Genomic DNA, 101,256 nt, shown 5'->3' on the forward strand with positions numbered 1-101,256 from the left:
TCGTCAGTATGACATCATGCAGCAAATCATTGAAATTGAAAATCGGATCAACTTTCTTACTGGTCGTTTTCCTCACCCGATACAGCGAAGCTCGCAGACATTCAATGATCTTGTACCGGATACGGTATACGCAGGCATCCCGTCTCAATTGTTGTACAACCGTCCCGACATCAGACAGTCGGAGCTTGAACTCGAAGCAGCGAAAGTGGACGTAAAGGTTGCAAAGGCAAACTTCTATCCTTCCATTCGTCTAACCGCCGGTGTAGGATTTCAGGCATTCAATCCCTCGTACCTGTTTACGACACCGCAGTCGCTGATCTACTCACTTGGAGGAGAATTGATCGCTCCATTGGTAAACCGGAATGCGATCAAGGCGAATTACTATTCGGCCAACTCCCGGCAGATACAGGCAGTTTATGATTATCAACAAACCATACTCACCGCCTACATCGAAGTCGTGAATCAGCTTTCCAACATCGCCAATCTGCGGAGAAGTTTCGATTTGAAAACCAAGCAAGTGGCAGCCTTAACTGAATCCATTAACATCTCAACCTATTTATTTAAATCGGCGAGAGCAGACTACATGGAAGTGCTGATGACACAGCGCGACGCACTTGAGTCAAAATTCGAATTAATCGATACCAAGAAGCAGCAGATGAATGCGATGGTCAATTTCTATCGGGCCCTGGGTGGTGGCTGGAGATAGTAACCGATCTACATGAGCTTCACGAACAAGCCGGGCGACGACAGCTCCGGAACAAGTCATTCGTGCCATGATGAATAGCGAATTCTATCGGAAGTACCGGGTGAAGTATCCGTCAAAGCTTACGGGCATTGAATGGTGGCAGGTTATTCTGGTCATCGTTGCAGCCGTGCTGATCGAGCCTATCGTAGTGTACAACAAACTACGTCACACGCCTTTTACCCAAGGCTATTACATCGGTCAGGCCAAATACTTTTTGCTGCTAAGTTTACCCGTGCTCGGTTTCTTTGTGTGGATCCGATGGAGAGAATCACTGAAGCGCAGTCGCGGCTATTGCTGGGTTGGCAGGTTCGAGGTTCAAAAGAAACACGCGTCTTTCCTATCGTGTCATCTTATGCTTTCTCCCGGACGAAGGAACAGGGTTAAAGTAAATCGAACTTTTTTCAATAAGGTGAACGAAGGTGATACGGTTATCGTGAGGCGAAATTCGCTTGGCGAAATTGAACGCATGATTCGGATTACTAACCTGGCTGCGAGGCTAAGAAACCTCCGAAGTGGTTCAGGCGTTCGCTAACGTGGTGAGTACACGCCTTCCGAAACCACCCTTCACGATTGACAGTTAACAAGTCGGAACAGGGAAATCTGCATAGACAAAGATGACTATTCCCTGGTACGCGAACGCTGACTTAAGACGGGCGAAAACACGCGTTGAACAAAGGCAAGATCCGCTTTGTGTGCATCGACGGCCGTCATTGTGTTGGACGATTTACTTTCAAGGCATTGTTCGATGACCAGGTGAGGGTAAATTTTTCGTCTGGCAAGTTCCGCAGCGAAGGCATCATAATCAATATCGCCTTTATCAAGCTTCTCAGTCCAGATACCATTCACCGATTGACGAATGTGCAGCTCGATAGTTCTGTCGCCGTACATTTTCACAACATCGAACACCGCTATCTGTGAATTCTTCGATCCACGAAATACCCAGTGGACATCAAAACAGAAATTGACATTCTCCCTCGACGTGTTCTGCAGCACATGATGAAACTCACGGGCTCCAGCCATCAACTCCGTATCGTGAGTATGATATGCAAGTTTAAGGCCGAGGGAACGAAGTGATTTTCCCAACAACTCCATGTTCTTCGCCTCCTCATTCAATTCTTCATCCGACTTCAATGAAGTTCCACTCCAATCAATGGGGCTTGGATTCGTTACGATGATTCGAGTATTATACTTCTCTACTTCCTTAGCAATAGCCAGAATCGTGTCGATGGAATTCTTCGCCTCTTCTTTCTTATGCAAAACACTGTTGACGTAAACAGACGGCATCTTTATACCATGCTCTTTCAGTACTTCAATGGTTGATGACGCTTCAGCTACGGATGACAGACTTGGTTCTAAGGCCGGGATACCCGACTTGACAAACTCTGCGGCACAGGCCCTGGGGTCCTTCCACCACTCTTTTCCCTCCCGCTGATAGAAAGTCAGCCAGGTATAAGCGTTGCAGGAGATCGGCAAAACGCTTGCGGATGACTCTTTAACAGCGCACATGAGAAGCGGCGACGCGGAAAGGGCAGCAATATTTCTAAAGAATGTCCGTCGGGTATGCATAGAAAACGTAAACATTTCACATATCAATCGACAACTACTTTATAAACTCATCCACGTTTTCCCTGGTTATCTTTAGCAAGCCAGTGTTGATCGTTGAGGGAACATTAGTGATTCCCGCCGCGGCATCGCTGTGCGAAAGTCTGTTCGTTTGGTGAACCATGTCGAAAAGAAACTGCGCGCCATACCAGGTAAACAACTCGCGTTTCTGCCCCGCCAGCATGCTGATGGTTCCATCCTTTACGAGGGCAAGATGTTCCGGCTCCCAATCTACGGTTGTTATCTTTACCTTGCCAGCTTTGCCTGCCTCTTTCACTGCAAGCGCAATGCCTGGGCCTGAATTCGAGTCAAAGCCACAAAATCCGGCTATGTCAGGATGAGCCGATAATACGTCTGATGTAATGCGTGCTGCCGTTTCGACATTAGCTTTGTCGTCGTATTTGCCAACGACCTCAATGCCCGGATAGTTTTTAAACACATCGAGCATACCAAGAAATCCCTGCTCCATATTTGTCAGCCCCAGTATCCCCATGTAGGCAACCTTGCCTTTGCTTCCAATCAGCTTGACCATTTCTTCTCCCTGCATTCTTCCGATTTCGTACCAGTCTGTTCCAAGAAAAGCGTGGCGATCAGAGTTGGGAATGTCGGAATCATAAACAACGGTAGGGATACCAGCAGCTACAGCCTTATTGATTGCCTGCGCGATGGCAGGATCTGTTCCATTGATCAGCAAACCCGTTGGACGTGTGCCTATTACTTCTTCGATGGTGTTAATCTGAGCCGGCACATCCCATTCCGCGGGTCCAAGAATAGAAACCTTTACTCCCCGCGCTTTACCCCACTTAATGAATGCCGCCTGATCATGATGAACGTACATCGGCATGGTCACCGCAGTAGTGATCATCACGTATTCTTCGTTCCCGACTCTCACGCTATCGCCCACACTGACTGCGCGTGTTATTGTTGCTGAATTCCTGGGAGGAAGCTCACAGCCGATAACAATACCAGCGATGAGGAAACATATCAGCCGATACCTGACGAGCGATCTAATAAACATATCACGGCCATTCATCATCATCTACAAGTTAAGCTTATATCTCCTCTGAACAAGATTGTCGGCCCACAAGGTCAGGATCAATATGATACCGAGAATGATCTCCTGCCAATAACCGGATACTCTGGCGATGACCATGATGTTAGCGACAACTCCCATGAACAATGCACCCATTAAAGCACCAGTAATTTTCCCGGAACCACCGCTGAGACTTGCGCCTCCGAGGATCACCGCTGTAATCACTCGCAGCTCGAGTCCCCTTCCCATGGTTGGAAGAGCCGTACCCAATCGCGACGACAGAAGAATACCTGCTACACCAGCCAGTGCTGCCGAAAGCATGAAAGCAAACAGTTTCATTCGTTTCACTCTTATACCCGAAAGATCGGCCGCCTTCTCATTGCTGCCGATGAAATAATAGCGTCGGAAGAAGATCGTTTTGTTCGTAAGGAATGCAAACAAAAAAACAACCAGCAGCATATACCAAACCGGCATCTGAATTCCCAACAATCGCGACTGGCCGATGGCATTAAACCAATAGGGAAGATTTTGTATTCCCGATCCACTCACGAGAAGCGCCCCGCCTCTCACAATTCCCATCATGGCAAGGGTCTGGATCATAGGATTGATCCCCTGGTAAGCGATGAGATATCCATTCAGCCAACCGATCATCAGTGCGCTACACAGTCCAAGTACTAACGCAATGGGTACTGGCAGACTGTAAAATTCCATCAGGTATGCCGTTAAGCAGCCAGTGAACGCAACGATGGAACCGACTGAAAGATCAAAGACACCTGAGATCAACAAGATCATCATACCTACGGCTACGATCGTATCAATCGATAAATTCAGAAGAAGCTGACTTACGTTGCCGAAGGTGGGAAACGTCGCAGGGAAAATTATGGCAGCGACAATGCTGACAATTATCAGCAACACAAGCAATGAATAGACCCGATCCCTGATGAGCGTTTTCAGAAACATATCGTCACATAGCTAAAGACAAAATCATTTCTTCCGTCGCCTCTCCCGCCGAAAGCACACCGGATATTTCACCGCGCCGCACAACGAGGATACGATCGCATAAACTGAGCAATTCGGGAAGCTCACTGGATATTACAATCAATGCAAGTCCATTCCTGGCAAGGTCTGTTAAAATATTGTAGATCTCCTGTTTCGCTCCAACGTCTACACCGTGTGTTGGCTCATCGATGATCAGCACCTCCGGGCTTGTTGCGAGCCACTTTGCAAGCAACACTTTTTGCTGGTTGCCACCACTGAGGCTAACGGTCAATTGATCAAGTGAACTCGTCGCTATACTTAAGCGGGTCCTGTAGTCGCTTGCCAGTCTGAGCGCCGCATACTTGTCGACGAAGTTACTTTCAGTCGTGCTTTCCGCCTTCGATACAGCAATGTTATCCGTGACAGTCATTTCCTGGAACAAGCCAAGTTTCTTACGGTCTTCCGTCACATAGCCGATTCCATGCCGGATGGCATCTATCGGGTGAGAAAGCTTAATGGCTTTACCCCTCAGACGCACCTCGCCTTCATTATAATTGTCAATTCCGAATATTGCTCTTGCTATTTCCGTACGCCCGGCACCAATCAGCCCTGCCATGCCAACGATCTCGCCACTCCGAAGAGAGAATGAGATATTGCTGAACTTATGGGAAGAAAGACCAGCAACGTCAAGAATAACTTCACCACTTTCGTCCCTTGTGCGCGGCACTGTTTTAATCTCGCGGCCCACCATGCGCTGAATCAATTCCTCCCGCGACAGGCCTTTTCTTGGAAATGTTCCTTTGAATTCACCGTCCTTCAAAACCGACACGCGGTCAGCGATTTCAAAAATCTCGGCCAGCCGATGTGAAATGTAAATGACAGACGTTCCCCTCTTTTTTAATCTGACGATGATCTCAAACAAAACGCGGATTGACTCATCGGTTAGCGAGGCCGTAGGTTCGTCGAGGATCAGTACCTGTGGATCCTTTGCCAATGCCTTTGCAATCTCTACCATCTGCCGCTGTGCGGGCGACAAACTTCCCACAATTGAAGAAGGATCCAGTTCAATATTCAACTCTTCAAGAAGTATCCTTGAATTTTTATTCAGCAATGCATGATCGATCAATCCAAAGCGATTAACCGGCTGTTGATTTACAAAGATGTTCTCGGCCACACTCACCTCCTCTGCAAGACTGAGATGCTGGAAGACGACGGCAATACCGGCACGAAGTGCATCGCGCGGTCCATTGGAAACAAAGGCATTTCCATTCAAAAATATTTGTCCCTCGTCGGGTTGAAGATTCCCACTGAGAATATTCATCAGCGTACTCTTCCCCGCGCCATTCTCGCCACACAATGCATGCACCTCACCGGCCGCAACGGAGAGGCTGACATGCTTCAGGGCCTTCACTCCCGGAAAGGACTTGCTAATGTCTGCAATATCAATCCGCGGAATTATCATTTGAAGGATGAGAGACGAATCATAGAATTACTTCGCGCCGACGCATAGGCAGCATGTACGAGACGCACTGTTTCAAGATTGTCGGTGCCAATCGTTTCGGCGTTATGTGAGCCTTTGCCCTGTGAGGACTGAAGGCTTTGAAGTATATCGCGATTGCACTCCACTATGCTCGCGTGAACCAACGCATATTTTGGATCAGCCCATGCATATTGAGGTGGCCTGGCAATTAAAGTTTCGGTTCCATCTCGAGTCGTAACCTTGATAACATAATCATGCTGCAACCGAATTGATCCCCCTGATCCCTCAATGAGCACGTATGTTTGTGGAAATGATTCCCGCTCCATGATCGAAGCGTACGACATCTCCGCATAGCAAGTCGAGCCGTCCTTCATCCTCATCATCACATTGGCAACATCTTCACCTTTTATCTTTGAATTGACAGTAGCCACGTTGCAATACAAAGTCTCAGCATCACCAAACAGGAAGCGACACGCATCAAGGATGTGTGAACCGATATCGGTAAGAATGAACTCGTCGAGTTCGGCAAGAAATGGCTGATTATCAAAGACCGGAAACGCGGAGCAAAATGTCACACGACTCTTAAACACCTCACCTATGCGCTTCTCATTTAACAACGTTTTCAACTTACGCATAGGGGCCTGCCAGCGCCAGTTCTCATGAACAAAGAATGGGACATTGTGCTCGCGGCATACATCAACCATCCTTTGCGCCAACGGCAGCTTAGGCGCCATGGGCTTCTGACAAATCACCGGTATACCCCGCTTTGCAACCGCTTCCGTTATTGCGGCATGAGAATCTACATCCGTGATGATATCGGCGAAATCCAATTGCTCCTTATCGAGCAGGCGTTCATAGTCATCATAGACAGCGGATACATTGAATTTTTCTGCCATGGCCGTCGCCTTTGCTTTCGTTCTGTTATATAACGCAACCAGTTCGACGCCACCCACTTCGTTCCACGCCGCGATCTGATAATTGGCCCAAAAGCCCGTCCCGAAAACTGCGAAACGAAGTTTCTTCATGCTCATTCAACTAGTTCCCGTTGATGGTTGTTCTGCTCAATAACAAGCAGTTCTTATGACTTATTATCATTCAATTGTTCCTGGTCGTTTGAAATTCTTTGAGGCATCGTCAATTACGAGCACCCAGTCCTGTCCCGCCTTAGGAGGTGTAAAACTTTTCGTTCCGCTCCCGCTGACACTTTTCCCTTCCGTTGCCTCACCAGAGCGCGGATCGAACCACCAAACATTCTTCTTACTACCCGACACCTTGCTAAGATCAACGCTTACCGATTTGTTTTGAGGAAGGTAAATCATTGCATACGACTTTTCCGAATCACGCGTCGCTGCGACATACTCCAGATAGTTGTCTGCTATTTTCGACTTCACGATGGTTTGATCGCCGATCCGGGTAACATAAGGGCGCGATAACATCAGCTTCTTCAGGTAATGCATTTGTCCCGCAGCTTCAGCCTTTGCCGCTTTCTTCCAACCAATGATCGTATCGCCAATGTTGATCGGCGGATACAAATCCTTATTCAGGAACTGCCATATCTGGTGATGTCCGTACGTAACGCCGCAGCTACCCGCAAATACACCGCGATAGATCCGGGCCCGCACATCATAAGCATGAAAGTATCCACGCGCACGCGTCCACTTATTGTCCCAGGGATTGACAGGATGATCCTCGTAGCATGGCTCCATATCCAGCGTAGGCTTCTGCGGCTTCATCGTCAGGTCTTTTTCCACCCACTTCCACGGATTGGTTTCCCGGGCGCCATGACCGGACTGAAACGCGTTCATGTCCAGCCAGGGCTCCTCGTGAATATAATCTGTGGTTCTGTAGCTGCCACCTGCGGGGTGATAAGTTATAAATGCTTCCTTTCCCAACACGCCTTCAATTCCTTTCGCCATTGCACGCCAGATAGGCCGGTCGTCGTATTGAACTTCTGTTCCGGACCTGTTCGACTTGTAATAGGCGGGACGATCACCGCCAAGCACCCATATGATATTCCATTGCTTCGCATAGCGTGTCGCCAATATTCGTCCATAGGCTTCCGCATTTTGCTCATTGAATATTATGGGACCATCGCCCCATAAATGGGCAACCTTATCACCCCAGGTGGGCAGCAAACCAATGTACATCTTCTTTTCTGCTGCTTTCTGAATAGCGAAGTCAACATGGTCCCAATAGTCGTATTCATAGGGATTATCGGGACTGTTACCCGGAGTGATGAGAAGTTGTGTAGGGTCCTCGTTGTTCAGCGGCCAGTCGCCATAGCGATTAGGTTCGCGCACGCCATTAAACTCAGCCAGAGCCACTCCTTGAAGCACAGTAAATCCCTGTTCGCTCCTTGTGTTCACGAGGTATTCGATCTCCTCACGCGTGAGCCGATGAAACATCTCCCAGTCGGTATCGCCCAACCAGAAGAAAGGCTTTCCGTTTTCCGTGAGGAACCGACCGTTGTCACTCACCTTGATTTGTGAGTGCCCGATGAGACACGACGAGAGGAATACAAGAGTAAACAGTATTCTATGCATGATAGTGATCTTTATGCGATTTGGTCAGTGTGTAATTGCGATGCTTTCTTTTATGCCTTTGTCATTATTTCCACCTGATACTTGACATGTTCAGGGTCCAGCACTTTCTTCCAGTCGTCTCTGAAGATGAGTGGCTTACCGATGGCGATTGCCTTGTAGCACGCATCAGAGAATACACCGCCCGGAATCTGGTCGAAGCAAAGTGCCAGGTCGATGTTAATGTGACCCATAAAGAAATCGAATGCCGCTTCCCTGGGAACCCCCTTGGCAATGATGTCATCAAGTGCCTCGCGCATCGTGAACATCACTGCCCCGAGGAATGTTTCTGCGAGACCAGGTTCGAGCAGGGCCATCTGTTCAACGGTGATCCTATGCGCCCGTGACACAGGTGCATAAAAAATCTTCGCCAATGCCTCTCCTTCAGCATAATGTTCTTCCGGACCTTGTGCCAGGGCACATACAATTGATTGTGTCGCGCTGATGCCACCGAAGTAGTCAAAGTGTTTCTTGCGGTCTGCTTCCCAATTAAATACCGAAGGATGCGTGGGATGCGTGACAAAGTAGGTGATGTCATCGCGTTTTGGAAGATGACCTCCCATCGCTGCAGCGGGATCCAGGGTGATTACGATGCAACCAGGTCTGAACTTCTGCAACAGCGAAGAAGCAACCTTTCCAATATGAATGTCGGGCACGGCCAGTATTACAGCATCGGCTCCACCAATCACTTCTTCTGAAGACACAGCGACACCTCTTTGCATTAGTCGCGATTTTCCCTCGGCACTTACTTCCAGGTATGACACATCATAGTCACGGTTATCTCTCAGATTGTCGGTGATACGGCATCCCATTTTGCCACCAGCACCGACGAGTGCAATCTTGCGTATCATTTATTTATGTGATTTGTCCGTTGAAATTCAAACAGGCTGATCGTCTTCAAATGATTTAGACTCTCTTCCGCCCAACTTTGTTCAAGAGCGATTGTTGTATCGAGGTCGTTCTGAAACGGTACCCATTGTTCCAGCACAGCGCTCGGGCAGCGATGAAATCCCTGAAGTTTTTCCACCAGGGCGAACGTATTTAGAAATCCAAGTCCGGCTGGAACTCCGGTCACGTTGAGGCCCATGGAATGCTTCACTCGCTGTACGGTGAAATCCTTGATATGGAGATTAACTGTATAGGGCGATAGCAACTCTGCCACGTGATCAAGTCCTTCGCCCGCCCCGAGCGAGTTCACTGTGTCCAGGCAGATGCCAACGTGACGGCTACCCAACGACTCCATCAGAAAGACGAGCTCCGTTGCTTTGAAGCGATCATGATTTTCGATGCCAAGCACGATGGATTCCTTTTCCAGCATCGGAATGAAGTCTTCGATGATGTCGGCAACGCTTGAGATAGACGGCTCGTATGGCCCTTCATCGATGACGAAGCGGACCAACGGGGCATTGAAGAACTTTGCGAGTTCTATATAAGTGTGAAGGTGATCTGCTGTCAGTCCGCGGGCACCCAACTCAATGCGGATACCTCCATCGATGATGTTCCGTTTCAAAGTCTCACGGCGGTCAATGTCAAACTGATGCACTGGAAGGTTATCTCCAAACTGTATACAATGAAGTCCATGCTTCCGGGCAATCAGCAACAGGTCATTCTCGGAAAGCGGGTTTACCGACCTGGCATTTTTCACGCCGGCCCACCACCCGTATGCAAAGCTGCTTATTCCCAGAATCATGGTCTTCCTTAATCCTCCTCAAGAATAGTTGCAATTGCAAACCTTTGCATCTGCTATTTTGATTGATATTGATGCTTTTTTTGCACATTTTAGCCTTCCATTCTTTCAGACTGCAGTAATTGTACACAACCCAATGAATCGACTCCCGCAGCGACCTCACTTACTGAAGATTACGCCACCCTTACTGAAGTCGATCGTGGTGAAGGGAGACGAAATCCCTTATAATAATCCCTGGCACTATCATCCTGAAATTGAGCTGTTACACTGCGTCAAAGGAAAAGGAACGAACTTCATTGGCAATAGCATACACCGCATGGAAGAAGGTGAAGTGTTGCTAATCGGAAAGAACGTTCCCCATACCCGTCAACGCGATCGCGCCTATTACAACGACCATCCGCATGAACTGCCCTCCAGCGTTGTTATTCAGTTCAGAGAAGATTTTCTTGGCAGCGGATTCTTTGTTGTTGAAGAATTCAAACCGATCGCCGATTTGCTGACCCGCGCACTAAGGGGATTGAAGTTCACCGGGGCAACCAGCGCGGTTGCTGCGGAAAGACTTGCAGTGCTCGGTAAGAAGAGTTCAACGGAGGCGATACTGGAAACGTTGTCTTTACTTAATTATCTCGCACGCTCTGAGGAATTCGAATATCTGAACGCCGTGAACTACGTGAGCACGGTGCATGAGAAGTCGTCACAACGGATCAATAAAGTATATCATTATACGGTTGAACACTTTCGCAATGATATCACACTTGAAGAGGTGGCAGCACTTACCAATCATTCGCCTGCTGCCTTCTGCCGATACTTCAAAACAAGAACGCGCAAGACCTACGTCCAATATCTTACCGAGTTAAGGATCGCTTATGCGTGTGAGTTGCTTATGCAAGGCAACCTGGACATAGGTCAGGTCTGCTTCGAAAGCGGCTTCAATAACCTTTCTCACTTCCATAAGCAGTTCAAGCGGCACATGCAGACCACACCCAGCGATTATCAAAAACAATCACAGCAGAAGGTGCCTAAGGCCAGATGAATTTGAAGGCACAAGTTCCATAAGACACACCGACACACACCAGGCAGAAGCAACTTAAGATCTCAATTGTAGCATTTATATTGTCATTGAATGCTATTTTCGATTCGCTTATTTGCAAGCTTATCTACGCACTCATGTCCGTCAGACTTCTGTTCATCTCTTTGAAACAAACATTCTTTCTCAGACAAGTATTCAACACTCTCAGGGTGGTATTCCTTTCACTCGCGCATTTACTGTTAGCAGCGCCATCCCTCCTCGCGCAGCAGGATGTTGTCCCGGCGCTGCAGGAATGGACGAGCAAAAAGGGAAAGTTTAGCATCACAGAAAAATCATCAATTGTCGTCGATCCTGCTGTTTTCGATATCATAAAAGAGGATCTGGATATATTCAGCGAAGATCTATTCACCATTACCAAAATGCGCCTGCCTATCAGGCAGGAAGCAATCGCCAGACACGATGGCGACATCAAATTCATTCAATCCCCGGACGCTTCCAATCAACCGGAGGCCTACCGGCTGATAATCGATGGCCAGTTGACTGTCACAGCATCTACATCAAATGGCTTTTTCTACGCGATGCAAACCATCCTTCAAAGTCTTGTTCAAAGTAAAGACAAGCTCAGCCTGACAAGGGGCACAGCTTATGACTTTCCTGCTTATAAAGAGCGCGGTGTGATGCTTGACATTGGACGCAAGTTCTTCGAGGTGGACTATATCAAGAAGACTATTCGCGATCTCTCCTGGTACAAGATGAACTTACTTCACCTTCATTTTACAGAATGGCATTCATTCAGACTGCAGAGCACATTGTATCCGGGGCTCGCAGCTAAAGAATCTTACTCTAAAAAGGACATCGCCGAGATAGAATCCTACGCTAAGAAATATCACGTGATAATTGTACCGGAGATCGATCTGCCCGGTCATGCAACGGCCATCACAAACTACAACCCTAACCTTGGGTTTAGTTGTGCGTCCATGCGTGAGGCCCGATGGCAGGGAGATTCTACCAATGCAAAGGGTCAGGCGTGGATACTCGATGTGACCAAACCTGAAACGAAGATTTGGGTGAAGGCGCTGCTCGATGAATTCATCCCTCTGTTCAATGGACCCTATTTTCATATCGGCGGCGATGAATGGCAGTATGATGATCAGAAGGAAGCCTGTCCGGAACTTATGGAGGCTACACGCAAGCTCGGTTTTAAATATCCAGGCGATGTGATCGTGAACTTCATGAATGAAATGAACGCCCACGTGAAGAGTCGTGGCAAACGCTCGCAAATGTGGACATGGTGGAATTATTCACCCAATGAAAAGCAGCAAAACAAATACAGCGTCATCCCTGATAAAGATGTTGTCATTAACATCTGGAATGCTGAAAGCATGGAGGCCACGCTTAAGGACGGATACAAGTCGGTAGTTACAATAGAATCTGGTGAAGGAGCGCTTTACATAACCCCCGGCTATGGAAAGAAGTTGGGCGACTATGCCTATTTTGATTCGAAAGCCAACTACGAGAAGTGGCAGCCATCACGTCATGAGAATGTATTGGGATTCAAGATTTGTATCTGGGCAGATCAGGCGGAACGCATGCCGTCGGAATGGTTCGATGGCTATGCTGATTTTCCGAAAGCCATCTTAGCGGAACGCATATGGTCAAGGGCTGCGTCGCCGACTGTCGATCAATTTAAACTGAGGGTGGATAAGGCGAAGAAGGCATCGGAGTTGTTCAAAACTAGTCGTTAACTTTGCAACGTGGCAAACGTATTGATCATCGACGATGAAGAGAACCTGCGCAAACTGCTTGCCCGGGTGATCGAACTTGAAGGCTACGCGGTGCTGCAGGCAGCAACAGCTAAGGATGGATTGAAGATCCTTCACAGAGAAAGCATTCACGTGGTGATCTCCGATGTAAAGCTGCCCGATGGAAATGGAGTTGATTTAACTACGACGATCAAGAAAGATTATCCCGCAGTAGAGGTGATTGTTTTAACAGCGTATGGCACGATCCAGGATGGTGTACAGGCGATCAAGAACGGGGCATTTGATTATCTCACAAAAGGCGAGCATCAGGAGAAGATCATTCCATTACTGAGCAAAGCGTCGGAAAAAGCAATTCTTCAACAGCGACTGGTGAGTTTAGAAACGCAACTTCAGTCAAAGTTTGGATTCACGAACATATTGGGAGAAGACAAGTCATTGAAAGCCTGCGTTGAACTGGCTAGAAAAGTATCGGCGACAGACACAACGGTGTTACTACTCGGCGAAACCGGAACAGGCAAAGAAGTATTTGCACAGGCCATTCACTACGAAAGCGCACGCAAGACGAAACCGTTTGTAGCACTCAACTGCAGCGCGTTTCCCAGGGACCTTCTTGAGAGTGAACTTTTCGGTCACGCTGAAGGAGCGTTTACAGGCGCGACGAAATCAAAGAAAGGGTATGTAGAGGAAGCTCACGAAGGAACTTTGTTTCTGGATGAGATCGGTGAAATGAATATCGATCTTCAGGCCAAGTTACTTCGCGTATTGGAAACCGGTGAGTTCTATCGTGTGGGAGAAAGCAAAGTAAGGAAGATCAATGTACGCTTTATAGCCGCCACCAATCGCAATCTTGAAGAGGAATCGGAGAACGGCACGTTCCGGAAGGATCTGTTCTATCGCTTATCAGTCTTTACTATTGCATTGCCGTCTTTGAGAGACAGGCGCGACGATATCCCTGCGCTTGCAAAATATTTCATAAGGCAGTTTTCTCTCAAGACAAATAAACCAGATCCCAAACCGTCGGCAGCATTTCTCAAAGCACTGCAGCAGCATCCGTGGAAGGGAAACATCCGCGAATTGAAAAACGTAATTGAACGAAGCGTGATACTGGCCGATGGAGAACTTGAAGCATCACTGCTTCCTGCGGATTTCAACATCGAGACAGACAACAACTCGCTTGAGCTTGCATCAGTTGAAAAGAGGCACATCATCAGAGTACTTCAGCACACTCACGGCAACAAAACTCAAACGGCAAAACTATTGGGTATAGGGCTTACTACATTGTATCAGAAAATAAAGGACTACGCCCTCGAGACGTTATCGAAATAGCGAAATACGCGCCTACGCACTGCCTCCAACCTTCACTTTGTACATCTGACCATCCGGCCCGGTAATAGCATTAGGGCGGACTTTCTTCTGCGCCAACAAATCGAATAACAGCTATACCGTTTCCGAAATTGACCCTTCGGATTCCGAAGGGTTTCCCTTAGGCACATTCTACAACTCTCTGACTTCCAGGCACCCCTGATTTCCGCACGGCGTTTGGCATCAGGGGGTCATGAATAAAATTGCAATAACCTATGATGACTCTGATGATGCTACTGCTCGGCCTGTTTGGCTTCTGGCTCTTGTTCAAACTCGTTGATGCCTTCGAAAATATTTAAAGATCTGATATGATCACGCTGAAACACTTAAACGCTGAGGTGCTTGCCAGAAACGCTTATAGCTGTGATGATCATACAAAAACAATTAACACTATGATGACCATTCTATTAATCATCGGCGCCCTGGTATTCACTTACCTGGTTTATGCACTGATCAAACCCGAACGATTTTGATCTAACTGTAACTATCATGAACTCTGAAATATTAGGCATAACAATACTCTTTGCTGTAACAGTACTTCTCGCCATTCCACTCGGTAAATATTGCGTGAAGGTATTTCGCAATGAAAGAACGTGGCTCGACTTTATGTCACCTCTGGAGAAGGGGATCTTCAAGCTGTGCGGCATCGATGCAACGAGGCCCATGGACTGGAAGGAAAATCTGAAAGCCACATTAGTGCTCAACCTTATTTTCTTTTTGTGGGCGCTGGCCATTCTGCTGACTCAATCGTGGCATCCCTTCTGGAACCCGGATGGCATTTCGAACATGGAACCGACAACGGCCTTCAATACCGCAATCAGTTTCATGACAAACACAAACCTTCAACATTATAGCGGAGAAACTGGAGCAAGCTACCTCACGCAGCTGATGGTATTTTGTTTCCTGCAGTTTGTGAGTGCGGGTACCGGTATTGCAGCGATGGCATCGCTCTTTAAGGGCATTGTTCAGCGACAGGCAAGCGATCTCGGCAACTTCTACAATCTGTTCCTGAGAAGCTGTACGCGCATACTCCTTCCGTTGTCGATCGCCGTTGCTGCATTCCTCGCGGTGCGAGGTACGCCTTCTACCTTTCAGGGCGCCGCCCAGGTGATCACAATTCAGGGCGACACCGTACAGGTTGCGCGCGGTCCGGTGGCAGCGATGGTGGCCATAAAACAACTCGGCACAAATGGCGGCGGATACTTCGGACCGAACTCAACGCATCCATTCGAAAATCCTGACTACCTCACAAACTTCGTCGAAAACTTCTCCATACTCATCATACCGATCGCGCTGGTGTTTGCCTTCGGATTTTACATCGGAAAACCACGGGTTGCCTATGCGTTCTTCGCGGCAATGACAGTTGTCTTCGTCGCATTTGTTGTCGTAGCTGTCCATTTCGAGTCGAAGGGCAATCCATTGATCACGGCCATGGGTATTGACAATTCTTCGGGAAGCATGGAAGGTAAGGAAGTGCGATTCGGAGCAGCTGCAAGTGCCATGTGGGGAGTATCCACTACTTCAACTTCGAACGGGTCCGTGAACTCCATGCACGACAGTCAGACACCGATCTCCGGAGGTGTCTATATTCTCGACATGATGATCAATGCGATCTATGGTGGAGCCGGTGTTGGCTTTATCAACTTCTTCGTGTTTGTCGTCATTGCCGTATTTATCGCCGGACTCATGGTCGGCCGGACGCCGGAGCTCTTTGGCAAAAAGATAGAGGCACGGGAGGTGAAGATTGCGGCACTTGTGGCCATCCTTCATCCGTTGCTGATTCTCGTTGGCACTGCCATCGCATCACATGTGCATGCACGCGATCCTGAGATCGGATGGATTGCCAATCCCTCCTACCACGGCTTCAGCGAGATGCTGTATGAGTTTACCTCATCCGCCGCTAACAATGGATCCGGTTTCGAAGGACTTGGTGATGCAACACCGTTTTGGAATGTCCTCTGCGGACTCGCCATGCTGTTCGGAAGATTTATACCTATCATCGGTCCATTGGCAATTGCCGGTTCGCTTGCTTCAAAGAAATATACGCCTGAGAGTTCCGGTACACTGAAGGTTGAAAGTCCTGCCTTTGTTGCCGTGCTCTTATCGGTGATCATCATTGTTGCCGCATTATCATTCTTTCCGGCGCTGGCACTGGGTCCTATCGCCGAATACCTATCCATGTGATAAAAATACTAGTACCATGACGAAGAGAATTAAAAAAGATATCAGGCTGTTTGAGCCGGACCTTGTGAAGGCTTCAATCAGCGCATCATTCATCAAACTCAACCCGATGGTGATGATGAAGAATCCGGTTATGTTCTGTGTTGAGATCGGAACGGCCATCATGTTGTTCGTTTCCATCTATTCATTCAGCTACAGCGATCAGGGATCTCCCCTGTACAATGTCATCATCTTCAGTGTACTGCTAATAACTTTACTGTTCGCCAATTTTGCAGAAGCGATTGCCGAAGCGCGCGGGAAAGCGCAGGCAGATTCCCTGCGAAAGACACGGGAGGATACGCCGGCAAAGCTGATCTCGGGGAACAGCATTAAGACGATAGCTTCCAATGACCTTAAGAAAGGCAACGTCTTTCTCTGCGAAGCTGGGGATATTATTCCTTCTGATGGTGAGATCATAGAAGGCATTGCAACTGTGGATGAAAGCGCCATCACCGGAGAATCTGCACCAGTAATCAGAGAAGCCGGCGGCGATAAGAGTTCAGTTACCGGTGGAACGAAAGTTCTTTCCGACAGGATCAAGGTACTCGTCACGACCGAGCCAGGCGAAAGCTTCCTGGACAAGATGATAGCACTCGTGGAGGGTGCCAGTCGCCAGAAGACTCCGAACGAAATTGCACTGACCTTGTTGCTTTCCGGATTCACCATTGTGTTTCTGCTGGTAACCGTTACGTTGAAGCCATTCGGAGATTATGCACATACACCTATTTCGATTGGCGCGCTCATAGCGTTGTTTGTTTGTCTGATCCCAACAACTATTGGCGGATTGCTCTCAGCAATAGGCATTGCGGGCATGGACAGGGCGCTACAGGCAAATGTGATCTCCAAATCAGGGAAAGCTGTTGAAACCGCGGGAGACCTTGACACCATATTACTTGACAAGACTGGAACGATCACCATTGGCAACCGGAAGGCTACGCGCTTCTACGCCGCGAATGGCGTCGCCGAAGACGACCTTATTGAGTCTGCCACCATAGCTTCTCTTGCAGATGATACCCCGGAAGGAAAATCAATTATCGAGCTTGCCGCATCGAAAGGTTTCAGACACCCGGCTGAGATGGGAAGCAACGCCGATCTCACCTACGGGCTGCCTCAGGCAAGAATAATTAAGTTCTCTGCGGAAACGAGAACGTCGGGCATCGACCTCGATGGACGAAGCATCCGGAAAGGAGCCTACGATGCCATCCGAAAACTGATTGAATCCAAAGGACACAAAATTCCCGACGAAGTCAGAAGTGCAGTTGATAGTATCTCTTCGAATGGAGGTACACCACTGGTTGTATCGCACAACGGCTCGGTTATGGGTACCATTGAGCTGCAGGACATTGTGAAGCCCGGCATCACCGAACGCTTCGAGCGACTGAGGAAGATGGGTGTCAAAACCGTAATGGTTACCGGTGACAATCCGCTTACTGCAAAGTTCATTGCTCAAAAGGCAGGAGTTGATGACTTCATTGCTGAAGCGAAACCTGAGGACAAATTAGAATACATACGCAAGGAACAGGCTCAGGGGAAGCTCGTTGCCATGATGGGAGACGGAACAAACGATGCTCCGGCACTCGCCCAAGCTGACGTTGGCGTTGCCATGAACAGTGGAACCCAGGCAGCGAAGGAAGCAGGTAACATGGTGGACCTGGACAACGATCCTACCAAACTGATTGAAGTGGTTGAGATAGGCAAACAATTGCTCATCACGCGTGGCACACTCACTACCTTCTCGATCGCCAACGATGTAGCAAAGTACTTCGCTATTGTTCCTGCTCTGTTCATGGCTTCAATCCCCGCCTTGCAATCATTGAACATCATGAATCTTGCGAGTCCCGAAAGTGCCATACTCTCGGCAGTCATCTTTAACGCCATTATAATCCCGATACTAATACCACTTGCCCTTCGTGGTGTTGCCTACAAGCCTATTGGAGCGGGCGCATTGCTCGCACGAAATCTCTTTATCTATGGACTCGGCGGAATTATCGTTCCGTTCATTGGCATTAAACTGATCGATCTGCTCATTGCCTCAATCATTTAAAGAAGTTAATAAATCCCTGCATCATGAAAACGCATTTGCTTCCAGCCATTAAGATCACCCTGATCACTATGGTGTTATTTGGCGTTGTCTATCCGTTCGTTATTAATGGCATCGCCATAGTCGTTGCTCCAAATGGAGGAAACGGTGAAGAAGTGATAGTCGATGGACGCGTCGTCGGCTTTGAGCTGATCGGTCAAAAGTTTGATCAGGACCGATACTTTAACGGCAGACCCTCCGCCGTCGATTACAACGCCGCATCAACAGGAGGGTCCAATAAGGGACCTTCGAATCCTGAATATCTCGAAACTGTGAAAGCGCGAATAGATACCTTCCTATTGCATAACCCTACCACTGCAAAAAGGGAAATACCCGTTGATCTCGTCACGGCATCCGGAGGCGGACTTGATCCGCATATATCTCCTCAAGCAGCCTTGATACAGGTTGAGCGTATCGCAAAAGTCAGGCACATGGATAAAGATCTCGTGAGCAAGCTCGTTGCTGAACATATTGAGCAGCCTATCCTTGGACTGGGCACTGCACGCGTTCATGTACTTCGATTAAACATTGCGCTCGATCAACTTCAATCCTCAAAATGACATGAGAAATCGATATAGTGCCCGATCAACTCAATTCCGAAAACCGATTATTAAGGATCGATATCTGTTCCTCCTCGCATTTATCGTATCACATGCTGTCTATTCGCAGGACTCGACCAAAACACTTACGTGGAGCGGCTATGTCGAAGCGTACTACAGCTATGACTTCAATCGACCCGCCGATGGAAACAAGGCGCCTTTTATCTATTCGTTCAACCGGCACAACGAGGTGAACGTAAACCTTGGCTTCCTGAAGGCTGCGTATCAGTCGCAAACGCTAAGGGCCAATCTGGCTCTCATGACCGGTACATACGCTAACACAAACCTGTCTAATGAGCCCGGAGTGCTGAAGAATATCCTCGAGGGGAATGCCGGAGTAAGACTGTCGCAAAAGGCAGAACTATGGATCGACGCCGGTATCTTCACATCACATATTGGATTTGAAAGTGCAATCGGTAAAGATTCGTGGAACCTAACCAGAAGTCTTGTCGCCGACAACACGCCTTACTATGAATCAGGTGTTAAAATCTCCTATACAACATCTAACGGTCAATGGTTTGTATCGGGAATGATTTTGAATGGATGGCAACGGATGCAACGACTCGAAGGAAATTCACTTCCCTCCTTCGGAACACAGCTGACCTTCAGGCCAGCGGACGGATTGCTATTTAACTCGAGCACGTTTATCGGAACCGATTCTCCCGACAGTGCAAGACTCATGCGATACTTTCACAATTCCTATGCGATCGTTCAGTTCAACCGACGACTAGGCCTCACGTTAGGCTTCGACTACGGCATCCAGCAAAGTGCACCTCACTCCGAGGGCTACGATGACTGGTGGGCGCCGATCGCCATTGCCCGTCTTACCATAACAGACAGGCTTTCCATGGATGTCCGCGCCGAATACTACGCGGATGAAACCGGCATCATCATAGCGACGGGGACACCCAATGGATTCAAAACCACCGGTCTATCTGCTAATCTCGACTATAAAATTACGGACAACGCGCTATGGCGACTCGAGTTTCGTAACTTCAATAGCAAGGATGCCATTTTCACCAGGGAATCAGAGGCCGTAAAAAGTAATTCATTCATCACTACTTCCCTGGCCATCGGTTTTTAGCTCATGGAACAAAAGGAAAAATCGGTAGAGCATTTTCTAAACCTCATTCGAAAGTCGAAGCGCGGGAAGTTCAAGATATACATTGGCATGAGTGCGGGGGTTGGAAAGACCTATCGCATGTTGCTGGAAGCTCACAGCCTGCTGAAGAATGGCGTTGATGTTCAAATCGGCTACATTGAAACGCACAATCGTAAAGAGACGCACGATCTTATCGACGGCCTGCCGGTCATTCCAAGGCGTAAGGCATTTTATCGGGGAAAGGAGCTTGAAGAAATGGACCTTCAGTCTATTCTCAACGCACATCCGGAAGTTGTCATTGTTGATGAGCTTGCACACACCAACATAGAAGGAAGCAAGAATGAAAAGCGCTGGCAGGATGTGCTGACGATCCTCGACGCAGGTATTAGTGTGATCAGCGCCATGAACATTCAGCATATTGAAAGTCTGAATGAAGATGTTCAAAGGATCACCGGAATCGAAGTCCGCGAACGGGTGCCGGACCGTGTTCTTCAGCTGGCGGACGAAACCGTGAACATTGACCTAACTGCAGACGAGCTGATCACGCGGTTGAGGGAAGGGAAAATATACCACGCGTCAAAGATTGAAACTGCGCTACGAAACTTCTTTCAGGCGGAGAAGATCCTTCAGCTCAGGGAACTTGCATTAAAGGAAGTTGCCGCTCAGGTTGAACGCAAAGTCGACAACGAAATTTCTGTCAATAGTAAACTCCGTCACGAAAGGTTACTCGCCTGTATCAGCAGCAATCACGAAATTGCAAAGATGATCATCCGGAAGACAGCGCGACTCGCAGGCTATTATAATTCCAAATGGTACGTGCTGTATGTGGAGACCAGGCGCGAGGATCCTAACCGAATTAAGCTTTCAGTCCAGCGTCATCTTATCAACAACTTCAAAATGGCGACTGAGCTGGGTGCCGAGGTGATCCGCATAAAAGACAACAACATCCCAAGTGTGATCGCACGGGTAGCGCTTGAAAAACAGATCACAACGGTTTGCATAGGCAAACCACACCTGAGATTGTGGCGCGTAATTCTAAATACCAATGTTTTCAATCAGCTCCTGAACAAACTTTCCAATTCAGATATCGATATTGTTATACTATCATGACAATCAAGACAAAAGTCAGGCTTGGAGTAATTTTTCTCTTCGCCGTAATACTCGGCATCGGCGGCGTTGGACTGTTCTATTTGAACCGGCTCTCCAACGAATCGCAGAACATTCTGGCTGACAATTACGAGAGCCTGCAGTATACGAAGAGCATCATGGACAGATGCGACAGCGCTAACCTGACGTCGGAGAAGAACCTATTGGCAATGGACAGCGTAATGCGCTTTCAGGAGGCGAACATAACCGAGTCAGGGGAAAGGAAATTCACCAGTGAGCTCCGTGTAGTGTTTGAGCGGATGAGGAATGCAGGGGTCAATTCAAAAGATATTAATGAGATGCGCCGGCTCTCATTGGATATTCAGGAGCTGAACATGCAGGCAATCAAGAAAAAGAACGAAACGACCCAGCGTACTGCCAGCAATGCGTCCACCTATCTGATTGTTATTGCTACCATCTGCACACTTACGGCATTCACCTTCATTATCAACTTTCCAGGTTATGTTGCTAATCCCATATCGCAGCTGACCAGGAGTATCAAGTCCATAGCGGGAAAGAACTATGAAGAGCGGCTGCACTTCGACAGGAAAGATGAATTTGAAGAGCTCGCGGAGGCCTTTAACCGAATGGCCGAAAAGCTGGATGAATATGAGCACAGCAACCTGGCTAAGGTGATCTTCGAAAAAAAGCGTATTGAGACGATCATCAATCGCATGAGCGACCCGGTTATCGGTCTCGACCAAACGAACAAGATCATATTTGCCAACGATGAGGCTACGGAAATTCTCAACCTTGAAAGAAGCCGCATTATTGACCATTATGCTCCCGACGTCGCGTTGGAGAACGACCTGCTCCGGAACCTGATCAAAACTGATCATAGCTCTGAGCAAAGCGCACTCATCAAAGCAGTTGTAAAAGGAAAAGAGAATTACTATTCCCGAGAAGCGATCGCCGTGAACTACACCCCTACCGGCGAAAAAGACAAAGTGAACATTGGTACCGTTATTCTGCTGAAGAATGTCACCTCTTATAAGGAGCTGGACCTTGCAAAGACAAACTTTATTGCCACTATTTCGCATGAGCTTAAAACTCCGATAGCGTCTCTTCAGATGTGCGTGAAGCTGTTGCAGGACACACGGGTAGGTGAACTCAATGGTGAGCAAAAGAACATCACCCAAACTTTGAGTGATGAAGTGTCACGGCTTTCGAAGATCACGAACGAGCTGCTTGATCTTAGCCAGGTAGAAACGGGAAACATTAAGCTTTCCATCCGCCCCTCTGATCCCAACGATCTCGTTATGCGTGCTCTGGAGGCTGTAAAGTTCCAGTCGGAGAGAAAGCACATCAGCATTGATTATCCCACCTCCTCCGAAATGCCCCGAATTCAGGCAGATGCCGACAAGACAACGTGGGTGCTGGTGAACCTGCTTACCAACGCGATCCGCCACAGTCATGAAAATGGAGTGGTTAAAGTTATGTGCCAGCAGTCAGATGGGTCTGTACAATTTATAGTTACCGACTATGGCGATGGCATTGAACAAAAGCACCTTGGCCGGATATTCGAGAAGTTCTTTCAGGTTCCCGGCACTCCGAATGGAACGGGACTGGGACTGGCAATCTCAAAGGAATTTATCGAGGCACAAGGCGGTAAGATCCATGTCTCCAGCGAGGTGGGAAAAGGGAGTACGTTCTCGTTTGAATTACTGAAAGCAAACTGATGATGCCTCAGGATTAGCCGGCACTTCCTGTTATTACTCTGTTAAGCTTGCTGTCCCATTCGAAGGCTTAGCAGTGACAATGGGAAACTCCAGCGTAAACACCGTTTGTTGATAGGGAACCGACTTCACACTAATTGACCCACCATGCATGTGCACAATCCTCTTCACCAACGAGAGTCCTATACCCGAACCTTTAATGGTTTTGGTTGCATGTGCCCTGAAGAACGGGTCGAAGATCTTATCCACCATATCGTCAGCAATACCCGGTCCGTTGTTAACGATGTCAAGCACGATGCGTGTTGGCTGATTTGCTCTTACCTTCACCTCCACGCGGTTGTCGTCGGAATATTTACATCCGTTGTCAATTAGATTCACGAGGGCTATCCTCAACAATTGCTCGTCAGCCTGCAACGACAGCGAATCATCGCCGATGCTCATCGGAAGCTGGATCTCAACCATATATTCCGGATGAACTTTCGCCAACTCGTCCTTTGCTTCCCAGAGTATATCATCTATTCTGATAACACCCACATTGCGCATGGGTTTGTCGGAGTCCGTTTGAGCGAGTACCAGCAATTGCGTCGATAAACTGTTCAAGGATTTCAAGCCTCTTAAAACTGAATGCAGTGTATTTACATAATAATCTTTGTCCCTGTCCTGGAGCAGCGCCACTTCGATCTCTCCAGACATCACCGTAATCGGCGTCTTGATCTCGTGTGAAGCGTTGGCAATGAAAGTTTTCTGAGAGGAGAATGCGCTTTGAATACGATGCAACATCCTGTTAAATGTCGCTGCGAGCTTACCTAGCTCATCACTGCTGTTTCCCTGGTTTACACGTCGGCTGAGATTCATCTCTGTAATATTGTCGACATCACTGACGATCCTTGAAATAGGGCGCAGCACACGGCCGGCAAATACCCATCCCATCAAAGAGACAAATACAGCGGATATCAGAAAGACGATTATTAATGTGTTTCTGAGATAATGGAGCGCATCTCCTCCATACACATCGCTTGCTGCTGCAACAATCGCGTAACGTTCGTCCTTGCTTTGAAACAAAAATCCAATCACGTCAAGTTCTTCATATTTGAATTCGACGTTCTCTTTGGCCCGTATCCTTGACAACAGGCGGTCGTCAATGGGAAAACGCTCTGTGTTTTCGGAACGGTATAGTTCCGTTCCGTCATGATCATAAATTACGATGTATTGATTGGGCAAACTGGCCGGATTGTTTTGCTCTATTCGTCTGAGCAGATCCGGGTTAACTTCTTCCACTTCGACCAGTAGCTTGGCCGTGTTGACTGCCCTGTTCCGCAGTCTCCTGAAGAAATCCTCCTTCCTGAAATTTGACGACACGACATAGATAGATGCCGATATCGCCGTCAGCACGATGATCACTATGCTGAAAAATATCAGGGTAAGGCGGGTCCGAATGTTCATTAGTCCTTACTTAAGACGTATCCCAGGCCAATGCGTGTCTGCAGCAATTTGGGTTCGAAGTCTCTGTCGATCTTGTTTCGAAGCATGTTCATATACACCTCGACCACGTTGGTGTTTGTTTCGAATTTCACTTTCCAGATCTTCTCTGCAAGCTCCTGTCGCGGTATAACTCTTCCGGGATTTTCCATGAAGTATCTGAGCAGAGCGAACTCCTTTGCTGATAGTTTGATCACCGCATCGTGACGACGTGCCGTCTTTTTATCGATATCGAGTCTGAGATCTTCGAATCTGAAAACATTGTTAACAGGTGTTCCGGGTGCAGATGGCCGACGGGCGAGTGCTTTGATGCGTGCAACGAGCTCTGCGAATTCAAAAGGCTTAAGCAGATAATCATCCGCGCCCGCATCAAAGCCGGAAACCTTGTCCGCAGTTGTCCCCAGTGTAGTAAGCATGAGGACCGGCATTGAGGGTTTCTCCTTCTTGAATATGGCGCAAAGTTCGAGCCCGTTCTTTCCGGGAAGCACTAGATCAAGGACGACGACGTCGTAGTCGCGACTCAAAGCAAGCCTCTCTGCCATGGCGCCATCGTAAGCGACATCCACGTCGAATGATTGCTCCTCAAGTCCCTGCTTGATGAATGAAGACACCTGCACCTCATCCTCGACCACCAGAATTCTCATTGCAGTCCTTTTTCGGACAATTTCAGCAATAATAGTCGCGGTTCCAAAGGCGTTACTTTCAACGGCAGCGCTACTTGATCTGCATGTTCATCAGGTCGATCATCAGATTGAAGGCATCGAGTGAAGGCGGGCTTTCAAGCTTCAACGGCTTTGTGATGAAACCAGATATGCCAAATTTTGCAGCCGCCATCTTATCCTCCTTGTCATCCGACGTTGACAGTACGAACAGCTTGATATCTTTGTATTCATCCACGCTACGGACTTTCTCCAGAAATTCAAAGCCATTCATCTTGGGCATGTTCAAATCAACCAGTATCAGGTCTGGCCGGTTATGATTGCCGCGGGACTCGTCCAGTATAGCTAAAGCTTCTTCGCCGTTTAATGCAATCTTTAAACGATGCACTATCCCCTTCTTCTCCAGTGTGCGTTGCACTTCCATTTGATCGAGACGATCATCTTCAACCAAAAGAATGTTAATCACTCTCTGCATCTTGGTACTTTTTTGGCCAGGCAAAGGAAAACACTGAACCTTCACCAGGGGCCGATTGAACTTTTATTAAAAGGTTTCGGTCGTCGAGTATCTTTTTGACAATCGCCAAACCAACACCGGTGCTTTCAAAACTATCGCGGGCTTCCAGTGTCTGGAAGATCATAAAGATCTTCTCATGATAGATCTTGTCTATACCCGGACCGTTGTCTTCAACGAAGAACTCATAGTGACTTCCGTTGGACTGATAATAGATCTTCACAAATCCATCAACCTTGTCGTGGTACTTGACAGCATTCGAGATCAAATTCGCGAAGATTTGAAGCAGCGGAACACGCTCCGTCGCGATGATGGGCATGTTCTGCTGAACGCGAAAGTTGATCCCTGCTCTTTTTGGAATGTCTTCAGTTATCTCGGTCACCAGTTCAGTGATATCGACGAGCTCTGTATCACGCACTTCTCTTCCAATGCGAGCGTAGTCAAGAATACCCTTTAACAGATTCTCTGCTCTCACCACTCGTCCTTTAATCAGGTCAAGGTACTCCTTTACTTTTGCAGGAAGATCGAAACTGTGATCCTCCTCAATCCAGGTCACAACATTATCGATGCCCCGAAGTGGTGCCTTGATATCGTGCGAAACAATGTGAGCAAACTGGTCAAGTTCATCGCGTTGCCTCTTTAGCAATGTAAAGTTTGTGTGAAGCAAGTCGGCCATGTGATTGAGAGCCCGCGCAAGCTGACTCATTTCACTCTTCCCGCGATCCGGAAGGTGTACGTTGTAATTTCCCTCAGCTATTGCATTGGCCATCGTCACCATTTTCACAATCCGTCCAGAGATATAGTTGGCGATAAACAACGCGATCATGATACCCGCTATGATCGAGATCAAGGTGAGGGAAAATGAAATGCTTCTCGTATTGCTTACACTTGCTGCCAGCTCTTCCTTTCGTGAGTCGCGAAGACCATATTCATAATTGCTGAAGTCGGAAAATTTCTGCTGCAAGCTACGCTGCACATCCTTTTCCAGGCCTTCAACTATTTTTTCTTTGTAAAGCTTATTGAAGGCTACTTTACTGCTGTCGGATTCACCGCTGTTCTTCTTTGCATCCAGCAGGGGCATCGCCAAATCGGTGACCCAATATTTCTGGAGCTCGCGAATGTCATCGAGTAGTATTCGCTGGTCTGATTTATCCGGCACGAGGTCAGCCATCTCATCGAGGATCGACTCATTCTCAATTATTGCAGAATCATAAGTTTGGATGAAGAATGTTTCATTTGTCAGAATATAGCCCCGCAGGCCACTCACCATGTTCAAAAAGTTTCTCTGAAAGCGATTGCCGCTTCGAAGAACCGTAGAGGAACGAGAGAACTCTTCAGCATTCGAATTGATTAGCTCCGATTGCCTGTAATTAATGAATGTTGTTATTGAGAATAACAGCAGGATGACGAAAAAGCTAAGGAAAATAATGTGTGAGATTTTCATTAAGCCTGAGGTTGGCGTTGAGCTACACGATCAAGCAAAATTAGACCCAGCAGGCGGTGACCGGTCGACCTCGGGTCAATTTTAATGTCGATTTAATTCCGGTTTAATTTGAAATAAGTTAATGAGACCAGCTATCTCCCGAAGGCAATGTTTGATGTACATTCCGGTGACCTTTGATCACGCAATGCTTATCGTTGGCGGAATTAGCGGAACGTCACAATTACTAGAACTGAAAGGCAAAGTAGGTTGAAGGACTCCCGCCATCATTCCGTATAGCATGTGGAACATTTGAACCAAGAAAATATACCACACCTGGCCCGCCTTTGTAGAACTTGTCACCAATCTGCATTTCAGTATCGCCGGAAATAACGAGCACGATCTCCTCTGCAACGTGTGTATGCGGATCGTGACTCTTGAATCCTTTGTTCAAAGTGGTGACATGCATTTCAAGGCGCTTGCACATAGCCGTCGGACGATCAAAGTACCTGCGAATACCTCCTTTGTCATGCGGATGAAAGACGATTTTGTTCCAGTCTTTTACGGTCGATCCACCAGCCGAAGTTCCTCTGGAACGATCGACCAATTTCGCATGATAGCTTAAAAGGTAGAAGGAACAGGTGTCGCTCATTGCATTTCCCAGTTCATATCGTTGGTCGGGCATAAGTAATGCAACGCTTCCTCCTTCGATTAGCCAGGTGGAATCATTCATTGATATCTTCAATGTTCCGTCCTTAACGAGTAGGATGCGCTCTTCGTCGTGAGGCACCCGAAAGGCACGAGTGTCCACTGATAGAAGGGTATTGTAGGTCATCTGCATCATCTCCATGTTGTAGACGGAACCCTTGAAGAGGGTTGCCGACCGGAGATTCTTGTCAGTCTTGTAGTCCAAGGTCTTTAGATCATACATACGCGAGGCTACAGGCTGGGCCTGTATGGCTGACCAGGAAAGGACAAATCCCGACAACAGGATTAACAAAACACGGACACAACTGAAGTTCGAAACGATCTTCATAAGGCGGATTTGGAATTGGGCCAGTGAAGTTAATACGTTATGACGTCTTAATGACAGCAACCGCTGCCCTGTTTGAAACTTAATTGGAGACGCCCCTCAGGCAACAGAGCAATTCAATCGCAGGTTGCGCTTCGACAAAAAATTGGTAGCTTTCTGCGATTTTGAAAAAGGTAGTCTGCATACTGCTCGTCGCTCTGCACCTTATCAACCTGGTAGGCGGATATTGGATTTTCTACGCCTTACAGCAACAAACCCGGGCAACACTGGCCGGCGAACTCGATCTCGACATGTATGCGGGTAGCCAGGCGATCCTCATTAAACTACCCCTGGTCGACCCGGTTTCAGATAAAGAAAACTACGAGCGTGTAGACGGTGAGTTCGAATACAACGGCACCGTTTACCGCATGGTAAAACAAAAGTTCTATAAGGACACCGTTTACATTGTCTGCTACAAAGACGATACCTCTATAGCCCTGAAGGACGCGCTGCAGGATTATGTAAAGACCTTCACCGATACTCCGTCGGGGAACAAGCAGGAAAGTAAGTTTGACTCATTGTTTATCAAGGACTATTTACATCAGGGCAAAGTAAAGTTGACTGTGCATTTCATAGCAATCAACATTGTTAATCATACTGTATACCTCAACGGTTATACGCATCAGTATGATTTTGCCATTGATCATCCTCCCCAACTGATCTCCTGATCATCACTCCATTTTTATTTACCAGTTATCGTTCGCATTGATGCGAAACGATGACCATTCATTCATTTTCATTTTCCACCAACCAATGAACCGATATTTACTATTATCATTTATATTCTATTTGTACGCATTTACTGTCAACGGTCAGGCTGCAGATTCGATAGAGACCAAACGACTTGCCGAAGTGCTGGTTACCGGTCAGCGCGAAATCAACACCGTTCTCCGGCTGCCTGAAATAAAAAACACTTTCATCTACTCCGGTAAGAAGTCTGAGGTGATCAACGTACAGAATCTGGACGCAAATATTACGGAGAAAACGCCACGACAGATATTTGCCAAAGTTCCTGGCATCTTTGTTTACGACATGGACGGCACGGGAAATCAAATGAACATCTCGGCGCGAGGACTCGATCCGCATCGCGGATGGGAATTCAATATCCGGCGGAACGGTGCGATCACCAACTCTGACATGTACGCCTATCCCGCGAGTCACTACAGTATTCCCATGGAGGCCGTTGAAAGGATTGAGCTCGTTCGGGGCACAGGGTCACTGCAATACGGAGCACAGTTTGGCGGTATGCTCAATTATGTAACGAAACAACCTGATTCAACGAAGGCAATCAGTTTCGAAAGCATCAATGCTGCAGGGTCGTTTGGATTGCTGAGTACCTATAATGCGATCAGCGGTACCGTTGGCAAGTTCCAGTATTATGTGTATGCTACGTTCCGTAAATCTGACGGATACCGCGATAACAGCCGAACAGATTACGATGCGCAGTCGGTGATGCTCGTGTATAATGCTTCAAAGAATCTGAAGATCACAGGTGAGGTATCACGATCGAACTATGTATACCAGATTCCAGGGCCACTGACCGATAGCATGTTTCATGCCGATCCACGCATGTCGACGCGGGCGAGAAACTATTTCAATCCGGAGATCTATGTGCCGTCGCTGAAAGCGGAATGGCAAATTGGTAAAGACACGAAAGTACAATGGTTAACGTCGGCGGTGCTTGGCGATCGGAACAGTGTTCAATTTGACCGCACTGCTAACATTCCCGACGCCATCATTCCGGCAACTGACGAGTACGCTGCCCGCCAGGTCGATATTGATCATTTTAATAGCTATACATCAGAACTTCGTCTATCTCACAGCTACGGCTTCCTGAATCATATCAGTACCCTTGCAGGTGGCATACAGTACATGCACAACAACCTGAATCGCCAGCAGCAGGGTAAAGGGACGACGGGAACCGATTTTGATCTGACGCTAACGGATCCGCTATGGGGACGCGATATGCACCTGAAGACTGAGAACATAGCGTTTTTCGTTGAGAACAATTTCAAGATAACCGAGAAGCTATCCATTAATCCCGGCCTTCGTGTTGAAGTCGGAAAGTCGGACTTCTATGGAAGCATCTCTTACTATCCGGCTGATGACATTCCCAACACTATTGAGCATAAGTTTCCTTTGTTTGGTATCAGTGCACAGTACAACTTGAAGACTATGACATTATACGGTGGTTGGTCTCAATCATACAGGCCGGTGCTGTTTAAGGACATCATACCGGCGAATGTATATGAGGAAGTCGACAAAAACCTGAAGGACGCGTATGGATATAACCTCGAACTTGGTGTACGTGGGTCGGTTTACAGCGGAACCAACGCCTTTCGCTGGGATGTGAGCTTGTTTGACCTGCAATATAACAACCGGATGGGAAGCCAGGCCACATACGATGAAACGAATACTTTCATCCTGTACAGGACGAACATAGGAGATTCGAGGACGATGGGTGCCGAGATCTTTGCAGAGTATAGCCATCAGCTGGGGAGAAGGTCCAGCCTGTCAATATTCACGTCTACCTCATTTATGAGCAGCGAATATCAATCTGCAAGTATTAGATCCGGTGCGCAGAATGTTGGTATCAGTGGGAATGAGGTAGAGTCCGTACCTCATGTGATTACCCGCAACGGCGTGACCGTACGCGCGGGGTTGGCCAGCCTGTCATTGTTGTACAGCTTCACCGGCGAATCATATGCTGATCCTTTGAATACGGTTACTCCGAGTGCCACCGGTGCGGTGGGACTTGTGCCATCTTATGGATTGCTGGACGTCAACACTTCGTTCAGGATTTCGGAGGCTATCAAGATTCGTTTCAACATCAACAACGTTACGAACGAGCAGTATTTCACGAAGCGGCCAACAATGTATCCCGGAGCGGGGGTTTGGCCGTCGGATGGGAGAAGCTTTTCGGCGTCGATAGGGTTCAAAATCTAAATAAGGGCTATTGAAGACTGCCACCCGGATTAGCGTTTAATTTTCAATCTGTGCGTGGTTTGCAGGCAACATTCCTTAATTTTTCGATCCTGATGCGAATGGTAAAGACGTTGGTTTTTCTTGTGGGTGCTGCAATGCTGGTGTCGTGCAGTGATCTGGACAATGATCGTGTAGAGGAATTGTTAACTGCTGAATCGGTTTATCCGAGGACAGTTGATATCCGGGTCTATTGCAACGACCAGACTACGGCAAGAGAAGTAGTAGACAATAACCTATCACGTCATGGTTATGTGACGGCGCAGTTCGTGCATACCCCCGAAGATATCGGCAAACCACTGATCACGTTCACAGAGCAGGCAAAACCTTTTCTCCTTGAAACAAACGACACACTGAGGGCGATCGATGTCCAGCGCGTAAAAGTTGCAGACGAGACATTCCGTCACGTGAGAAACATCGAAATCAATCCGAAGGGCGACAAGGCTGTTGTTGACTATACAACGGAACTTGTCAACCGAACTCCGTTCATCGTACTGTACCGGCAGAACGTTGCAGGCGACCAGTTAAGAAGAACGTTCTTTACAAAGAAGAATGACCGATGGACGTGGGACGGGAAGATCGTGAAAATGCAGAAGCCGGAGATGTAGCTCCCTTGTAGTCCGTTATGGTAATCCATGCAACACGGGGTTAGGCGAGATTGAAATGCGGAGGAGGAAGCAGGGGACGCATTCTCCACTGCAGAGACGCAAAGGCGCGAAGTACCGCGGAGATTGTCTTTAGCAGTGCCAGTAGTACCGCTTATTGCCGGGTTTTGATAGTAAAGAGATAATGCCTCACTGTAACAATCAGGCTGGTAAAACGTCTACCGGGAGACAGCAACTACCATGATTAAAAAGATTGGGGAATCATTCATTCTGGCATTCCAGAACATCCGTGCAAGGTTTTTTCACACACTACTTTCGGTGCTCGGCATCGTAATCGGAGTCGCAGCACTCGTGGCCATTCTATCGTTAATCGACGGCATGGAGCAGTTTGCCAAAGAACAGATTTCGACGACCACGTCGTTAAATGGTGTGGTGATTCATTCACGTCCTTCAACGATGGTAAACGATGTAAGCGTACCGAAAGACACTTTCTCGATCATTCACTACAATGCATTCCTGGAAGCACAGCAATCCATAACAAAGCCATCCACCTTTTACCTGCTCCAGCATTCAACCAGCCAGGTGAAATTCGGAGATCACGAAAAAACTATTGGAGTAAAAGTTACTGCTACTGGCGTAGGCATTGCCCCGCAGGTAAAGGATGCAGTGACGGGACGGCTGTTTATTGAAATCGATCTCAATCGGGCAGACTCCGTTGTGCTGGTCAACAGATCATTCATCAAAGCCATTGGACTTGACTCGGTGTCCATTCTTAATCAGGCGATCACCTGGGAAGGGAAGCGGCTAGAGGTTATTGGTGTTTACAAAGGTGTAGATGAAAAGACGCCGCACCTTGTAGTACCCATCACATTGCGATCTCATCAACAGTTGTACGAAAACCCGCCGGAGATGGTGATCGATGTTGCGTCAACGCTTGATGTACACGCGGCAAAGGGAGAAATTGAGGCCTGGTTGGGAAAGCGTTTTCCGAAGGATGAGTTTAGCGTGTTTACCAACGACCTACGGTTGAAACAGGCAGAGCAGGGATTTCTGCTATTCAGAGTGATCATGGGCATGATCGTTGGTATATCTGTGTTAGTCGGTGGCATCGGGGTAATGAATGTTCTGCTTATATCGGTCACTCAACGCACTACGGAGATTGGTGTGCGCAAGGCTGTCGGCGCGAACAGGAAAGACATCGTATTCCTGTTCCTTGCTGAATCAATCACCGTATCAGCCTTTGGGAGCTTATTGGGATTGATCTTTGGAATTGCAGGGACGATGGTGGCCATACCCATTATCAGGACGATAACCAAAGTTCCGTTTCAGGCTATTTATACGCTTAATACATTGCTGATCATATCTGTCATTGCATTGGTTATCGGTATAGTGTTTGGTACCTATCCCGCCTTGCGGGCGTCGAGGCTGGATCCGGTCGAAGCGATAAGAAGGGAATAGGGTTTGGTGTTTGATCGGTAATCGTTGTTCTCAGATGAGTTTAACCGAAAAATGTAAAACTCTGAATGTAAAATGTAAAAGTTGGTTAGTAGTTTAATTAACTGCTAAGCGATATCTTTGAGCAACGTTCTTTGTATTCCTCGTCAAACAGGTGTCTGGTGCTTCCGGGAGGTCCGGAAGACTAAAAAGGAATCGTGTGAGAATCACGAGCAGACGTGCTACTGTAAATGACTTCTGCATAAAGCAGGAACAAGGGTTTGCCCTCAATGTCCATTGTGGCGCGCATCGCGCCATGAGAAGGACCGGCAGATACCGTCATAAGCCAGGAGACTTGCCTTCACCTTAATGACTATGCTTACACGCTGATGAGCATGTCAGGTCTGATTACTTCATTTACCTCCCTATTCAAGGGAAGAGGTCAATCATGTCTTTCTGTTATTGGTGTGCTGCATTCATGGACTTAACAAAGGGCCAGGTTTAATCACTCACTAAAACAAAAAAACAATGGTTGCACACAACCTGGGCTATCCACGAATCGGTAGCCAACGCGAACTCAAGAAAGCCTGCGAACTTTACTGGTCAGGCAAGACAACGTACAAGAACCTGCTTCAGGCAGGCAGGAACATCCGGCAAGAGAGCTGGACATTGCAAAAGCAAGCAGGAATCGACCTGATTCCTTCCAATGACTTTTCATTCTACGATCAGGTGCTCGACATGTCGCTGATGGTCGGCGCTGTACCCGAGCGTTATCACGAAGTAATCATCAGCAAGAACAATTCGGAGCTTGATCTCTACTTTGCCATGGCGCGCGGATACCAAAAAGATGGCCTCGACATCACGGCCATGGAGATGACGAAATGGTTTGATACGAACTATCACTACATCGTTCCGGAGTTCCATAAGGATCAACCTTTCAGACTTTTCGCTACAAAAGTCATCGATGAATATTATGAGGCATTGCAGCTCGGCATTAAAACAAAGCCCGTATTGATCGGACCTGTTTCCTACCTGTTGCTTGGAAAGGAAAAGGAGTCGGGATTCGAGGGCATTGACCTGATCAAGAATCTTGTCCCGGTGTATTTAGAAATACTGAAAAAACTCGACAGGCTGAACGTAGAGTGGATACAATTCGATGAGCCATTTCTCGCCCTGGATTTAACGGAGAAACAGAAACGGGGTTTTACATATGCTTACAGCGAGATTCGAAGGGAGTTTCCCCACCTCAAGACAATTGTTGCAAGCTACTTTGAAGGTCTGAGGGACAATATTAAACTTGCCACCACGCTGCCGGTATGCGCTCTTCACCTGGACCTCGTTCGTGCGCCAGAGCAGCTCGACGAAGTTCTCGCCTATGTTCCTGATAAAATGACGCTGTCCCTTGGCGTTGTGGATGGCCGGAACATATGGAAGAATGATTTCAGCAAGTCATTAGCACACATTGAAAAGGCATTGTCGAAGTTGGGAACGGACAGGATTATGATTGCTCCCTCCTGTTCGCTCATTCACACTCCGTGTGATCTTGATCTCGAAAAGAACGAAAGTCAGCTTTCAAGGGAGATGAAGACCTGGATGGCGTTCGCGAAGCAAAAGCTTACGGAGGTGTCCACGATTAAGGGACTAGCTGTTCCTGCAACGCGCCCTGAGTTCAGCACCAGGCTTGCCGAAAACCTATGGGCAATCGAGAGCCGCAGGACGTCATCATTGATTCACAATCCCACTGTAAAAGAGCGCGTGAGCCGGATCACCGACGCTGATGCAAGCCGGACCAACCCTTTCGCTAAGCGCAAGGCAAAGCAAAAGAGTGAACTTAAACTTCCGCTCTTTCCAACTACGACAATTGGTTCATTCCCTCAAACCACCGAAGTAAGAAGCTGGAGAGCGAAGTGGAAGAAGCACGAGCTCACTGACAGCGATTATGACAGGCTATTGAAAGAAGAAACAGAGAAAGCAATTCGCTGGCAGGAAGAGATTGGCATCGACGTGCTGGTACACGGGGAGTTTGAACGGAACGACATGGTTGAATATTTCGGTGAGCAACTGTCGGGCTACACATTTTCATCCAACGGTTGGGTACAAAGCTATGGGTCGCGTTGTGTAAAGCCTCCTATCATCTTCGGCGATGTATCGAGGCCAAACCCGATGACGGTATCGTGGTCATCCTATGCGCAGTCGCTCACAGACAGATATGTTAAGGGGATGTTAACAGGGCCAGTTACGATACTGCAATGGTCGTTCGTACGTGATGATCAGCCTCGTTCTGTAACGACGAATCAGATCGCGCTGGCTATTCGCGACGAAGTAAGTGATCTCGAAAAGGCGGGAATTAAGATTATCCAGATCGACGAGCCTGCAATTCGCGAAGGGTTGCCGTTGAGGAAATCCGACTGGAAGACATATCTCGACTGGGCTGTGAAAGCTTTCCGTATCTCAGCAAGCGGAGTAAAAGATGAAACACAGATCCACACGCACATGTGCTATTCGGAATTCAACGATATCATCGACAGCATCGGCGCCATGGATGCCGACGTGATCACCATTGAATGTTCGCGATCACAAATGGAATTGCTCGACGCCTTTGCAGAGTTTAAATATCCGAACGACATCGGGCCGGGCGTCTATGATATACACTCACCGCGCGTGCCTTCGAAGGACGAGATGGTGTATCTGATCAACAAGGCAAGATCTGTGGTGCCTGCCGATCAACTATGGATCAATCCCGACTGCGGATTAAAGACCCGTCATTGGGACGAGACCAGAAAGGCACTGATCGAAATGGTGAAAGCAGCTCATGAGCTTCGCTCTCCTGTTGAAGAGAATGCCGTTTAAAAATATAATGGCCGGGCTCATTCTTACCCGGCCATTATAACATTCACGGCTCACCTAACACAATTAACCTATCTCTATACTCTATGAAATTTTAATCTGATCGTGTGCACTATTCGCCCTTCAACGAGTCCACTGGATTAGCATGTGCCACTTTCAGCGTTTGATACGAAACGGTGATCAAGGCGACCAGCAGTAATATTCCCAATGGAAGGATCATAAGGTCAATAGACAGATCGATGCGGTAGGGAAATGTCTCCAGCCAGTTGCGTCCCAGCAGCCAGGCCAAGGGAAGAACAGCGGCACCTGCAATGGCGAGTGGTTTGAGGAATTGTCGGACGAGCAACACAACAATGGAATATGCCGTTGCTCCTAATGTTTTGCGGATACTGATCTCCTTACGCCTGCGCAGTGTAGCAAATGTTGCAAGTCCCCAGAGGCCAAGGCATCCTATGACCACCGCGAGTATTGAAAATACGGTGAACAGCTTTCCGAATATCTCCTCTTCATGATACTGTTCACGATAGAAATCATCAAGAAAGTAATAGCTGAAATCATTATCCGGAAAGTCGGCCTTATACTTTTGTTCTATCTGAGCAATCGCCTGATGCACACTTCCGTTGAGCTGAAGGGAGACGTTGGCACCGGAGATTTGCTCGCACCTGAAGATCATTGGTGTGTAAGGTTTCTTCATGGAGTTCCAGTGGTGGTTCTTCACAACGCCAGCGATACGCGCCGTATCAAAGGGAAGGATCAGTTTCTCCCGAAGTGCAGACTCGCTGTCTCCCAGTTGAAACACGTTCACTGCCTCCTCGTTAATGATCACCGATTCAGGGTCCATTTTCGCCTGAGGATCCCAGCTCTCACCGCTCAGGAGCTCAATGCCATAAAGGTCCATGAAGTTGGGATCGATCCAGTAAAGATCACCTACGCGGTTATCGCTTTCGGGAGCGCCGAGCTTTCGCATACCTGTACTGATTGAAGGATTCTCGCCCGGAACGGAAAACGAAGTGGCTACCTTGTTGACAAAAGGATACTGCAGCAGTTCATTTCTGAATGAGGACATCCTCTCCCGACTATCTTTTGCCTCACCGAGTTCCGGTCCTTTTAAGATGATCGTCTGCTTCGTATTAAATTCCTTATCCTGATCTTTCATGAAGTTCACCTGACGAAAGATTACTGATGTAGCCACCAGCAATAACAACGAGCAGGCAAACTGAAAACCGACCATACCGTTCCGCAGTGACCAGCGGTTGCTTTCCTCCCGTATTTTGCCCTTGATTACTTCTGTTGTTTTGAATGATGATAATACAACGGCCGGATACACGCCGGATACAACTGTGCCCAGGGTAAACAGAATGCCAAGAGTAACGAGCCAGCCAGGTTCACCGAGATCAAGCTGGAAAGACCTTCCTGTAATACTGTTGAGTACAGGCAACAACAGGAGAGCAATTCCGGCAGCGAGCAGCACGCTTACAAAATTGATTAGTCCCGCCTCAACCAGGAATTGAATGACGAGTTGCCTTCTTGACGCTCCGATCGCCTTCTTCACGCCGACTTCACGCGCGCGTTCGATGGCCCTTGCAGTGGCCAGGTTAACATAGTTGATCCACGCAATCGACAGTACAAAAAGAGCAATAGTGGCGAAGAGATAAATCGTCGCAAGATGAGTGTCCGGCTTGTTGAGATCGGGAGAATAGTGAATGTAGGACAAGGGTTGAAACTGCAATGAGGTGTTCGCCCCGATGCCTTTGTCGCTGCCGCGATACGTTTGAATAAATCGTGGGGTGCTGGCAGTAAGCTTATCAATCGCGGCATCGTCCTTTAATTGAACGTAGGTGTGGAAGTTGTCCCATCGTTCATGCTGTCCGCGATAGAACTCCGTTTGCAGAAGCGTGTGCATGGGAAGGAGGAAATCATAGATAAAATGGGTGTTTTCCGGCGGATCCTGGATCACCGCCATAACAATATATGGACCAGGTGCCCAGCCGTCGTGAAGTTGAATGATCTTACCAATCGGATCGTTATCGCCGAAATACTTTGCTGCTATTGATTCAGTAAGGATGATGGAGTTCGCACCTCTTAGCGCGGATGACTGATCACCGCGCGCTATTTTAAATGAAAACATCTTCAGGAAGGCGCTGTCGACAAATAGCATCCGAGGTTCGCGATATCTGAATTCCTTTCCCTGGTCAGTAAAAGACACCATACTGCCATTGCCGTGAATGCGGGTGAACGCTTCAATATCCGGAAACGTCGCGGCCAGTGCAGGACCGAGATCATAGCCATCATATTCATCCTTAACGCTGCCGGTATAAAATGAATCTATAACCCGATAGATGCTTTCGCCCTTCGCATGGAACTTATCGTAGCTGGTTTCAAAGGAGATGTACTTACCGATCAGCAGGCAAACTGCAACGCCGATAGCAAGACCGAAAATGTTGATTAACGTGAACGCCTTGCGCTTTAACACATTTCGCAGGGCAACTTTTAAATAGCTTAAGATCATCGGGTCGAGGGTTAGTTAATGGGTAACGTGTCAGCGTGCTGAAAATTACCCAAGGCGAAAGGACTATAATATGGCGAAAAAAATCAGATGGCCGACCATCAGAAGTCAATCGATTACCGGATACGGCCAAGGGCGCTACAAATTTATTCATCTCATCCCCAAACTATTTACGATCCTGCTGCATCATAGGTCGGAGGGTCAATTATCAGGATGATCCACCGTTAACGGACAGAAAATTTTCACGTTGTCATTGTACATCAACAGATAAAATCACAAAACGGAACAGAGTTTCAGAATTTCTGAGATTTCAAATACTAAACGTCAACAACTATGGGAACGACATTTTCAATATGCCTCGCGGCGGCGTTGGCATTATCAGTAACTGTGTGTGCGCAAGACAGTCTCAGGTCTTCAACCTTGTCGTTCTCGGGTGGCCTGGACGCCACTTTAAGAAAGGATCAGTTAAAACTCCCCTACGAGTATTCCGGAACAAATCTCGCTTTCAACTCTACCTATACACGCTTTCAGCAAAAGGGGCAGCATGTTATTGACTTCACCTATTCCAGTGGTAAAATACACGCCCCCGCTTATCCGGACGGGAACAACAAGAATATCTTCATCAACTACGACTACCTGTTTAATCTCAAAACAAAAAGCAAGAAGTTCAAGCCTTCGTTGGGTATGGGTCTGCATACCATAGTGACGAATGTTGATTATTATCCGGGCATTCCATCCAATCAGAGAAAATATTCATCAACTGGATCCTATTTGACGCTGACTGGAAACCTCGCTTATCAACTTGGCAAACGAAGTACGCTCAGTCTGCAAGTATCACTACCGGTGGTTGGAGTGATTACCCGTAAGCATGATGAAATCTCCGGAGGCAATTTCACAAGCTTTACTTTCGCAGGACAAAGTGTGCTGATGTCGGCCAAGCTGGAGTATTGCTATCAGCTAACAAAGAAATTAGGCCTGATTGCTTCTTACCGGTACAGCTACTTTAAGTATACCGATCCATGGATGCTCAACGTTAATAATAATGGCTTGTTCTTCGGGCTGCGTATTGCGCTTTAGGCATTGGTTCAACCAATATCTAACGCAATGCTATCTCAATAACAATACTTAGAAAGCAATTGCTTCTCAACTCCATTTGCCGAGGCGCGGGCGGCCAGCCACTTCAACACCGGAGACAAAAGTGTAAGCAGTCCTGGAACGCTCATGTCGCTCATTGTTACGATCACCGCCGTATGTGTAAGACTTTTCGGAATAGACTTCTCATTTGTCAAACCATCTTCGGCTAATCCGTAAAGAATACGCAGGGTATTTTCGAAACCTTCATGACCCGGTTGGATCTTCACATTAAAACGTATCGTGGTTTTGCCAGGATTAAAGAATGCGTGAACCTGCATCGGCTTCACCGTATAGCTTTCGCCCGGTTTAAGAAGGCGTCTTTCATTCTTGCCGATTCGAACGCCCAGTTCGCCATCAACAGCAGTGAAGGTTTCCGAATAGGTCTTGTGATAGTGCAATGTATTTCCTCCACCGGGCAGCAAGGTGATCTCGATCTCTGTTAGTCTTTTAGCGGATTCGCGGGCGGTGTTGAGGAAGGTGACGGTGTCTTTGATGACGGGGTTTACGATGGTGCGTTTCATGTTATGGAGGTTGAATAATTTAGTTAAATATTTTCTACAATGACATTTTACGGAGGAGCGTGGAAAGGGACGTACGTTAAATGGAGGATGTAGTACGCGGAATCAATTTTGGAGAGTGGCATTAGTCCTCTGGGATCGGAGTACAAAACCTGCAGGGTCGGATTGCTACACATCCCAGATGCAACTTTAGTGGCGCTTTGCCGTTTGACCTCCCATCTCCCCTCTTTATGAAGCCGCAGTCCAATCACGCTACTTATGATCTGCCGACTATTTCCGTCCTTGACCCAAAGGTTGCGCCGGTGCCTATGGGCAGTTTGAATGTTGTGTACCAGTCAGACGACATGGCAAATCCAATGATGGTGCGTGACATGTACCTGCCACACTATTCAATGCGTATTTACGAAGGGCAATTCAGCCAGGACGTCGTGTTCGAAAATCAGACCGGGCAGGGACTGGATACCGTTGGAGTATGTCTTATGCAGAAGGGAACCGTTGAAACTTCGGCGACCAGGTCGGGGCATCGGATCAAGTCGTTTACCGGCTCGCAGAATTTCAAATACGATCCTGACAACATCTTTATCCACAAGGCGCTCGCCCACGAATACGTAAGAGTTACACATCTTTCTGTCCTTCCTCATCAACTCTTTCCCATGTTGCCTGACAACGAGACGTGGTCGGACAATCTGCGCATGCAAATAGAGAGTGGTCAAAGCATGCTGGGCGATAAGTTCACGCCGATTACCCTGATGCAAGACCAGGCGCTGCACAACATTTTCAATTGTCCCTTCGATGGACAATTAGGGCAAATGATGATCGAAACATCCATCACGCAGATCATGCTGATACAACTGCATACGCTCTTTAAGGGGAATGATCGCGCTGACACGACTCCAAATAAGAAGGGTACTGATCTTGCACATGCGGTGAAGTCTTACCTGATGTCATCGTTCCTGGAAGACCATACGCTTAACTCGATCACGAAGCGATTTGGAACCAATACCAACAAGCTGATGATGACCTTCAGGCGAACTTTCGGCAAAAGCGTTTTTGAATATATCAGTGAGTTGAGAATGGACCACGCGAGGCAGTTGCTTGAAAGCAGGGAACATCGCGTTACCGATGTATCGCGGATCGTTGGCTTTAAGAATCCCAATCACTTCTCTGCCGCATTTAAGAAAAGATTCTCCATCAATCCTTCGGAACTAATGAACTGATATTATGTTAGTCACTTGACATCAGGAATCACTTCGACGAGGATCCTATCTCCTGCCTTGTTAAAATACGTGCAGGTCATCTCTTCAACAGATACTATCCACTTTTCAACACCCAGGCTGGCTGCAATCTTACAGAATGTAAAGTAATTGCTCTTCCCCTGTTGATGGGCCTTTAGTTCAGTCCTGAATTGTGAGTCATCCGACCTGTCGGCGATCGTCAGCGCATCATACTTTGGCGGTGATGAAGCTCTATAATTGTTTATACCGTAGTAGACGGTATGATTATCGGAGACAAATGTTTCATAGTAGATTACACCGAGTTGTTTGATGTCCCGGACATAGGCGGGAAAGTCGGCACCCGATTTAACTTTGCTATGAGCTGCTTTGATCTGATCGATGGTAAACATGTTGCTTTAGTTTGGTTGGATGAACAAATGCCGAAAGCGACCATTTCAAAACGTGTCGTTTGTCAAAACACGGACGATATTCTGATCGCTTGTTGATGGAGCGAAATACAACGACATAAAGTTGCAGCATGCGAAACCGCCGGAATTGTAAAAAGTCGTTTAATTAGAAACCAGGTGATCATTAATTCGGTCCAGCTCCGGTTCATGGCAATTTATATGCCTGGCATGCGCTTGGTATTGCCGGATGTACCGGTCAAAGAAGGCGTTTGAAATTTTCAGGAGTTTCGCCGGTGAATTGTTTGAAGTCTCTGTTAAAGTGAGCCTGGTCAAAGAAGTTGTTGTCGTAGCAAATCTCGGTTAATGATTTTGTCTTATTCAGGCTGGTGATCACGTGATTGAGTCTAACGATGGATGCAAACTTTTTTGGCGTTGTCCCAACGACTTTTCTGAACCTTTTCTCAAGCGGACTCTGGCTAATAGAAAGTCTCTCGTTTAGTTCTTTGATGCGTATACCACCTTTGCTCTCATAAATAAGTCTGACCGCTTCGACGACGAGTTTGTCGTGCTGAATCTCTGTGAGTTGTGAAATCAGGAAATGTTCAACGATGCGGATGCGTTGTTTGTCAGTAGTTGATATCGCCAGTTTCTCCTCCACTTCCATGACACGAGACCTGTCGAAGATATAGTCAAGTGAAACACTGAGATTAAACAACTCATGGGCTGGATGCGAACCGAAATGAGCGAACCCTGTTTCGGTAAAGTAGACGAGGATCGTCCCGATGTTTGGTGAGTTTCTGAAGACTTTATAGGTGCTGGACAAACCGGTAATGCCCGAACGGGAGAGCGTTGACTCGCCATTGTTGTTAACAGATGAAAGCCTGCCGCTGTATTGAAAACCCATGACCAGAGCAGAAGTTGGAAACACCTTGTAGGTTTGCGCAGCAGTATTTTCCGATACAACGAAGAACCTGATGTAGGGCTCCAATTGTTGTGATGGAAAGTGCTTTTCAAACTTCATAATGCAGGGTCGATGTACTTTTGCAGGGCACATTTTCAAGGACTTAAAATAGCAGATTTTCGACGGCTACCCGGGCCGGTTTTATTAACTTATATAGCTTCTTGCTCTGGCCTCAGAGCGCCATTATTGAATGGCGCCGGTCAGAAAGACGGCCCGAATGCAAACGCGTCAAGGGGGACCGCTGAAGAGTCAAGACCCTGATAATCAGTACCCAAACGGCACTGGATGGAATCAATCTTCCATTTTTTTAGCCATTATTTGCGTTTTTACGCACTTAAAACGCCTTTCTAGATTCAATTTCAACGTTTTTGATTAAAAAGCACGAAGGATGAACGAACAGTAAACGAACTGTGCACGGAAAATATATTTCCGGTTTTTAATGGTACCCTCATCCACTTTCCTTATTATTACTATTATGCCAATCGTTACCAATAATTTTCTCCTGAAAGGATTTTCCGGCGCTCTGGGAAAGAACGTCGTGTTCAAACAATACACCAAGCGCGGTATTGTCATTGCGGCAAACTATCCAACGAAGCGAAAGAGCGATTCCGACAAGCAGATCGCTCAACAGCGTGTGTTTAAATATGCTATCGAGTATGCCAGGAATGCCACAGCCCATTCCCAGGTAAGTGCCATCTATTCTAAGGGTGTTGATGCCATCAGGACCAGCGTGAATGCTGTTGCGATGAAGGACGTGCTCACTCCTCCTGAAGTTCGCGAAGTTAATCTATTGACCTACACGGGTGCTCCCGGAGAGCTTATCAGGGTGCGGGCATGGGACGATTTTAAGGTGATGGCAGTATCCATTACGATAGCAAAAGCCGATGGCACTATTATAGAAGAGGGCAATGCGTTGCCAAGAGGCAAAAGAGGATTGTGGCGTATGGCCACCACGGTAAGAAACGATAGCGTTCCAGGAACTGTGTTTACTGTAACAGCCACAGATATGGCGGGGAATAAAGCGAAGAGGACAGTAAGAATTCCACTGGCCGGGCAGGGTGAATCTTTAAAAGAGGAGCACGTGAAAATTCCTCTAATATCTGCTTCGGCCATATTAGAACAAATGCAAGGCTTGCCAGGGGCTTCAAAAAAGGATTCGAACAAGGGCTTTAGCAAAGTCGTATATGCTCCCACCTCGAAGGCGGAAATTGATGCGATGTTGAAGAAAGCATCTGGCCATGCCTCTCCAGGTAGTGCTGCCAATGAGAGTATTAAAAGTGCTTGTCAATCAGACAAACCTGATAACGCAGCAAGTGGTAGTGACGAAGGGCCAACTTAAGACCCACAGCCTGATTGAGGGAAATGAAACTGGACTTATATAGTGACGATCGTCGGTTGGGAAGTGCGTTGGTTATCTCTCAGTTTGCGATTTGACAAATAATAGTGCATCACGATCGAAATTTATTGCGTGCATTGCGTGTCGAATGAAGTTTGTAATTCTTGGAAGGCTCATTTTCGACACGCTTCTCACAGATCTCAATTTGTTGCTATTGATCAAAGATCCCTAACGGGATCTCAAATCCATGTGCTTGCTATTGATCAAAAGATCCCTGACGCGATCTCAAATCCATGTGCTTGCTATTGATCAAAGATCCCTGACGCGATCTCAAATCCATGTGCTTGCTATTGATCAAAAGATCCCTAACGGGATCTCAAATACAAATGCTTGATATAAGTTCCATGCGGATCTCAAAGCCAAAGTCCTTATCTTAGTGTCCTATCAGCACTGTGAAAGTGAAATTAGTTAGCTAAATACACACCTCCCATTATCCACCATTTATTCCAAAGTTATCCTAATGAAGTCGTTCTTATTTACAGCAATTGCACTAGTTCTTTGCCTGGAAGCTTTTTGTCAATCCGATTATCGAAATGGTTTTGTGATTACTCAAAACCGTGACAGCATTTCAGGGCTGGTCAACTTTCGCGATGGCGGAAAATCTCATAGCAGCTGCGATTTTAAAACATCTTCTTCCGCAGAGGCTACAACCTACACTGCAAAAGATCTGATCGCTTATGGCTTCATAGGTGACAAGCGCTTTGAATCAAAAACCATCAAAGACGGCGACAAACTGGAGATTGTTTTTATGGAGGTCGTGGTTGCCGGAAATCTTACTTTGTATCAAATGCGTGATCGCTTCTGGGTACAAAAGAAGGGTGGCGACCTTACTGAGTTATTGAACAACACGAAGGACCAGTATGTGGACGGACAACGCGTTATGCGCTATGACAACATGCACATCGCGACGCTGAATATGCTCATGGCGGATTGTCGCATCGTGACAACTTCATTGGAAAACAGTCGTCTAGAGAAGAGAACGCTTACAAAGGTGGTCAACGACTACAACGAATGTGTCGGCGGATCGTCTGTTGTCTTTCAGGAGAAGAAGCCGTGGGCAGAAGTGAGATTTGCCGTTGGAGGTGGTGTAAACTTTTCATCGCTCAACTTCAAAGACGCGCAAGGCGCTGCCGCAGCAATTGCAGGCACCACAAAGGCCACTGCCGTTATGATTGGTGTCACACTTGACTTCATATCTCCCCGGGTAAGCGAGCGACTTGCTGTGACCGTTGGCGCATACTACTCGCCTATCGCCTACGTGGTTGAAAGCAAGTTTCATCCAGGCAGCGACTATATGAAGATGGATCTGGATCAGTTGAAGGTACCGGTAGGTTTGAAGTATATGTTCAAGGGTCGTCGTCTTGTGCCGTATGTAAACGCGGGAGGTTCATTTAGTTTCAATGTAAATTCAAAAGTTACCTGGTATGAACCAGCACAGTCATCAATTATTGAATTTCTCCAGGCCGACTTCGAGGTGAAGCCTGCCGAGATGGGTTATTGGGGAGGCATTGGAACGAACATACCGCTCAACTCCAGACTTGGAATACAAGTTGAGTTTCGTTACGAACACACGAATGGTGTTGTGCCTGCCTCGCGTGCCTATCTGAAGTCGCCGGTTAATAACCTTCAGGCGTTGGTTGCCCTACGGTTCTAGTCCTGCATCAAAGCTTATAGGGGTATTGTGCATCGACAGATCAGCAACCTAATGCCGACGGATTTAATCCGACGATCTTAGTTTATAAATATTAAGCAACACCGAACTGACTAACAGCAACCATCCAATATAAGCAGCTATTAATAACCTGTTAGCATAACCTACTAAAGCAACCACTCCCACGGGCACCGAGGCAGGAGGCTTCTGACTAGGCCCAAGTACAATACCTGCCTCTTTAAAGCCATTGATCATAATGATCATCGTCACCACTACAAGAACCACACTCATCCATGTGGCATGAGCTGACCAGATAAGCACATTCTTTTTACCCGTCCAATCAGTTTTCTTTCTAAGGTGATATGATACCAATAGGGCGGCAACCACGAATGTGGGAATTCCCAATGTGCCGGTAAGTCCGTGCAGCGGATGATTCACATTGAAGAAAGCTGCCAGTATTGTACCCAATCCTGAAATTACAAGCGCAATCACTCCGAATTTTGCGGCAACTGACGCAACGTAAGGCCACAGCGCAATAGCAAGCGCCCAGCTACTGAGGCCCCAGAAAATAAAGAACACAAAGAGAAGCCATTCGAAGCTGCCATTCGCGTACTCGCTTACCATTCGCCAGGATGGGCCAAATTCCGGACTTAGCACGTGAAGACCAAACAATGCAACAATTGAAATTGAGGCGGCGATAATAGATAACTTCGCGGCGAGCACCTTGACGCCTGAAGTCGTATTTACTTGCGCAATGACTGTCATGACTTTCAATTTATTTCTTTAGCAACTCGTCAAGTTTAGCGTAACTCTGATTCATTCCGCGCTCCATTCCGGAGGCAATCATTCCATCACGGTCTTCGACAGACTTAAATATGCTTTGTATTTTCAGCCGGGTTCGTTCGTGAGGCAATACTTCAAAAAGAGCAATTTCCATGGCGACGTGGCCTCGCTCGGGCAGTCCTTCAAACTCAAAAGTCCGGATTACGCGTTCAGGTGGAGCTACTTCGTGAATAGCACCATTAAACCCATATCTGTTTCCGCGCTCATCGATATGAACGAAACGATAGGAGCCGCCGGAACGGTTATCGAATTTATCGATCTCCATCGTGAGATTGTCGGGGCCAAGCCATTGAACCAGCAAGTCGGGTTCACTGAAGGCCCGGAACACCAAGTCCCTGGGCGCTTCAAATTCACGTTCGATGAAAAGGTCCTGATGACCGGGTTTTGCCACGATCTTTGTTTCGTTTGTTGTAATCATTTCTTTTCACGTTTCATTTTATCCAGTACTTTATCAAGTCTGTTAAACCGATCGCTCCACAGTTTGCGAAACGGTGCCAGCCATTCGTCGATGTCTCTCATCTTTGTTGGATCGAGGTGATAATAGATCTGCGTACCATTTTGTTCCTGCTTGAGTAGTTGGCAGTCGGCAAGAACCTGAATATGCTTAGATACTGCCTGTCGGGTAGTATCGAAATGCTCGGCGAGAGCATTTGGCGTCATAGCCTGTAGCGCCAGTAGCGCAAGAATGGCCCTTCGTGTCGGGTCAGCGATAGCATGAAATACGTCTCTGCGGGCTTGCTTTAACATTATTGAGTGCAACTATATGGTTGCAAACATAAGCGCAAGTAATCACTTGCGCAAGACGTCGCTCATTTTTTTTTAAGATCAGTTGTCTATTTTCTCATGGTCTGGCATACTGAACATCGCGAACCAGGCGACTGTTCTTTCGGCAAATACACCAACCTACTTCAGAGAACGGCAATGTTTACCTCGATGCGTCGACGGCTTCACATTGCAGATTCGGCTCCCGATCGTTTAGTTCAATGACTTTGTCCCTGATGGCCATCGTTACGAGTTGCACAGAGTTGTTGGCTCCAAACTTTCCCAGGAGGCTTCGCCTATGGCTCAGCACGGTGTATTTGCTGACGGCGAGAGTTGCGGCAACGTCACAGGTGGAGTATCCTACAGAAAGAAGCTCCAGGATCTTTTTTTCGGTGGGTGTGATCGGCTTCATTTTGATTAGCTTTTAATGGGTAGGCAAAAATGATCAGGCCAGTCCGCGAGATCTAACGCTAATCCTGCATTCACTAACACTTATGATGCATTTTCAGAAATTTCGATCAGGGAGCTTCCTCGCGAGTTGTGAAATTCACCTATGGCAAATGGATAAATCCAGGGACAGAATGGCATTGAACCCGACGGGGCGGTGGCACCAATCAACTAATGCCGCGAAGTCTTTATTAAATTGCCGCACTCTTTTGAGCACGACAACTCAATACAACTGATGACCGAAGTAAAAGCGGGGCCGGACGCCTTAAAGGCGAAACACCATTTTCTCATTCTCGACGGATTAAGAGGCGTAGCTGCGCTCGCTGTTGTCATCTTCCACTTTATGGAGTGGGTGTTCACGGATCCGAGCACGAATTTTATTGGTCATGGATTTCTGGCCGTCGACTTTTTCTTTTGCCTGTCGGGATTTGTGATCGGATACGCCTACGATGATCGCATAGGCAAAATGGGAATCGCGGAATTTTTCAAAGCGAGGCTGATCAGATTGCATCCCCTTGTGGTTCTGGGGTCAGTACTAGGATTGCTGGGTTTCTTTCTGGATCCATTTGCCTCACCCATCGACTTTGATACTGGCAAGGTAGCATTGCTATTCATTTGTTCTCTCCTTCTCATCCCATTTCCGGTGATGGGAGAGAGATTCTTCAATCTGTTTGCCTTCAATGCTCCTTCGTGGTCTCTCTTCTGGGAGTACGTTGCCAATGCATTCTATGCACTGTTTCTTTACAAGGTGAGCCGTCGTTTGCTCACCGCTCTGACTATACTTGCCGCGGCAGGTATCTGTGTCGTTAGCTATCGGGCTGGGAATCTTCTCGGCGGATGGTCAAAAGATAACTTCTTAGACGGCGGTGCGCGTGTAGCCTATTCGTTTTTGGCAGGGCTGTTGATTTACCGATCGAACTGGATCTCTAAGAACTCACTGGGGTTTGCAGGTCTGTCTGTTCTTTTGTTCCTGGCGTTTATTATGCCATGGTCCAGGCTAGACTGGCTGATGGAAGTGCTGATTGTACTGCTATATTTTCCGTTGATGGTTTCGCTTGGAGCAGGTTCCAGCATATCGCCACGATGGGAGAAAGTTTGCAAGTTCTCAGGAAACATATCCTACCCACTTTATATGACGCATTATGCGGGCATATGGATCTTTGGAAATTACTTCACGAACAGAAAGCCGCAGTCGGGTGAGTTAATCTTAATTATAATTGGCGGCGTAGTGTTCCTGGTGGTATTTGCCTACCTGGCGATGGTATTGTACGATGTGCCGGTGAGGAAGTACCTGGCGAGGAAGAGAATCCAGGGCAAATCCAGCAGTGAGGTTTGATTTGCATTAGAGGGCATTGGCCACTTCATGTGACTTTATTCTTTCACTTAAACTTCCAGGAATTAAATCACTGGATCTTTCTGAGTCGCAAATGCCAATCCACAGTTGTAAGCATAAGTCCTTTGCCACTTTCCGAGAACGTGATTTTTGCTGCCGTTGTATCAACACCATATATTGTGAGACTATCCTCGTCAGATATTTTATAAGGTCCGCACTGGACGAACTCTTCACATTCAATTGTTGAATCATTAAATATATATGAGACTTCAAATTCGTTGTTCGTAACTGTTTCCCATCTGCCAATCAACATAGACTTTGTTTCCGACGGTGAACGTTTCGTGCTGCATGACGCCAGCATAATCAATAGCATCAACGAAGAACGTTGCCAATAATGTGACCTGCTTTCAAGAATCACTTTGTCTTCCAATTTGCAACAATCAATTTATACTGCTCGACGTACGGTTGACTTGCTACCATCCATTGTTTCTTCTCAATTCTTATCCCACAACTTCCGGATTAACTTCAGAATTTTCCGAGGCTGGCTTTCATTTCTTTTAAGCTCTTCAAGTTCTTTATCGGTAAACTTAACAACGTGTGCCGCCGCCCATTCCTCATATGTGGGCTGCTTCAGCTCGGCACCGCCCTTGTGGGCAGACTGAACATAACCCTTTGGCGGTAGAGGCAGCCTGGATTCACATTCGCGCGAACACAGATTTGCCAATAGTGGCAACACGTCAGTGCCTACACGCAAAGAAATCCAAACCTGATCAACTTGATCATATGATAATTCCTTCTTACAAACACTGCATAGGACTAAGTCTCCAGAATATCTCACCGGACTATTTGCAAGGTCAGGAAAGACCATCCTGTTCTTAAAGTTGCCGAACAAGGCGCGGGTACTCACCCTGCTATTCGTAAGATTTCTGCAGTTTGTAATCTCGTAGGGAAACCAGCGCAGGTCGTATGAGGTGTAAGGATCAAAATACTCAAGAGCTTCCATCTCTCCTATCTCGGGAGGGATTCGTTTCAGGCTGCTTCCGTATAGCAACACTCTCTTCACGCTTTTCATCTTTGCAATAGTCTCGGGCAAAGTGTGTATCTGAGCAAACAGTTCCGGCCCCAGTTCTTCGAAGGGAGCAAATTCTTCACGGCGTTCAGCGGCAACCTTATCCACATAGTCACAAAGCTTCCGCCATGCAAGTGAACTTCTGTCCTGAACGTCATTCTCAATCACTGGTACATTGTCGTCCATACTAATTCAAGCAGGTCGGTGGCTTATCTAAAACTCGTGTCGTTACTGGATAAAACATTAATACAAATCAGACACAGAAAATGAATTGCATTTACTTCAATTCAAACAACTCCTTTATCAGGTTGAGGTCAGCTACGCTATTACTTTTAATTGAAACAAAGTACTTCAGCTGCCAACTTTGAGTTTTTTCGCCTTGTTTGTTTGAAGGATCATCCCATGGCGGATAAACTCTGATCCCTCTTTTGCCTTCTTTATTTCCGACAGTTAGTATGCCCTTTTCTACCAGCACTGACTTTGGAAAAATGAACTGGCCGAAATCTACATACCTTTTTGAAGTAATGATCACAAAATCCAAATCATCATTGATATTAAATGGTTCTGTGACACCGGCTTTGTTCCTTCTCCATATCGTTACAAACTGACCGGCTTTCGCTGGTGTAATCTTAGAAGCCCGGTATTGAACCGGCCTGCCGTTTAAGACGAATGAACAGGCATCATATTCTTCACTTTCCACACCTCGTTTGAAGTTCGTCAGAGCTAAGCCACATTTATTGTAGACGTGCTCCTTCAGACGCATCAAGTCGCTGCTTAACATATCCATGGAATGGACTTGCGTGGGTGTCATTCTCAAAGGTAATACTTTGAGGGCTGAATTCAGACTACTAGTGACTCAGGACAAAAGACTAAGGACTAGCAAAAATATGTTCCTATATTTAGTTCGTCCTTATTAAATTCAGAATCGTCTTTTTATTCCGGTTTTGCTGCTCCATGCGCATATTTATAGCGGTCATTTTATCGTCATGTTTCGTAAACACTATCGCACAAACCTACGAGACTATCAGTGTTGAAGGAACGATTCTGTTTCCGGTCATGGATTCGATTCCACAGGATATCATTTTCATAAGGAGCCATCCGAACAATCTGTCGAAAGCGATGGAGGCACACTGGTTATACTTTCAGGCGATGAAATGGACGCAGCCTGATCTGTCGTGGGAAGTCGCGAGGTGCAAGAAGGAAAGCGTAATCGTTGATGGCAAAGAACTTCCTTTTGTCACGCTGATGCGTCCTGGTGAACAGGATTTCTATCTAACGTATGGAAAAATTGTCTTCAAAGTATATCCAGACCGGAAGCCGGAAGTCGCGAGAAAAGAATACCTGTCAGTGTTGCACTTTGCCGGCGATGTGTATGATATCAGGTACTCTAATGAGTCGCCTTCTGATGGTATTCCAATGAGCTTTGAGTGTCTGGAGTGGTAAGGGAAATGATGGTTTTAAGGTCGAAGAGTTTCTTTTTGAAGTGGAGGAATGCAACCGCAAAATGCAAAACTATAAATGTAAAATGTAAAGTATGTTGGTTGGACGACGCCATCTGGCGATTTTTGAAGTCGCGCAACCGGCTTACTTACAACAACTCATTTATACCTTCAATAATCTTCGAATTTGTCGTTTTAAGATCATATCCATTGATTATATTCCGTATTATGCGTTTCTCATCGAGAATAAAGAAAACGGGAACACTATAAATATCGTAGCTCTTCATCACCTCTTCATTAGATTTCAGAAACTTGAAATTGAGTTCGTTCCTCTGTTGATACCTTTTAAGTCCTTCGATGTTATTACTCCACGTCTCAATGGCTACAAATTCAAAATCTTTTGTTTTGTAGTCGCTCATCAGCTGTTTGATAAACGGAATGCTTTGATGACAGGGACCGCACCCGACTCCCGTAAACTGGACCAGCAATACTTTGCTCTTCAGATCACTCAGTTTTATCTGATTTTGATTCATGTCCATGAGTATCCATTCGGAGGCCTTCTTACCAATGAGATTACTCTCAGGTCGCTGACGCCGCACATACTGGCTGATTTCAAAGTAGGCAGGATAGTATTGTCGCTCATTGAAATTCCTGCCGGTAGTGCTAAACCTGGCATTCTCACATGTTTCAAAAACAGTTGTGTGATGCCATTTACTTCGCATCCGGTAAGGCATGCCATCCGTTTTCGAGAACCAGATATCGTACTGCGAAACTTCGTCTTTAGGAATGTACTCGTTCTCGATCTGCTTTGGTTTGATTACGAAGTACATGTGCTTGTTGATGATTTTCAGACCGAAGTGTACCGAATCACCGTAATCCTTAAAATCAGTGACAATTTTATCGTTTGTGCTTAATGCATACTTAATGATCTCATTGATCTGGGTATAGAAGGGATAATAGACGAGCCGGAATGGAGCATGCTGATTTTTGAAACTGTCGATTACCACATTCTGTTTATCCCAATTGATGTCCCCTCGCACTACACCATTGTAGAAGTCGATCAGCCTAGTCGTATCGCTTTCTGAGAAGCTCAGGGTCCTGGAGCCGACGAGACTATCGGCGGGGTTAATAAATATCTTTCTATAGCTTGTTTTCGGCGCCGTGAACTGTAAGCTGTCGCCCGGGGCGCTGGCGACCCTTATTGAAAAGTAAGATGCCGCTTTGATCCTGCCGAGATTGGCGGATGCAGATCTGAGGAAGTTTGTCATCGCTTCCTTTTGCGCAAAAGTGGTTGTGCAGATTATAAAACAGGCAACTGCCGGGATAATTCGTGCTAACATGGTTTTGATTGTTTATTCACTAACGGCTGTGCTCCATTAAAGGGAATTAATTCAGTTCAACACAACGATTTCATCAACAATCTCCTTCGGATCGTGCTTTAAATCAAGTCCGATAAGGAGCATAAACATAAAAAACTCCACCATTGTTATGAACAGTGCAGCAATTACAACGGACTTGATACCTGCCAGTTCTCTGACAACAACGTTTTCCTGTGGGTCGAAAGGATTCACGAAGACCCTTACCTTCGATGCACCACTAAACAGCTCTTCCAATTCTTTTACAAAATCCTGATCGAACTTCGTTCGTGCCCCAAAGAAGAGGGAGTTTCCTCTGATTGTATCAGCCCCGTCCACAAAGGCATACTCAAGGTTTACCTCACCTTTGTAAGCGCTGAATTTTGTGATGGATGCCGTTACTGCAGGCCATTCAGCAGAACTTTGTATTTGAATGTAGGGTCTCGCGATTGTTTTATAGAACATATAAATCATTGGGAGGGACAACACAACAAAAGCAGACCAACGGAGAAAACTCATGCTATTTAAAAGTTTGGATCTGGTCGATAAGTGAACTGTCGTGTGGCACTTCGAACAGGAGAAATATGATCATCATCATAAGGCCAACAAGAATAAATACCATCCCGAAACGCGAAACGAAGTTGGATGAAGGCGCCAGCCCTCTGGCGATCACCGATTCGTTGGGCTTCGATGGATTTACCCAGATTTCAATTTCTTTCGCATCCTTCAGCGTGTTGTAAATTTTAGAGTGAAAGTCGAGAGAACCTGATGGCGTGTACGCAAAACAAATCGTGGCACTCTCGTAGACGGCCGATTGAAACTCGTACTGATATAAAACCTCGACGCTGTGAGTAGTATGAAGATCTGAGTCAGTTTTATCCTTCAGGCTTACGGACCTAAGAGTCGCCGCGGCTTTTACCCATGTATTTGAGCCCCTCCACTTGCGCCTCTCTCTTGAACCCCAACGATACGCATACAGGCCGATCAGGATGAACAGACTAAAAAACAATATTGAAATGAGCGCAACCTGTGTCATGAACTCCATCCAAAATGCAGAACAAATACATCACTTTCAGTTTCAATCAACAGGTCATCATTCACATGGTCTCCCCCGAAAGTCAAACAGGTATTTATTCCTTTCACTGAATATACCTTAACGATCTTCATGGAATCCATGAAATTCCGGAAAGCATCTTTAAATTCCATGAGCTTGTGCGGGTAGTTGTCCGTGATTTTCTCTCTTACATCCAGAGAAGTCCGATGATTACTCCAGTATTCAAGTTTACCATCCAAAGCAGATTGCCAGTCAGTGATTGCCTCGAGGACAAGACCCTTCGGATCCTTGTCGTCAATCAATTTCACAAATTGCCCCTGATCGTTAACGTAAAGGCTTTTGTATGCATCATTGCTTTGCAGATACTTTATGAGTCTATCCCTGATGCCTGTATTCTCCTTCGGAATCTCCAGTTTCGAAAAATGATAGTACCCACCGCTATTGGGCGTCTCGTCCTGCAGTTCGCGAATAAGAAGGTCTATAGTTTTATCAATTGCCATGATAACCAGGGTCGATAAGCCGACCCTTCCAAAAAGAAGTTGACGCACTCAATAGTTCACACATTTCGAGACAAATTCGTGTGATGTATATACGACAGCAATCACCAGCACGATTGCACTCACACATAGTATAAGCAGATATTCCCGTGATTCTGCTCGCTTTTCAAGCTTCCTTTCAATGAGCAGGTTAAGACCCATCATTACCGCCAGAAAAGGGATGTAGCGCAGAACTAGTTCGCCAATATTCTCTGATAATTTAATTGAGATACCATCACAATCCGGGCGACGAAGCATCAGCGAATTTACTACAACAGCCACGAGACACATAACGAAAAGGCCTGCCAGGTTCAGAATGTATTTAATGATTCTGGCAACGACCCCACTTGTTTTCATTTCCTGGCGAACTGATAATCTTACTATCCCCTTACTCCAGATGTTAAATATAAACAGTGTCCGTCTAATTTTTTTGTTTCTTTCCGTATGGTCGGGCAAGCCACTTTTTGGTCAATCCTCAGACACGCTCTCCTATCCTTATAAAATAGAGGGTATCATACGAGATGACCTTGGCAATAGATTGCTCTGGAGCGAACATCATCAGTAAAGGCGATGGTAATATTGTGGAAAAAGAACAAGATTTATAAGAGTAATTCTTGCCCTGAAGCAAGCAGAAACTGAAGCGAACATTCAGTTAAAACAATAAAGCCTTCAGTATTTACCTGAAGGCTTTACAAATATCAATGAGCTGCTCTTCTATACTCCTTTCTTCCTAAAGCTAATCCCCGCGAGTACATTCATCGCGGTCTTCGACCCAACAAGATATCCGGCATCTATAGAAGGTCTGTAGTGAATACCTCCATACAGCCTTGACAAGCCTGCTTCTTTGCCTGCATCGTTAATGCTTTTGAAGTTGCGCGGCGCGAATCCGAGGTCGTCATAGGTATGATCGGTAAACGCAACGTTGTCGCCAAGCGCGTTTGTCAGTGCTGTTGCCGCTGCCATCGACACCGACGCGTGGGCTGCAGGATACTCGGGATGCGCGGGCGTAACGATCAGCGGGTTCCATTCTGTATGACCCATGTGCTTCTGAATGTAGGTAACAGGCCGCAACACGTTGTAGGTATACTTTCCTTTCCACGTTGCGTTAAAGGCATCCATCAGAGCGATGTTCATCTTGACATAGGCGACAGTTCCGGTCATGAGAGACAATTGCTTTTGAGGAACCAGCTGGCTGAAGATCGATGCCCAGTGGCCACCGGCCCCATAGTATTTGCCATCGGGAAAGTCATCCCAGAAAAGGGCCATCGACTTCTGCGCGTCCGTGAGTTTAAGGGAAGTCTGATAAACCTCATCGACCATTGCATAAAATGTAGAACCTGGATCGGCAGAGAATTTTGTCGGAGGCACAGGCAATGTATTTTCTGTGCTATTCTTCACGCATGTACGGTTGTTATAGGCATAGGGTGCGGCCGGTGCCGAAAAGGCCGGCGGTGTTGGTTCCCACAGGCCATCGCCTTTAGGGATTTCGTAAGTGGGCCAGGTTTTGGCTGAACCATCTTCTTTAGCCCAGGACAGAATGTGTGACGCAACGGTTGCCCCATGGTCCGCCCCGGCTTTGATGCTTTCAGCACTAAAACCATTGCGCTCAAATACACCCTGATAGTATTTTTCCAGCGAGTCAATTTTGTGAGCTGCCGGGCTTGAACCATAAAATGACCTCAGCACAGAAGCCATGGCTGCATTGGCACCAGCCTGCCAGCAGAGCTTCTTGTCGGATGCTGCAGCGGGCACAGGCTCGAGTCCCTGCAGCTGTCCGGCCATGGTTAGATAACCTTTGTCGCCGCTTAAGATTGTTTCATAGACGGCAATGCTGGCGTATCCCTGGTGGCGGAAAATCCCGCCCTGACTTAAGCCCTTCGTGGCTCTGATCAGCTTCAGGTGAACGCCGATCCAATCCGTGAGTAGCTTTCCGCTTTCAGGATCTGAGATTTTCTCAGTTTTGGAAACGCGGACAGATTCAAAGCCCGACATTACTACGAATGTGAGGGCCATAAGACAAAAGAACCGATATCCTTTTTTCATAACGTTGTTGTGGGAGTTGATGAATCGAAGGTAGGAAGGTCGTTCGTGCCGGACTTTGCTAAAAGGATCAAAAGAATTGCTGGCAGGATCAACTATTGAATTGGGGAGCTTAGCTTTTGCGAACTATGCGCAGTACCTAAGCGATCGGCAAGTGCATGGCCGGGATTTCCTTTCGGAAATGGAGAGGTGACTTTCCATATTTCTCCTTGAACACACGACTAAAGTGCGAGTTGTTTTCAAAGCCGCTTTCAAAAGCAATTTCGTTCACGCTTTTCGACGTCGAGTTCAGCAGCATGATTGCGTTTTCCAGGCGCTTGTTAAGCAACCACTTGCCAGGCGTGGTATTATAGATGGTTTTGAATTCGCGTTTAAAGGTTGGCAAACTGCGCAAAGCGATCTTCGCGAAATCTTCCATTGCAAGGTTATACAGGAAGTTGTCTTCCATAACGTCCGGGATAGACGGGCGTTCATGCAACTGAATGTTGTTGGCCATCGCGAGTACATCCTGATTGCGCGGATTGTACATAACGTTGAGCAGCAGCTCGCGAAACTTCAACTCGAGGATGCTCTCAGAGGGAGGATCCTGAAAGTAGGCTATCATCGACTGGAAGAAAGCCCTGGTTGAAGGAGTAACATCGAGCTTTACAATCGGATCAATTTCCTGAAGGGGTTGTCGGGTGACCGGCAACTGAGAACGATTTTCGCTGATCACAGATTTTAGGTAGGAATCCGGAATGAAGAATGCCATTACGCAGTGCTCAACGTTCTCGAACTTTTCGAAGAGGTAGGCGCCCTTTCTTCCGAAGATGGCAATGTCGCTGTTCAGGTACCAGCTCTTGTCGCCCTTGTGAATTCTCTTCGCGCCACTGAACGTATAGGAAATGAAATTGTGCTGTGAATAGAATTCCTTTTTAAGGTCCACCTGCGGACAATTGTAATACGCGAACAGCAAGTCCTTGCAGGTCAGCTGCCGGTAATGTGCAGGGTTGTTTACAATGTCTTCGTAAAAGTTGACGGCGGTCATGCTATCTAAACTTAACGAATCCAAAGGAATAAAAAAAGAGTTCCAACTTCCAGCCAGCTGAGATCGGCGGCTGATTAACTGTCTTATTTATGCAACTCAAATCCGTCAAGTATTGCCGCTTTGAGCACTTCAATATTAATGTCTCCGAGCTTTTTGAACTTTATGCAATAGCCCGTCACTCCAGCCTTGCCGATCTTCTTTCCGTACGTTTTTGCCAGGTAAGTCTTGTCATCGATGCCAAGAATATAAACAGAGATGCCAGTTGTATTGGCACTTACACCGATCTGATAAAACTCCCGGGCTTTACCATCGGCGTACTTCCTGGTCTGAAGTCCATACCCGATGTTAGGGTTGGAGACCGTTTTATTCTCACTGTTTTTACCGTCGAGAAACCAGAGCTTACATGCTGGGTTCAGCTCCAGAATTATTTGATGAAGCGCCTGCATATCGCTGAGCTTTGATGCGGGCTGACCAGCTATATGCTTCTTGATTTGGTCCTGGACGTTCATAGCGATGGACAATGCTTTTTGCTTTTCAACGGGACTATCCAAGTTAAAGAACAAGGTCAACATGCTGTTGATTTGAGCATGAAATATGTACTGCGATACGGACCGTCTATGGGTCTGAAGTTATATTAGAATACTGTTGCTCTGGGCAATTAAAGCAAACGTATCGATCAGTTATACTTTGCGTATAACTTTGGGAACAGGTTTTTCAAATCATCGCCATCCTCCTGCCATTGTTTCCCGGTCGGTTCGAAATTCTCCTCGTACGGACGAGGCATCTCCGCTCCGGTCAGCTCCCCGAATACTGTCGGGGCAACATATCCCAGTCCTTCCCATTCCTCACCGACTTCCACATCGATTAGTGTCTCCGGATCTTTAATTGTCTTGTAATAAAAGTCCTGCCCCTGTCCTATCACCCACTCCCGGAAATCACCAAAGCTGTCGTCGCCACACCCGCCATGAATAATGTAAATGGCGCCCCAGAGCTTCCAGGTGTTGGCTTCACCGCGAAACGACCTGAATCTATTGTCGAACTTAATAATCTCCTCCGGAGTCAGCTTACCAAGCTCCTGCGACAGAACTTCCTGCTGCTGTTCAAAATCGTCAAGGGACTGATCTTTTGTTCTCTGGATTATCCTCCAGAATTGCTCCTCGTCCATTGGCGTGGTAGAAGCGATAAAGTCTTTGGGTTTTGAAGGTTTTTTATCCTCTTCACCTTTGCCACCAAATAGTTTATCGAACAGTCCCATGATGTTTCTGCTTTATAATGAAAATACTCTTTGCGAACAGCCTATTTCAGTTTTCGCTCTTTCAAAAGAGTCTCCAGTTCCTGATTGTCGTACTTCGGCTTGTTGATCAGCCTGTAAGCAAAGAACAAAGGGATCAACGTAAGAAATCCCCAACTGTTTTTCATCACGCTGTAAAACACTACACCCAATAGAAACCCAACTAACACAGCATTCATCAAAGCTGTTGATTTTCTCTTCTTTTCCTCTTTTAACAATTCTTCGTCCGTTAGTTCCGACAGGTTTCTCTGTTTCATTCCCGTTTTATTTACAATATATAGTTTCCCTCCCGAAAGGATTTCGAATATTTAATCTTCAACTCGTTCCAGAACGTGTTTCATACTATTCCGACCTCCCATAGGTTCAATAAGTACTATCGTCGCGTTGGTCATGTTGACTATTTCAATATCCGCAGTATCAATTTCCTCATTACGCGAAAACTTAATGTACCAGCGCATTAACTTCTTATTATTGAGCACAGAAAAGCTACCATGTGCTTCTTCGATATTCTCATGTTTAACTTCAGGCTTGCCCCGTTGAAAGGTGGAGTCGCTGTTAAAGACATAAATATATCGCAGATAATTCTTAGCAAGAGCAATGGTGTCGGGCACGTGTTGCCCTTTTGAATTTTCCGCCGGAATGTAAGTGGCATCCACAACTTTCCATTTGCCAAAAATGTTATTGTATTCCGGGATCGCGTGGTTGTTTTTATCCTTGCAGCTGGCGAGCATCAGTCCGATGGAAGCAAGGCATCCAATGGCTAAACGATATATGTTCCTAATTCGTGTCAAGGTTCAGGTCTGCTTGCCGTCAACGTTACTAATCGCTGTTCTGCCAAAGTAATCATTAATCAACAAATGACCTATTCATACCATCATACGCGATGGTAGTCGGGACGCCAGTTTTTCACGGCGCGTTTTATTTCATCCGGTTTCATGTTCTGTTCTAACGCCCTGGCCGTCAAGGCAACAAATTCTTCATCCGAGGCAAACCGAAGCGCAATAATTTGAGGAAGCGAAAGACTTTGATTCAGCCTTTGGCCGGTGAGTATGAAATACCTTAGATTTTCTTCGGCCCGTATCGCCCTGTCCTGAGCTCTGATAGCAAATGATCGGGCGTGTAGGCCTATGCTCGTTATTGCCAACGTCATCACAATAATCAGCAAGGCCAGCAACCAGGGACTGGCAACGAAGAGATAGACGACTGACCCTATCAGCAAAACCACCAGGGCACCCAGGGTGAGGAAATGGAACGATGGAACTAAGTGTCGATGATTGGAGTACTCCTGCTTTACTTTGCTCATATACTTCGTTTATGTTGGTATGCCTGATTCGTATAAATCTGCCCGGCACTACGTAGACGCATTAATCACGCTGATATTTTATCCAGTGGCCTGAAAATTTCGCTCACTTCCGCTCCATTCTGTCCCTCATCTCCAATACCGTCAAGCTTTTAAAGCTAACAGGAAAGTTTATTGTCACCGAGAGCCCAAGAGCGTCAAAGGAATCTTCATATAGAAGATCCTTGTTACTGAACGGTATACAATACCGTCCTGACACAACCACGAAACCAAAAAACGATAATCCTAATTCTGGAGTAAAACTCAATGCAGATCTGTCAAAATCGGTATAGTAAATCAGATTAGCCTTCGCTGTAAAGAATCGAAGAACACTAACCTCATATGCTACCTTTGGTCCAAAGATTTTCTTGTCAAAATCAAGATTGACCTCACAAGCGATTGATGGGCCGGACGTACCATAAAGTTCGCCGGGATGATAATACAAATCCTGATGATACTTTTGTCGCAATATTCCAAGCTCCACATAGTTGCCGGCCTGGTACATGTAACTTGCTTTGACGCTCCATGCGTAGTCCGTCAGCGTTTTACTCAATGCCAGCTTAGTTGTGTCATAACCGTGACCATCATACTGAGCGTAACACTGGATTGGAAAAACCAACAGTGCGACAAATACTATTCTCACCATCACTGCGTAGCCAGGAACTTTCTTCTTAATAAGATTCGCTATTAAATCAACTTTGCACATCGATCGTTACATAAACACAAACAGCTCAAATTAGTCTGGCAATCCCTGCATCAATCCTGCAGTTCATCTAAGAACTCCAACGCTCTGGAGCAGAATGGTATCGCAGTATCATAGATGGGAACATGGTCGCCGCCGGGAATAATCCACAACGCCGCCCCGGGTATAGCGCGACACATGTTTAGGGGAATCTCAATGGGAAAGAAGCTATCGCGATCACCGTGTATAATAAGAGTACGTGCAGTAATGGCTGATAATGTTTGATCGCTGAAGTTCATGTCGTCGTAGTTGTCGTGTAACGCGTTAAACTGAGCAATGAGTTGATGAATCTGTTCATCACCGCGTTTGGCACATTCGCGATACATTTCCCGGACTTGCTGTGGCATTGTACTAAATGATGCTCTCCGCATGATGGTCCTGGCCTGATCGGGAAAATAAGTTGTTGTACTGATAAGCACCATTGAGTCGATGCGTCCGGGCTGGCGCGTTGCCATATGCAACAGTATCATTCCTCCGGTACTCATTCCCATTGCAGAGAAGCGATCGATGCCCAACTTGTCAAGCAAAAGAAAGACGTCGGTGGCCGCCTCGCGATGCGTAAATTTGTTACCGGGATTAGTCGAGTAACCATGTCCTCGCAAGTCCACGACGAGCAACCGGTGCTTTTCAGCAAAGTTATCGATAAAGGGAAGCCAGTTCTGCGAACAACCACCAAATCCATGCAGAAGCACCAACGGAGTCCCTACACCATATTCCTCGTAATAAATCCCGACGTCACCTATCTGAAGTGTACGCCCTCGATTGGTTGACGGTTTAGGAGCGTCCTTTGATTCCATTATTGTATCTCTGACTGAGTTTCGAATGTAACATGAGTCACCTCAAATTACGAGTCATTCACTATTTTTTGGCCACTATGCAGACGAAATTCCAGGCCAGTTCCTAAGACACAACCTCAAACATGTCCCTCATTCATTGTGGCAAATATCTGCAGCGTATCATCCGTCGATGCGTAAAGAATTCACCGGATTTGCGTTCGCAACCCTGATGGATTGATAGCCCACAGAGAGCATCGATAAGACCAACATAAAAAGTCCCGAAAAGAGATACAAAGTCCATTGGATGTCTGTGTGAAAGGAATAATCAGCAAGGTAGTTGCTCACCGCGTACCAGGCTATGGGATATCCAATCATTAAACTAACTACCACAAGAAATGTGAAGTCACGGCAAAGCATAAGCGTGAGGTTAACTACGGAAGCGCCCATCACTTTCCTGATTCCTATTTCCCGCGTTCTCCTCTCCGCCGTAAACGACGCGAGACCAAATAGTCCCAGGCATGAAATCAGCACAGCAATGAAAGTAAAGCTTAATGAAAGCTTTCCAATCACCCTTTCAGTTTGATACTCCTTGTTAAATACATCATCAAGGAAAGTGTATTCAAACGGATAATCCGGATTGTGTTTCTTAAACACCTTTTCGATCTGACTGACTTGTTCAGAAACCGGTGTTTGCGCTGAAATTTTGATGAAGTAATGGGAACCAACATTTTCAGAATACATAAAAATCATTGGTTCAATGCCGAATCTCAGATTGTCATTGTGAAAGTCATCCGTAACACCGACAATCCTCCCCTTTCCGTTCCACATTTCCAACGCTGTGCCTATTACATTCTCCGGGCCAAGGCCCATCACTTCGGCGGCCCTTCTGTTAATGATATAATTTGTCGCATCCTGACCTTCGATGAAATTCCGGCCTTGTTGAATGCTTATATTCATGGTTGGAATAAACGCAGCATCACAACGATAGATCTTAAAACTAATGGAAGAATTTTCCGGTTTGCCAGCCCATACCGGATCAGTGGTGGTGATGGGAACGGTGAAAATATTATTCCCACCAAAGGCTATGTTCTTAATCTGTGGTAGTTGAAGAAGATCATTCCTGATTGTATTGTAGTGTTTAATCATTCCCTCATTCTGATTAAGCACGACTACGTTCTCCTTATCAAATCCGAGATTTCTTTTGCCTATATAGGTTATTTGCTTATCCACGGCAATACTCCCGACAATGAGCACGACAGATGTTACAAATTGAACGACAACAAGGGCTTTGCGCAGGCTTGATCCAGTAAGGCCCGATTGGCCATCACCTTTCAGGACCTTCGCCGGGTTAAATCGCGATAAAACAAACGAAGGATAACTGCCAGCCAATACGCCACATGTTATGGTAATTAGCAGTGTCCCAAGTGCAAGTTCGGGATTTGTCAAATCCAGTTGAATCGATTTCGCGGTGACATCATTAAAAAACGGAAGCATCAACTGAACCATAACCAATGCGAACAATAGGGCAATAAATGACATCAGAATCGACTCTGAAATAAACTGAAATATCAGCCCCGGTCTCTGCGCCCCTATTGATTTTCTAATGCCCACTTCCCTGCTCCTGGTTGCCGAGCGGGCAGTAGACAGGTTCATAAAGTTGATACATGCCATTGCCAGAATCAGTATAGCAATTGCACCAAAAAAGTAAATCTGTTGGATCCTTCCACCACTGTTGACTCCGTTACTAAAATTGGCATGAAGCCTTGAGTTAGCATATGGAAACAAGAATGCTGTTGAAGTACATTCAGGGCAATTCTTTTTGATCAGCCCCGAAAGTTTATGATTTACATCGCTACTGTTTGACTTTAACATGACCGCCGTGCGCAGTCCTCCACTTTGCCAATTGCTCGTCCAGGGATTCTCTTTCAGGAACAGTTCAAATGGAACGACAAAATCAAATTGCAGCGTGGAATTAGCCGGCACATCTGCAAAGACGCTTGTAACGGTGAGCTCATAGGCCTGGCCTATTGACACTGATTTTCCAATCGGATCTTCAAGATGAAACAACTTTGTGGCCATGCGTTGTGAAATAGCTACTGACTTGATGTCTGCCAGTGGTTTTACTATGCTGCCTTTTGCAATCGGGAAGCTGAAAATATCGAACAACTCCGGATCGGCGTAGATGCCGGTCTCGTTGTAACTTCTTTCACCATTCTTAATCAACAGCTGAGTCTCGTAGCTGTAGTGAGCTGCCTTTTCTACTTCGGGAATGTTGGCCTCAATTGCTTCCTTCAACCTCGCTGGCGTTGCACGATAAGTCTCGATCCTTCCATCGGGATAAGTGTTGTTCACCATAACGCTGAAGAGCCGCGCAGAATTCGCATGAAACCTGTCGTATGACAGCTCATCCGTTATATAAAGGAGAATGAGGATGCTTGCAGCAATTCCAATAGTAAGTCCGAAAATATTAATGAAAGAGTAGGCTTTGTGCCTTAGCAAATTCCGAAGGGAGGTCTTAAGGAAGTTCGTAACCATCTATCTATAGGCCGGTTGAGTAGCCTGAAGGTATAATAATCGTACCAAAACGCATCCGGCAAATTGGCTCAATTGACGGTAATCATTCACTTAATCTGTTCTTTACCGAACATCCCTTTCCGGATATGAACATCCAGGGCAGGCTTAGTTTCGTAAGCATTTCCACCATCGTTGGAGGCAGTAAGCAATGTCATTCCCCTGCGAGGCGATTCGCCGGTAGCTTGTGCGTTGATCATCCTCAATTTACCATTATGGGTGATATCTGGCAGATCCCAACCAATCATAATACTATAGTTCAACAATCACTTCTTTCAATGAGCTAACATTGGCAAGTAACGGGCTGGTTGACTATCACTCTTGTACGGTTGACATTTTCATTTGCCCGAGTTGTCCGTCCTCCTTAAGCTGGACAACAAAATTGTAGCCTGACCTAACCGGGTTTAATTAAGATAGTCATAACCAAGGCCGACAGAATCGCCCTCCTGGGATAGTATGAGAATGTCACTTCGAAGTCAGGGCTGCCGTCGGAAGGATTGTAACATTGATAGTTCACCTTAGCCATTGCGACCGTATCCGTTGAATCCAGACCAAATTCATTTAGAAAATGCAAGGGCGGCCCTTTAAACACGTCACTATCAATTTTAAGACTTACTTCTTCCTTGTTGTGTAGATTATCCTTATAGTCGTTCTTTATCTCTTTGGACTGCTTCAGATAAGCAATCAAATTCTTCGTCCCCTTGCAAAATAATTCATTGTCTCCCGGAGAAAGACTTTCCAGCGGCTGTGTGGCTCTGCATGACAATAGCATGAGCAATAGTCCCGCAGCAAATTTCAAATGACTTGTGGAAGCTTGCCTATGCATCATTAGCTATGTTGACCAGAACTGGTTGATTAATGAAGTACGTTACCAGATCAGTGTTTGAAAAACTACTAAACCCAGCCTGTCGTAACATCGTCACCAACTGACCACCATGATACGTGGCATGATTCACAGCGTGCGGATCGTAGATGCTAAATGTAAGGGTCGCCGCGAGGAAATGCGCTCTAAGGATCTGTTGTTTCCTTCTGGTCATTTACATATTCAAGGATGTCGCCTGGCTGGCAGTCGAGTGCTTTACAGATGGCGTCGAGGGTACTAAAGCGAATTGCTTTGGCTTTACCGGTCTTTAAGATGGAAAGGTTAGATAAGGTCAGATCGACTCTTTCGGAAAGCTCATTGAGAGAAATCTTTCGCTTTGCCATCATCACGTCTACGTTTACTACGATTGGCATAGCTTAGATCGTTAGGTCATTTTCAGATTTCATGTCGATCGCATTCTGCAGGATCTTTTCGAACACGGCAGCGGCAGTTGCAATTACGATGCAAACAAAGGTCGTAATGATGCACATGGCCAGGAAACCGGCTGGGTCGTCGTCCTTATGATGAGCAATCATGATATATACCCCTGCCAGGACGATCAGTACACCCAGGACCATGGCACAATACTTTATGCTCCGTAAAGAACTAACCGAACCCGGCGAGAATACTTTGTTTTGCCCGATGTATCCCAACAATCTGAACGCCTTGTAAAGCGCCACGAAAAAAGCGATTGATGCCAGATATCCATATATAATGAATGGATCAGCATAAATGCTGAACAGGTCAAGGTTTGCAGCTCTCCCCTCCAATTGAGGAAACCGGATCAGGATGATGAGCGCCACCACGCCAATAAGCACGATGACCCCCTGAAGAAATATCGTAGAAGTTCTCTTCATGATGATTTTGAATGTTTGAATCGCACAGCTAAAGTAATAAATATTTATCGATAAACAATAAATATTTATCCTTTTTTAAAAAACAGGCTCTGGATGGAGCTTTACGCGGCCTTCATGTGTTTCAATGCAGCTTCTTATATTTTCCGTCCTCAAACTCCAGCTGTAGTTCATGTTCTGCATCCCACGGGCGCCTGAAAAATAGTCCGAAGTACCTTGGCTTGGCGCTTTCTTTACTTCCCTGAGAATACTCGACAACGCTGGCATATTTGAACGTTAAGGCCTGGTAAGCTTCCTCCGCCGAATGAATTCCAAAATATTCCCGGTTAGCCCTCTCGCTATTTCCTTTGTGCTTTCTGAGCAACTCATCAGGCACCACCCCGTAGTCTGAAGCTTTGATCACAATTTCATAGTCGGCAAAGATGTCGGTGACTATCTGATCTCTTTCTTCTTTATTGTACCCGATGACATCATTGACACAATCAACCAGGTAGTCTGAGATTACGATTCTATCATCATCAGAGTCTCCGGAAAAAATGAGCACTTTAATATTTGAGGCGAAGAACTTAGAATAGACCTCCAGTTCGAAGTCATTAGGTCCGGTCCGGACCAGATGCTCTAGTATTTCGGATTTGTTCATATCTGAATTAAGGAGTTCAGTTTAGAGGGTCGTAGCCACCTATCAAAAAAACGTTTACTTCTTCCCGAACTCGTCTCTAACAGCTATTGGAGCATAGTGAAGCTGGAAGCCCTTCTCCAACGATTTCCTTATCAAACTTTTGTACTCTAACCATGCCGTTGCCTCATCGGCACAATATCTGATTTCTCCCTCCAACTTCAGTTCGTTCCCATTTGCAATTTCAAAGATGTCCCACTTTGAATAATTCCCAGGGTCCATGAGACAACATACCGTTTGGGGCCTGAGACTTTCAATCAGTGTGATAATGTCACAAACCTGCCGGTTTAGTTTTCGTTTTAACCAGCTTGCGTCCGCAGTATCTGATACATGAAATATATGAATAGTGTCGTTCTGCTTGTCGAGCAGAACGATCTCATTTGCTCCGTACAAGCTACCGATCTGGATAAAGTTTTCGGGGATGTCGGGTCTGAATTCCCGTTCGAAAATTTCAAGCGTTTCCAGGTCGCCAACAAAACGAAACGGTCTCTCAAACTCGTCATCAAACAGACTTCCTGGAATTGCAAGCAAATCACTCCCAAATAGTCGATATGAATGCAACTGTCTGATGTTCTCCGGCAGCAACTGCAAATCTTTATCAGTCAATTCGGACCCTCTTGAATACTTATCGATTTTCTGCTCGAGCGATTTTAGAAAGGCTTTCATTTTTCGGCTTTAGCTGTCGCCTTGAACTGACTCAGCGGCTTAAATAAGAAATAGGATCGAGGTAAAACATCTTCTTCCACCCTTGCTTCGCCGCATCGGCTCTCCAGGGGTATGGAATCAAAGTCATTATCGAATAGTGCAGATGAGGCGGCTTTCCCTTTGCATTTCCGGTCGTTCCAACTGTTCCGATTCTCTCACCTTTACTGGTCCAGGATAGAAGGCCGGTTTCAATGTTCTGCAAGTGCGCATAGTAATGGAGTCGCCATTTTGGTCCTAGTATAACAACGACCTTTCCGCCTCTTTCAATTTCTCCTTTGAATAGCACCAGTCCACCAGTAGATGAATTGACTCTTGTACTTTCTTTGGCAAAAATGTCGACGCCCTTGTGCGTTCCATACTTGCCCCAGGGATAATACCAAAACGACTTCGGATTGTAACTGCCTTTGTCGGCCTTATCAACGGGATTGTCTAAATGCTGCGGAACCATGAGTCCAATGATCAGGACAATCAAAATACCCAATCCAAATAACTTCTTCTTAGTAGTATATACCATTGACGGTAAACGATGCTTCTTTAATTCCGCAATTACGCGACTTGCTCCAGGATGCATCTGTTGTAGCAAGATAGCATCCAGTCAGCTATTCCAATAAAAACGAAATATCAGAGATGAATACGCCAAGAAAAAGCAACATCAGGATGCAAAAGAACACATGACCAATGGTGTACTTAACTCTCAGTTTCCTATGCCCTTCGTTTTCTTTATAGCTCTTCCAGCTGTAGTAAAGTCCCAACGGTGCAAGCACAAATAAGCTCAGTATTGGCAGGCCGACGAGAAGATCCACCAGGTCCGTTAGTGCGCTATAATTCAGCAGTAGGTAAGGCCTGATGAAAATCGAAACTATAATAGCAAACACAATTAACCCACCATAGATCTTGTAAAGCTTTGCCGACCTTTTAAGGAATTTGGCCTGGACGTTTCTCTGAGTATCAATTATCTCGTTCATGTATTATTCGGCGTAGCGCCGTAATTCGGTAGTATCGTCAAGGTGTGGGGCACACTCTGAAGCAAGGCTCAATTGACGAAGCCCGTAGTGCTATTTGCTGACAAATGTATCGATATATGTTCCTCTCGCAGTCGGGAATTGCAGCTTCATTTCGGTCTCGGTAAGCGATAGTATTTCGTAGGTGCCGTCGAAAAAGGTCAGCCACTTGCCATCGTTTTCAATATTCCAGTTTGAATTTTCCTTATCGGGGAAACCATCGGTGCAAGTATTTGATTGGTTCTGTCTTGATACCTGCCTGGTCCGCTTAAACGTCCAATGATCATCCTTCACGCAATCCGAGAGCGTTTCCGTTCCACTAATGGTGCTGGATACAATCAGCCATGTCTTACTATCCGATCCGGCGATCAATTGTTCAACTATCTCCTCCCTGGAAGGCTCATCATCATCTTTGTCGCACGCAGTAAGGGTTAATGAAATAATTAGGCTCAATACAGCGTAAAACCCCGTCGCCTTCAATAGTCTCAGAACTTTCATGATTTTCATATCACCTGACGTCCAACGGCTAACTCCGGATCCTGCGCCAAAACTGATTAGTAGAATGAAGCGAAGACAGCGTTAGCATGGCACAACTTTATCGTGTTAAAGTGGCTTGAAAGATAGTGCTTTTCGGAATAACCAAATGAGCCAGGGCTCGGGGAGGCGTGTTAATTTGCCTTCGACTTGTAAAGAATACTCTCGGATGTAAGGTCTTATGGGAAAAGGTTGCCTGTTCCTTTATTCTGGCTGATTCTCAAATGTCAATCAAACAGAAGAAGTGAAAGGCAATGCAGACAGTGTTTATTCTGCTGCATTGCCAAACGGTTCTGGCGCGGAAGGAAACTCGCCTGGCCGGGGAACTAGCCTTCGGCCTGACGCCAAACATCAAGGCATGTTGTTGGGTTTCTTCTTTGTAATAGAAACGTTTCCTATCGCGTAGATCTTGGCTCCCGATGTTCCTTGATTCGAAAAACTTATTTGCGGTCTGGCCGGGTTGAGGAACGAGGTCGCGTTAGTGGTAAGCATATTCTTGTTCTGCACTGTTATGGCAGGTCCTGTTTCCTTAAAGATCGTGACGTTGTACTTCAGCTCTCCGGCAAACGTGGTGAACACAATGGTGTGTACCTCATTGCCTACATTTCCGATGATGTCTTCCGTTACATAGGTAAGGTCGCGGGTCAGGGCAACATCTCCGTTTGTATGTATCGTTAAACGCGCGATGGGATGACCACCACCATCCGAGAGGTCCATGTACACATCACTGGACGCGTTATTATTCTGCGCCGAGAACATGAACCATACGGTTTGAGTCAGATCGGTAGAAGCACCTTTAAACGAGATGCCCTTCTGATGACCCGAGATATCGGCAATTGGAGCAAGCGAAAAGTGAAGCGCCTTACTTCCAGCGATTGTCGAGTTCTGAACTTTCAGTCGCGGTTCCATCTCAGTGACATAAAGAAGCTCATCGCCAGTGGGGTCACCTGGTAACGTCTTGTTCGGAGAGCTTCCAACGGCATCCTCCTCGAAAGAGGCCTGCAGGAGTGCAGTGGATTTACACGACGCGAGTACGCTGCATAGCACAGCACCTGAAAATAGAAGGCTGAGGGTTTTCATTGTTTTAGTATTTATATGGCACACAATTAGAAGTATGAGTCAACGCACTTCTTAACAATACTGGTCCCGTTACAATGGCCTGAACGGGTTAACTGAACTGGTAATCAAAATTACATTGCAGCAGGGCGCTGCGAAATCCCAGTTTAAATGTATTTATGTACCTGATTCGCGTGAGTGATTTATAAATGCTATCTCAAAACAATTCTTCTCTTCTGCGAATATATTGTAGCTCGTGTTCAACGGCGAGTCCTTCAAACTTCTTAGTGATCTTCAAACAATCAGCTTTCTGGCCGAAGCCTACCTCTCATCATACTCACCGGTCTCGTGAAAAAATTCAAATATCCGATTCTGAAGCTTGTAATCGCTGTCACGCTCCAATATTAAGTTCAACGAATCGCCGATTCCGTTTTCAGCGATCACTACGGATTTGAAGGTCTCCGGATATCGCGCGGAGTACTCATTCTGTATATAAAACTTCGGAATCGGCAGTAGTCTAAAATTCTTTGTCTCCAAAGACTTCCGCACGTAACTATCCTTAAACATCTTAGGAAAGATTACATTAAGCTCGATTTCCTTTTCACTAAACTCATCATTTCCCTGGTGAACACTCTTATCAAACACAGGATCGGATTTCTCAAGTCGCTCTGCTTTTGCGAAATAGTATTTGTCTTCTGAAGATTCCTGATAGGTCAGCTTTGAACTGAGCTTTGTGCTAAATGTTCGTGCGGACTTTCTGTTGTATTCTTCCTGATCAATCTTGATGTTCAACAATTGCGCTGAGTTAAAGGCCATTTGATTTGGCAAGTACTTTTCCAGCGCATCCTTTACGTATTGATTTACGATAAACTTACCATGAACCGAATAAGAATATAAATCAAAGTCCGAAACGAGCTCAAATTTGTTCGGATAGACCGTCACTCCAAAATGAAGACCTTTATGCTTGTCCGCAATTGAGTCTTTTGCCTGCAAATACTCTTCATAGTTAGATATCTTCCCATCGAACACTCCAAAGCCTCTGACCTTTAAACTCTTAAGGCTATAAAAGTATTCCTGGCCTGAAAACCTCAAGTCCTTAACAAGCCTGTCGTGTTCAATTTGAAGTATAAAATATTTCGTCGGAGTGGTTAGTTTCTTCATCTTTAAATTGACGGCATGGTAAACATGCCCTGGCAATTTAAATTGCTCTAAAACCGACCTGACACTCTCGCTCACGAGCAACGTTGTGTAATAAGAAGTCGCACTTAATCTTGGTACCTCATAAAGCCTGTCTGGCCCCTCCTGTAAAGATCCATTTATCAAAGTCAGTTCGTACCCGATATCGCACAAATCTCTATCCTCATTAAAGACTTCAAAAGGGTTGTCGCCATCAATCGTAAACTCAGGAGTTAACCCGCTAATGTCAACTTTGATGGGTTCCAGAAAATAATATCGTTGCGAATAGTCGAATCTAGTGCCGAAGATGTTTGATAAACCAGCGTTCTCTATAATAGGTAAGAAGACGCTGTCGTACACTAGCTTTTGATTGCTGTGGAATCGATTCGTATTGAGCACCTGTTCCCACCCACCATCAGGAATACTATTGATCTGCTGGCTGTCGTGATTATTTGCGGGCAACACACGAATATTGTATCGCTCAATCAGGTCTTTATTCAACAGCGGGTTATTTTCGACGACAAAAAGTTTCTTTGAATACTTCTGAATAAAATTGTCAGTGATTGGCAAACTTTTGTTTCGCGCCAGATAGTGCCAGTCAAGTCGCTTTTTAAAATGGTCTATTTTGTCCTCGGTCCAAAGAATACTCTCATTACCTGCAAGTTCGTGCCACACAAACCTCGTTTCGTATCGTTTAAGAAATTCTAAGTCCCACTCTATTGCTGTGTTTTTACTTAATGACTTCCAATCAAGCTCGTATTCGTATTTCTCAATGAAAGACTTGTCCAGCGGATAGTACTCACATGTATGTGAAATGAAAATATCCCAGTACTGCCTTAGGATTGTGTCCGTGTTCATCATGTAGTTTGATTATTATCCGGGGTAAGAGTTAAGATTAACGTGCAGCGCATTTTGCATACTGGGACAGGAAAAGTATAGGCTAGGTGTCTGTAGTTACATCGTCCCATTCCTGGTTCAAATAGTTGATAAGCCAATTCAGAGTATGGTGCCTTTCGAACACTACGCCGTCGTCAAGTCCGCTGGGTGCCTGCTTATCATCCAATCTTGCGCTTACGCAAGCCCAGTGCAGTCTCAGAATTAAGTCAGCCTGATCAAGAATCTCTCTCTTACTTCTCAGCTTTGCCTTTTTCCTGAAGTCCTTCTCTTTGAGTTCGTAAATTATTTTCACATCGCTTGCAACATCACACATTTTATCAGGATAGCTTAATGTGTCTATATATCCCAACGCCCATAACAAAACGTGTAATCCCTCGTATCGCCAGTTTGCATCTACTTTCTGTTGCTCTGTAGGTTGTTCTGCTGTTGCATAGTCTCTCTCTTTTGGCGACAGTTTAGCGCTGATGCCATAGTCTTTGTCCATCTGGTCCAGATCATCCTTGCCAAGCCCTTCGCTCTTTAAACCGATATAACAAAGCGCCAGGGCCCTGTCCACAACTTCCTCCTGGGTTCTGATACCAACCTGTTCATCACTATCAACAAACAGTGAGTTAGGATTCTGATATACCGGTACATTCCTGGATTTGCAATACTCTTCCGACTTTGCCCTTCGTTCCTTCTGCTCTTTTGTGGCTGCAATATTTTCAACTGGTTTTGTCATGGGCTGTTGCAATGCGGTCACTTCAGAATTTTTATCTCCTGAATGGCTGCTGTTGCAACCAAAGAATAGCGGCAAAAGACCCATTGCCAATAACATCGAAAGGTGCTGCAGTTTGAACATGTATCGAAGCTTCCCGATTGCTGATCTTTTATTGTTATTCTCTGTTTGCAATGTGGCAGAGCTCAGCATTGGAGTTTTAGTTTGTGGAGGCTCATATTTGATATTCTTCAACAACAATTCTGACATAGCTAAATAATTTCACGCGACAAATAAGTCCGGGTAGCGCTTACGTGATATGCAAGTTACACTGCTCTCACAATCGCGACTTACCTTGTCTGTAAGTCCTTTGTTTGTTATGACCTCCTCAAGCCTTTTACAATTTTCAAAATCTGTCTCACTAACCTCGTAAAGGTTGCCGTCTCTTCCGCCAGAAAATGTGAAATTGATATTCCTGTTCTCAACCCAACAGAAGCATTTAGTACCATGGATTTCAATATGCTTAGGTTGTTCGTATTCCGGAAACTCCCTGATCTCACTTTTAAAAGCTGAATACTCGCCGGAGGTGTATGGCTTTCCCGGAATTGGTTTTGGATGGTCCTTTGGAATTGATTTCAATTCAATGTTTAGTCTTGCAAAGATGTTTAAGAGGTCATGTTTGTCTTTGCAGGTTAGCGCCAATATGAATTCGTCGCCATCATTTGCATGTCCGCCCCAGGCCCTTTTAAAATACGAGTATTTCAGATTATTGATCCATCTTCTAATTTCCGCTTCCGGGTGACGTTCGAACAACCAACCATTAGGAAGCCTCTGAATATCCATGCCTGTGATTCTGATTTCGCTATTTATTCGTCGCTGCCGATTGAAGTGACCTGTAATAAAGACCTGTCAACGCCTCCATATTTACTCTGGCGAATGAAGCACTAATAACTACAGTTCTACCTCCTGCCCGTACAGCCAATCGCTGTTGTCGACAGGAACATATTCGCCACTCAGCACTTTCTTAATCCTTGCGACCCTTTCCCGATTAACCTCCCGATCATCGATATAGTGGAGCTTATTCGGAGAGCGAATCATGGCGACCAGCCCCAAATACTCGTCCCAAGTCAGATCCTTGAACGATTTAGTTAAATAGGTATTGGCAGCATTCTCAAATCCTTTTACTGACTGGCCATTGTGTTGTCCCAGGTAGACGTCGTTGATAAATAGCTTTAGAATAGTGTCTTTAGGAGTCATGGGGTCAAATGCAAACCTGGCAATGAGGCTTTGTTCGATCTTTTGAAGTCCTGGCTTGAAGTTGTCGAAGTAATACATCTTTACCAGGCCCTGGCTTATCGTAGTGACGCCCGTCCCTGGAGTTGAGACATCAAAACCTTTGTGTGAGTAGAAATTTTGATCCTGAATTCGTAAGAGTGCGCGCAGTTGATTAGCTGAAAAGTCACTTAGCTCAAGCTTCATGCGTTCTGAACTCAATGCCTTGTGAACTATGGTTGGTGTCTTTGCACGGGCATTGTAGATCACAACCGTGTAGTATAGCAGGACCGACACAATAGCGAAGCCGATGAGTGATGCAATCTTTCGTATAATATTCATTTGTTTCAGATACTGTATCATATTTGATGTCAACGGCCAATACTCACAACGTTATAACTAATCAAAAATGTATAATACTGCACTGATGCCTGCAACCAGTCAATTAACAATTGAGGTTTCAAACTTAACTCATTTAAGTTGCTCTGCGACAATAACTAACCTCTGAGCAAAGTCCGCATATGCGTAAACAGTTATCCCCAAAATTTCCACCAGGGCTTTGCCTGGTTAATTGGCTTCTCCTGGCTAATTGTTTTTACCTGTCCTGACCTAGTATTAATTTCAGGTGAAAGAGTTAGCTCCTTCGTCCATATCTTATAAATGCGGCCTTTGGCATTTCTATCGTCATCCAATGGATAGGGCAATCTACACTTTCGCAAAAAATCCAGCAATTGCCAATCTTCATTTGCAAACTCATCGTCATCATAGGCTTTTTGACTTTCTTCCGCATTAAGATCCCAGCGAATCAAATAATGTTCGATTTCGGCCGGCGGAAGTCCAATATGCTTAGCTACAACTGATGCGCTACCCTTCCAACTTTGGATTTCTGATTCTGAAACACCATCGTCCCAATAGTCCGGAATAGGATTAAATTGATCAAGTACTTGCCCATTTAAGTACAAGACATACATCCACAAATCACCATCGTGAATATGAAATGAAAAAACGGGCGCATTTAGTTCTTTTGATAAAAATTCAGAGGACCTGTCCCATTCAATATAATCGAATGGGTATAATACAGTAGTGTTGTGGTTAGACTCTTGAATAACACAACAATTCTTGTCGTCAGTTGTCAACTCAGCTTCCTGAAGCCCACCATCAACGCTGGCTGCATATCGAGCGAGGCTATCGCGAACCTCATCTTGCGTTCGACCTATAACCCCTGACAATGAAAGAAACATTCCCATATAATGATCCAATTTAATAGTTTATCCACAACGGTGCTTATGTGTTTATGAGGGCGCTATTCTGACCCTGCCTATAATTCGCCCTTATTGCTGTTCTTTTCCAGCAATAGTTCAACTGAAAAGGGAAGATTTTGCCTTTTGTTTTAAGCAGTCTGTTGTCAAATTTGCAGGAGAATGCTTGCCGAGTAACACGCCTTAATCCAACGGAATAAACTTTCCTTCGCTTATCTGACCTGCTTTCACCGTATAAAGTGTAATACCCGATCGCATCTCAATAGCACCTTCTCCCCCATTGCCCACCACAGCAGCCGCCTGTTCGAAGCGGGTCTTTTGTCCGGTTGACTCGAAGTTGAATACCTGCCTGGAATGGAAATGACCGGCTAACGAAATCGGATAAGGGTGAGTTTGAAGAATAACCAACAACTCCTGAGCATTGGAAACTACATGCCGGTAATGCAACTTACCTTTTTGTCTTTCCAGGGAACGACCAGGCCCCTCCTCTTCAAAGTTGGAAAGGCTCATGCCTCCTGAAAACATCGGCATGTGCGCAAAGGTGACAACCGGAACAGCTGAGGGGACCGCAGCCAAATCTTTCTTCAACCACTCTACCTGTACAGAATCAACATGCCCATAATACCAAAGATCTTCGAAGTCCACATCGTCCAGGGCAATGAAGTGAATGCCACCAAAGTTGAACGAATAATAATTCGGACCCAGATAATGATGAAACATTTTCTTTCCGTACAACGGATTCTTCTTGCTCACCAGGGACGACTGTCGTTCAATACCGAAGTTTTCGTGATTACCGGCGGCACTCCACACCGGCATGGTAAATTTTTTACTTTCGCGTACATACATTTCGTACAAAGAAGCCGCTTCGCTCTCAGGTACTCTCAACGCATCCTTAATCAGGTCTCCAGTCACCAACACGAACTCGGGCTTGAGTGAATCTGCTAACACTTTCAAACGTTGAGTGCGATTCAAACTTGCTTCACTGATATGTGTATCGGAAGCATGAACGAATCTGAACTCAAGGGGAATGGTAATTTTGGTAAGTGGAAAGTCCCACGTGCTGCGGGTACCGGTAGTTGTTAAATAGTATGATTTGTTTGCTTTGTAACCATCAGGTACGCTGATGACAACAAATCCATATCCTTTGGCATCCAGTTGATACAGTCCCTCGGCATTGGTTTGCACCACATCAAACTGATCCGACACGGCTACACCCCTGATGCCCTCCTCACCTTTGTCTCTTACTCCGTTGCCATTCTTATCATGAAATACATAACCTGACGTTGCTATTGCCAACGCGGAAAGTGAGAAAAGATGCATGAGAATGATAAGTGCAAAGCGGCTCATAGGAGTTGATGTTTGGCAATTTGAGGCGTGTCAGTACACAAAATAACAAATTATCGGCAACGGTACGGTATGACACTTAGCTAGTCTTGTGGGCCCTCTCTCTCCAGCCCCTTTTTTCAATTGCCCTTACATTGTCAACGCGCTTCAATGTCAACAAATAATCAAACAGAACTTCCAGTTCACGGTCGCCTGGTTCCCCATTAAACTCTTTGACATAAACTGCATTGCCGAAGTTGTCTCTGGCCTTCTCGGGTGAATCGTCCACTATGATGATCTTCTCAATTCTGAATCCCTTCTTTTTCAATTTATCAAGTCTCTTCTCCCAATAGTAAATATCCTGCTCAAAGTCTTTCCGTTGCGTGCATTTGCTCCTCGACCAGACGATCTCCAATTGAACGTCAATCGGAACGATATTGTTAACGACCTCAGCAACATAGATGTCTCCCGCTGAGGACCATATACCGATTCTAAAGTGCTCACTTACTTGTCGAAGGAAATTGTCTAAGCCAGGTCTTTTATAGATAAAGTATTTCTCATATTGAGAATCCTCGGCTGTGTCGAGCCTATTCTCTGTTGAATATACCAACGTCTCGTCCAGATCAAGTATTATCAAGATATCCGACTTGCCGGTCATACTCATAGGTAGTTCTCATAGGTCAAATTTTTCACCTTAGGTTTCAAACTACTGACCATTTTGCCAATTTGAATTATATCGTTGTTATTGCCGATCAGTACTGCAAACTTATATGTCTCACCATGTTGGGTAACGATTTCCATATAGTTGTTATCTATGTGGTTGGATTGAATTTCTTTGGACCTAAGTCGTATCACTATCTTAGACACGTTAGATATCTGAACTCTTTTGTCCATGAAGCTAATGGAGTGGTCATCGACAGTAAGATTGTTAACTTCCCCAATTGGTCCATAGTGGCGCACCTTGTGGATTACGCTGATAACGGCAGTCACCATTATCAAAGCAAAGGCGATGTATAGTAAATATTTAAATGGTCCCGGCTGGCCGTCGTCTATCAAATACCAAATTCCCATAAGAGCAAAAGCTATCGTTGTCAGAATCCAGGAATATTTCTCCGCCGGATGGTCGCTTTTATCGTAGACCCGAATCTTGAACATTAATAATTTCGTTATATCCCAATGAATTGCTTAGCCATGACTCCATCATCTCAAACGCCTTAATTGCCCTCTGATCTGCGATATGTCCTAATGTTAGCATAATTGCTAATTACGTTTCCAGGAAAGCAATGACATGACCGTCCGGGTCAGCAAAATAAAACTCTTTTCCATAAGGCATACTCCGTAGCGGTTGGACTATCTCAACAGACCTGCGTGAAATCTCCTTATACAAATCATCAATCCCCTCAACCGAAAAAACAATATCGAAATGTTCGTCGTCTCCCTTCCTCATCCCTTCATTAACTGAGGGGCTACCTTCTTTGAGATGGATAGAACAACCATCTTTGATAATTCCCGCATAAAAGTCTTCGTAGCGAAAATCAACATCAAAGTCCAACTCTTTTGTGTAGAACTCAACTGAACGGTCAACATCAGCCACAAGCAGTTGAGGGCTCATTCTTTTAATCTTGAAATGTGTGATGTGGTCCATAAAAGTGACGTTTTATCTTAGGAACAAAATGTCGACAGAGAATGCACTCCGGAATACTAAGTTAACACAGCCCATATAATTGAGAAATATCACTTGAAGCCTACTTAGCCGCTGCCGTAACCTTGCTTACTATTTCTTTCACATCATTGTCGTAAAATCCAGTTCCGTTGAAACAGTTGCATTCTATGATTTTATAACCTGCCCGAGTTTCCGCAACATCAAGTACAAAAATTCGATGCGGCGAGTACTCCCTCGCGCAGTTTTCAGCGAAATCAATCATCTCCTTAGGCACATCTTCACGGGAGACATCCTTCTGTCCATTTAGCATATAACGCGAACTATCAACCACCCTACAGTTTACAATGAAATTCCGCCATTCCCTGACAATTTCTTTGACAGGAGCACCAAGTACTACGACATCTGAATTGACTATCGGACTGTCACCAGAGTTTATAGAGGAGTACCATTTTCTGATGTCCGAGGTGGACATAATCATCCCCGAAAAACTCTTATCATCCCCATTTGGTCTTAGAAACCAGTTTACTTCACTGTCGGTAAGTTTCTCTACAAACGTGCCGAGTGGAGCTATTATGCCGTCAGAATTAAGCATTTTATTTCCCCACCTCTTAAGATAGTTCTCAATCGTGAAATCATGCGGATTAAAAAATAAACCGTTCCTGAAACGCGGATGCTCCCAGGCATTTAACATTAATGTACTTGACCCATAAAAGACGTTTACATCGGCAGGCGAAAATTCCGGCAGCTCCTGCGAAAACGGAATCACGGTTATCTCTTCGAAATCAATCTGCAGCTCTGCAAAAGCCGCGCGAAACTCCGCTAATAAGGAAGGCTTTATTAGATTTTTCTGGACTATCCACTTAATAGTGTTTGATGTCATAGATGCAACCTGGGTTGATCGCTGTTCAAATTCTCCAATCAACTTTCCCACCTTATCGGCCTCCTCTTTGGTTATCCGTCCTCTTGCTCTCCAGCCACCAGAGCATCCGGTGCCAGGTGAAGTTCAGTTTCATTTTTAATCCTCCCCCGTGCAATTACCTTTCTCAGTTTGTCCTCCCTGACATAGCCCTTCGACTTAAGCTTCAGTGCAAACCCTCATCCGTAGTTTGTTGCCAAAAGTACTCGACCGTATCTCAGTGTGATAATCCCCACTCATGATTCAAGTTGGGCTAACCTGCCGTCATCTAATCTTCTTTAACCCAGTCAATGCTCGTGTCCATAGTCCCCGAATCAAAATATGCCATCAATGCTGATTCCATATTTCTTTTATCAATCAGCCATGATTCCGGGTATAAGTCTACCTGTCCATTGGACAGCCTGAATTCCTGTTCCTTGCTTTCGTTTCCAAATACGTTGTTTGATCTGAATCCGCTATCACCTTCATGCCTCAGGTACATTAGGAATACGCTGGTGGCATTTGTGATCACGCACAAAGCACTTTCTCCATGCCCTTCAATCCAGATCTCCTGAAAGTCGACCTTTTTGCATGTTGCTAACATGGACATTAGATGGGCCCTTGACTTCAACGCTGTTCTTTGTCCGTTGACGGAAATAGTTATAACCACTGCTTAAGTATTCTTGTTAGGAGCGGCCTTAGGACTTTCCCAACGAATCTGCTTAGCCCAAATTAAGAATTTACCGGTAATAGCAACATGGCGACCCCGCTTGCATAAACATTACCAGGGAATTTCTCCCGTCTCGGCGTTGTTTTCTTCGCTAAAGAATTTTCCGGTCGGTCCGTCTTTGTCAATCAAAGCATATTTTACAATTCTCTTCCCTGCATCTTCAACGGTCCCCGATCCACGGTGGCCGTTGAAATCCGTCTTAGTATATCCTGGACAAACGGCATTTACTTTGAAATCACTATCCCTTAATTCGTATGCCAAAACAACTGTATACATATTCAGCGCCGACTTTGAAGAAAGATAAACGGCTCCTTTGTAATCGTAGTATTTATAGGCAGGATCACTGTGCAAGGTGATCGAACCCTGACTTGAACTTACGTTCACAATACGAGGTTCGGAAGCCCCTTTCAACAGATCAACAAATGCCTGGGTAACTCTTACGGCGCCGTAAACATTTGCCTCGTAAGTTGCCTTGAATTGCTCTATGGTTGAATTAAGCGCCGCCTGCGGGTACCCTCCGAAAATGCCTGCATTGTTGATAAGGATGTCCAACGAACTTGTTCTCTTCCCTATTTCTGCGCGGGCACTTTTCACGGAGTCGTCATTTGTAATGTCCAGCTGAACCGGCTCTACGTTGTTTAATCCCTCCGACTTCAACTTATTCACGGCCGCTATTCCGTTTTCCAGACTACGACTTCCGAGGTAAACATGGATTCCTTTTTGAGCCAGTTGTCGCGCTACTTCAAGGCCAATGCTTCTGTTAGCCCCTGTTACTAATGCTGATTTCATCTCTTTGCTTTAAGTTAGTGAAAGCAAAAGTAGGTCGCCGGGAAACGGAGGAGATGGACAAATCAGGCTATTGCCTTGACGAATCTTGCTGAGCTTCCAGAAACTCACTTACACTCTTTCCGGTGCATTTTTTGAAAAGCCGCGAAAAGTAGGCAGGGTCATTAAAGCCTAGGTCATACGCCACTTCCTTGACTGAAAGGTTAGAGTAATGCAATTTCCGCTGAGCTTCAATCATTAAACGGCTTGTAAAAAAGTCCTTGGGCGAAACACCTGAATACTCCTTTACAATCCGGTATAAGCTGTTTGTCGTTAACTCCAATTTCTCAGCTATTGTATGCACAGAAGGCTGCTCAGTAAGATGGGTTTCTACCATTAGTTTGAATTCAATAAACTTTGACAGGTTAGTGTTTAAGCTGTTAACTGGTTCATTGTTTTTGAAATAGGCACTATTTAATTCTACTAACAGCGAATTCAGGTAAGCCAACACTATTTCAGTGTCGGTCACAGGTTTATCGGCGTAAAGTATGTGATGTAAAATTTCAAACACCTTCCTCACTCTTTCCCTTGTCACATCGTCAAAAATGATGGTTTGCGAGTTTAAAGGATTAACCAGAAAAGGAAAATGCTGTGGCAGTAATGCGAGTGTGTTTTCATCAAACAATACCTTGAAATACTTAAGGTCCGCAGTTTTAGCCGGAGGTGTGAATACCTGGTTGGGCATTGCAAACAGCAAGTGACCGTCCGTAAGCGTGATATCCTGTAAGTCGATGTTATATGTAATAGTGCCGCTGTCGATCAGCACGATAAAGTAAGAGGATAGCCTACGGGGTTGTAACAGCTTTTGCTGAAGATCGGCAGACAGGTAGGGGCTCTCATTCGAAACAACTTTTATACTCACTCTGTCGTTTTGTGAACCTTCGAATTTTCTGTTAGTATCTTCCATGGTGCCTGCTCAACCCCTTTCCATAAACATCCACCGATGCCCCTCCAAATCCTCAACTCTATACCGGCTACCCGGCCCCCCCTCTTCTACATCTGAAAGGATCACCGCCCCATTATCCTTTGCAGTCTGAAAATGCTTTTTAACGTCATCGACGTATACCAGCACACCATTAAAAATATACGGAACTTCACGCCACCTGGCCATTGACTCGCACATTTCACTATGATGAGCCGGACTTTGATAGTCAGGGCTTGGAGATGCCACCATTATTATACTTTTCCCCATTGCTATCTCGCCATGTGCAAGTCTACCATTATCGTCCAGCATTTTTGTCTTCTCCAGAAAGCCGAATGTCTTACACAGCCAATTCATTGCCTCAACGCCATCTTCATAGGCTAGCATTGGAATTACCTGTTGGTTATTTGAGCTCATAAGTAACGTTTAACGATAGACCTTCGATATAAAATAACGGTCAACATTTGATCAAGTTCAATAGACCCTCAAATTTTATTTGAGTTCTGCGAGTATCAGTTTTCTCTGCGTCAATGTTTTCTTCATTGCTTTTTCTCTTACCGTTTGATTATCGTTATGTATCAATTCAAAATATTCAGTTGGGACAACCTGCCACGATAATCCATATTTATCTTTGCACCATCCACAGGATCCTTCCTCGCCACCATTTTTCGTGAGCGCTTCCCAATAATAATCCGTCTCAGCCTGGTCTTTTGTGTTGACAACAAACGAAACTGCTTCATTAAATTTAAAGAGTGGACCGGCTGCCAAAATACTAAACTCCATTCCTGCTATTTCAATCACAGCTGTTTCTATCCCTGCGTCATTCCCACTTTCGTCACTGCCGAACTTGCGAAAATCCTTCAGCTTACCTCCCTTAAAAATGGATAAGTAATAATCTGCTACAGCTTTGGCATCTTTCTCTACCCACAAATAGGGCGTAATCTTCTGCGAAGTCATATTTTAACACATTTATGAGTTAATCAGCCGGAGTTAAGAACACTATAAGTTTAGTCGCTGGTTGCTTTATTTCAAAATACCCTGCAACGTTATTATTTAAGCAGACAGGAAAGTTGTGATTGAGGGTCTCGCGACAAGTCACCAGTTATGCCTTCAACCTGACGTAAACCATCTTAATACCCTTCTTGTCGGTTCCTCGCTCGTCAACTTCAAATTTATCAACACTCTTTAACATCTGGCCCAGCTTATTATAGCCGAAATTTCTGGGATCAAAATCCTTTTGCTTCTTTATGATCAGATTTCCAACCTCTCCTAAGAACGCCCAACCCGTGTCATCCGCCAAGTCGGTAATTGAGTTAGCAATTAAGAGAATCGTTTCCTTGTTCACCTTTTGAAGTGCCGGCTTATTACCTGGAGCAGTAACCCTTTTTTCCGTTTTATGAGATTCAGACTTTGTCGTTTTGACTGCATCTGGCACCACTGTCACAGGGGTCAATATTTCCAGGTAGATAAATTTATCGCACGAAACAATAAAGGGGTTCGGGGTTTTCCGTTCACCAAGTCCAATAACAATCATACCCGCCTCCCGAAGTCTGGTAGCAAGTCTTGTGAAATCACTGTCGCTGGATACAATAGCAAATGCGTCGACCTTCTCCGAGTATAGAATATCCATCGCATCAATTATCATGGCAGAGTCGGTTGCATTCTTACCGGTTGTATAGCCGTACTGTTGTATAGGTGTGATTGCATTCTCCAGGAGAACACTTTTCCAACCAGTCAGGTTGGGCTTGGTCCAGTCTGCATAAATACGTTTGAATGTTGGAGTACCGTACTTCGCTATTTCCTCAAGCATACCTTTGATGTTAGCTGATGGAACATTGTCCGCATCAATCAAAACAGCAATCCTTATATCTTCTGTTGTCTTCATAGTCTTGCTACAGCAGTCGCATTTGTTAAGAGTATGGTCGTTACCCGCTGCCGTAAGTTATCACCAAATGAGTCCGGAGCGGCATTGCTCGGGTAACATGACCTATCGCAGATCGTATGGCGCCATTGTGGGCCATAACTTCTCGAACTCATGCGTAAACGCCCGAACAGTTCCTGGGTCTTTTGTTACAATAATATTCTCATGATTAAACCGCGCGGCGCCGCGTGTCCAGTTATAGCTGCCGGTAAGCACGCTATGCTTGTCCACCACCATAAACTTGTGATGCATGTGATTCGGACTTGTATCCATGCGCAATTCAATTCCTTCGCGGGCGAGCTGGGCAATATCAGAACCTTTGTCGAACGACTTCTCATTGTCTGTGATCAATCGAATAGTTACACCTCTGCGATGTGCCGCAATAAGCGATTCGGTAATGATGTCATCACTGATCGTAAACACACACACCAATAAATTCTGGCTGGCGGTACTGATCTGCTTTGTAATGGCATTGCGACAGGTGTCGCCCGGACTGAAATAGGCATCCAGGTCAGGTAACGGAGTCTGCAGTGCAGAGGTAGTTGATTTCACCCAATCCAAAACAAATTGAACATTTTCGCCGTTGGCTTTCTGACTGGCTATTTCGAAAACCTTGCTGCGTATAACATTTATCTGATTTGCGTCCAGGGGATGATCTGCAATTAGCTCTTTCAACGTACGCTTCTCCTGCTTCGACAGAAAGTCATCGGCAGTGCTGGCGTGAAGGTATTCAATAATTTGATCCATGTCTTTGCGTTTTGTCAACACCAGGAGAGCCTACTTCGAAGTCTCCGATGTTCCAAAAACCAAATTAAGGAATAACTTTTGATACCTGCGCCGAACCGGCCCGTAGTACGAGCATTTTGTTTGGTGGCGATGACTCTACTCCAAAACAACTTTCTCTCTCTTCGGGTACTTTACTTCGTATTGAAGATTGATGTCCTTTTGTTGTTGTCCATCTATCGTTAACTCCCATTTCACCTTTCCGGTCTTTGGATCAATCTGGCCTGATGTCAACTCTAACGGGCCAACGGTGATATCGCTTACTACCGAGACTGGAATCTGGTCAAAAATTGTGAGCTTAATAGGTTGAGATTTCTTATTCCGTGCAATTATTTTAAACCCGCGCGTCTCAACTACGTTGCTACCGATCGTTTTTCTCTTCGAGAATTGTTCGTTCTTCTCTCTGCCAATCACAATGCTCTTGTCACGACCCAACGATATTGCCAGTGTGTCCTGGAGTGATTTCGCATTCAATATAGTCCTTCCTACATACGCGTCTTCAAAGTACAGGTTAGCTTCACCCTCAAGCAAATTGTATTGGTCCCAATTGATTATTTGTGCAACCAAAAATGCATCCTTATCCAACTTCGGAATGGCATAGTATTCGTACACGGATTCGATCTGATGTTTTTTCAAATCAACCTGAATCTTCTCTCCATTTGACTTCACTGTGTACGGAGTGGCTACCTCAATTTCAACTGTTGTCTGATTCTCAATAACAGTGGTTGGAACTGGTTTGGCAATGCTCTTACTTCCCCTGATTTGTACGCCAGCCATCCGTCCTTGTAAAGCTCTCTCAGCACCGTAACCCGTAACAACGACTTCGGACAATTGTGTTACATCGTCCTGCATCCTGATATTCAAATCAGGTTTTGAGATTGCTACTTCTTGTGTAACAAGTCCTATGAATGAAAACACCAGAGTGGAGGCATTGTTTGGCAAGGTAAGACTGTAATCCCCGCCCGCGCCCGTCGTGGTTCCAACTGTCGTGCCCTTGACGAGTACATTTACCCCCGGAATGGGTTTACCATCGGATTCACTTATAACGATTCCTCTTACGTTCCTTATTGAATTAGACACAGCCATTCCGTAGAGGGAATTTTCATACGTCGTATTTCTGGCATAGTTCAGATTCCATGCATTGAGTTCAGGGACGACACCGCTCTGGTTGGGGTCACCATTTGAAAATCTAAGCTTAACATTTTTCCAATCCACACCAGTATTTTGAAATACCTCTGCTCTATAGGTCAACTCCAGCGGACTCTTAATGTTCTCCACCCGAATGTCGTATTTGGGATACCACCCGGCATTGGCGACCAGATAGCTAATATTCACTTTAGTGTTGACCTGCTGTTCAGCGCTGACTCCTATTTCAACTTCACTAGCTGGCAACGAGTTCTGTTCATTCAGCTCTTTGAGTTGTTGTTCAATTTTGCCATGCTCCTTTTTCTTCAACTCCAGGTGCTTATTCGTACTAATTTCTTCCTCTTTAATTTTTGAAATTTCTGATTCATAAAACTCAATGGCCTGCTTAAGTTGCGTGATCGTCGCTCCTGATGTTTCTCCTCCCAAATTTTTGTTCTCGTTTAGCAGGCTCTGCTTTTCCTTCAAGACGCCTAGTCGCGCGTTGTCACGGGCCATTGCCAGTTCAATGGCGTCTGCGGCCTTTTTCAAACTGTCAATTTTCGCATCCTTCTTTAACTCACTAAGAAAATTAAGCTTGTGATTAACTGACAGGATCGTAAAATCTCCATCAGCTTTCACTTGCAGGCTTTTCTCGTCAAGGTACGGCGATAGGTTCCTGATTTTCAGAATAGTCTTCCCTGCCGGAATAGTTGTGGTCCCCGATTCAAATACCTGCGCTCCATTGAGGAACACGGTCACTTCGTTAATCTCCGTTTTTACCTCTTTCTCCTTAAACGTCTGGGAATACAGTTCTGAAACAATAAATAGGCTGAGGATTGTACACATAAGTCTCATAGGCTTTTTATGCTATGATGCCTTCCGGTCATTTATTCCATAAATAGTTAGTCGAATTTTTTCGGAGCAAATGCCCGAACGTGAAGCTTTAAGCCGTTGTATTGACCGCTCGTTAGCGGTCTCTAACAGTTATAAGTTCTTAATAACAGGATATCAATATACCTTGCTTTACAACGCCCATCATTGCGGACGGAATGCTGATGCATACACAAATCAAATCGCCATATAGTGCATGTCCCAAAAACCGCAAAGATTTTTATGTATTCCGTCAGCTTTGCACTTCACAAACCTACTGGTAATCCGCCGTTGTGAATCCGGCTTTCAAGATTCTGTCGGAGTCAGCTGTTTCGAAATTAATTGCGTCCTCTTGCCCACAGTTCGGACATTTGTCAACCATGCCCTCATTTGAGCTTTTTGGATTCTTAAATAAATCGCCCATCTCATTACATCTCAATGTCAGGAAACCACATTTAGTGCAATAGCAAAATACCGGATAACCTTGTCCGCAGCAAGGGCAAATTTGCTTTGTCTCCCATGTTGGTCTTCCGATTTCCATTTTTCTAATCCGAATCATCCGCGTGAATTGCATCTAACGTTCCTGGCATGCGACGTTGCGGCCTGGAGGGCAGGGCGTTGGTTCATGTCCCCTGAAATGTCACATCAGTCCAGTCATCTTTCAATAAATCATTTATCACATCCACATACATTATCTGCCGATGCTTGATCTTAAGAAAGTCATTCACTGATTCAAAAGCACCTTGTCCTAGCTGGACATTGTCAACAAATGTGAAGCCCTGTTTTAATACAACTTCCTTTAACTCCTCATTCCTTTGAAATGCCCTGGTGCGTTCCGGTACTTCCAAAAAGCTGAATCTTATATCTACCCTGGAATAAATCTCAGCCAATCCAAGGTCGCGATTGAAGAATCTGTCTTTCGGTTTTACTGGCTCAATATAATCTATAAACTTTGACAGGTCATACCAGGCAAAGTCATTCAGGCAAAATATTGAAGAGCTATTATTCTCAATGATTTTCACGGATAGTTTTGTTTCATGCCCCTCAACTGTTTGCCAAAGAAAACTTAGCCAGGTATAAAATATGTTGTCAACTATCTTATAGTACTTCCCTAGTTCAATGTCGTTGTCAATTGTCAGGAAGTTGGCATATGGCCATTCCCGAATTATTACTCCAAGCTCTTTGTCGTTATCATAAACTCCAGTCTTGTCGGCGAGGAAAACCAGAATGTTGTACTCGCCCAATCCCTTGATAAACTCCAAATGCGTGTCGTTTGCAGGGTTCGGGATAATATTTTGTCTATTATCAAAATTGTACTTTTTCTTTATTGCCCTAAGTTTATCCTTTGTCGCAGTAGTGATACTACCAAGGTATGAATTCACGAGTCTAAGATTATGAATAGTTTCCTTCTGTAATTCTTCGGTCTTTGCAACGCTCTCAATTATTTCCTGAAACATTTATCGTTATCGTTCTGGTTGTCGTTTCTTATTTAGATATCAAACCCTATCGGATGATTAATATTGCCGGCAGCAGTACCAACTTCATCTTTCAGGGAAGTCAAGTTTATCCCATAGTTCCTCAAGGGTGTACAGTCCGACATCCATAACATTTCCTGCTTTGTCAATGTATCCATTTCTGGCGCACTCAATTGAATAGTGATTGCAGCCAGCCTCAGTATGCGTTGTATCCCAGGGAATTTTTCGACAACTCTCCCCAATTATCGCATAGTCTTTGTTAAAGGCAGTGGCCTGTTCAAATGCAGGTGTAATCACAACTTTTCCCGTTTCGTCTGCAAACCCTATTTTCCCAGCCTCGTCGACAATTCTTATCCTATTGAAATTGAGTTCATCTGGTGATGGCTCTCCTTCGCTTGTGTTATAAACCTGGAATAGGAAGTTTTCCTTAAAGTCAATTGCCCACCAGCCCTTTTTGTCCTTTGGTGCAACCACCAAAAAGTTTTCGACTGTATCATCAAAACAAACCCAATACTTCTCCGGGTCTAGTTTTAGAATTGTGTCGTTCTTAGAATTCACTATCGAATACAGATAGCTATTTCCAGACGTAGAACTATGAACTACAAATTTCTCGGACTTCAAACTTTCCTTATCAGAACAAGACAACAAGGTTGTTATTCCAATGGCGATTAGTAGTAGTTCTCTCATCCTGTAATCTATGTGTTGCTGCAAATGTCAGTCTATAAAGTTATGCGGTCTGGCAGCTATTGTCATGCGTCTGTGGTTCATTGAAGTCGCTTCAATTCGAAATCCCGTCCATGTTCATGGGTATTCAATCTAACGTCACCTTTTGCATCTATCCCGAACCTGCACTCAGTGTTAAAGCTTTTAAAATAGAAAACATTTTCACTCTCCGGATACAGCTTCAACGACAGGCCAGGGACATCCATAACAATGTCGTCATTTTCTAGTCGTACGACAATCTTATGTTTGGACACCCGCTTATCAACATATTCATACGTGCCCACGTATCGCTGCAGAATTCTCAGGTCAACTTTGACTTCTTTTCTGGATTTCCAATTGTCATAGGGCTCATTGAAAGCAATTGATGTGATACCCATGGCAGTCGCCCAAATATTTTCGTCATAGGTCCCAAAGTTGTTAAGGAGAATAATAATCAATTTAGTTTCGGGATAGTATACAAACTCGGACATGTAACCTGGATATCCGCCTGAATGCCTCACATATCGGTGTCCGGAAAACTCTCCTGTCATCCAACCATACCCATACCCGCCAATCTTGGGTGGCCCTTCAGGAGTAACGGCCACCTTCCAGGAATCCGATGTTAGAATTTGCTGATTTGCGACAGCTCGCGCCCATTTGTACATATCAGCTACCGTGCTGTAAATGCTTCCTGCAGAATAAGCAAAGGTCGAATCATAGTGTTTGTAAGGGATTGCCTTTTCAGAATCCATGAATTCATATCCTTTTGCTTTTAAGGAATCAGGAAGTTTAAGAAAATCAAATCCGGAATTCGTCATGCCCAGGCGACTGAAGATGAGTTCCCGGACAACCATTTCATACGGCTTGCCGGTAACCTTTTCGATTATCAGTCCCAGCAGAAAATACCCGGAGTTATTGTAGCTATATCCCTTTCCTGGTTCAAACCCGACAGGTGCATTCTCAAAAACATCCAGTATCTTTTGTCTTGAGATAGGATGATTCACCAGGGCAGAATCTTCGACGCCAACGGGCTCAGTGTAATTGTATATACCAGAAGTATGCGTTAACAAATGATGGATCCTGATCTTGCGTCCGTTTGGATAATCCGGAAAATATTTCGTTAGTCTGTCCTGGACCGATAGTTTACCATCTTCCTGCAATTTCAAAATCACTGTTGCTGTGAAAGTCTTGGTAATAGAAAGTATCGGGAACCTTGTATCCGGGGCGTTGTGGGCCCTGGTGGTTGTATTACTCCAGCCATAGCCTCTGCAAAAGAATCTCACCGTGCTGAGCTACCAGCACCGAGCCATTAAACCTAAATGCCGTGTTTGCAGAAATAAGATATGTATCGAGTTTATCTGCTATTCCTCCAGTAGTATGCTTTTGCTGTCCGAGTGAAATGCCCGATGCCACGACAAAGTATAGCAGCAATAGAAAAGGACATTTCATAGTCGATAGATTAATTTCTAAAACGGTATTACGTACATCGCCGTAGCACAACGCGGACACCTACTAAACTCCATGAGTAATCAATAGGCTTCGGTGCCTTCTGCGGCTGGTCTCACGGGCATCGTGCTAGTGTCCACCTCTATTTTTAAGAATTGAATCCAACAAAATCAAGATCCTTTCCTTCGATTCATCCGTTTCATTCCAACCATTATTCTTAATCATCTCTTTCTTGATCCGGGGCTTAAACACTTGCTGCAGTCTCCAATTGGTCACGAGACTGCTACTTATAACGACCTTGATGAACCTTGAACTCTGTCGTGGCCGGCCAATGACACGTATTTTCTCATAGCCATCTCCCCATTGAGGTGGGAAGCAGTATACTTTTGTGCCAGGTGAAAAATGTTTTGTACCCGCTCTTAGTTCCTTGTCCACTCCAACCGGATGCTCACCTATAATGTTTCCTACGAGGCACCAGACGAATTCAACGTCACGACTTCTTTTCTCCCTTAGATCCTCTTCATATTGTTGCTTTTTCGTCCGGGTTCGTTCTCCGATTTCTTCTTCGGAGAGCTCCTCCGGCCCGGATCCGTCAGACTTTTCCTTTTTCGGGGTGAGCAAGGACCAAAAGTTCAATAGAAAGTTCTTCATGGGAGCATCTTGCTAGTGCTGGTGTTTGCCGGGGATTTAACTTTGGCTGATTGTTGAAACCAGGGCATAAAACTTAGCTGGCCAGGAGGCATCCGCGCGAAGCACTCTACGGTTGTTTCACGCCAGCGATCCTAACGTTTTTACCCACCCGCTGAGACAAGTCGTCACCCAAATCTTCCCGGGCTTTTTCAGCCAGCGCCTCAAGCTCCTTAACTATTTCGGGATACTCGGTCTTAACGTCGTAACGCTCTCCCGGATCACGGCGCAAGTCATATAGTGCCTTTCCAAAAGGAAAATTCTCATTCAGATCCCCCGGATATCCATCCTTTCCAGGTTCATAATTTTCGTGCGTCCTGCCGGGATGGGGCAGCACCAGCTTCCACTGATCTAACCGGACGGCCTCCAGGTTATTTTTTCTATAGTAATAATAGAATTCCTTTCTGGGCTCAGCAGAGACATCACCTTTAATGATGGGAACAAGACTGACGCCATCAATCTTGTGTGTGGGCAGCTCAAGTTGCAATAATTCGGCGATGGTGGGAAAGATATCGATAGTCGACGACAAACTGTTTGAGATCAGACCACCCTGAATGGTTCCTTTCCATCGCATAAGGCAAGGCACCCGCATACCACCCTCAAAAGAGCTTCCTTTCGCTTCCCTTAACCCACCCGTTGATCCGGCATGATTTCCGTAATTCATCCACGGGCCATTGTCGCTTGTAAAGATGACGATGGTTTTGTTGTCCAATCCATTCTCGCGCAATGCTTTCAGTACCTCACCAACAGACCAGTCGATCTCCATCATCACATCGCCGTATAAGCCCTGTTTGCTTTTGCCTTTAAATTGTGCTGATGCATTGATAGGCACGTGAGGCATATTGTGCGCGAGGTACAAGAAAAAAGGGTTCTTCTTGTTGCGTTTAATAAAATCAACAGCACGCTGCGTATACCTTTGCGTGAGCAGGGACTGATCTCCCAGCGTTTCTACAGGGGTCTTCTTTTCATTGCCGTCGATGAGAAACAAGGGTGGAAAACGATCCTTCTTCCAATCTGTTGCCGGCTTACCTGCATAGTCAACGGGCCACATATCATTGGAGTAAGGCAAGCCAAAGTATTCATCAAAACCATGCTGTAAAGGAAGAAATTCGCGACTATCCCCCAGGTGCCACTTACCAACGATAGCTGTTGAGTAACCTTTCTGCTTTACCAGTTCAGCAAGCGTCACTTCCGATGAATTAATGCCCGTCGGACTATTGGGGAAAAGCGCTCCCGAAAAACCTATCCGGTTTGGATAACAACCGGTAAGCAATCCAGCGCGTGAAGCAGAGCAAACGGCCTGAGCAGTCAGGAAGTTTGTAAAACGTATCCCCTCCATTCCCATTTTGTCAATTGAGGGGGTTGCGTAATTCGTCGCGCCGGTAAGGCCCAGATCCCCGTTACCCATGTCATCCAAAAAGATTAGAACAATGTTGGGAGCCGGAGTGACATGGCTTTGTGCGTAGACATTCACTACTGAAAGATTCAGCAGAATAAGGATGATTAACTGTCGGTAATTCTTCATGGTCCAGGAGCGCGCATGTAGTCTGATGCCGCTGCCAACAAAGCTATCTACTTTTTGGATATTCTGTCAATTTGTATTGGCAGCATATTGGTGATGAAAAAAGCGGATTTAATCTCGTCGCATTGTCACCGTGTCAAACTAAGTACTTGCCAGCAATTATTTATGTACGACGTCACCTGCCGCTTCACTTATACTTTTCTCAATTGTTCGCCTGTATATGTTCGCTCCCTCTTCATTTAGATGAATGCCGTCGATTGTCAACGTTAGTTTTCTTTTCTTGCTCAGCTTTTGAACTCCTCCCTTTTGCCGACATATCTTCTTGTCAAAATACACTGAAGATAAGAAACTCTCTAAAAGATAATCCGTCTGACTACTTTCCTTCAATACTGTTTCGAACGCCTCAGATACGTCGGCAAGAAGGCAATTCGCTTCTTTCGTAATGGCTCTGATAACCTTGTTATACTCAATTCTTATCAGGTTAGTTTCTGAAAGTAGATTTTCATTTATACAGCTAAGAGTAGTCAAAACGATTCTTCCCTTTGTTTTTTCTCTAAGCAGCTTTATCATTCCTAAATATTCCACCCTAAAGTCTTCTACTCCCAACGGCTGGCGTCCGTGTCTAAGCAGGTGACCTAAGGCAAATTGGAACAGCAGTCCTTTCTTATTGAATTGAGGTAAAATGATGTCGTTATGCCCGGCTTCGATTACAACAAAATCGTACTCTGAGCCGTCCGAAAGTATGTTGACTAGTCTGTCAGAGATGTTTTTTAAAGTGTCGCCATCTACTCCTGCGTTATGAATGCTCCAAATCGGATTGTCGATCTGGATTGACGCAACAAAGCTTTCCCCGATCTGCCCCCTGGTTATGCTATTTCCCAGAAAAAGGATTTTCATATTCATGGAAGGTTCGGCAATTGACAGGTAACGTTTGGCTATAACGCGTGCCGGAATAGGAGCGCTAATTAACGGAGCATTAGTGGAATGCTTAGCGCGACCTGCCAGATCTATCGTATGAGACCAAACGTGATTTAAAAGATAATACTTTTCTTTTACTCTAAACCCGGCTATGACCTATAGCTTGTGTTGTAAGGCGTTACTTGTCAGTAGTCAAAATCCTTCGCATTCTTGTCCCAGTCTACTTTTCGTATTCCGTTTTCTATTATTTCTTTAATGCTTCTTTGTCCTGGGTTCTCGTCAAACCAAATAACCACTAGTTCCGATCCCATAAATGACTTATCAATTGGGTCGATTGATGTCAACCAAACCTTATATATAGACGGAGGTAACCAATTTTCGAGATCTTGGCCTGATGGTTCTAACATCAATACCTTTCGTGGCCCCCACTCACTTGGGCATTTTGCCATTCCAAAATTCTTTTATTGGTTTTGAGATCAGGACTTCCCTCTAATAATCCACCATAGGTCCGACCATAGACGAATCCGTCTACCGTAACTTTTCTCCCAGATTCCAATACTATGTCAATCATCTTGCTGGTGTTTAATTCCCTACAGCGTTCGCATGTAAAACGTACCGGCAGTCCAAATTAATTATTAATCATCAAACTCTGGCAGCATGCTGTCCACCGTGACCGAACGTTACTTTGAAAATCTAATACAAATTTGTACCGCGCCTCCGCTGTGGCACGTACACTTTGTTAGCGGCTGGCCATTTTACAACAGCTCCCATCCGCCTTCGTAATTATCCCCAGTAATTGATTTCAATTTCTCGCACATCTTATCCCATTTATCAAAAGCGGCCTCACCGCCTTTTATGGAGACTACATTTAATCTATCAATGTATTCGAAGTCCTCTTCACCTTCCACAACTCCATAGTCTTTGTCCGCAACTGTTAATGCTATGGAAGGAAAATATGATTTAGCCCATTCACTGCTAAGCTTCGGTTCAAAATAATCATTGATTGCTTGTCCTGGCTTAAAGGCAGGCTTACCCCAAAACTCAGTCGACTCGCCAAGAACCTTCGCCTCCGTCAGCTCAGCTATAATTCTTTGAGTCTTTATTTCCTTTACTTCGTCCTTGGGCCAAAACTTCAAAATAACGTCCGACATTGTTGTTGATTATTAATATTTACACTCTTCCCAAAAAAGGCTTGCAGATAATGTCAATGTATAAGCCGTGGTGCTGAGCCAATATAAAAAATGTCCTCCGTGTCAGCGCCATGGAGTATACATTTCGTTAGTAGCTGGCAGCGCAGTCAGCTCTTTGTCGTTCGTGTGTTAAATCTGGGCAATACATTCAATAGACACCAATATCCCCGCAGGAAAAGGCATAACCTGGGGTGTGCTTCTCGCCGGTGCATTTTTAGGAAAAAACTCGACGTAAACCTTATTTATTACTGCGAAGTCATTTCCTGCTACCATAAAAATGGTAGTCTTAATAACCTTTGACATGTCAGACCCAGCATCTTCCAGAATCGCCTTAATGTTAGAAAAGCTTTGTCGCACCTGTTGTTCAAAGTCGGAACTGATAATCTGTCCGGTAGTATGGTCGATTCCCGGGGTGCCCGAGATAAATATGAGGTTATCAGCTATCACTGCCTGCGGAAAAGCGTCACTCATTCTGGGAGCTCTCAAACTGTTGAAATTCCTTCTTGTATTCATTAGAAATATTTTGAGTGTCTAACGTTCCGCGCTGTTGCTAAGGTCTGGTTATAACGCATTTACCTTACCGAAATAACAATACACAAAGCATGGCCAATGAGTTATAACTTTTGTTAGCCAGCATTTATTCGTATCTGTCCACCTGGATCCTCATCGTCCAAATTGAAATTATCCACTCTGAGTAAACGTCTTAAGTGAAAACTATAATCCAACCAACCTGAGCCATTGTAATGTAGTCCAGCGTTCGTGTCGTTGTAGATTCTAACAATGTCTTCTGCTTCTTGTATAGTAAGTTGACTCCCTTGTCCTACCCTTTCCCTGATCATTCTTGCGCACTCAAACTCCGGAATAAATAGTTCTTTGTCGATCGAATGTGCTTTAAAATAGTCCTCGATCCTTTTCATTCGATTTAAGATCTCTTGTCTCTCCGTCATTATTGTGATTATATGCGACTAACGTCAGTATATAATGTAATCGAAAATACCCGTCACGAATTATGAAGTCAGACTTTATTGCATAGGCACCCACTTTCCAGGGCTTGCACACAACGCAGGCATAAGCGCAGTTTAAATTTACCTTAAAAATAAACAACAAAATTTAATATGCGCTTATACATTGTTGGCCGCCGTGCTATGTATACGTGTCCTTCTTTTGAGTGTAGGAATTCCGCTTCTAACTGATGTCTTTTTCACGTTGTCAAACTCAAACTTGTCTAAAATAAATAATTGGTCTGCTAATAGATTGGTCAAGTTAATAACTTCACCGGAAGTGAAATCTATTTGAATATAACCGTACTCGGACCATGGGATTTTATAAGCCGGGTTCTCGACTTTTGTGACCTGTCTGATGTCGGATTTGAGTAGCACCTTTTTTGTTAGTGGAGTTCTAATAATGATTTGATCACTTCCTCTTGTCAATCTTATGATGAGGCCTTTGGCATCCTGCGTATATTGATAGTGAAGGATAATTCCAGGTATCCAAAGCATATTTGCAAGCAGGAACAGCAAGGCGCTTAAAAAGTCGCCAACTCCCGTTGGTCCTTTTAAAAGTGATGATATGAACACAAAATTGCCAATTGCTGCCACGGGTACTCCATACCATAAAAACCAAAGCAATTCCCTAAAGGACCTTTCTCTTGTTAGTTGATAGTCATGATTTTTCAAGAAATAGTCGCCTCTCACATACCTATTATCTTTTGTTGTCTTATTAAGAGAGCTTTCTAATTCATCGATCTCGTTGTTCATGAAGTTGGCCAACGTTTCTTGAATTATATTTATTTGGCTCTTCTTGTGATAATGAAATCTTCGGGATGCCGGCAAATAGTAAGCATCAAATACTTCTTTCCTCGAATGTTCCAGGATTATTGAATGTCCTTGCTTGTTTGTTACAACAATTGTCTCCAGGCCATTTGGTAGGTGCTCATTTGTCCAATGGTCTGATATAATCCTGTCAATTGTCGACTTGTCACAGGGTTTGTAGTCCGAATATTCCCCATCTTCGTCTTTATAATAGTTAAGTCGATACTTGAAATTCATTCTGTTACAGATAGCATTGCGGCCAACGTTCAGCTATAAGGCGTGGCGGCATACCGAAATATAAAAAGTAAACATCAACCGTGCCGCCATGGCTTATAGCTTTTGTTGTAGGGCGTTTTCATTTGTCTACTTTTTAAAGTCCATCCTTGTTTATCCAAGCAGCAAAATCTCTCCGATATGCATAAATGAACGTCAAGAATACGATAAGCGAGAATAATTGAATACCGATCATTATTTCAGCGTCCAATGCGTTGAATGTTAGTCCACCTCCAATGGTCAAAATTGTCGGAGTAAATGCAAGCACGTTTAGCAGCCCTAAGATTAATGTCAGTCCGAGAATTATGTTTGAAATTTTCTTATTTATAAACAACGTCACGAGAACTAAAGAAGTCAGTCCATAGGCAATCCAGTGTTGATGTGTCAAAATTATGTCAGTCGTCAGAACGGTAATTGCTGTATAGATTAATGCAATCACAATAAGTCCTATCGGAATTAATTCTTTAATCTTTTGTCCTTTCATATTTTGTCTGAGGTCTACCTGTCCGAGAAAAAAGCCCTACAACGCTTACATATGCGCATAATTTCATTTTGTCTGCCTCATATTGCGAAATAGGTATCCAGCGGTGTAGACAAATATGAGATACAATGTATAAAACTCATACATCATAAAAGCCTTCAATGGCCATCCTATACCAGAGTTGCTCATTTTAAGCTGTTTTACCCGTTGAACATTCGCGCTCAGCACTCTCCTAAACCTTTCCGTATCGTCCATTCCCTCACTGTCATATCCATAGTGACTCATAAGTAATTCGTTCGAATAATGCGTCCACCAAGCGAACACTATCATAATTGCGAAAGTTATGGCAAACCCCGACGCTAGGTAAAGGAGAAGGTTCCACTTCTTAACAGTTCGCCTACTAAGAGAGACGAATATCATTATAGGTATCAACAGCAGACCCAATAAAAGAAGAATCGAAACACATTTTACAACAATCTCCATCTCAAGCGCTTCCCTTTATTGGTCAGAAATTGCGCATAACGCTGGTTATACGCCGTTGCAGTTTACCTAAATATAGCCAACATAGTAATTTGGCGAATATGTGGTGTTGTGCGCATCAATCTACTGTGTAAAGCCACTCCGTCAAACTGAAGTCATTACTCCACTAACCTTTATCCCTCTTCCTTCCCCATTTTATGGCAGCAGTTAGTCCTCCAAAAAACAGTCCGATACCACCTACGAACATTATTTCATTGGACGAACTTCCCCTAAGTTTTGTAGTATAGCCAATTCCAATCATTAACCATCCCACGACCATTATCCCTATTGAAAGCAGAATTTTGACCAGCCTTCCCATTCTCATACTTCTTTCAGTTTAACAGATTACGCACAACGTTCGGCTATATAGCGTTGCCGGGTTTAGAGCAAATAAACAATGACGATAGGAATGTTTATTGCGACCCGCTCAGTCTGTCCCAAGAAACCGAACATGATTTGAAAACAAAACTACGAATTACTCAAAACCCTGGCAATGATATTGCCCCTAAGTCTTCACGATAATTGGTTTGGATCTCTGAACAGTCAGTCTGAACCCCGCCGATTCTCAGGGGGGGTGGCTCTGGTAATGGTTCAATTTTAACCTTGTCTTTAGTTGAGCAAGAAATTGTGAGCAGGAATAAAAGAGCAGCTAGTCTCACGCCAAATGTTTGTCCGTATAATTCACTTGTCCAAACAAAGTCACAATTGTCCAAAAAATGCATAGCAGTCAACGCTTACATATGAGCCGTTGCAGTTGGTGTTAGCGGTAGTTGTTTCTCCTCGCTAGCGGACATCTCTAAGTGCCCCGATTTTTATTCCTGCCGTCAAGAAGAAATTTTCCAAGTAAACCCATTTTTGATTGCACAAGTCCCCCAAGCTAATCTTCTCTGAACTCAATCTGCTGCCGGTGCACTCAAAACACAATTCGATAAATTCCAACAAATGGCCGTCGGAGTCATAAAATAAGATAGCATTTCGTGGATTATAGCAGCCCACTCCAGACTCAATAAAGATCTCCCCTTTGTATGTAACATTGTATAGGATACTCGTCAACTTCCTAACTTCGTCTTTGCTAAGTGTTTTTACTTCTGTAATTTTTGCAAAATCTATTTCCTTTCCTTTCATAGGAAGTGTATGCTCGATGGCTGAATCCCCCAAGTTGTCAAACGATACTATTTTAATAATATCAGCAGTGTCAAATGGATAAAACCGCATTCTTTCTTCAGCGCTGTACTTTGTAGTCTCTACACAATTATGATTTTCTGAATCCATTCTGGCCTGGCGTTTAGTCAAGGAGCCACTCGGAAAACGATGTCTCATACATTGAGTCAAGCACGAAATGCATAGGACTAAGAATATCAACGTTCTCATTAATTCGCTAGCATCTTTATTACAAACAATTACCGCTAACGCCTAGCTTAATGGCGTGGCGGCACACCGAAATATAAAAATCAAATATCATCGTGCCGCCATGACATATAGCTGCTGTTGTGGCTCGTGCACATATTTCAACTGTTATTTTCTTCCCAGAATCTCCAGTACTTCGTTTTCTGTCCTTCGTATTCATAAATCAAAGTGTCCTCATGAATCCTATATATTCTAACTTTCAATGTGTCGTCAGGATAGTAGAATGTTGCGGAATCCTTTTGTCTCACAAATCGTGCTGTTGTGAAGTGCTCTATGTCATAAATAGTCGAATCATTCTCAATTGAAAACGATGCGTTCGGTCCTGAACCATCAGTCCAAACTCCGTCAATTGAATTTTCAAGTTGGTCAGCTGTCGGCTGGGAACCTGAAATAGATCCTTTGTCAGCGGCCCTCGAACATCCAATTGTCAAGAGTCCGATTAGTCCGATTGTCTTAAGTCTCATATCATATCTGTCCAGTGCACGAGCCACAACGCTTACATATGCGCCGTACAGTTCACCCTTTCAATATAGCCAACAAACTGCAATGGCGCATATGTGGTGTTGTCGGTAGACTTACACCAATCTTACCAGTTTGGGTTTTCCTCTATCATTTCTAGCAAATCCTCTTTATAATAATCCCCGTCTTCTTCGTCAAAGTTGTTGTAGAAGTCCTTCAAGTCCTGTTTCGTGAAAACGGAACTTGCCAACGCGGAATAATTCTGATAATCTCTAACAATTGTCCACATCATCGTTTTGTAGTCGCCGCTTGTACTCGACACAATTTCTTCTGGTCCATTGTCGCAAGCCCAAAACTCATAGTTCCGTGCAAATCTTGCTTCAACGCTTTTGAAAAACCAATCTCTTGCCTCTGCATCTTCGCACCAGGATGTCGAATGGTCACGAAATGTGAAAAGGAAGCCATTCTTGAACTCGTTAACTCTCAGTAAGTCTTCCTCAAATTTCGGAATCCCCCAACTTTCACGATGCTGTTCAAAGAAATATCCTGCTTCCTTGCCGTCGCACTGCATTCGGATAAATGTGGCTCTTGTCTTTGCCGCTTCATTCTGAAACTGTGATAGCTTGTCAGCAAAATCTAAATATACGGTCTTGCTCTCAAGCATGTCGTTTGCCCGTATTTTAACAACTGAATCCAGGTCAGCCGGCAATAGCAGTAGAGGTGAAGACACTGAATTAATCTTCTTGAAGTATGCAGTTCTGTTCATAAGGTTACCTACAACGCTTACATATGCGCCGTTGCAGTTTACAGTGAATATACCAACAAACCGCAATGGCGCATATGTGGTGTTGTAGGCGCTTTAGTCTAGCTCACTTTATCATATTGAATAGTATTATCGAACAATGAGGGTCAACACTAATGATACTATCCAACAGTTTGACGCGAACACAGCAGACCTTCTTAAATTCTCAAATTGTCTTTAGCTGGCACCCGTCAACTCAACAGGAATGACAATTCGTAGGATGGTCTCTAGGTCTTCAACTTTCGAATTTTCTTTAGTTGTCTTTAGGAATTTACTCCTCTTATACCACATGACCAATTGCAAAACACCTGTCACTGTCATCATTATGTAAAATGCCCAGATTGCAATGTTTTGGCTCATCTTTCAAAATTAAAATGCCCTACAACGCTTTTATATAAAACGTGCCGGTACTCCAAAATAATAACTTAAAAATCAACTGTGCCGGCAGTTTTATATATACGTTGCTGTGCGTAGTACGGCACCATCTACTAATTAAACTTGGCAAATAATTTTGGGCAAATCTTTTTCATGCTTTCAGGTCTTTCCTCTTGCCAGGTAAATTCAAATTGCGGATAGGAACCTTCCTTCGTCTTAAAATTCTCGTTGTCAATATAGTCGTATAGGTCTTTTCCAGTTCTATGTTTGAATGCCTCCAAGGCAACATACCAAAAGCTCTCAAAGTCATAAAATTCGGCTCCTTGGACAACTTCACTTATCAGAAAGTCAGGGTTCGCTTTGGCATTGCAATATGTGTCCTTTCCTCTTGAGATCACCCAACACCTAAAGTATTCAAAACCGTCATCAGAGCATCCTCCGTTCATAATATAACCAGCACACCACATTTCAGAATTATAAGTGTGATAAAGCAGATAATCCGTCCGTAGGCGAAAACCAATCATTTCTTTTGGAGTAAGCTTTTCAATTTCTGATATTAGATATTGTCTTAGCCCCCTAAAATCTGCACAGAATTTTCCATTTGGTTTTGTAGTAGAGTACCGTGTTGGTCATCTGATAAG

The 101,256-nt window shown here is 45.3% G+C and carries 106 protein-coding genes and 1 riboswitch (1 of these 107 only partly in view); of the genes, 23 read left to right on the plus strand and 83 right to left on the minus strand.

The window, feature by feature from the left end; all coding sequences use genetic code 11:
- On the plus strand, window positions 1-706 hold the 3' portion of the coding sequence (locus WBG78_RS22710; protein WP_337328792.1) for a TolC family protein. 743 nt of this gene lie to the left of the window's left edge; the window shows 706 of its 1,449 coding nt (coding positions 744-1,449); its start codon lies beyond the left edge, outside the window; the stop codon is at window positions 704-706.
- Window positions 707-773: 67 nt separating this feature from the next.
- Window positions 774-1,277 (plus strand): hypothetical protein, encoded by a 504-nt coding sequence (locus WBG78_RS22715; RefSeq protein WP_337328793.1) that lies wholly within the window; start codon window positions 774-776, stop codon window positions 1,275-1,277.
- 86 nt (window positions 1,278-1,363) lie between these two features.
- On the opposite strand, the gene WBG78_RS22720 is transcribed toward WBG78_RS22715, so the two are convergent.
- The 8 genes from WBG78_RS22720 to WBG78_RS22755 form a co-directional block, all read right to left on the minus strand.
- Window positions 1,364-2,311 (minus strand): sugar phosphate isomerase/epimerase family protein, encoded by a 948-nt coding sequence (locus tag WBG78_RS22720; RefSeq protein WP_337328794.1) that lies wholly within the window; start codon window positions 2,309-2,311, stop codon window positions 1,364-1,366.
- 34 nt (window positions 2,312-2,345) lie between these two features.
- Entirely contained in the window at window positions 2,346-3,365 is a 1,020-nt protein-coding gene (locus WBG78_RS22725) for a substrate-binding domain-containing protein (RefSeq protein ID WP_337328795.1), read from the minus strand.
- A gap of 21 nt (window positions 3,366-3,386) precedes the next feature.
- Window positions 3,387-4,340, minus strand: coding sequence for an ABC transporter permease (locus tag WBG78_RS22730; RefSeq protein WP_337328796.1), 954 nt, complete (start codon window positions 4,338-4,340; stop codon window positions 3,387-3,389).
- 4 nt (window positions 4,341-4,344) lie between these two features.
- Window positions 4,345-5,820: a sugar ABC transporter ATP-binding protein gene (locus tag WBG78_RS22735; RefSeq protein ID WP_337328797.1), complete on the minus strand. Its 1,476-nt coding sequence runs from the start codon at window positions 5,818-5,820 to the stop codon at window positions 4,345-4,347.
- Window positions 5,817-6,863: a Gfo/Idh/MocA family protein gene (locus WBG78_RS22740; RefSeq protein WP_337328798.1), complete on the minus strand. Its 1,047-nt coding sequence runs from the start codon at window positions 6,861-6,863 to the stop codon at window positions 5,817-5,819. Before WBG78_RS22740 ends, WBG78_RS22735 begins: the two co-directional genes overlap by 4 nt.
- A gap of 66 nt (window positions 6,864-6,929) precedes the next feature.
- Window positions 6,930-8,381 carry a glycoside hydrolase family 140 protein gene (locus tag WBG78_RS22745; protein WP_337328799.1) on the minus strand — a complete coding sequence of 484 codons (1,452 nt, stop codon included), beginning with the start codon at window positions 8,379-8,381 and terminating at the stop codon, window positions 6,930-6,932.
- Window positions 8,382-8,431: 50 nt separating this feature from the next.
- The gene (locus WBG78_RS22750) at window positions 8,432-9,268 is read right to left on the minus strand and encodes a phosphogluconate dehydrogenase C-terminal domain-containing protein (protein WP_337328800.1); all 837 of its coding nucleotides are present in this window, start codon (window positions 9,266-9,268) and stop codon (window positions 8,432-8,434) included.
- On the minus strand, window positions 9,265-10,107 hold the full coding sequence (locus tag WBG78_RS22755) for a sugar phosphate isomerase/epimerase family protein (protein WP_337328801.1): 843 nt from the start codon (window positions 10,105-10,107) through the stop codon (window positions 9,265-9,267). Before WBG78_RS22755 ends, WBG78_RS22750 begins: the two co-directional genes overlap by 4 nt.
- 133 nt (window positions 10,108-10,240) lie before the next feature.
- Here WBG78_RS22755 and WBG78_RS22760 point away from each other — a divergent pair, with 133 nt between their 5' ends.
- From WBG78_RS22760 to WBG78_RS22805, 10 genes are all read left to right on the plus strand, one after another.
- The gene (locus WBG78_RS22760; RefSeq protein ID WP_337328802.1) at window positions 10,241-11,137 is read left to right on the plus strand and encodes an AraC family transcriptional regulator; all 897 of its coding nucleotides are present in this window, start codon (window positions 10,241-10,243) and stop codon (window positions 11,135-11,137) included.
- Window positions 11,138-11,271: 134 nt separating this feature from the next.
- Entirely contained in the window at window positions 11,272-12,879 is a 1,608-nt protein-coding gene (locus tag WBG78_RS22765; protein WP_337328803.1) for a beta-N-acetylhexosaminidase, read from the plus strand.
- 9 nt (window positions 12,880-12,888) lie between these two features.
- Window positions 12,889-14,223 (plus strand): sigma-54-dependent transcriptional regulator, encoded by a 1,335-nt coding sequence (locus WBG78_RS22770; RefSeq protein ID WP_337328804.1) that lies wholly within the window; start codon window positions 12,889-12,891, stop codon window positions 14,221-14,223.
- Window positions 14,224-14,567: 344 nt separating this feature from the next.
- The gene (gene kdpF, locus WBG78_RS22775; protein WP_337328805.1) at window positions 14,568-14,732 is read left to right on the plus strand and encodes a K(+)-transporting ATPase subunit F; all 165 of its coding nucleotides are present in this window, start codon (window positions 14,568-14,570) and stop codon (window positions 14,730-14,732) included.
- Between the two features lie 16 nt (window positions 14,733-14,748).
- Complete coding sequence (gene kdpA / locus WBG78_RS22780) at window positions 14,749-16,443, plus strand: potassium-transporting ATPase subunit KdpA (protein WP_337328806.1); 1,695 nt, start codon at window positions 14,749-14,751, stop codon at window positions 16,441-16,443.
- Window positions 16,444-16,459: 16 nt separating this feature from the next.
- Window positions 16,460-18,523 carry a potassium-transporting ATPase subunit KdpB gene (kdpB, locus tag WBG78_RS22785; RefSeq protein WP_337328807.1) on the plus strand — a complete coding sequence of 688 codons (2,064 nt, stop codon included), beginning with the start codon at window positions 16,460-16,462 and terminating at the stop codon, window positions 18,521-18,523.
- A 23-nt stretch (window positions 18,524-18,546) separates the two neighbouring features.
- Entirely contained in the window at window positions 18,547-19,119 is a 573-nt protein-coding gene (locus WBG78_RS22790) for a K(+)-transporting ATPase subunit C (RefSeq protein WP_337328808.1), read from the plus strand.
- Window position 19,120: 1 nt separating this feature from the next.
- The gene (locus WBG78_RS22795) at window positions 19,121-20,242 is read left to right on the plus strand and encodes a porin (protein WP_337328809.1); all 1,122 of its coding nucleotides are present in this window, start codon (window positions 19,121-19,123) and stop codon (window positions 20,240-20,242) included.
- Between the two features lie 3 nt (window positions 20,243-20,245).
- On the plus strand, window positions 20,246-21,370 hold the full coding sequence (locus WBG78_RS22800) for a sensor protein KdpD (protein ID WP_337328810.1): 1,125 nt from the start codon (window positions 20,246-20,248) through the stop codon (window positions 21,368-21,370).
- The gene (locus tag WBG78_RS22805) at window positions 21,367-23,085 is read left to right on the plus strand and encodes an ATP-binding protein (protein WP_337328811.1); all 1,719 of its coding nucleotides are present in this window, start codon (window positions 21,367-21,369) and stop codon (window positions 23,083-23,085) included. The genes WBG78_RS22800 and WBG78_RS22805 overlap by 4 nt, the downstream gene beginning before the upstream one ends.
- A gap of 33 nt (window positions 23,086-23,118) precedes the next feature.
- Here WBG78_RS22805 and WBG78_RS22810 read toward each other — a convergent pair whose 3' ends face one another.
- The 5 genes from WBG78_RS22810 to WBG78_RS22830 all read right to left on the minus strand — a co-directional run bounded on the left by WBG78_RS22810 (window position 23,119) and on the right by WBG78_RS22830 (window position 28,187).
- Window positions 23,119-24,525, minus strand: coding sequence for a sensor histidine kinase (locus tag WBG78_RS22810; RefSeq protein WP_337328812.1), 1,407 nt, complete (start codon window positions 24,523-24,525; stop codon window positions 23,119-23,121).
- Window positions 24,525-25,205 carry a response regulator transcription factor gene (locus WBG78_RS22815; protein ID WP_337328813.1) on the minus strand — a complete coding sequence of 227 codons (681 nt, stop codon included), beginning with the start codon at window positions 25,203-25,205 and terminating at the stop codon, window positions 24,525-24,527. The genes WBG78_RS22810 and WBG78_RS22815 overlap by 1 nt, the downstream gene beginning before the upstream one ends.
- A gap of 70 nt (window positions 25,206-25,275) precedes the next feature.
- A complete protein-coding gene (locus WBG78_RS22820) occupies window positions 25,276-25,695 on the minus strand; it encodes a response regulator (protein WP_337328814.1) in 420 nt (139 codons plus the stop codon).
- A complete protein-coding gene (locus WBG78_RS22825) occupies window positions 25,679-27,175 on the minus strand; it encodes an ATP-binding protein (protein ID WP_337328815.1) in 1,497 nt (498 codons plus the stop codon). The genes WBG78_RS22820 and WBG78_RS22825 overlap by 17 nt, the downstream gene beginning before the upstream one ends.
- Before the next feature lie 223 nt (window positions 27,176-27,398).
- On the minus strand, window positions 27,399-28,187 hold the full coding sequence (locus WBG78_RS22830; RefSeq protein ID WP_337328816.1) for a cupin domain-containing protein: 789 nt from the start codon (window positions 28,185-28,187) through the stop codon (window positions 27,399-27,401).
- 161 nt (window positions 28,188-28,348) lie between these two features.
- Between WBG78_RS22830 and WBG78_RS22835 the strand changes: the two genes are divergently transcribed.
- The 5 genes from WBG78_RS22835 to metE all read left to right on the plus strand — a co-directional run bounded on the left by WBG78_RS22835 (window position 28,349) and on the right by metE (window position 36,094).
- On the plus strand, window positions 28,349-28,891 hold the full coding sequence (locus WBG78_RS22835; RefSeq protein ID WP_337328817.1) for a hypothetical protein: 543 nt from the start codon (window positions 28,349-28,351) through the stop codon (window positions 28,889-28,891).
- 85 nt (window positions 28,892-28,976) lie between these two features.
- The gene (locus WBG78_RS22840; protein WP_337328818.1) at window positions 28,977-31,169 is read left to right on the plus strand and encodes a TonB-dependent receptor family protein; all 2,193 of its coding nucleotides are present in this window, start codon (window positions 28,977-28,979) and stop codon (window positions 31,167-31,169) included.
- Window positions 31,170-31,267: 98 nt separating this feature from the next.
- Window positions 31,268-31,813 carry a hypothetical protein gene (locus WBG78_RS22845; protein ID WP_337328819.1) on the plus strand — a complete coding sequence of 182 codons (546 nt, stop codon included), beginning with the start codon at window positions 31,268-31,270 and terminating at the stop codon, window positions 31,811-31,813.
- Window positions 31,814-32,050: 237 nt separating this feature from the next.
- Window positions 32,051-33,268 carry an ABC transporter permease gene (locus WBG78_RS22850; protein WP_337328820.1) on the plus strand — a complete coding sequence of 406 codons (1,218 nt, stop codon included), beginning with the start codon at window positions 32,051-32,053 and terminating at the stop codon, window positions 33,266-33,268.
- 138 nt (window positions 33,269-33,406) lie between these two features.
- Window positions 33,407-33,621, plus strand: a riboswitch (cobalamin riboswitch).
- Between the two features lie 151 nt (window positions 33,622-33,772).
- On the plus strand, window positions 33,773-36,094 hold the full coding sequence (gene metE / locus WBG78_RS22855; RefSeq protein WP_337328821.1) for a 5-methyltetrahydropteroyltriglutamate--homocysteine S-methyltransferase: 2,322 nt from the start codon (window positions 33,773-33,775) through the stop codon (window positions 36,092-36,094).
- A 109-nt stretch (window positions 36,095-36,203) separates the two neighbouring features.
- Here metE and WBG78_RS22860 read toward each other — a convergent pair whose 3' ends face one another.
- Complete coding sequence (locus WBG78_RS22860) at window positions 36,204-38,600, minus strand: ABC transporter permease (protein ID WP_337328822.1); 2,397 nt, start codon at window positions 38,598-38,600, stop codon at window positions 36,204-36,206.
- A gap of 330 nt (window positions 38,601-38,930) precedes the next feature.
- On the opposite strand from WBG78_RS22860, the gene WBG78_RS22865 reads away from it, so the two are divergent.
- Entirely contained in the window at window positions 38,931-39,674 is a 744-nt protein-coding gene (locus WBG78_RS22865) for a hypothetical protein (RefSeq protein ID WP_337328823.1), read from the plus strand.
- A 35-nt stretch (window positions 39,675-39,709) separates the two neighbouring features.
- Here the strand turns inward: WBG78_RS22865 and WBG78_RS22870 are convergent, their stop codons facing one another.
- The gene (locus tag WBG78_RS22870) at window positions 39,710-40,252 is read right to left on the minus strand and encodes a cupin domain-containing protein (protein WP_337328824.1); all 543 of its coding nucleotides are present in this window, start codon (window positions 40,250-40,252) and stop codon (window positions 39,710-39,712) included.
- Window positions 40,253-40,479: 227 nt separating this feature from the next.
- Here WBG78_RS22870 and WBG78_RS22875 point away from each other — a divergent pair, with 227 nt between their 5' ends.
- Window positions 40,480-41,466 (plus strand): AraC family transcriptional regulator, encoded by a 987-nt coding sequence (locus tag WBG78_RS22875; RefSeq protein WP_337328825.1) that lies wholly within the window; start codon window positions 40,480-40,482, stop codon window positions 41,464-41,466.
- An 11-nt stretch (window positions 41,467-41,477) separates the two neighbouring features.
- Here WBG78_RS22875 and WBG78_RS22880 read toward each other — a convergent pair whose 3' ends face one another.
- Complete coding sequence (locus tag WBG78_RS22880) at window positions 41,478-41,873, minus strand: DUF1398 domain-containing protein (protein WP_337328826.1); 396 nt, start codon at window positions 41,871-41,873, stop codon at window positions 41,478-41,480.
- Between the two features lie 253 nt (window positions 41,874-42,126).
- A complete protein-coding gene (locus WBG78_RS22885) occupies window positions 42,127-42,891 on the minus strand; it encodes a helix-turn-helix domain-containing protein (RefSeq protein ID WP_337328827.1) in 765 nt (254 codons plus the stop codon).
- A gap of 415 nt (window positions 42,892-43,306) precedes the next feature.
- Between WBG78_RS22885 and WBG78_RS22890 the strand changes: the two genes are divergently transcribed.
- A complete protein-coding gene (locus WBG78_RS22890) occupies window positions 43,307-44,170 on the plus strand; it encodes a hypothetical protein (RefSeq protein WP_337328828.1) in 864 nt (287 codons plus the stop codon).
- A gap of 517 nt (window positions 44,171-44,687) precedes the next feature.
- Window positions 44,688-45,881, plus strand: coding sequence for a porin family protein (locus tag WBG78_RS22895; RefSeq protein ID WP_337328829.1), 1,194 nt, complete (start codon window positions 44,688-44,690; stop codon window positions 45,879-45,881).
- Between the two features lie 63 nt (window positions 45,882-45,944).
- On the opposite strand, the gene WBG78_RS22900 is transcribed toward WBG78_RS22895, so the two are convergent.
- The 4 genes from WBG78_RS22900 to WBG78_RS22915 all read right to left on the minus strand — a co-directional run bounded on the left by WBG78_RS22900 (window position 45,945) and on the right by WBG78_RS22915 (window position 47,895).
- The gene (locus WBG78_RS22900; protein WP_337328830.1) at window positions 45,945-46,643 is read right to left on the minus strand and encodes a DUF998 domain-containing protein; all 699 of its coding nucleotides are present in this window, start codon (window positions 46,641-46,643) and stop codon (window positions 45,945-45,947) included.
- A gap of 10 nt (window positions 46,644-46,653) precedes the next feature.
- Window positions 46,654-47,139: an SRPBCC family protein gene (locus WBG78_RS22905; RefSeq protein ID WP_337328831.1), complete on the minus strand. Its 486-nt coding sequence runs from the start codon at window positions 47,137-47,139 to the stop codon at window positions 46,654-46,656.
- Complete coding sequence (locus WBG78_RS22910; protein ID WP_337328832.1) at window positions 47,136-47,468, minus strand: ArsR/SmtB family transcription factor; 333 nt, start codon at window positions 47,466-47,468, stop codon at window positions 47,136-47,138. Before WBG78_RS22910 ends, WBG78_RS22905 begins: the two co-directional genes overlap by 4 nt.
- Window positions 47,469-47,646: 178 nt before the next feature.
- Window positions 47,647-47,895, minus strand: coding sequence for a response regulator transcription factor (locus WBG78_RS22915; RefSeq protein ID WP_337328833.1), 249 nt, complete (start codon window positions 47,893-47,895; stop codon window positions 47,647-47,649).
- Between the two features lie 270 nt (window positions 47,896-48,165).
- Here WBG78_RS22915 and WBG78_RS22920 point away from each other — a divergent pair, with 270 nt between their 5' ends.
- Complete coding sequence (locus WBG78_RS22920; RefSeq protein ID WP_337328834.1) at window positions 48,166-49,266, plus strand: acyltransferase family protein; 1,101 nt, start codon at window positions 48,166-48,168, stop codon at window positions 49,264-49,266.
- Window positions 49,267-49,756: 490 nt separating this feature from the next.
- On the opposite strand, the gene WBG78_RS22925 is transcribed toward WBG78_RS22920, so the two are convergent.
- A complete protein-coding gene (locus WBG78_RS22925; protein WP_337328835.1) occupies window positions 49,757-50,518 on the minus strand; it encodes a leucine-rich repeat domain-containing protein in 762 nt (253 codons plus the stop codon).
- A 91-nt stretch (window positions 50,519-50,609) separates the two neighbouring features.
- Complete coding sequence (locus WBG78_RS22930; protein WP_337328836.1) at window positions 50,610-51,143, minus strand: MepB family protein; 534 nt, start codon at window positions 51,141-51,143, stop codon at window positions 50,610-50,612.
- A 143-nt stretch (window positions 51,144-51,286) separates the two neighbouring features.
- Here WBG78_RS22930 and WBG78_RS22935 point away from each other — a divergent pair, with 143 nt between their 5' ends.
- On the plus strand, window positions 51,287-51,775 hold the full coding sequence (locus WBG78_RS22935) for a hypothetical protein (protein WP_337328837.1): 489 nt from the start codon (window positions 51,287-51,289) through the stop codon (window positions 51,773-51,775).
- A 145-nt stretch (window positions 51,776-51,920) separates the two neighbouring features.
- Here the strand turns inward: WBG78_RS22935 and WBG78_RS22940 are convergent, their stop codons facing one another.
- The 60 genes from WBG78_RS22940 to WBG78_RS23235 form a co-directional block, all read right to left on the minus strand.
- Window positions 51,921-53,111 carry a peroxiredoxin family protein gene (locus tag WBG78_RS22940; protein WP_337328838.1) on the minus strand — a complete coding sequence of 397 codons (1,191 nt, stop codon included), beginning with the start codon at window positions 53,109-53,111 and terminating at the stop codon, window positions 51,921-51,923.
- Between the two features lie 51 nt (window positions 53,112-53,162).
- Window positions 53,163-53,645 carry a DUF3592 domain-containing protein gene (locus WBG78_RS22945; RefSeq protein ID WP_337328839.1) on the minus strand — a complete coding sequence of 161 codons (483 nt, stop codon included), beginning with the start codon at window positions 53,643-53,645 and terminating at the stop codon, window positions 53,163-53,165.
- 1 nt (window position 53,646) lies between these two features.
- On the minus strand, window positions 53,647-54,162 hold the full coding sequence (locus WBG78_RS22950; RefSeq protein ID WP_337328840.1) for a DUF3592 domain-containing protein: 516 nt from the start codon (window positions 54,160-54,162) through the stop codon (window positions 53,647-53,649).
- Window positions 54,159-54,680 carry a hypothetical protein gene (locus WBG78_RS22955; RefSeq protein WP_337328841.1) on the minus strand — a complete coding sequence of 174 codons (522 nt, stop codon included), beginning with the start codon at window positions 54,678-54,680 and terminating at the stop codon, window positions 54,159-54,161. The genes WBG78_RS22950 and WBG78_RS22955 overlap by 4 nt, the downstream gene beginning before the upstream one ends.
- Window positions 54,681-54,728: 48 nt before the next feature.
- The gene (locus WBG78_RS22960; protein ID WP_337328842.1) at window positions 54,729-55,073 is read right to left on the minus strand and encodes a hypothetical protein; all 345 of its coding nucleotides are present in this window, start codon (window positions 55,071-55,073) and stop codon (window positions 54,729-54,731) included.
- Window positions 55,074-55,430: 357 nt separating this feature from the next.
- Window positions 55,431-56,759 (minus strand): vanadium-dependent haloperoxidase, encoded by a 1,329-nt coding sequence (locus WBG78_RS22965; protein WP_337328843.1) that lies wholly within the window; start codon window positions 56,757-56,759, stop codon window positions 55,431-55,433.
- Between the two features lie 136 nt (window positions 56,760-56,895).
- A complete protein-coding gene (locus tag WBG78_RS22970) occupies window positions 56,896-57,783 on the minus strand; it encodes a helix-turn-helix domain-containing protein (RefSeq protein WP_337328844.1) in 888 nt (295 codons plus the stop codon).
- 83 nt (window positions 57,784-57,866) lie between these two features.
- The gene (locus WBG78_RS22975) at window positions 57,867-58,355 is read right to left on the minus strand and encodes a DUF1801 domain-containing protein (RefSeq protein WP_337328845.1); all 489 of its coding nucleotides are present in this window, start codon (window positions 58,353-58,355) and stop codon (window positions 57,867-57,869) included.
- A 104-nt stretch (window positions 58,356-58,459) separates the two neighbouring features.
- Window positions 58,460-59,038, minus strand: a complete 579-nt coding sequence (locus WBG78_RS22980) for a DUF4240 domain-containing protein (protein WP_337328846.1) — start codon at window positions 59,036-59,038, stop codon at window positions 58,460-58,462.
- Between the two features lie 41 nt (window positions 59,039-59,079).
- On the minus strand, window positions 59,080-59,331 hold the full coding sequence (locus tag WBG78_RS22985) for an FUSC family protein (RefSeq protein WP_337328847.1): 252 nt from the start codon (window positions 59,329-59,331) through the stop codon (window positions 59,080-59,082).
- Window positions 59,332-59,382: 51 nt separating this feature from the next.
- Window positions 59,383-59,865, minus strand: coding sequence for a hypothetical protein (locus WBG78_RS22990; protein WP_337328848.1), 483 nt, complete (start codon window positions 59,863-59,865; stop codon window positions 59,383-59,385).
- A gap of 83 nt (window positions 59,866-59,948) precedes the next feature.
- A complete protein-coding gene (locus WBG78_RS22995) occupies window positions 59,949-60,377 on the minus strand; it encodes a DUF6526 family protein (protein ID WP_337328849.1) in 429 nt (142 codons plus the stop codon).
- A gap of 103 nt (window positions 60,378-60,480) precedes the next feature.
- Entirely contained in the window at window positions 60,481-61,119 is a 639-nt protein-coding gene (locus WBG78_RS23000) for a hypothetical protein (protein WP_337328850.1), read from the minus strand.
- A gap of 50 nt (window positions 61,120-61,169) precedes the next feature.
- The gene (locus WBG78_RS23005; protein WP_337328851.1) at window positions 61,170-61,952 is read right to left on the minus strand and encodes an alpha/beta fold hydrolase; all 783 of its coding nucleotides are present in this window, start codon (window positions 61,950-61,952) and stop codon (window positions 61,170-61,172) included.
- Between the two features lie 159 nt (window positions 61,953-62,111).
- Window positions 62,112-64,466, minus strand: a complete 2,355-nt coding sequence (locus tag WBG78_RS23010) for an ABC transporter permease (RefSeq protein WP_337328852.1) — start codon at window positions 64,464-64,466, stop codon at window positions 62,112-62,114.
- An 86-nt stretch (window positions 64,467-64,552) separates the two neighbouring features.
- Window positions 64,553-64,750, minus strand: coding sequence for a hypothetical protein (locus tag WBG78_RS23015; protein WP_337328853.1), 198 nt, complete (start codon window positions 64,748-64,750; stop codon window positions 64,553-64,555).
- A 146-nt stretch (window positions 64,751-64,896) separates the two neighbouring features.
- Window positions 64,897-65,331 (minus strand): hypothetical protein, encoded by a 435-nt coding sequence (locus WBG78_RS23020; protein WP_337328854.1) that lies wholly within the window; start codon window positions 65,329-65,331, stop codon window positions 64,897-64,899.
- A complete protein-coding gene (locus tag WBG78_RS23025; protein WP_337328855.1) occupies window positions 65,321-65,539 on the minus strand; it encodes a DinB family protein in 219 nt (72 codons plus the stop codon). The genes WBG78_RS23020 and WBG78_RS23025 overlap by 11 nt, the downstream gene beginning before the upstream one ends.
- Window positions 65,511-65,738, minus strand: coding sequence for a helix-turn-helix domain-containing protein (locus WBG78_RS23030; RefSeq protein WP_337328856.1), 228 nt, complete (start codon window positions 65,736-65,738; stop codon window positions 65,511-65,513). The genes WBG78_RS23025 and WBG78_RS23030 overlap by 29 nt, the downstream gene beginning before the upstream one ends.
- A 3-nt stretch (window positions 65,739-65,741) precedes the next feature.
- Window positions 65,742-66,221, minus strand: coding sequence for a DUF2975 domain-containing protein (locus WBG78_RS23035; protein WP_337328857.1), 480 nt, complete (start codon window positions 66,219-66,221; stop codon window positions 65,742-65,744).
- A 121-nt stretch (window positions 66,222-66,342) separates the two neighbouring features.
- Window positions 66,343-66,858 carry a DUF6985 domain-containing protein gene (locus tag WBG78_RS23040; protein WP_337328858.1) on the minus strand — a complete coding sequence of 172 codons (516 nt, stop codon included), beginning with the start codon at window positions 66,856-66,858 and terminating at the stop codon, window positions 66,343-66,345.
- 54 nt (window positions 66,859-66,912) lie between these two features.
- Window positions 66,913-67,560, minus strand: a complete 648-nt coding sequence (locus tag WBG78_RS23045; RefSeq protein ID WP_337328859.1) for a hypothetical protein — start codon at window positions 67,558-67,560, stop codon at window positions 66,913-66,915.
- A 31-nt stretch (window positions 67,561-67,591) separates the two neighbouring features.
- Window positions 67,592-68,113: a M23 family metallopeptidase gene (locus WBG78_RS23050; RefSeq protein ID WP_337328860.1), complete on the minus strand. Its 522-nt coding sequence runs from the start codon at window positions 68,111-68,113 to the stop codon at window positions 67,592-67,594.
- Between the two features lie 85 nt (window positions 68,114-68,198).
- Window positions 68,199-68,564, minus strand: a complete 366-nt coding sequence (locus WBG78_RS23055) for a hypothetical protein (protein WP_337328861.1) — start codon at window positions 68,562-68,564, stop codon at window positions 68,199-68,201.
- Between the two features lie 90 nt (window positions 68,565-68,654).
- Complete coding sequence (locus WBG78_RS23060; RefSeq protein ID WP_337328862.1) at window positions 68,655-69,098, minus strand: lipocalin family protein; 444 nt, start codon at window positions 69,096-69,098, stop codon at window positions 68,655-68,657.
- 387 nt (window positions 69,099-69,485) lie between these two features.
- Window positions 69,486-70,214, minus strand: a complete 729-nt coding sequence (locus tag WBG78_RS23065; protein WP_337328863.1) for a hypothetical protein — start codon at window positions 70,212-70,214, stop codon at window positions 69,486-69,488.
- A 297-nt stretch (window positions 70,215-70,511) separates the two neighbouring features.
- Window positions 70,512-72,227: a hypothetical protein gene (locus WBG78_RS23070; RefSeq protein ID WP_337328864.1), complete on the minus strand. Its 1,716-nt coding sequence runs from the start codon at window positions 72,225-72,227 to the stop codon at window positions 70,512-70,514.
- Window positions 72,228-72,306: 79 nt separating this feature from the next.
- Window positions 72,307-73,230: a DUF4272 domain-containing protein gene (locus WBG78_RS23075; protein ID WP_337328865.1), complete on the minus strand. Its 924-nt coding sequence runs from the start codon at window positions 73,228-73,230 to the stop codon at window positions 72,307-72,309.
- Window positions 73,231-73,242: 12 nt separating this feature from the next.
- A complete protein-coding gene (locus WBG78_RS23080) occupies window positions 73,243-73,803 on the minus strand; it encodes a hypothetical protein (RefSeq protein ID WP_337328866.1) in 561 nt (186 codons plus the stop codon).
- A 108-nt stretch (window positions 73,804-73,911) separates the two neighbouring features.
- Entirely contained in the window at window positions 73,912-74,595 is a 684-nt protein-coding gene (locus tag WBG78_RS23085) for a transglycosylase domain-containing protein (RefSeq protein ID WP_337328867.1), read from the minus strand.
- A 170-nt stretch (window positions 74,596-74,765) separates the two neighbouring features.
- Window positions 74,766-75,479, minus strand: a complete 714-nt coding sequence (locus WBG78_RS23090) for a hypothetical protein (protein WP_337328868.1) — start codon at window positions 75,477-75,479, stop codon at window positions 74,766-74,768.
- A gap of 195 nt (window positions 75,480-75,674) precedes the next feature.
- Window positions 75,675-76,838: a metallophosphoesterase gene (locus WBG78_RS23095; protein ID WP_337328869.1), complete on the minus strand. Its 1,164-nt coding sequence runs from the start codon at window positions 76,836-76,838 to the stop codon at window positions 75,675-75,677.
- A 76-nt stretch (window positions 76,839-76,914) separates the two neighbouring features.
- A complete protein-coding gene (locus WBG78_RS23100; protein ID WP_337328870.1) occupies window positions 76,915-77,478 on the minus strand; it encodes an HAD family hydrolase in 564 nt (187 codons plus the stop codon).
- On the minus strand, window positions 77,475-77,969 hold the full coding sequence (locus WBG78_RS23105; RefSeq protein WP_337328871.1) for a hypothetical protein: 495 nt from the start codon (window positions 77,967-77,969) through the stop codon (window positions 77,475-77,477). The genes WBG78_RS23100 and WBG78_RS23105 overlap by 4 nt, the downstream gene beginning before the upstream one ends.
- A 109-nt stretch (window positions 77,970-78,078) precedes the next feature.
- Window positions 78,079-78,459, minus strand: a complete 381-nt coding sequence (locus WBG78_RS23110) for a VOC family protein (RefSeq protein WP_337328872.1) — start codon at window positions 78,457-78,459, stop codon at window positions 78,079-78,081.
- 100 nt (window positions 78,460-78,559) lie between these two features.
- Entirely contained in the window at window positions 78,560-79,357 is a 798-nt protein-coding gene (locus WBG78_RS23115) for an ATP-grasp domain-containing protein (RefSeq protein ID WP_337328873.1), read from the minus strand.
- Between the two features lie 304 nt (window positions 79,358-79,661).
- A complete protein-coding gene (locus WBG78_RS23120; protein ID WP_337328874.1) occupies window positions 79,662-79,976 on the minus strand; it encodes a hypothetical protein in 315 nt (104 codons plus the stop codon).
- Window positions 79,977-80,153: 177 nt separating this feature from the next.
- Window positions 80,154-80,891 (minus strand): SDR family oxidoreductase, encoded by a 738-nt coding sequence (locus WBG78_RS23125; RefSeq protein WP_337328875.1) that lies wholly within the window; start codon window positions 80,889-80,891, stop codon window positions 80,154-80,156.
- A gap of 67 nt (window positions 80,892-80,958) precedes the next feature.
- The gene (locus tag WBG78_RS23130; RefSeq protein WP_337328876.1) at window positions 80,959-81,834 is read right to left on the minus strand and encodes a helix-turn-helix domain-containing protein; all 876 of its coding nucleotides are present in this window, start codon (window positions 81,832-81,834) and stop codon (window positions 80,959-80,961) included.
- Window positions 81,835-81,843: 9 nt separating this feature from the next.
- Window positions 81,844-82,266: a VOC family protein gene (locus WBG78_RS23135; RefSeq protein ID WP_337328877.1), complete on the minus strand. Its 423-nt coding sequence runs from the start codon at window positions 82,264-82,266 to the stop codon at window positions 81,844-81,846.
- A 75-nt stretch (window positions 82,267-82,341) separates the two neighbouring features.
- On the minus strand, window positions 82,342-82,806 hold the full coding sequence (locus WBG78_RS23140) for a VOC family protein (RefSeq protein WP_337328878.1): 465 nt from the start codon (window positions 82,804-82,806) through the stop codon (window positions 82,342-82,344).
- 145 nt (window positions 82,807-82,951) lie between these two features.
- A complete protein-coding gene (locus WBG78_RS23145; protein ID WP_337328879.1) occupies window positions 82,952-83,734 on the minus strand; it encodes an NYN domain-containing protein in 783 nt (260 codons plus the stop codon).
- A 102-nt stretch (window positions 83,735-83,836) separates the two neighbouring features.
- The gene (locus tag WBG78_RS23150) at window positions 83,837-84,517 is read right to left on the minus strand and encodes a phospholipase D-like domain-containing protein (RefSeq protein ID WP_337328880.1); all 681 of its coding nucleotides are present in this window, start codon (window positions 84,515-84,517) and stop codon (window positions 83,837-83,839) included.
- Between the two features lie 135 nt (window positions 84,518-84,652).
- Window positions 84,653-86,524, minus strand: a complete 1,872-nt coding sequence (locus WBG78_RS23155) for a mucoidy inhibitor MuiA family protein (protein ID WP_337328881.1) — start codon at window positions 86,522-86,524, stop codon at window positions 84,653-84,655.
- Window positions 86,525-87,171: 647 nt separating this feature from the next.
- Complete coding sequence (locus WBG78_RS23160) at window positions 87,172-88,005, minus strand: hypothetical protein (RefSeq protein ID WP_337328882.1); 834 nt, start codon at window positions 88,003-88,005, stop codon at window positions 87,172-87,174.
- An 84-nt stretch (window positions 88,006-88,089) separates the two neighbouring features.
- Window positions 88,090-88,710, minus strand: a complete 621-nt coding sequence (locus WBG78_RS23165) for a WG repeat-containing protein (RefSeq protein ID WP_337328883.1) — start codon at window positions 88,708-88,710, stop codon at window positions 88,090-88,092.
- A gap of 77 nt (window positions 88,711-88,787) precedes the next feature.
- A complete protein-coding gene (locus WBG78_RS23170; protein ID WP_337328884.1) occupies window positions 88,788-90,008 on the minus strand; it encodes a serine hydrolase domain-containing protein in 1,221 nt (406 codons plus the stop codon).
- Window positions 89,974-90,174 carry a hypothetical protein gene (locus WBG78_RS23175; RefSeq protein WP_337328885.1) on the minus strand — a complete coding sequence of 67 codons (201 nt, stop codon included), beginning with the start codon at window positions 90,172-90,174 and terminating at the stop codon, window positions 89,974-89,976. Before WBG78_RS23175 ends, WBG78_RS23170 begins: the two co-directional genes overlap by 35 nt.
- Before the next feature lie 126 nt (window positions 90,175-90,300).
- A complete protein-coding gene (locus tag WBG78_RS23180) occupies window positions 90,301-90,822 on the minus strand; it encodes a hypothetical protein (protein ID WP_337328886.1) in 522 nt (173 codons plus the stop codon).
- A 106-nt stretch (window positions 90,823-90,928) separates the two neighbouring features.
- Window positions 90,929-92,383 (minus strand): sulfatase family protein, encoded by a 1,455-nt coding sequence (locus tag WBG78_RS23185; RefSeq protein WP_337328887.1) that lies wholly within the window; start codon window positions 92,381-92,383, stop codon window positions 90,929-90,931.
- A gap of 156 nt (window positions 92,384-92,539) precedes the next feature.
- The gene (locus tag WBG78_RS23190) at window positions 92,540-93,277 is read right to left on the minus strand and encodes an SGNH/GDSL hydrolase family protein (protein ID WP_337328888.1); all 738 of its coding nucleotides are present in this window, start codon (window positions 93,275-93,277) and stop codon (window positions 92,540-92,542) included.
- Between the two features lie 776 nt (window positions 93,278-94,053).
- On the minus strand, window positions 94,054-94,449 hold the full coding sequence (locus tag WBG78_RS23195) for a hypothetical protein (RefSeq protein ID WP_337328889.1): 396 nt from the start codon (window positions 94,447-94,449) through the stop codon (window positions 94,054-94,056).
- A 168-nt stretch (window positions 94,450-94,617) separates the two neighbouring features.
- Window positions 94,618-95,001: a RidA family protein gene (locus WBG78_RS23200; RefSeq protein ID WP_337328890.1), complete on the minus strand. Its 384-nt coding sequence runs from the start codon at window positions 94,999-95,001 to the stop codon at window positions 94,618-94,620.
- A 608-nt stretch (window positions 95,002-95,609) separates the two neighbouring features.
- The gene (locus WBG78_RS23205; protein WP_337328891.1) at window positions 95,610-96,536 is read right to left on the minus strand and encodes a hypothetical protein; all 927 of its coding nucleotides are present in this window, start codon (window positions 96,534-96,536) and stop codon (window positions 95,610-95,612) included.
- A 133-nt stretch (window positions 96,537-96,669) separates the two neighbouring features.
- Complete coding sequence (locus WBG78_RS23210) at window positions 96,670-97,056, minus strand: hypothetical protein (protein ID WP_337328892.1); 387 nt, start codon at window positions 97,054-97,056, stop codon at window positions 96,670-96,672.
- Window positions 97,057-97,699: 643 nt separating this feature from the next.
- Window positions 97,700-97,897 (minus strand): hypothetical protein, encoded by a 198-nt coding sequence (locus WBG78_RS23215; protein WP_337328893.1) that lies wholly within the window; start codon window positions 97,895-97,897, stop codon window positions 97,700-97,702.
- Between the two features lie 458 nt (window positions 97,898-98,355).
- On the minus strand, window positions 98,356-98,844 hold the full coding sequence (locus WBG78_RS23220; protein WP_337328894.1) for a hypothetical protein: 489 nt from the start codon (window positions 98,842-98,844) through the stop codon (window positions 98,356-98,358).
- 236 nt (window positions 98,845-99,080) lie between these two features.
- Window positions 99,081-99,443, minus strand: coding sequence for a hypothetical protein (locus WBG78_RS23225; protein WP_337328895.1), 363 nt, complete (start codon window positions 99,441-99,443; stop codon window positions 99,081-99,083).
- Between the two features lie 122 nt (window positions 99,444-99,565).
- On the minus strand, window positions 99,566-100,204 hold the full coding sequence (locus tag WBG78_RS23230; protein ID WP_337328896.1) for a hypothetical protein: 639 nt from the start codon (window positions 100,202-100,204) through the stop codon (window positions 99,566-99,568).
- Between the two features lie 524 nt (window positions 100,205-100,728).
- The gene (locus tag WBG78_RS23235; protein ID WP_443092799.1) at window positions 100,729-101,172 is read right to left on the minus strand and encodes a DUF4240 domain-containing protein; all 444 of its coding nucleotides are present in this window, start codon (window positions 101,170-101,172) and stop codon (window positions 100,729-100,731) included.
- Window positions 101,173-101,256: the final 84 nt, after the last annotated feature.

This window comes from Chryseolinea sp. T2, assembly GCF_037203685.1.
Taxonomy (GTDB): Bacteria; Bacteroidota; Bacteroidia; order Cytophagales; family Cyclobacteriaceae; genus Chryseolinea.

Coding starts and splice junctions, on each gene's coding strand:
- WBG78_RS23070 (WP_337328864.1), bottom strand. CDS start 72,227: ATGATGAACACGGACACAATCCTAAGGCAGTACTGGGATATTTTCATT.
- WBG78_RS23110 (WP_337328872.1), bottom strand. CDS start 78,459: ATGGACCACATCACACATTTCAAGATTAAAAGAATGAGCCCTCAACTG.
- WBG78_RS23045 (WP_337328859.1), bottom strand. CDS start 67,560: ATGAAAGCCTTTCTAAAATCGCTCGAGCAGAAAATCGATAAGTATTCA.
- WBG78_RS23195 (WP_337328889.1), bottom strand. CDS start 94,449: ATGTCGGACGTTATTTTGAAGTTTTGGCCCAAGGACGAAGTAAAGGAA.
- WBG78_RS23100 (WP_337328870.1), bottom strand. CDS start 77,478: ATGAGTATGACCGGCAAGTCGGATATCTTGATAATACTTGATCTGGAC.
- WBG78_RS22890 (WP_337328828.1), top strand. CDS start 43,307: ATGCCAATCGTTACCAATAATTTTCTCCTGAAAGGATTTTCCGGCGCT.
- WBG78_RS22765 (WP_337328803.1), top strand. CDS start 11,272: ATGTCCGTCAGACTTCTGTTCATCTCTTTGAAACAAACATTCTTTCTC.
- WBG78_RS23125 (WP_337328875.1), bottom strand. CDS start 80,891: ATGAAATCAGCATTAGTAACAGGGGCTAACAGAAGCATTGGCCTTGAA.
- WBG78_RS23115 (WP_337328873.1), bottom strand. CDS start 79,357: ATGACATCAAACACTATTAAGTGGATAGTCCAGAAAAATCTAATAAAG.
- WBG78_RS23015 (WP_337328853.1), bottom strand. CDS start 64,750: ATGATTGGTTGGGATCTGCCAGATATCACCCATAATGGTAAATTGAGG.
- WBG78_RS23160 (WP_337328882.1), bottom strand. CDS start 88,005: ATGTTTCAGGAAATAATTGAGAGCGTTGCAAAGACCGAAGAATTACAG.
- kdpB (WP_337328807.1), top strand. CDS start 16,460: ATGACGAAGAGAATTAAAAAAGATATCAGGCTGTTTGAGCCGGACCTT.
- WBG78_RS22720 (WP_337328794.1), bottom strand. CDS start 2,311: ATGCATACCCGACGGACATTCTTTAGAAATATTGCTGCCCTTTCCGCG.
- WBG78_RS22895 (WP_337328829.1), top strand. CDS start 44,688: ATGAAGTCGTTCTTATTTACAGCAATTGCACTAGTTCTTTGCCTGGAA.
- WBG78_RS23080 (WP_337328866.1), bottom strand. CDS start 73,803: ATGGATATTCAGAGGCTTCCTAATGGTTGGTTGTTCGAACGTCACCCG.
- WBG78_RS22745 (WP_337328799.1), bottom strand. CDS start 8,381: ATGCATAGAATACTGTTTACTCTTGTATTCCTCTCGTCGTGTCTCATC.
- WBG78_RS23105 (WP_337328871.1), bottom strand. CDS start 77,969: ATGTTCAAGATTCGGGTCTACGATAAAAGCGACCATCCGGCGGAGAAA.
- WBG78_RS23190 (WP_337328888.1), bottom strand. CDS start 93,277: ATGAAAATCCTTTTTCTGGGAAATAGCATAACCAGGGGGCAGATCGGG.
- WBG78_RS23145 (WP_337328879.1), bottom strand. CDS start 83,734: ATGAAGACAACAGAAGATATAAGGATTGCTGTTTTGATTGATGCGGAC.
- WBG78_RS23000 (WP_337328850.1), bottom strand. CDS start 61,119: ATGTGCAAAGTTGATTTAATAGCGAATCTTATTAAGAAGAAAGTTCCT.
- WBG78_RS23220 (WP_337328894.1), bottom strand. CDS start 98,844: ATGGATTCAGAAAATCATAATTGTGTAGAGACTACAAAGTACAGCGCT.
- WBG78_RS23185 (WP_337328887.1), bottom strand. CDS start 92,383: ATGAAGAATTACCGACAGTTAATCATCCTTATTCTGCTGAATCTTTCA.
- WBG78_RS22840 (WP_337328818.1), top strand. CDS start 28,977: ATGAACCGATATTTACTATTATCATTTATATTCTATTTGTACGCATTT.
- WBG78_RS22725 (WP_337328795.1), bottom strand. CDS start 3,365: ATGTTTATTAGATCGCTCGTCAGGTATCGGCTGATATGTTTCCTCATC.
- WBG78_RS22910 (WP_337328832.1), bottom strand. CDS start 47,468: ATGTTAAAGCAAGCCCGCAGAGACGTATTTCATGCTATCGCTGACCCG.
- WBG78_RS23020 (WP_337328854.1), bottom strand. CDS start 65,331: ATGATGCATAGGCAAGCTTCCACAAGTCATTTGAAATTTGCTGCGGGA.
- WBG78_RS23135 (WP_337328877.1), bottom strand. CDS start 82,266: ATGAGCTCAAATAACCAACAGGTAATTCCAATGCTAGCCTATGAAGAT.
- WBG78_RS23090 (WP_337328868.1), bottom strand. CDS start 75,479: ATGGGAATGTTTCTTTCATTGTCAGGGGTTATAGGTCGAACGCAAGAT.
- WBG78_RS23200 (WP_337328890.1), bottom strand. CDS start 95,001: ATGAATACAAGAAGGAATTTCAACAGTTTGAGAGCTCCCAGAATGAGT.
- WBG78_RS22820 (WP_337328814.1), bottom strand. CDS start 25,695: ATGCAGAGAGTGATTAACATTCTTTTGGTTGAAGATGATCGTCTCGAT.
- WBG78_RS22790 (WP_337328808.1), top strand. CDS start 18,547: ATGAAAACGCATTTGCTTCCAGCCATTAAGATCACCCTGATCACTATG.
- kdpF (WP_337328805.1), top strand. CDS start 14,568: ATGATCACGCTGAAACACTTAAACGCTGAGGTGCTTGCCAGAAACGCT.
- WBG78_RS22930 (WP_337328836.1), bottom strand. CDS start 51,143: ATGACACCCACGCAAGTCCATTCCATGGATATGTTAAGCAGCGACTTG.
- WBG78_RS23165 (WP_337328883.1), bottom strand. CDS start 88,710: ATGAGAGAACTACTACTAATCGCCATTGGAATAACAACCTTGTTGTCT.
- metE (WP_337328821.1), top strand. CDS start 33,773: ATGGTTGCACACAACCTGGGCTATCCACGAATCGGTAGCCAACGCGAA.
- WBG78_RS22805 (WP_337328811.1), top strand. CDS start 21,367: ATGACAATCAAGACAAAAGTCAGGCTTGGAGTAATTTTTCTCTTCGCC.
- WBG78_RS23075 (WP_337328865.1), bottom strand. CDS start 73,230: ATGTCAGAATTGTTGTTGAAGAATATCAAATATGAGCCTCCACAAACT.
- WBG78_RS22715 (WP_337328793.1), top strand. CDS start 774: ATGATGAATAGCGAATTCTATCGGAAGTACCGGGTGAAGTATCCGTCA.
- WBG78_RS23025 (WP_337328855.1), bottom strand. CDS start 65,539: ATGACCAGAAGGAAACAACAGATCCTTAGAGCGCATTTCCTCGCGGCG.
- WBG78_RS23030 (WP_337328856.1), bottom strand. CDS start 65,738: ATGCCAATCGTAGTAAACGTAGACGTGATGATGGCAAAGCGAAAGATT.
- WBG78_RS22970 (WP_337328844.1), bottom strand. CDS start 57,783: ATGACCGCCGTCAACTTTTACGAAGACATTGTAAACAACCCTGCACAT.
- WBG78_RS23120 (WP_337328874.1), bottom strand. CDS start 79,976: ATGTTAGCAACATGCAAAAAGGTCGACTTTCAGGAGATCTGGATTGAA.
- WBG78_RS22980 (WP_337328846.1), bottom strand. CDS start 59,038: ATGGGACTGTTCGATAAACTATTTGGTGGCAAAGGTGAAGAGGATAAA.
- WBG78_RS22975 (WP_337328845.1), bottom strand. CDS start 58,355: ATGTTGACCTTGTTCTTTAACTTGGATAGTCCCGTTGAAAAGCAAAAA.
- WBG78_RS23175 (WP_337328885.1), bottom strand. CDS start 90,174: ATGAAATGTCCTTTTCTATTGCTGCTATACTTTGTCGTGGCATCGGGC.
- WBG78_RS22985 (WP_337328847.1), bottom strand. CDS start 59,331: ATGAAACAGAGAAACCTGTCGGAACTAACGGACGAAGAATTGTTAAAA.
- WBG78_RS22955 (WP_337328841.1), bottom strand. CDS start 54,680: ATGGCAATTGATAAAACTATAGACCTTCTTATTCGCGAACTGCAGGAC.
- WBG78_RS22940 (WP_337328838.1), bottom strand. CDS start 53,111: ATGTTAGCACGAATTATCCCGGCAGTTGCCTGTTTTATAATCTGCACA.
- WBG78_RS22945 (WP_337328839.1), bottom strand. CDS start 53,645: ATGAGTTTTCTCCGTTGGTCTGCTTTTGTTGTGTTGTCCCTCCCAATG.
- WBG78_RS23035 (WP_337328857.1), bottom strand. CDS start 66,221: ATGAAGAGAACTTCTACGATATTTCTTCAGGGGGTCATCGTGCTTATT.
- WBG78_RS23050 (WP_337328860.1), bottom strand. CDS start 68,113: ATGGTATATACTACTAAGAAGAAGTTATTTGGATTGGGTATTTTGATT.
- WBG78_RS23210 (WP_337328892.1), bottom strand. CDS start 97,056: ATGAAAGGACAAAAGATTAAAGAATTAATTCCGATAGGACTTATTGTG.
- WBG78_RS22750 (WP_337328800.1), bottom strand. CDS start 9,268: ATGATACGCAAGATTGCACTCGTCGGTGCTGGTGGCAAAATGGGATGC.
- WBG78_RS22995 (WP_337328849.1), bottom strand. CDS start 60,377: ATGAGCAAAGTAAAGCAGGAGTACTCCAATCATCGACACTTAGTTCCA.
- WBG78_RS23225 (WP_337328895.1), bottom strand. CDS start 99,443: ATGAGACTTAAGACAATCGGACTAATCGGACTCTTGACAATTGGATGT.
- WBG78_RS22900 (WP_337328830.1), bottom strand. CDS start 46,643: ATGACAGTCATTGCGCAAGTAAATACGACTTCAGGCGTCAAGGTGCTC.
- WBG78_RS22915 (WP_337328833.1), bottom strand. CDS start 47,895: ATGAAGCCGATCACACCCACCGAAAAAAAGATCCTGGAGCTTCTTTCT.
- WBG78_RS23180 (WP_337328886.1), bottom strand. CDS start 90,822: ATGAAGAACTTTCTATTGAACTTTTGGTCCTTGCTCACCCCGAAAAAG.
- WBG78_RS23085 (WP_337328867.1), bottom strand. CDS start 74,595: ATGATACAGTATCTGAAACAAATGAATATTATACGAAAGATTGCATCA.
- WBG78_RS22925 (WP_337328835.1), bottom strand. CDS start 50,518: ATGGACGACAATGTACCAGTGATTGAGAATGACGTTCAGGACAGAAGT.
- WBG78_RS22860 (WP_337328822.1), bottom strand. CDS start 38,600: ATGATCTTAAGCTATTTAAAAGTTGCCCTGCGAAATGTGTTAAAGCGC.
- WBG78_RS23150 (WP_337328880.1), bottom strand. CDS start 84,517: ATGGATCAAATTATTGAATACCTTCACGCCAGCACTGCCGATGACTTT.
- WBG78_RS23065 (WP_337328863.1), bottom strand. CDS start 70,214: ATGAAAACCCTCAGCCTTCTATTTTCAGGTGCTGTGCTATGCAGCGTA.
- WBG78_RS23130 (WP_337328876.1), bottom strand. CDS start 81,834: ATGGAAGATACTAACAGAAAATTCGAAGGTTCACAAAACGACAGAGTG.
- WBG78_RS22865 (WP_337328823.1), top strand. CDS start 38,931: ATGGGAACGACATTTTCAATATGCCTCGCGGCGGCGTTGGCATTATCA.
- WBG78_RS22920 (WP_337328834.1), top strand. CDS start 48,166: ATGACCGAAGTAAAAGCGGGGCCGGACGCCTTAAAGGCGAAACACCAT.
- WBG78_RS23055 (WP_337328861.1), bottom strand. CDS start 68,564: ATGAACGAGATAATTGATACTCAGAGAAACGTCCAGGCCAAATTCCTT.
- WBG78_RS22935 (WP_337328837.1), top strand. CDS start 51,287: ATGCGCATATTTATAGCGGTCATTTTATCGTCATGTTTCGTAAACACT.
- WBG78_RS22880 (WP_337328826.1), bottom strand. CDS start 41,873: ATGTTTACCATCGATCAGATCAAAGCAGCTCATAGCAAAGTTAAATCG.
- WBG78_RS22825 (WP_337328815.1), bottom strand. CDS start 27,175: ATGAAAATCTCACACATTATTTTCCTTAGCTTTTTCGTCATCCTGCTG.
- WBG78_RS22905 (WP_337328831.1), bottom strand. CDS start 47,139: ATGATTACAACAAACGAAACAAAGATCGTGGCAAAACCCGGTCATCAG.
- WBG78_RS22960 (WP_337328842.1), bottom strand. CDS start 55,073: ATGAAAACAAGTGGGGTCGTTGCCAGAATCATTAAATACATTCTGAAC.
- WBG78_RS23040 (WP_337328858.1), bottom strand. CDS start 66,858: ATGAACAAATCCGAAATACTAGAGCATCTGGTCCGGACCGGACCTAAT.
- WBG78_RS23205 (WP_337328891.1), bottom strand. CDS start 96,536: ATGAATTTCAAGTATCGACTTAACTATTATAAAGACGAAGATGGGGAA.
- WBG78_RS22845 (WP_337328819.1), top strand. CDS start 31,268: ATGGTAAAGACGTTGGTTTTTCTTGTGGGTGCTGCAATGCTGGTGTCG.
- WBG78_RS22870 (WP_337328824.1), bottom strand. CDS start 40,252: ATGAAACGCACCATCGTAAACCCCGTCATCAAAGACACCGTCACCTTC.
- WBG78_RS23215 (WP_337328893.1), bottom strand. CDS start 97,897: ATGAGAATGGGAAGGCTGGTCAAAATTCTGCTTTCAATAGGGATAATG.
- WBG78_RS22795 (WP_337328809.1), top strand. CDS start 19,121: ATGAGAAATCGATATAGTGCCCGATCAACTCAATTCCGAAAACCGATT.
- WBG78_RS23095 (WP_337328869.1), bottom strand. CDS start 76,838: ATGAGCCGCTTTGCACTTATCATTCTCATGCATCTTTTCTCACTTTCC.
- WBG78_RS22815 (WP_337328813.1), bottom strand. CDS start 25,205: ATGAGAATTCTGGTGGTCGAGGATGAGGTGCAGGTGTCTTCATTCATC.
- WBG78_RS22810 (WP_337328812.1), bottom strand. CDS start 24,525: ATGAACATTCGGACCCGCCTTACCCTGATATTTTTCAGCATAGTGATC.
- WBG78_RS23230 (WP_337328896.1), bottom strand. CDS start 100,204: ATGAACAGAACTGCATACTTCAAGAAGATTAATTCAGTGTCTTCACCT.
- WBG78_RS22875 (WP_337328825.1), top strand. CDS start 40,480: ATGAAGCCGCAGTCCAATCACGCTACTTATGATCTGCCGACTATTTCC.
- WBG78_RS23005 (WP_337328851.1), bottom strand. CDS start 61,952: ATGGAATCAAAGGACGCTCCTAAACCGTCAACCAATCGAGGGCGTACA.
- WBG78_RS23155 (WP_337328881.1), bottom strand. CDS start 86,524: ATGTGTACAATCCTCAGCCTATTTATTGTTTCAGAACTGTATTCCCAG.
- WBG78_RS22850 (WP_337328820.1), top strand. CDS start 32,051: ATGATTAAAAAGATTGGGGAATCATTCATTCTGGCATTCCAGAACATC.
- WBG78_RS22885 (WP_337328827.1), bottom strand. CDS start 42,891: ATGAAGTTTGAAAAGCACTTTCCATCACAACAATTGGAGCCCTACATC.
- WBG78_RS22800 (WP_337328810.1), top strand. CDS start 20,246: ATGGAACAAAAGGAAAAATCGGTAGAGCATTTTCTAAACCTCATTCGA.
- WBG78_RS22760 (WP_337328802.1), top strand. CDS start 10,241: ATGAATCGACTCCCGCAGCGACCTCACTTACTGAAGATTACGCCACCC.
- WBG78_RS22735 (WP_337328797.1), bottom strand. CDS start 5,820: ATGATAATTCCGCGGATTGATATTGCAGACATTAGCAAGTCCTTTCCG.
- WBG78_RS22950 (WP_337328840.1), bottom strand. CDS start 54,162: ATGACACAGGTTGCGCTCATTTCAATATTGTTTTTTAGTCTGTTCATC.
- WBG78_RS22730 (WP_337328796.1), bottom strand. CDS start 4,340: ATGTTTCTGAAAACGCTCATCAGGGATCGGGTCTATTCATTGCTTGTG.
- WBG78_RS22830 (WP_337328816.1), bottom strand. CDS start 28,187: ATGAAGATCGTTTCGAACTTCAGTTGTGTCCGTGTTTTGTTAATCCTG.
- WBG78_RS22740 (WP_337328798.1), bottom strand. CDS start 6,863: ATGAAGAAACTTCGTTTCGCAGTTTTCGGGACGGGCTTTTGGGCCAAT.
- WBG78_RS22755 (WP_337328801.1), bottom strand. CDS start 10,107: ATGATTCTGGGAATAAGCAGCTTTGCATACGGGTGGTGGGCCGGCGTG.
- WBG78_RS23060 (WP_337328862.1), bottom strand. CDS start 69,098: ATGAAAGTTCTGAGACTATTGAAGGCGACGGGGTTTTACGCTGTATTG.
- WBG78_RS23010 (WP_337328852.1), bottom strand. CDS start 64,466: ATGGTTACGAACTTCCTTAAGACCTCCCTTCGGAATTTGCTAAGGCAC.
- WBG78_RS23140 (WP_337328878.1), bottom strand. CDS start 82,806: ATGACTTCGCAGAAGATTACGCCCTATTTGTGGGTAGAGAAAGATGCC.
- WBG78_RS22965 (WP_337328843.1), bottom strand. CDS start 56,759: ATGAAAAAAGGATATCGGTTCTTTTGTCTTATGGCCCTCACATTCGTA.
- kdpA (WP_337328806.1), top strand. CDS start 14,749: ATGAACTCTGAAATATTAGGCATAACAATACTCTTTGCTGTAACAGTA.